Below are 115,343 nucleotides of genomic sequence, written 5' to 3'. Positions count from 1 at the left end.
CTGGCTCATCTCCCCGACGATGACCCTCGTGACCAGCGCGGCCAACTTCACGAATCCCACTCATATCCGGCCCAACACCGGCGGTTCGGGCGGAATGTCGACATCCATCTGGGATTCCCGCTACTGGGTCACGGGTCCTGGCCGGTCCGCTGCCCAGAAACCCGATGGCTACGATTACTGGTACTACATCACCGGAGACGGGTACCTGCCCCAGCAGGATTCGTGGAATCCCAACCGCCAGATTCGCTTCGACTTCACCTGGTCGCCCGGAAACCACACGATCAAGGCCGGTATCCTCAGGAGCGATACCCGCAATGAGATCGCCCAGGGCGCCCGAAGGTTCTTCTACCTCTATACTCCCGCCAACAACGGCAGCCCCATCGGCGATCCCGACGCCCTCGAGATGTACCAGGTCGACGCCTACAAGTCGGTGATCAAAGGAAGGATGACGTCCTACTACATCAAGGACCAGTGGGAGGTCACCAAGGGGCTCAGGCTGGAACTGGGCGCGAGGTATGACCCGTTCCGCTTCACGGGGGGCGCCGGGCCCTTCGATGGGGTCGAGCTCGGAAGGTTCGAGAGCCTGGAACACCAGTTCCAGCCGCGGCTGGGCGTGACGTGGGATGTGCGGAACGACGGCAAGACGAAGTTCTATGCCAACTGGGGCCGCAGCTTCCAGACCATGCCCCTCCAGAGCGTCAGCTGGGCTTCCGTGTCGTCCTCCAGCGACCAGTTCTGGACCGCGGACCACTTCACCTACAACCCGGACTACACGGGCTCGACGGCCCCGTTCACGATCCTGAACGACCCTTCGACCCGGGCCCCCTACGCCCCGGACGTGGTGTTCACGTACGGCAACTACGGGAAGCCCTCCCCCCGGGCCACGGATATCCGCCTTCCCCACAAGGACCTGCTCGTCATCGGATGGGACCAGGAGTTCACGCCGAACTGGACCTCCGGCGCCTCCTGGCGGTTCAGCGAGACCCGGAACGCCCTCGACAAGAGCTACTTCACCAACGACGACGGTTCCCCGGCCTTCCCCGGCGTCAGGGAAAAGGTCCTCTGGAATCCCCGCCCGGGTCCCGTGACCTTCGTGGATTCGGACGGAAACGAGCGCACCTGGGAAAGCCGGTTCCCGACGCCGGTGGACCGCTTCATCAGCCTCAACCTGCACGGGCGATACCAGGACAGCGCAACCCTCCTCTCCCTCGACTACACCTGGATCCACCATTACGGCAACTACCGCGGCATCAGCCCGAATTTCATGACCTACCAGACCGGGAGCTCGGTGCCGGTCGGTTCCACCAATGACACGAACGAATTCAATTTCTACCGGACCATCGCCAGCGGAAACTTCGAGAACAACCCCACGCACGAAGTGAAGCTGCACGGGAACCGGACCTTCAAGGTCCTGGAACAGGAGGTGTCCGTGGGGCTGGTCTGCACGTGGTCCTCGGGCCTGGGCCTGTCCAAGGGGATCCCCATCGGCGTGCTCTACCCGAATTACGTGGGAGGGTCCTGGCAGGCGATCCAGCCGGATAACCAGCGCGGCGACATGGGCCGGCTTCCCAGTGTCCTCAACCTGGATTTCAACCTCAGCGGCCGCATCCGCATCGGGAAGTGCACGCTGAAACCGGTGTTTTCCATGACGAACCTCCTCAACCGGAGGACGGCGACGGGGTACTACACCTCCCTCGTCCGCGGGTATTCGGCGGCCTCGGCTACCCCTGATCCGAACTTCGGCATGGAGAACGCCTGGCAGAGCGGGCGGGCCTTCACGGCCGGGGCGTCCCTGAGTTTCTAGTCCCGCCTGCGGGGAAAGGCACGCGAAATCCGTTGTCAGGACGGAATGATATGCTGGGTGCTTGCGTCTCATCCATGGCGGGGCGAGCCCCTTCCTCCAGAGGCCGCGCCAACACCCGATCCCGAACGGCCGCTCGCGTTTCCCCGCACCCTGCTGGAACCTCCGCCACCATGAATCCGAACGCGTCCACAGGCAGCCCGGAACCGGAAGACGCCCCCTTCAACGGGGGCGTCGATGCGGGGGACGCCTGGCAGGCCAGGCTCCTTTCCATTGAGCAGGAGTTCCGGAAGGCCGGTCCGGGGGGGGAGGCCGGCACGGACCTGGAATCCTGGTCGGATCCATGCCCCGCGGATGCGTCCCGGATGCCGCCTCTGCAATTGATTGATCGACGCTACAAGCCCGTGGCCTTCCTTGGGGAAGGGGCAGCCTCCTGGGTCTTCAAGGGCGTGGACACGCTTCTGCAGCGCCCCGTGGCCTTGAAGCTCCTGAAGGCCGGCGCCGCCAAGCCCCTTCGGGAGGCCCGCGCCCAGGCCAGGGTGGACCACCCGAATGTCTGCGGGATCCATGAGGTCGGCCCCGGCTATCTGGTGCTTCAGTGGATGAACGGGGGAACCCTGGGCCGGGTGGGGCCCGGGCTTCCCCTCCTGGAAAAGGTGAGGATCGTTCAGGAAGCCGCCATGGGGGTGGACGCTGCCCACACGCTGGGCCTGATCCACCTGGACTTGAAACTGGACAACCTGCTGATGTACCTCGATGCGGAAGGGGTGTGCCATCCCGCCATCGGGGATTTCGGAATGGTCCTCCTCGACGGGGAGGACCCCGGGCGGCCCTGCCCGAAGGGCACGCCGCCCTATGCCAGCCCCGAGCAGCTTCAGGGCGACATCAACAAGGTCGACCGGCGATCCGATGTGTACAGCCTGGGCGTCATCCTGTACCTCCTCCTGACCGGGAACCTCCCCTGGGACGCCGGTTCCGTGCCTAGCCTGCTGGTGGCCATGGCCGGGACGGATCCGGTACCGGTCAAGGCCCGGAATCCTGCCATCCCAGCGGACCTGGCCGCCATCACGCATCGCTGCCTGGCGAAAAGACCGGACGGCCGATACCCCAGCGCGGCGTCCCTGGCCGAGGACCTTGCCCGCTTCCGGAGAGGCCAGGCGGTCCAGGCGATGGGAGGCGCCCCTGGCTACCGCATGCGGAAATGGGCCGGCCGGAACCGCAGGGTGATCTGGATGGGCGCCGCGGCCCTGTGCGTGACGTTCGGCGTATCTGCATTCCTCGCATCCCGCCTCGCCTTCGCGAGCCTCCAGGCGGAGTGGGACCATGGGTTCCAGAAGCGGGTCCAGGACATCCAGTCCTGCCTGGATCATGCCTACCGTCTGCCCCGCCAGAACATCGAGGGCGAAATCCTGAAGGCCAGGCGGATGGCGGCGGACCTGGAAAGGGAGGTGAGTGTCCAGGGCCGGGCGGCCCAGGGCCCCGGCCACCTGGCCCTGGGGCAGGTCCGCCTGCTGGTCGACCGGGACAACCTGGAAGCGGAACGGGAAATCGAGATCGCCTGGAACCTCGGATATCGAACGAAGGGCGCCAAGGTCTGGCAGGCCTTCGCGCTCGTCCAAAGGTTCCGGCGGGAAGCGGGCTCGGTCCTCGGCGATCCCGCCTCCCGGCCGAACGGGAAGACCCTCAAAGGACTGGATTCGAACTACCTGGCCCCCGCGCGGGAATTCCTCAGCTGGCAACGGACCTCGGAGGAGGTCCTGCTGGCGCGCCTTGTGAAGACGGCCCCCTTCCTGCCTCGGAAGCCCCAGGATTTCGACCCGCTCATCCGCGCGCTCAGGGACTACCGGCAGGCCAACCCGGCCGAAATCTACGCATGGATCGAAGAGGCCAAATGCATGGGCCTCAAGGCGGGGTTCCTCACCGCCGAGGACCTCGAGGCGAAGCTGGAGGTTCCTGGGCACACCGTGGCTCCGGGCACGGAGACCTCGGCTACCGTGAACCTTGAAGTGCGCGCCCTCCTGAAGCGGTCCCTGGAGGTTGCGCCCAGCTGTCCCCAGATCTACAACCTCCTTTCCATTTGCTGCACGTCCTTGTCCGAGGATGCCCATACGGAACCCGCGAACCGTCCGGGCTTTCGGAAGGAAGCCCGGCAATGGGCCGAACTGGGCCTTTCGGTTTCCCCTACGGACAAGGATCTCCTTGGGCAGAAATACCTCATGCTGGCGAACCAGCTGAAGACCGGCGGGAAAGCCGGGCCGATCGAGGCGGCCTGGAGGGCCTCGGCGGCCCAGGCCTGGCAGGCCCGGAACGAGGGCGCCTACAGCGCGGCGCTCTTCGGGGCCTTTGAAGTCGCCGAAGCCCGTTGGGGGAAGGGGGAATCCGGCCTGGGGCTGTTGAACGAAGCCCTGGACTGGTTGGAAAGGTCTCCCGCCTGGTTCCCCAGGAGCCAGGCCCTTGCGGACAATCTCGCCTGGTTCAAGGCCGAGGCGGGTGATGCCTTCACGCAATGCGGACTCGATCCCGGCCGCCTCGACGCCATCCGGGAACGTCTCGGCGGCCAGTCCCTGGAGGGACCCGATGCCGCCCTGCGGTGCCGCGCCAGCATCGTGGAGGCCGAGCACGCCCTGCTCACGGGCGGGAACGCCCAGGACGCCTGGCGGAACGGTCTGGCCCAGCTTGCCCGGATCCCTCCGGCAGCCCCCTTGCGAAGCGAATTGGAACTTCATCTTGACCTCCTCCAGGCCTGGATCTTCGATACGGAGGACGCGTGGCGGGCCCTGGGGACCCGCCTCGAGGGAAGGATCGGCCCGGCGGCCTCGCCGAGGTTCACCTGGCTGCTCCTCCGGGCCCGGCTCTCGCGGGCCTGCCGGGAACGGATCCAGGGCAGGTCCCTTGACGCCCTCCTGACGGAAACGCGATCCATCGTAGGCCAGGACGCCAGGACCCGGTCCCCGCTGCCCCCGTCCCTGGGCAGGGAGACCCGCGCGCTGGCGTGCCTTCTGGACGGCGGGGAGGGATCGCTCGGGATCGGCCTGGAAGAAATCCGTTCCGCGCAGGAATACGGGCGCGCCGCCTCGGGAAAGGACCAGGGTGTGGTGGTCCGCCCCATCTGGGTGCCTCCCCCCCACCGGGGGAGATCCCTGGCGATTGAAGGGGAGCTCCACCTGGCCCTGGCCCGGCAGGAGAAGGATCCGCACCGCAGGCTCCTGCACCTGGGGCGGGCCCGGGAAGCCTTCCGGCGGGCTTTGGTCGCCAATCCCAACCTCCGGAACCGGATCGGCCCCAGAATGGAGGTCCTGGCCCGTGACCAGGGAACGCTCCCGGAACCGTCCGGACGGCTGATGAACGATTACCTCCATCTCTTCCTGTGACATGCGCGCGAACGAACTGAACCTCCTCCTGGATGACACGCCCGGCTTGACCCTCGTTCATCGCGTGGCCCGCACCCTTCGAAAGGCCATTCACGACGGACGCCTCCAGCCCGGCATGGCCCTGCCGGGCTCGCGGATCCTGGCGACCATGCTGGGCGTCCACCGGCAGACCATCATTCCCGCCTTCCAGGAGTTGGAGGCGGAGGGCTGGCTCGTGGCCAAGGCCTGCCACGGAACCTTCGTGGCCACGGATCTTCCCTCCTTCGACGCCGGTGGGCCGGGGACCCCGGAGGCGGAGTCCTCCCTGGGGTTCCACCTTCCCAGCTACCTGAAGCCCCTCTCCACCCTGGAGGAGGGCACCTTGCGGCTTGCGGACGGCGTGGCGGACCCGCGCCTGGCTCCCTCTGAGGGCCTGGCCCTGGCCTACCAGCGCGCCCTTCGCAGGCACGGACCGGATCTGCTCGGCGGCAAGGACGTCCTGGGCAGCCTCCTGCTGCGGCAAGCCATCGCCACCTGGACGAGTCTGCGCCTATGCACCCCGGTCAGCCCGGAACGCGTCCTGGTGACCCGGGGCAGCCGGGGAGGCCTCACCCTGCTGGCCAGTTGCCTTTTCAGGCCCGGAGACGCGGTGCTCGTGGAGAACCCCGGGAACGGGGCCGCGTGGGAGATCCTCCAGCGGGATCTGGGGCTCCGGCTCGTCCCGGTCCCCGTGGACGGGGAGGGAATGCGGGTGGACGGCCTCGAGCGCACCCTGGACCGGGAGGAAATCAAGGGCATCTACGTCACCCCGCGCTGCCAGTTCCCCACGGGCGTCCCCCTTTCGGAGGCGCGGGCCGCCCGGCTTGTGGAGTTGGCCGGCATCCGCCGCATCGCCATCATCGAGGATGATTACGATGCCGCCTTCCATTACACCCCCCAGCGTCCTTCCTCCCTCCTGGCCAGGGACCGCACCGGCCAGGTCGTCCACCTCGGCTCCATTTCGCGGCTGCTCGCGCCGGGCCTGCGCCTGGGCTACCTGATCCTGCCGGAGCAGGTCATGCCCTTCGTCGCGAGGAAGAAGGCCTCCCGCGGGGACCTGGGGGATCCGGCCTTCGAATGGGCGGTGGCCGATCTCTTCCGCGACGGCGACCTGGAAAACCACGTGCGCAAGGTTCGGCGGACCTATATGGAACGGCGCGACCACCTGGTGCGGGCCCTCGCGTCCAGGCTCGACCCCTGGCTGGAGGTGGCCGCTCCGCCTGCGGGCATGGGCCTCTGGATCCGGGTCCGCCAGCCGCTTGACGCCGAGGAGCTTGTGGCGCGGGCCCGGGCGATGGGGCTCCTCCTGGACCCGCCCTCCCGGTACTTCTTCGGCGCCCCTGAACCGGCCTTCAGGATGGGATTCACGCAGGCCAATCCGGAGGAGCTGGACCGGGCCGTCGACATCCTCGCGTCCGCGGTGAAGGCTTTGGCGGCCCGTCCGGCGCCCCGGTAGGGGGCGCCGGACGCCCACGGTCTCAGGGGTTCGGCTTCCGGATATCTTCGAGGCCCGCCATGGATTCCCGGAGGGTCGAGGGGTCGGTGCCATGCGCCTCCAGGGCGGCGAGGTACTCCTGCCTTGCCGCCCAGGCCTTCGCGGCCAGTCCCGCCTTGTGGTAGCCCAGCGCAAGGTCGTACCCGAGCATGATGCGATCGTTGGGTATCTTGATCATCGGTTCCAGGATGTCCGTGGCGCACCGGTACCAGGCGGTGTCCATTCCATCTTCCCGGATGAGGGTCCTCGCCAGCTGCGCGAGGTGGTAGCCGTCCTTTTCCGAGGCGCGCCCGCGGGCGTCCTCGAGCTCCTTCCGGGCCTTGCGGGGATCCAGGCGAAGGAGCAGGGTGAACCGCAGGGTTCGTACCTCCTCGATGTCGCCGTCCGGCGTCGCGGCCGCCTTCGTGATGTATTCAAGGGCTTTGGTGAACCAGTTCGCGCCCAGGGCGGGGTCCGCGGCGATGATGGAGGCGGCGTTGTAGTACTCCTTGAAGGTGCCGTTCTTCGTGCATGCGTCCATGTAGGCGAAGGCCTTTTCAGGCGCCGCCTCGATCAGCGCCTTCAGCCGGTAGCTCATCACCAGGGGCCGGATCTCCGGGTGATCCCGCTCGCAGGTCTCCGTGAGTTCCAGGAGCCGCTTCCAGTCCTTGGCCTCCTTGGCCGCGGAGAGCGAGGGCTGCTGGGCTGCCCAGGTTTTCATGATGGCGGCGAATTCCATCCGGGAGGCCTCATCCTTCTTGTCCGTTTCCTCCTTCGACGCCTTCGCCGGCGCGGCCTGTTCAATCCTGAAGGTCCCGTCGACCATGGCCTTCAGGGTCTTGCCCAGATCGAGGGGGTGGCCGATCCATGCGACGCGACCCTCCCGGTCCACCACGATCGTGGCGGGAATCCCGGTGATGCCCGCGGCCTCGAGCCAGGTCCGGGCCATGAACCCGTCCCGGGTGTCCCTGCAGACCGTGTAGGCCATCTGGGGACCCATGGAGCCGACGAATCGCTTGACCCACGTGTCGAGGCGGGCCTCCTTTTCTTCGGTCGCCGTGGTCGATCCGGAGTTCTCCCAGACGTTGACCCCGATGACCGTCACGGTGTCCTTGAAGGCCGCTGCGACCTTGGTCACTTCGGGAATGCTCGCCCGGCATGGGCCGCACCAGGTTGCCCAGAATTCCAGGACGTAGATCCGGCCCTTCTGGAAGGAGGTGACAGGCTGACCCTTGATCCAGAGGGCCGCCTTGATCCCAGGCGCCGGATCCCCCGGCCTGAGGGCGGAAGCCTGGGAAACCTGGCCTGAAGGACTCGCGTACGCCAACCCTGCCGCTGTCACGGCAAGGAAGGCACAAAACACGGTTCGGCGGGTCAATCGACCTGAAGGTGCCAGAAACATGGGAGCTCCGGAAGGGGTTGAGGCCTGGGAATTCAGGGCCACTCAACTATCCGGCGCTCCCATGCGGAAGATCTGGTCCAGTGGGCGGATTGGACCTTATACCACTAGGAGGCTGTCCAGGTATTCCTCGGCCCCGCGATGATGGCACCGGCCATGGCAAGACAAGGCACGCGAGGAGAGCGATTCGGGTAATCGTTCGACGAGCGTAACGCGGGATTGCCGTGGCCGCTGCCATCACCCGAAGGGCGGCGCCTGGAAGCCCGCTTCTCGTGTGCAAGCCCCTTGAAAATATGACCTATATTTCCTGCGGGTCTTGCGCTCGATAATCGGGCTTCCAGGCGCCGTCGCGGGGCCGAGTAATACCTGGACAGCCTCCTAGGCCAGCCCGAAGTCCGAGGTCTCCAGCTCCTTCTTCACGGCGGCCATGAACAGGTCCGCGGTGGAACCGTCGATGATGCGGTGATCGAAGCTGAGGGCGCTGAACATCACCTCCCGGATGGCCAGGAGGTCCTGGCCCTGGTCGTCGGTCACGACCACGGGGCGCTTCTTGACGGCGCCCATGCCCATGATGGCCACCTGGGGCTGGTTGATCACCGGCAGGCCGAAGGTGTCGCCGAAGACGCCGGGGTTCGTGATGGTGAAGGTGCCCCCGGAGATCTCGTCGGGCTTGAGCTGCTTGGAGCGGGCGCGGCCGGCCAGGTCGTTGAGCGCCAGGGCCAGGCCTCCCAGGTTGAGCTGGTCGGCGTTCTTCACCACCGGGACGATGAGGCCCCAGTCCAGGGCCACGGCGATGCCCAGGTGCACGTCCTGCTTGTAGACGATGGAATCCCCGTCGACGCTGGCGTTGACCACGGGATAGGCCCGGAGGGCCTTCACGGCGGCCATCATGGCGAAGGGCATGTAGCTCAGCCTGGTGCCGTAGGCGGCCTCGAAGGCCTGCTTGTGCCGGGCGCGCAGCCGGGACACGTTGGACATGTCGATCTCGAACACGGTGTAGACGTGGGCGCTGGTGTGCTTGGAGAGCACCATGTTGTCGCTGATGATCTTGCGCATGCGGGTCATGGGCTCCACCCGGACCCGCTCGCCCGGGGCGAAGGCCGGGACGGGCGGCGCGGGCGGCGCGGCCGGGGCGGCCTTGGCGGCCGAGGACGGGGCAGGGGCCGCGGAGGGCGCGGGCTTGGCGGCCAGGTAGGCCTCCATGTCCTGCTTGGTGACCCGGCCCATCATGCCCGAACCCGGCACGCCGGCCAGGTCCACGCCGTGGTCCTGGGCCATGCGGCGCACCAGGGGGCTGGAACGGGTACGCAGGCGGCCCTCGAGGGTGTCCTCGGCGGGGGCGGGGGCTTCGGGGGCGGCCGCGGCCTGGGCCACCGCGGCGGGCGCCTGCGCGGGGGCCTCGGCCTTGCCCGCGGCGGGCTTCTCGCCGGCGGCCCCGATGCGCGCCACCACGGTGCCCACGGGGACCGTCGCATTCACGTCCACGAGGATCTCCAGCAGGGTGCCGGCGATGGGCGCGGGGATCTCCGCGTCCACCTTGTCCGTGGAGATCTCGTAGAGGGTCTCGTCCTTGCCGATGGCTTCACCGGGCTGCCGGTGCCACTTCAGGATCGTAGCCTCGGCGATGGATTCCCCCATCTGGGGCATGACGACGTCGAATGCCATTGCGTGCTCCTAACTGTCGAGGCGGGGTGCCTCAGTGTGATGCTTGGTGATCAGCTGGTAGGCGTGGGCCAGTTCCAGCAAGGGGACATCCGAAAGGGAGGGGCCGATCAGCTGCAGGCCCACCGGCAGGCCCGCGGCGAACCCCGCCGGCATGGAAAGGGCGGGGAGGGACGCCAGCGCCGGGGTGACGGTGAGGACGTCCGACAGATACATGGAAAGGGGGTCGGCGGTCCGGGCCCCCAGCGGAAAGGCCGTGGCGGGGCTCACGGGGGTGGCCAGCACGTCCACCTTCCCGAAGGCGTCGGTGAAATCCCGGGCGATGAGGGTCCGCACCTTCTGGGCCTTCAGGTAGAAGGCCTCGTAGTAGCCCTTGGACAGGCAGAAGGCTCCGAGCAGGATGCGGCGCTTGGCCTCCATGCCCAGGCCCGCGTCCCGGGTTCCGGCCACCATGCCGTCCAGGGTGTCCGAAGGCACCCGGGCGCCGTACCGCACGCCGTCGAAGCGGGAGAGGTTGCTGGAGACCTCGGCGGTGTTGAGGAGGTAGTAGGTGTCGATGGCGTAGGGGGCGTGGGGCAGGGTGACCTCCACCAGCTCGGCGCCCTGGGCTTCCAGGTCGTGGAGCGCCGCCTCCAGGACGGTCCTGACGCCGGCGTCGACGCCTTCGCCGAACGCGTCGCGGGGCAGGCCGATCCGGAGGCCCCGGAGCGCGCGGGGCCGCAGTTCCGCCAGGCGCTCCCGCCCGGGCAGGTCGACGCTGGTGGCGTCCAGGGGGTCCGCGCCGGCCATGACGGAGAAGGCCGCCGCCAGGTCCCGGGCGGACCCGGCCACGGGCCCGACCACGTCCAGGGACGACGCCATGGCGGTGACGCCGTAGCGGCTCAGGGCGCCGTAGGTGGGCCGCAGGGCGGTCACGTTGCAGAAGCTCCCGGGCAGCCGCACGGATCCGCCCGTGTCGGTGCCCAGGGCGAAGGGGGCGTAGCCCGCGGCCACGGCGACCACGGAACCCGAGGAACTGCCCCCCGGCACGCGGGCCAGGTCCCAGGGATTGCGGGCGGGGCCCGTGGCGCAGTGCTCGCCGCTGGAGCCCATGGCGAACTCGTCCATGGCGGCCTTGGCCACCGGCACGGCCCCGGCCTCCAGGAGGCGGCGCACCACCGTGGCGTCGTAGGGGGCCCGGTAGTTCCCCTGGATGCGGGAGCCGTTGCCCACGGGGGCCCCCTTCCAGTGGAGGTTGTCCTTGAGGACCACGGGGATGCCCAGGACCGGCGTGCGCTCCCCCCGGGCCAGGCGCGCGTCGGCGGCCCGCGCCGCGGCGAGGGTCAGGGCGGCATCCCGGTGGGCGGTCGCGTTGAGCCGCGGCTCGAGGGCGGTCATGCGATCGAGGCAGCCGAGGGCAAGGAAGGTGGCGGAAAGATCCCCCGCCTCCAGCCCATCCCTAAGATCTGCCAACGAACCCGGACCCATGCCCACCTTCCGCCTCCGCTTCGAGTGTGCCACCAAACGCGATATTGAGATAGATTCTCCAAGCATCGGGGATCTGGGCCAAAGGTCTTTCCGGACCGGGAGATCCTTGGCGGGTTCCGCCGCGGGACACGATTGTCCCCTTTCTTTTTCCCAAGAGTCCTGGGTTAATATCACAGACACACAGGACACACCCCACACCCCGAGATGCTCCCGTTCGCCATGGAACTGAGATGAACCCATACGAAGTGCTGGAAATTTCGCCAGGCGCCTCGATCGAGGAGATCAAGGCGGCCTACCACCGGATGGCCAAGCAGTGGCACCCGGACCGGTTCACGGGCGAAGCGAAGGCCGATGCGGAGCGGCGCTTCCGCATGCTGGCGGAGGCCTTCGGCATGCTCAAGGACACTCCCGGCCGGGCCGCCGCCGCGCCGGCACCGGAGCCTGTGCGGGCCCAGCCCCAGGTGGCCGCACCCGCGTCCGCGCCCGCGATCCAGCTCGATGAGGGCCCGGACCGCACGGCGGTTCCCAAGACCGCGGACGAGTGGTTCAAGGATGCCCAGGGCGCGTACGACGGCCGCGCCTACGGGCGCTCCCTGGCGCTGATCCTCTACGCCCTGCGCCTGGACAACGAACGTCCCGAGTTCCACGCCCTTCACGGCAAGGTGCTGGAAGCCACCGGCGGCGACGCCCGCGGCAAGGTGAAGGCGCTGGAGACGGCCATCAAGCTCAACCCCAAGGACGTCGATTCCATGATCCTGCTGGCCCAGACGTTCCAGGGGCTGGGGATGCAGGCCAGGGCCACCCGGCTCTGGGAGACCGTGCACAACCTGGCCCCCGACCACGCGATCTTCAGGCAGCCCGGGAAGTCCACCAACCCGAAGGGCAAGGCCAAGGAACAGATGGCGAGCCTGGGCGAGCAGTGGAACGAACTCGTCGCGGAGACGCGGATCAAGCTGGAAAAGCTATTCAAAAGGGGTTGAGCATGCGGGTGGCGGCAGCGGGACGGACGGAAGTCGGGTGCGTTCGCAAGCACAATGAAGACAACTTCCTCATGGAACCTGACCTGGGCCTGTACGTGGTCGCCGATGGGCTCGGCGGGCACGCCGCCGGTGAGGTGGCCAGCCAGATCGTGGTGGAGAAGGTCGGCCAGTTCATCACCCACACGGTGGAGCGGGACAAGACGTGGCCCGTGGAGTACGACACCGCGCTGCCCTACGACGGAAACCGCCTCAAGGCGGCGCTTCTCCTGGCCGACCAGGGCATCCTCAACGACATCCGGTCCAACCCCGAGCGCGAGTCCATGGGCTCCACCGTCGTGGCCTGCCTGGTCAACGCGGACACCGTCACCCTCGTCCACGTGGGGGACAGCCGGGCCTACCTGCTGAACGGCGACGGGATCCAGCAGGTCACCCGGGACCACTCCTGGGTGGCCGAGCAGGTCGCAAACGGGATCCTGACCCCCGACGAGGCCCGGCGCCATCCCTTCCGCAACGTCATCACCCAGGCCCTGGGCAACGGAGGGGAACTGGACATTTCGGTGCGGGAGATCCAGGTCAAGGAGTTGGACCGGATCTTGCTTTGCTCCGATGGACTGTCAGGAATGGTTCAAGATGGGGAAATCTGGGAAATAGTCCAGAATGCCCCGGACATGGAAGAAGCCGCAGGGCGCTTGATTGCCAAAGCCATGGGCAATGGGGGCGAGGACAACATCACCGTCGTCATCGTCGCGTTCGACCCGGATAAAAATGTTTGATACCAACATTCGGTTGACCGGAACGATATAAAGGTTAAACTGAACCGCCTAATCAACTAAAGCGAGGCTCCAAGTGGGTCTTTTCGGTGGCAAAAAAAACCAGCTCGTGGGCCTGGACATTGGGTCCAGTTCCGTAAAGGTCTGTGAACTGCAGGTGCTAGGCAAAGGCGCGGGCCAGCGGTATCGGCTCCAGAAACTTGGCATAGCCCCGCTCCCCTTCGACGCGATCGTCGACGGGGACATCATGGACAGCAACGCGGTGGCCGCGGCCATCCGCCAGGTGCTCGCGGAGCAGAAGATCAAGGCCCGGGACGTGGCCATTTCCGTGGCGGGGCAGCAGGTGATGGTCAAGAAAGTGACCTTCCCCCTCATGAGCCCCACGGAACTGGCGGAATCGGTGCGGTGGGAGGCGGAAAGCTTCTTCCCGGCCGGCCAGGGCCTGGACGCCTACGCCCTGGACTTCGCGGTCCTGGAGGAGCGCCCCGCGGAAGGGAACATGGACGTGGTCCTGGTGGCCTGCCGAAAGGACAAGATCGAGTCCTACATCGGTTGCGTCGCCATGGCGGGCGCCCGTTCCGTCCTGGTGGACGTGGACGTGTTCGCCATCCAGAACGCCTACGAGATCAATTCACCCCCGGGAGGGCGTGACGAAGTGGTGGCCCTGGTCAACATCGGCGCCCAGTTCACGAACCTGACCATGCTTGTGGGCCGCAAGTCGCTTTTCTGGCGCGATATCGCCTGGGGCGGCCACCGGTTCACGGACAAGCTCATGGAGGACTGGGGCGTGAGCCGCGAGGCCGCGGAACTGCTCAAGGAAGGCCGGGCCGCCGAGGGCCGGACCCCCGAGGAGGTCGAGCCCTCCCTTTCCTCCGTTTCCGACGGGTTCGCCGATGAGCTCGGCCGGACCATCGACTTCTTCCGCTCCAGCTTCAAGGTGGACCGCCTCGACCGGGTCCTCCTCTGCGGCGGCAGCGCCAAGGTGGACAAACTGCCCGAGATTCTCGGGGATCGTCTGAGGGTTTCCGTGGATCGGCTGAATCCCTTCCAGCTCCTCGAAATGGATGAGCGGAGTCTGGACCCGGCCGTGGTCAATGGAGTCGGCTGCACGGCCGCTGTTGCGGTCGGATTGGCCTTGCGCCAAGTGGGGGACCGATGATCAAGATCAACCTTCTGGGAGACACGCTCGCCCAGGTGGGTGGGAAGAAGGCCGAAAAGGCCGAGGCCGTCCCGGTCTACGCCGATTCCGCGGCCACCGGGCGCCCGAGTCTTCCCATCGCAGGGGTGCTTTTCGGCCTGCTCATCGCATCGGCGGGCGGCATCTACTACGTCATGCTCAATTCGCAGATCGAGCGCGAACAGCGCACCAAGGTCGAACTCGAGGCCAAGAAGAAGGAACTCGAGAAGTACATGGAACTTGAGCGCAAGTTCAGGTCCCAGAAGGAGATGCTCCAGAAGAAAAAGGAGGTGATGATGGCGCTCAAGTCATTCCAGCACCTCCCCGTCCACTTCCTGGAGGAGCTCGCCAATGCCCTGCCGGACGACGTCTGGTTCCGGGAGATCAGCCAGAAGGGACTCAGCATCAACATCAAGGGCGAGAGCTCCAGTTTCGAGGCCGTCAACCAGTTCCGGAACCGCCTGGTGGAACAGACCAAGTGGTTCAAGAACGTCAACTACCCGGCCGCCAACAAGAACGGACGCACCGTCGAATTCACCATCTCCTGTGATTTGAAGAATTCGGCCTGAGGTAGCCATGAACTCGCAACTTCAGAAACAACTGCTGATCGGTGGCCTGGCTGGATTGATGCTGGCCATCCTCATCGTCTTCTTCCTGCAAGGCAAACGGGATGAGCTCGCGGGCCTCAAGACGGTCAACCAGGGTCTCCAGGCGGACGTCGCCAAGGGATACGCCCTCAAGGCCAACTACGAGAAGCTCAAGGCTGAGGTCGTCGAACAGGAGAAGGTGATCGACGAGCTGATCAAGATCATGCCCACCGACGCCGACCGCGGCGAGCTTCCCTACCGCGTCAAGAAACTGGCGGACACCGCGGGCATCGAGCAGGTCTCCTTCACGCTCATGGCCCCCATCGCCAAGGACTACTACACCGAGTACCCGGTGCAGTTCACCTTCCGCGCCGGCTACCACACCCTCGGACAGTTCGCCTCCCTGATCTCCGGTTACGAGAAGATCATCAACCTGAGCGAGATGGCCCTCAAGCGGGAAGCCAACCGCAGCCTGTATCCCGTCTCCGTCACCTGCAAGGTCAGCGCGTTCGTCTACAACCCGGCCCCGCCGGCGGCCCCGGCGGGCACCCCGGCTCGCAAGCCGGCCCCTGCTCCGGCCAAGAAAGAAACGGGAGACTGAGACCATGGCACGGATCGCAACCATCCTACCCGCCCTGGCGCTCGGCCTGCAGCTCTGCGCCCAGGGCACCCCACCCAAGGAAGGCCCCAAGGACCGCGCGGAATCCGTTGCGACCCCGGCCCTCTCCGCCAACCAGGGGATCAACCCCGACGACCTAATTGCCGTCCGGGCGACACCCTACCGGCCCACCCTGCAGCGGGACCCCTTCTCCGCTCCCACCGATGCGGAGCAGACCAACAAGGGGGACATGGTGGATGACATCGGCGTCAAGGGAATGGTGGTCTCCAACGGCAAGGTCCTGGCCGTGGTCACCGATGCCCGCGGGAACGTCCGTTCCCTGCCCATCGGGTACCGCTTCCGGGACGGTGAACTGGTCGGCGTCAACGACAAGGCCGTCACGTTCCACCAGTGGGATGCCAGCAGCACTAACACCAAAATCTTCCGAACCGTCGTCAAGACGTTCAAACGCGAGGAGGGTAAACGATGAATGCTCGCCTGAGTTCCTTGCTGGTCGCAGGGGGCGTGGTACTGGCGGGGATCCAATCCGGATCTCTCAACGGAGCCCTCCCTGATTCCGGCACCAACGCCGCCATCGCAACGCTTGCTGGGGCGAGCATGCAGCCCGGATCCATCCAGGTGCTCAAGCTGAGCATCCCGGGATTCGCCGGCGTCCCCCGCCTCCAGGTGCTCCCCAATCCGGCCCGGGTCGTCGTGGACCTGCCCGGGGTCAACCGCGGGGACAAGGTCACCCGGAAGGACATGCAGGCCCTGGTGTGCCCCCAGATCCTCCGCTCCCGCCTGGCGCAGTTCGCCACGGCGCCGCAGCCCGTCACCCGCATCGTCCTGGAGGTGACGCCCGGAACCCAGGCCACCGTGACCAGCGACGGAACCGGCGTGAGCATCGCCCTCGACGCCGGCCAGGGAGCCATCCACGCCCACCTGGGAGCCCAGGACGCCGCGGCGCCGGCCCCCGTGGCGCCGGTCCCCATGGAAACCGAGGCCGTGGCCGCGAGCAAGGCCACGCTGCCCCAGACGCCCGCCCTGCCTGAGCGCGCGGCCTTCGCCGTGCCCCAGCCCGCCGCGCCGTCCACCTCCGCCGTTCCGACCGTGGAACGCGCCGGGTACGTGGTGACCGAGGACGCGCCGGCCCCCGTGGCCGTCAAGGACGAGGCACCCAAGGTGGCCGCCGCCCCGGCCCCCTTTGTCATCAAGGAGGAGGCCCCCAAGGTCGCCGCCCGGCCCGAGCCCCTCGTGCCCGTCCCGGCCGTGGGCGCGCCCTTCCAGGCCCTGCCGTCCCTGGCGGTGCAGTCGGTGCTTCCCACCGCCCTGGCCCAGGAGAAGCCCGCCCCGCGCCGGGAGGAATCCCGCAGCGGCCGCACCCTCGGCGACGTCACGGGCCGCTACACCGGCGCCCGCATGACCATCGACGTGGTGGGCACGGACCTCACCAGCTTCCTGCGCATCATCGCCGACACGGCGCACCTGAACCTCATCGTCGACCAGGACGTGACCGGCATCTACACGTTCAAGTTCACCGACACCCCCTGGGACCAGGTCCTGGACGTGATCCTCAAGCACGCCGGGCTGGGCAAGGAAGTGAGCAACGGCATCATCCGCGTCGCCAAGATCGAGAAGCTCCAGAAGGAGGAGGAGGATCGCAAGCGCCTCGACGACGCCAAGGCCCTGGCCGGCGACGTGCAGAGCATCACGCGGCCCCTGTCCTTCGCCAAGGCGATGGAATCCAAGGGCATCCTCGACAAGATGCTCACCAAGCGCGGCAACATCATCGTGGACGAGCGCACCAACACCCTCATCATCACGGACCTGCCCCGGAACCTCCCCATCCTGGACGATCTCATCGCCCAGCTGGACGTGCAGATCCAGCAGGTGCAGATCGAGGCCCGGGTGGTGGAAGCCTCCAAGAACTGGGAGAAGGACTTCGGCGTCAAGTGGCCCACGTCCAACACCGGCAGCGCCGCCCTCACCACCGGAACCGGCACCGCCGCCCCCTGGGGCACCACGAACGGGTCGTCCTGGAACAGCATCAACAACCTGGCCACCACGGGCAACGCGGCCACGGTCGCCTTCTCCCCCGGAGCCACGGGCGTCACCGACATCGCCAGCCCCGCGGGTGAATTCTGGGTCTCCTTCCTCAGCAACCGCATGAGCGTGAACGTGATCCTCCAGGCCCTGGAAAAGCAGGGCGTGGTCAAGATCGTCTCCTCGCCCAAGGTGGTCACCCAGAACAACAAGAAGGCCCGGATCCTGTCCGGCGCGAAGATCCCCTATCCCGCCCAGCAGACCGGTGTCGCCGGCGGCGCCATCGCCGTGCAGTTCGCGGACGCCAACCTGGAACTGGAAGTCACGCCCCAGATCACCAACGACGGCACCATCCTCATGGACATCAAGGTGGAGAAGGCCGACGCGGACTTCGGGCAGCTCGTGGGCACCACGCCCACCATCACCCGCAAGGCCGTGGAGACCCAGGTGCTCGTGAAGGACGGCGGCACGGCCATCATGGGCGGCGTCTACAAGAACAACAACACCCAGCAGTCCACGGGCGTCCCCTTCCTCAAGGATCTGCCCCTCATCGGCTTCCTGTTCCGCAACAAGATCAACAAGGACAGCAACGACGAGCTGCTGATCTTCATCACCCCCCGCATCCTCAAGAACTAGCCGCGGGAGTGGCACAAGGAAAGGGGCCCGCGAGGGCCCCTTTCCTTTGTGCCGGCCCCGGCCTACTTGCCGATGGGGAGGGTGCGCACGAGCCGCTTGCAGGTGTTGCAGAGGATCGTGTAGGTGTCGGGCTGTTCGAAATGGTACTTGAAGCCGGGCCCTTCCATGGGGGCCTGGTCGACCTTTTCCAGGCGGCCGAAGTGGTATTCGGCGATGCGAACGCTCTGGGGGACGGTGAGATCGGCGCCGCAGTTGGGGCAGGAGATGGCAGCCATGCTTGCTCCTCGAGGGATGGTGATGGGAAGGACGGAAATTCTACCTGATCAAAAGGTACCAGATGCCGTAGCCCGCGAGGCCCAGAAAAAGCAGGCCCGCGACGACCCGGAGGATGACTTTACCGATTCTATAGGCAATCCACAGCACCAGGAGCAGCAGGATCACCGCGATGGCCGTCTGGGCCGGGGTCAGGGGGGGCAGGGGCTGGGGGGGGTGCGCGGTGTGCGGGGCGTAGAGAATCACGGGTTGGCTCCTTGATATCTGATTCGCTCATGATGGCCGGGCAGGGGATATGATGGGGGTTCCTGGTACCATGGAATCCTATCCGCACCGGTTCTGTGCCCCGGATGTGACCCTTTCGTCGTCTGCAGGAACATCCCCTTCATGCTCATCGATTATGCTGCCATCACCCACGTAGGCCGGGTGCGGAAAAACAATGAAGATGCCTATCTGGTGAGCGCGCTGGATGGGGATGAGCCTCTGGTGAACGGGCTGGGGCCCATGCCCAACACCTGCCACGCCGGAATCCTGGCCGCGGTGGCCGACGGCATGGGCGGAGCGGCCTCGGGCGAGATCGCCAGCCGCGAGGGCCTGGCTTCGGTGGCGGTGAACCTCTTCGGGCACTGGGGGCGGTTCCCGGCCCATCTGGCCAACGAGGCGGGCCTCCTGAAGGCCCTCAAGCACGCGGTGGAGGGCGCCTCCAGCGCCGTCCTGCGCTACGCGGACGCGGAACGCTCCAGCCGGGGCATGGGCTCCACCCTTACGGCCGCCGTCATCTGGAAGGGCCACGCCTACGTGGCCCAGGTGGGCGACAGCCGGGCCTACGTCTTCCGCAAGCCCAACCTGGTGCAGGTCACCGAGGACCAGACCCTGGTGCGGGAGATGATCAGCAACGGCAGCATCACCGCCGAGGAAGCCAAGACCCACCCCCAGCGCAGCATGATCACCCAGGCCCTCGGCGCGCCGGTGCCCATCCGGGCCGTGCTGAGCCGCGTGGCGCTCCGGCGGGGGGACCGGCTCCTGCTCTGTTCCGACGGCCTCCACGGCGAGGTTCCGGACGAGGACATGGCCCGCATGCTGTCCCGGGGGGACCCGGCCAGCAGGACGCTGGAGGCCATGGCCCAGGAAGCCCTGGCCCGGGGCGGGCGGGACAACCTCACGGGCCTCCTGCTGACCCTGGACGACCCCGGCCTGGCCATGCCCGACCTCCACGAGCCCGTGCGCATCGTGGATCTCCAACTTGCGCCGGATCCGCTGCTGGCCAACGAGGACACGAACCCCAACCAGCCCATCATCAATCGTCTCGGCCGTCTATTGCGAGGAAACCCATGAGCCTGATCCAAGGAACCCTTTCCCTGCGACGTTTCCTGGTCCTGGGCCCCGTTCCCTCCGAGCAGGAGCTGATCGAGGGTCTCCGCGAACACTGCTTCCGCCCCTTCGAGGACGGCCTGGAGGAGGAACGCATGGGGTGGTGCGACTGGCGCAACCTGCTCATCGTGCCCCCGGACCGGGACTGGGTGGTGCAGGAGCGCTTCGCGGTCTTCGGCCTGCGCATCGACTCCCGCAAGGTGCCCGGCGCCCTCCTGAAGGCCCAGGTGGACCTTCGGCTGCAGACCCTGCAGAAGGAGAAGGACCTGGCCTTCGTGGGCCGGGAGGCCCGCACCTCGCTGGCCGAGGAGGTGAAGGTGGAGCTGCTGCTCAAGGTGCTGCCCACGCCCAAGGTGGCCGAGGTGGCCTGGGACCTCAAGGGCGGAATGCTCTGGACCACCGCCTCCTCCTCCAAGACCCAGTCCGCGCTTTTCGAGCTCTTCATCAAGTCCTTCGGCCTGGAGCTGCAGCCCCTGGCGCCCCTGCTTCTGGCCGGGCGCATCCTGCCCCAGGTGTCTGTCGATTCCCTCATGGCCCTCGATCCCCTCGACCTCACGCTGGAGCACGCATGAAACCCATGGAACTCATTGAACAGGGCCGGTTCCTCGGCGAGGAGTTCCTGCTCTGGCTCTGGATGCGCGGCCTCAAGGACGGCGGCGTCAGCGGGCTGGACGGGGACCAATCCGCCTGCTTCGTGGATGACGCCGTGCAGCTCGTCACCGAGAGCGGCGACGTGAAGGAACTCAGCCTGCGCAAGGGCAACCCCGCCGAGAGCCGCGAGGCCTTCGAGGCGCTCTCCCGGGGCATGCGCCCGGCCAAGGCCAAGGTGCGGCTCCTTTCCGGCGACATGGAGTGGACGTTCACCCTGGGCGCCGCGGGCCTGGAGATCAGCACCATGAAGCTGCCCCCCACCCAGGCCAAGGATCCCCAGGGCCGCATCGCGGACCGGCTCTTCCTGCTCGAGGAGGGCACCTCCCACCTGGAGCGGCGCTTCCAGGCGTTCCTGGAGGCCCGGGCGCAGGATCCCGAGGAGATGGCCGAGTCCATGCGCGAATGGATCCGCGGGTCCCTGGCCGGCATCGCGGGCGAAGACGTGCCATGGGAGGGCTGAGGGCGCTGGCCTTCGCGGCCCTGGCCGGCATCGTGGCCCAGGCCGCGCCGGCCACCGCGGAGGTGAAGGCCCGGCTCCCCAAGGGCGGCTCGGCCCGCATCCGCCTCGCCTTCCGCCAGGGGGTCCAGGTGGAGGCCTCGCGCCTGCCCCGGAAGTTCCTGGCCGAGCGCGCCGGACCCTGGGCCGCCTTCGGCGACCTCACGCCCGAGGGCCGTCTCTGGGCCCTCCACGGCCTTTTCCCCGAGGACCGATGGACCGCCTCGGAGGTGCGCCACAAGGTGCGCTGGCCCGAGCTGGAATCCGTGTGGCTCATGTCCGCGCTCTTCGTGGGCCACGGCCAGCACTACGACAAGCTCCAGGCCGCCAATCCCGGACGGCCCGAAAAGCTGAGGCTGGGCGACGTGTGGGTGATTCCCCGCACGCTGCTGGCCAAGGAACTGGGGGGCAGGGGCCAGGCCAAGGTGGACCGGAGCCAGCCCGAGGACGGCCTGGACGACGAGGCCCGGGTGGCCGCGTTCCGCGCCCTCCTGACCTTCGGGGAGGACCGCCAGGGCAAGTACGCCGCCTACCACCTGCGCAAGGGCGAGGCGCTGTACACGGCCGTGGTGATGCGCTACACCGACCAGGTGGACCCCAAGGGCGTGAACGACCTGGCCCTGGCCATCGCGCGGCGCAGCGGCATCGACGAGGTGCGGGCCATCCAGCCCGGCCAGGTCATCAAGATCCCCCTGGAGCTCCTGGCCGATCCCTTCCAGGCCGAGGGTTCCGTGGGCCTGGCCGAGGAGCGCGAGGTGCGCGCCGAGGTGAGGCGCACCACCGTGGCGGAGGCCGGGCCGCGGCTCAAGGGCATCCGCATCGTCCTGGACGCCGGCCACGGCGGGGTGGACAAGGGCGCCGCCGCCAACGGGGCCTGGGAATCCGATTTCGTCTACGACATCGCCATGCGCGTACGCCGGCTCCTGGAGCAGGACACCGAGGCGGTGGTGTCCAGCACCATCCGCTACCCCAGCATCGGCTTCAAGGTGCGCGAGAGCATCACCCGGCCCACGCACGACGCCGAGATCCTCACCACGCCGCCCTTCGCCAACGACGGCGAGAGCCCCAACGCCGTGAGCGTGCACCTGCGCTGGGTGCTGGCCAACGACCTCTTCGCCAGCTTCGCCCGGTCCGGCGACGCGCGCAAGACGCTCTTCATCAGCTTCCACGCGGACAGCCTGCACCCCTCGGCCCGGGGCACCATGGTCTACGTGCCCGGGGCGTCGGGCGTCCCCTCCAGCTTCGCCCTGGGCGACCGCCGCGCGGCGCGGGTGCGGGAGATGAAGACCGGGGCCCGGGTGGCCTTCTCCGCCCGGGAGCGGCTCCAGACCGAGGCGCGCAGCCGCCTCTTCGCGGAGGCCCTCCTGAAGGCCCTGGGCGCGGACGAACTCCCCGTGCACGCCAACCGCCCCATACGCAACGTCATCCAGCGCTCCGGCAAGAGCTACGTTCCCGCGGTCATCCGCTACAACGCCGCGGCCACCAAGGTGCTCGTGGAGGTGGCCAACCTCACCAACGAGGACGACGTGGTCAACCTGAAGGATCCCGCCTTCCGGGAACGCTACGCCCAGGCGGTGGTGGGCGCCCTGATGGCCTTCTACCGGAGCTGACATGAGGGTCTTCGCACGGATCAACGCCATCGGGTGGGCGCACCTCTGGAAGACCCTGGAAGCCTTCGAGGACGGCGAGGCGTCGGTGCATTTCTTCAATTCGAGGATCGACCCCCGGTGGATGGGCCTGGCGCTCACCCCGGATCAGCGCGCCCGCCTGGAGGCGGGCGAACTGGTGGAGATCGAAGATCCCGGGTACCTGGACGACGAGGGGTGATCAGAGCCCCAGGCGCTTTTCCAGGGAGGTGCGCTCGTTCTTGAAGGCGGCCACCTCCCGGGCCTCCTTCAGGGTCGTGAGGGCCACGTCCTGCTGGCCCAGGCGGGCCTGGCAGGTGGCGCGCATGAGGGCGACCCAGCCCCGGTTGGCCTCGGTGGGCTTGGCGGGGTACAGGGCCAGGGCGGCCCGCCATTCGCCGGCACGGGCCCGGTGGTCGGCGGCCAGGAGCACCAGGGGCTCACGGTCAGCGGGTTTCTCGGTGGCCCTGGCCAGCCAGGACTCGATGTCCTTGGCGCGGGCCTCGGCCTTCTCCCCCTCCTCCAGGGGCCGGCACAGGTAGACCAGGAGGGCCTGGATGCGCTCGGGGCCGGGACGGGCCTTGAGGAGGGCGGGGCGGGCCTCCTTCCATTGGCGCAGGGACACGGCGGCCCGGGCGCGCAGGAGGCTCTCCCGCGGGCCCTGGGCCTTGGGGGGCAGCAGGGCCAGGGTGGCCTCGGGGTCGGTGCCGGGGCCCAGGCCCTCCAGGGCGGCCTTGGCCAGGGCGGGCTGCTCCTTGGCGGGGACGGCGCGGGCCAGGGCGCGGGAGGCCTCGGGCAGGCCCTTGGCGGCCAGGGCCCGGGACAGTTCGATGCGCTGGGCCGGGGTGAGGGAGAGGATGCTCTCGGCGTCCAGGATGGGCAGCAGGTGCTGGGGTTCCTTTTTCGCCAGGCATTCCTGGACGAAGCCCCTCACGGCCGCGGCCCGCAGGTCGGCCACGGGCTTGGCTTCGCCCGGGAGGGGCTTGGCGGCCCGGAACTGGCCCACCGTGTCCAGGGCGGCCTGCCAGTGGCCCTGCTTCACGGCGATGCGCAGGTTGATCATGAGGGCCTTGCGGGTGGCGTCCTCCCGGCCTCCGGTCTTCTTCACCCGGGCCAGGAGGGCCTGGGCGTCGGGGTAGCCCTCGGCGTCCTTGGGGGGCAGGGAGCCGTCCGACAGGAGGGTGGCCAGGGCCATGCGGGCCTCGTCGGCCTCGGGGGCGTTGGGCTTGTCCTCGATGAGCTTCTGGAAGGCCTTGGCGGCGTTGCGGGAATCGCCCGTGGTGCCCAGGAGCTTGCCCCAGGCCAGGTTCACCCGGGCGAGGTAGGCGCCGCGGGGGTAGAGCTTGCGGTAGTCGGCCAGCACGCTCTCGGCTTCGGAGCGCTTCTCCCCGGCGCACAGGGCCTCCATGATGCCCACCAGGCCCTTCTCGGAGGGCTTGGCCGTGCCCAGGGGCTTGAGGGAGCGCACCGTGTCCAGGCCCTCCGCGGCCCGGCCCTGGTCCGCGAGGCACCACAGGTACATCTCCTGGCACCGCCGCAGGGTCTCGGCCGGGAGGTCGGCGCCCAGGGCCTTGTTGAGGCGGGACTCAGCCTCCTTGGGGCGGCCGCGGTCCAGGGCGGCCTGGGCCATGGCGGGCTGGGCCTCGGGCAGGTAGGAGGAATTGGGCCAGGTGGTCTCGAGCTTGTGGAAGGAGACGGCCGCACGAGCGGTATCCCCCATGCGGTCCTGGAGGAAGCCCTGGGCGAACAGGACCGTCTCCCGCTCCTTGGCGTAGGTGCTCTTGAAGTGGTAGCCGGCGAGCTGGTTCAGCACCTTCCGCTGGAATTTCTCGTCGTTGGAGGCCATGGCCTGGCGCGCCAGGGTCTCGGCCTGTTCGTCGGTCATGCGCCCGGTGGGCGCCTTGGGTTCCGCCGCGCCCGCGGTGAGGGCCACCACCAGGAGGGCGGCGGTGAGCGCTCTCACGGTTTCCACCCCGCGAGGAGGGCCTTGCGGGCCGAATCGAAGCGCTCCTGGTCCAGGATGCCCCGGGCCCGCAGGTCCTTGAGGAGCTGGAGGCTCCCGGCCTCGGGGGTGCGCGGGTCCATGCGCTGGGCCAGCATCTCCATGCGGCCCTGGATGGCCTCCAGCCTGCCGATGCGGTCCTCCAGCTCCCGCACCCGGGCCTTGAGGTCGTCCCGTTCCCGGATGAGCTGGGCCCGCTCGACGATGCGGCGCAGGGTCTGGCGGAAGGCCTCGAGTTGGAGGGGCTTGTTGACGAGGCCGTAGGCGCCCTTGTCCATGGCCTCCGTGGCTTCCCGCACGGTGCCGTAGCCGCTGAGCACCAGGACGGTGCAGCTGGGGTTCCGGGCCAGGGCGGCCTTGAGCACGTCCATGCCGGTCTTGCCGGGCATGACCAGATCGGTGAGCACCAGGTCGTACGGGGGATGGGCTTCCTTCAGCCGCTCGTCTGCCTCTTCGCCGGACGAGGCGGGGGTCACGGTAAAGCCTTCGGCCGCCAGGAGCTCCTGCAGGGTCTCCAGGAGGATGAGGTCGTCATCCACCAGGAGGAGGCGCTGGGGTGGGAAATGGGAAGGGACGATGGGAGGGGGCAAGGGGGATCACCGAAGGTATATCTATTGTTTCGGATGGGGACCCCGCCGACCCAAGTTTTTTTTTACCACCATCGATCAAGCCTTCATGCGGCGCCCTTGAGGCGGTACACATAGGCGAGCACCTGGGCCACGGCCTGGTAGAGTTCCCCCGGGATGGGCTTGTCCAGGTCCACGTTGTGGTAGATGGCCCGGGCCAGGGGCGGGTTCTCCACGATGGGCACCCCGGATTCCTTGGCCCGCTCCCGGATCTTCAGGGCCAGGTGGTCCACGCCCTTGGCCACGAGGATGGGGGCGGCGGTGGTGGGGTCGTAGCGCAGGGCCACGGCGAAATGGGTGGGGTTGGTGATGACCACCGAAGCCTTGGGCACCTTGGACATGATCCGGCGCATGGCCGCCGCGAAGATCAGGGACTTCTGCTTGCCCTTGATCTCCGGGTTGCCTTCCGCGTCCTTGGCCTCGTCCTTCACCTCCTGCTTGGTCATCTTCATGCCTTCCTCGTGCTGGTGGCGCTGGTACAGGAAGTCCCCGGCGGCCAGGGCGATCATCACGAGCATGATGTCGCGGTAGAGCAGGAAGATGGTTTCGCGGAAGTACTCCAGCGCCTGGGCCATGGGGTAGTTCATGGTGGCCAGGATGGCCGGGATGCGCGGCATCACCACCAGGTAGGCCACCCAGGCCACGATGAGGAACTTCAGGACGCTCTTGAGGAGGTTGGCCACCGACTGGGGGGAGAACAGTTTCTTGAAGCCCGAGGCGGGGTTGAGCTTGCCGAACTTGGGGACCAGAAGCTTCATGTGCAGGCTGAAGCCGTGCTGCACGAACTGGTTGGCCAGGGCCAGGACGAAGTTCGCCAGCAGGAAGGGCCCCAGGATCTTCCCGACCATCTGGAGCAGGGTGATCCCCAGGGATTGGAGGTTGTTCTCCACCAGCAGCCCCGCCTGTCCAGATTGGCGCAGGATGAAGGTCATGGAAGCGGCGAGGCCGCCCACGGTGGCCGCACCCAGGGACATGAAGAGGAAGAAGTTGGCCCACAGCATGACCGTGGCGTCCAGGTCGGCCACCCGGAGGATCGAGCCTTCCTCCTTGGCCTTCTGCCTTCGTTTGGGTGTGGCCTTCTCGGTCCTCGAGGGATCAGCCATGGCTCACCAGCAGCCGCAGGGCCTCCCGGGGCGCGGCCTCCAGGAGGGGCCCGATCCAGGGGGAGAACTCGCGCAGGATGATCCCCAGCAGCACCAGGCCGATGGCGATCTTCAGGGGGAAGGTGAGGGTGATCAGGTGGAGCTGGGGCATGAACTTGCCGGCGATGCCCGCGATGAAGTCGACGATGAAGAGCGCGAAGAGCACCGGGAAGGCCAGCTGGAATCCCTTGACCAGGATCTGGCCCATCTTGACCACCACCAGCTGGGGGTTGACGGAGAGGGTGCCGCCCAGGGGCAGGATGCGGTAGCTCTCCACCAGGGCCCGGATCATCTGGTGGTGAAGGCCCGAGACGAGGATGAGGAGCATGGCCACCTGGTTGAGGAGCGACCCGGACACGGCCACGGGGTGGGCGCTCACGGGGTCCAGGAACTGCACGAAGGAGAACCCCATCTGGGTGTCCATGAGCTGGCCGGCGAAGGAGACCATGTCCACGATCCAGCTCACGGCCAGGCCCATGAGGAGCCCCGCGGCCAGCTCGGTGAACATCAGGCCCGTGAGGTCCCACATGGTTTCCACCGGCGCGGTGGGGGTGCCCGCCAGGGGCGCGACGACCGCGGCCAGGAGCACCGCCAGGGCCACGCGGGCCTGGAGGACCACCCGCGCCTGCCCGAAGCCCGGCATGGTGGCCAGCAGCCCGGTGAGGCGCACCAGGGTGAGCATGAACACGAGCGCCTTGGCCTGGGTGAAGACCCAGAGGGCGGGGTTCCCCAGGACGCTCGGCATCAGTTGAGTGCCTTGATGACGCCGTTCCACTCGGTGAACATGCGGGTGGTGAACTGGAGCAGGAGCCGCATCATCCAGGGGAAGCACAGCACCACCGTGGCCATGACGGCCACGACCTTGGGCACGAAGGCCACGGTCTGGTCCTGGAGGCTGGTGACCACCTGGAAGACCGAGATGGAGAGCCCCACGATCATGGAGACGACCAGGGCGGGCCCGGCCACGTAGAGGGCCGTCCTGAGGGCGTCCCTGGCGATGTCGACGATGACGATTTCGTTCATGACCTTTTCTCCATCAACCCGTGAACCCGCGCACCAGCGAGCCCACGATGAGGTACCACCCGTCCACCATCACGAACAGCAGGATCTTGAACGGCAGGGAGATCACCACCGGGGGCAGCATCATCATGCCCATGCTCAGCAGGATCGAAGCCACCACCATGTCCACGATGAGGAAGGGGAGGAAGATCATGAAGCCGATCTCGAAGGCCGTCTTGAGCTCGGAGATCAGGAAGGCCGGCATGAGGACCTCCATGGGGACGTCGGCCTTGGTCTGGGGCGGCGGCGCCTTGGCGATGCCCAGGAAGAGCGAGATGTCCTTCTTGCGGGTGTGCTTGAGCATGAAGACCTTCAGGGGGGCCGCGGCCTTGTCCAGGGCCTGGTCCACCGTGAGTTCGTTGCGGTTCAGGGGCTGCAGGACGGTGGTGTTAATCTCGCGCCCCACCGGCGCCATGATGAAGAACGAGAGCACCAGGGCCAGGCTGATCAGCACCTGGTTGCTGGGCGTGGAGGCCGTGCCCATGCCCTGGCGCATGAAGCCCAGGACGATGATGATGCGGATGAAGCACGTGGTGGTCATGAGGATGGTGGGGGCCAGGGTGAGCACCGTCAGGAGCAGCACCGCCTGGAGGGTGGCGGAGAGGGCAGGCCCCTGGGGCGTCTTGCCGAAGTCCACGGTCACGCTGGGCAGGTTCGCGGGGGCCTGCTGGGCGTGGAGGGCCGCTCCCGCCAGGAGCAGAATGAGCAGGGCGGGCCAGAACCTCTTCACGGCTTCTCCCCCCGCATCATGGCTTCCACGTCCCGCACGGCCATGGGCGTGGCGATGTCGGACTGCCGGGACAGCGCCTGGGCGAAGTCCGCGGGGCCTCCGGCCTCCACGCTGTCCAGGCGTGCCAGGAAGGTGACCCCCTGGGGGCCGAGGGCGATGAGGAACTTCTCGTCGTCGGCCCGGAGGATGGAAACGAAACGGCGGTCGCCCAGGGCCAGGGTCTCCTCCACGTTCAGGCGGGAGCCCCCGCTGCCGGGAAGGCGCTTGGCCCCCCACCTGCGGAAGGCCCACAGCCCGCCGCCGGCCAGGCCCAGCACGATGAGCATGGAGCCCAGGGCCCTCCATCCGGAAGGCGCGCCGCCCTCGTTCCGGCCCTGCGTCGGTTTACCGTCATCGGGCACGTACCGCTCCTGCAGGGCCCGCTCGGAGGGACCCGGGGGCGGCGCCTGGGCCAGGGCCCACGGCCCCGGCACCAGGAGGATTCCAGACAGGATGAGGCCTTTGATCGACACGACGGACTCCCGACACAGCGGGAGGAAGGTGCGACGCCCGTGCCAATACGGAACGAGGCCGGCAAGCCGGCCCCGTTCCGCTGTTTCCCGGTTCCGCGCTACTTGGCGGGGACTTCCACTTCCACGGCCAGCTTCCAGGCGCCGGCGGCCTTCTTCCAGATGTGGACGTAGTTGGAGGTCTGGGGACCCGAGGGGTCCTTGCGGGTCAGGGTCCCGCGGGAGAAGCCCAGGTCGCCGCCGCCGGAGATGACGGCCTCGGTGGGCTGGAAGGTCACGGCGTAGGGGTCCAGGTAGCGCTGCAGGCTGCCGGCGCCCTCGAGGGGGAAGCGGCCCTTGCGGTAGAGGCGGACGTTGGCGTCCACGCGCGCCTTGTAGGCGTTCTGGATGTTCTTGGCGGATTCCTCGCCGAAGGCGGTGTCCAGGGCCACCAGCTCGGCGGAGGCGGAGGGGCTCACGGTGGGGGCCGCGGGCAGCGCGGCGGTGGTGCGGGCCAGGGCCTTGGGGGCGGGCAGTTCGCTGGGGTCAGGCGTGGAGACGCCGATCTCCAGGCGCACCTTCCAGGGGGAGCCGGCGTCCCGCTGCCAGATGCTCACGAACCAGCCGTAGGCCGCATCCGGCGCGTCCTTGGCGCTCCGGAAGGTGTAGGGTCCCGTGGTGTAGCCCAGGTCGCCGGCGGCGGAGGTCTCGGCGCGGATGGGGAACCACTGGAGGGAGGCGCCCATTTCCAGCTGGGTGCCGTAGTAGGCCAGGCCGTTCACGGCCCGGGGAATGAAGACAAGGCCGTCCTTGTGGAAGGCGCCCATGAAGGCGGCCCGGATACCGTCCTTGGCCGACTGGTCGGTGAACGCATATTCCGCCGCCACGAGGCTTTGGGCGGCTGGGGTGAGGGCCGGCCCGGTCTGGGCCACGGCGGAGGCGAGGACGAAGGTGAGGGGCAGCAGCGGCATCAAAATCTCCACAAAAGTTCGGTAAGTGGATGATACCGCCAAGGCCCTATCCTGTTGGTTACAACTTTCCCAGGGGCCCGTCCATGCTACCCGCCGTGATCCTAGCCGCCGGCGCCTCCAGGAGGCTGGGCCGGCCCAAGCAGCTGGAGCGGTACCGGGGGGAGTCGCTCCTGCGCAGGGCGGTGGCCGCCGCGGGCGCCTGCGACCCGGTGGTGGTGGTGACCGGGTGCCGGGCGGAAGCCATGGCCGGGGAGCTGGAGGGCCTGCCCGTTCGGGTGGTCGTCAACGCCGGCTGGGAGGAGGGCATGGCCAGTTCCCTGCGCGAGGGGGTGCGGGCCCTGGACCCCGGGGCCGAAGGGGCGCTCTTCCTGGTGTGCGACCAGCCCGCGGTGGACGCCGCCCTGGTGGCGAGACTCCTGGGGGCCTGGAAGGGCGCGCCCGTGGCCTGCGCCTACGGCGGCGTCCGGGGCATCCCGGCGATCCTGCCGGCCCGGACCTTCCCCGCGCTCCTGGCGCTGCGCGGGGATCGGGGCGCCCGGGGCCTGCTCCAGGGGGACGACGTGGTGGAAGTGCCTTTCCCGGAGGGCGCCTGGGACGTGGATGAGCCTGGCGACCTGTGAGCCGTCAGTTCCTCGGAATGGGCAGGCCGTGCATGCGCAGGAAGGTCAGCTTGTCCCAGTATCCGCGCTGGAACACGATGAGGCCGTCCACCACCCGGAAGAAGCCGCAGCCCCGCAGCCCAAGGGGATCGCGCCATTCGAGGATGGCCCATTCCCCGTCCTCGAAGATGTTCTCCACGATGCAGATCATCTCGGCGCCCCGGAACCCTTCGGCGAACATCCGCCGGATGGCTTCGCGGCCCTCCACGGGGGCCTCGGCGACCTGGTGGTTCACGGCGTCCTCGGCGTAGAAGGCGGCGAGTCCGTCGGGGTCGGCCCGGTTGAAGGCCTTCGCCCAGGCCATGACGAGTTCCTTGGGACGCATGGGGTTCCTCCTTGCGGGCTTGTGCGACGGTAAAGGGCGGGACCGCGGCTCGCCGCGATCCCGCCCTTGCGCGGCGCCCCGGGTGGGGCTACTTGATGGTGAGGTTCCGGGCTTCCATGAGGTTGCCCACGGCCTGCTCCAGGGAGGTGACGGCCTTGGCGTAGGCGATCTGGGCCTGCAGCTCGGCGCTCTTGGCGTTGTCCAGGTTGGTCATGACCTGGAGGACGACGAAGTTGGTGCTCATGCCGTTCTCGAACTTCTTCTGTTCGGCCTCGAGGTTCTTCTGCTGGTAGTAGCGGGTCTTCTCGGCGGCCTTCACGCCCTTCTCGGCGGCCTCGACGTTGCGCACGGCGGTGCGCACCTGGAGGGTGATGCTCAGTTCCTGGTCCCGAAGGCCCAGTTCGCTGCTGCGCAGGTTGGCGCGGGCGGCGGACAAGTTGCCCTTGGCGGCGCGGTTCTGGATGGGCATGGAGAACTGCAGGCCGATGGTGTAGCCGGGGTACTTGCTGCCGGTCAGGTCCTTGTTCACCGAGCTCAGGGAATCATAGTTGCTGGAGTTCCCGGTGTAGGTGCCGAAGGCGGACAGCGAAGGCAGGGTCTTGTTCTCGGCCACCTTGGCGTTGAGCTGGGCCACTTCCTTGCCGATGCGGGCGGACTTGAGCTCCACGCGGCGCTCCAGGGCCATCTTCACCGCGGCGGACTCGTCGAGCTGCGTGTGGCCCAGGGTGGGCGAATCGGTGCTGGCGAGGGAGGTGGGGCGCTCGGCGTTGGGATACATGGACCGGATGAGGGCGTCCTTGGCGTTGGCGAGCGCAGCCTCGGCGGCGATGATGTCCTGCTCGGCCTGGGCGACCTGGGCTTCGGCGCTGGTCACGTCGATGGGCGCCATGGTGCCCACCTGCATGCGGATGGTGTTCTCCTTGAGCTGCTTCTGGGCCAGCTCCAGGGAGACCTTCTTGTTGGCGAGGTAGCGCTCGGCGTAGACGAGGTCCCAGTACTGGCCCTCGGTGCTGGCCACGAGGTTGATGATGGCCAGCTGGAACGTGTAGTCAGCGGCCTGGGCGTTCTTCTGGGCCACGACCATGGGGGCGGTGGTGATCTCGCGGCCGAAGCCCGCCAGGAGGTTCTGGCTGTAGGTGGCGGTGACGGCGCCGGAGTAGGGGTAGGTGTTGCTGGTGGCGACGTCGGGCGTGCCCAGGGTCACGCCCCGGTAGTAGCTGTAGACCGGCGCGTACTCGAATTTCACGCTGCCGCCCCACACGAAGTTCTTGGCCAGGTCCACCGTCAGGCTGCGGCCGTAGGAGGTGTACTGGGAGGCCACCGCCGTGGAGGAACCCTTGAACAGGGGCGAATTGGAAGCGGTGTCGATGCGGGAGGACTGGACCTGGCCTCCGAGGTTCCAGTCGAAGACGCCCTGGCTGGTGAGGTAGCCGGCCTGGGTCACCTCGCGGCTCTGGCGGGCGATGTCCACCTGGAGGTTGTTCTGCAGGGAGATCTGGATGGCTTCCTGGAGGCTGAGGTGCTTTCCCTCGGGAGCCGGGGTCTGGGCCACCAGGCTGTAGCACATTGCGAGGACGGGGACCATGGAGGCACGAACCATCACCACTCCTTAGGTGTCAAATGGATGAAACTTGATCAATCGGCATACGAACAAGGGAAACACGGGTTTAGCCGCAATCCTATCTGAGCATGAACGCCCGGCGGGCGGAGGGCAAGGTGTATTTCACCAGGTGTTGAAATTATCCGGACCCCCGCAGGTATGGAGGGGGCCGGCGGGAAAAGGTTTAGGGCACCGGCGCCTCGAGGTGCTTGCGCAGGCGCCGGAGGGCGGCCTTGGAGCCCTCCCACATCATGAGGTCGTGGGCCTCCTGGAACCCGCACCAGCGATACTCGCTGTGCTCGTCCAGGGCCAGGGCCACCTGCGCGCCGGGCTCCACCTCCATGTGGAAGCAGATCTCCCGGTTGAACCGGGGCGGGCCGGGGGGGAGCCCGAGAATGGCGGGGTCCATCCAGAAGCTGTGGGCGAAGCCCATGTCGGTGAGCGTGCCCACGAGGCCGGTCTCCTCCATGAGCTCGCGGTGGGCGGTGGCCTCAGGGGTCTCGGCGGGCTCGACCATGCCGGTGACGCTGGACCACCAGAGGCCCTGGTCGGGGTTGCGCAGCATGACGAGGATCTCCACGCCGCCGGGTCCCCGGCGCCAGGTGAGCGCCGAGACGCTGCGGCTGGGCTCGGGCGCGGGCTGCACGTCCAGGCCCAGGGTCACGGCCATGTGGGCCTGGAGGCTGTCGGCGGCCTGGTCCCAGGTGGGGGCCGCGTCGCCCAGGAGCGATGCCAGGGAGCACACGCCCTTGTCGGTGATGCCGCAGGGGGTGATCCACCGGAAGTGGGCCAGGTCCGGGGCGACGTTGAAGGCGATGCCGTGGGTGGCGATCCAGCGGTTGAGGTGGATGCCCAGGGCGCCCAGCTTCTCGGGTCCCCGGGGGGTCTCCACCCACACGCCGGGGTAGCCCTGGAGCCGGTCGGCCTTGACGCCGAAATCGCCGGCGCAGCGGATCATGGCCTCCTCCAGGCCGCGCACGAGCCGGCCCACGTCCTCCCGGCCCCCCTTGAGGTTGCAGATGGGGTAGACCACCACCTGGCCGGGGCCGTGGTACGTCACCTGGCCGCCCCGGTCGGTCTCGAAGACCTCCACGCCGCGCTCCTCCAGGAAGGCGTCGGTGACGTGGATGTCCTGCCGGGTGGCGTTGCGGCCCAGGGTGAACACGGGGTTGTGCTCGAGCACAAGGATCTGGTCCGGACGGGTGCCGTCCTTCACGTACTCGGCCATGGCCTTCTGCATGCGCAGGCCAGCGGCGTAGAGCACGTGGCCCAGACGGCGGAACTGTGCGGGTCTGGATTGGGTGAAACCTATTCCTGTCATCCTTTCAGACTAGCATCAGAGGGAAAGATCGTCGTCGGCCAGGGCCTTCTCGGTCTGGGCCTTGCGGTAGGCCAGGAGGCGCTCCCGCACGCCGGGGTCCCCCAGGGCCAGGATGGATGCCGCCAGCAGCGCGGCGTTGACGGCCCCGGCCTTGCCGATGGCCAGGGTGCCCACGGGGATGCCCGCGGGCATCTGGACCGTGGAAAGCAGGGAGTCCATGCCGTCCAGGGCCCATCCCTTCATGGGCACCCCCAGGACCGGCAGGTGGGTCTTGCCCGCGCAGACGCCGGCGAGGTGGGCCGCGCCGCCGGCGGCGGCCACCAGGACCCGGATGCCGCGGCCTTCGGCGGCCAGGACGTAGTCGATGACCTTGTCGGGGGTCCGGTGGGCGGATGCGACGTGGGCCTCGAAGGAGACGCCCAGCGCGGCCAGGGTGCGCGCGGTCTCCTTCATCGTCTCCCAGTCGGACTTGGACCCCATGAGGATTCCCACGAGGGGGCTGGCTGATCGCATCGGCGCTCCTTGACCTGGAAAACCATTATCATGGGGGTCATGGATCCCGTGAACATCTCTTTGGGGGGGCTTCCCCTTCGCTCCATCCTGATCGTGGATGACGATGCGGTCGTGCGGCGCTACCTGGAAGCCCAGCTTGCGCACCTGGGGTGCCGGCTCGCCTTCGCGGAGGACGGGCCGGAGGCCCTGGCCCGCATCGAGGACGAACCGCCCGACCTGGTGCTCCTGGACATCGTCATGCCGGGCATGGACGGGTTCGAGGTGTGCCGCCGCATCAAGGGCGACCTGGCCACCCAGCACATTCCCGTCATCCATTTCACCTCCCTGGGCCAGGAGGCCAAGGAGCGCAGCTTCGAGGCGGGGGCCGACGACTTCCTCAACAAGCCCCTCAATATCGTGGAGCTGCGGAGCCGGGTGCGCAGCCACCTCCTGATCCGGAGCCTCCAGGAGGAGCTCAAGGCCAACCAGGGCCCGCACCGCGCCTGGCGCTGGGAGGAGCAGCCCCGGGCCCGGATCCTCGCGGTGATCGCCGACGTCGACCTGCGGGAATGGGTGGTGGACAAGCTGCGAACCCAGGGCCACGACGTGCTCTGGGCCGATTCCCTGCGGGCGTGCCTGGACCGCATGGGCCAGGGCCTGCCCGACCTCATGGTCATCGACCACGTGCTTCCCGACGGCGCCGCGGGCGACTTCGTGGGCCACCTGCGCAACTTCGCCAAGAGCCGCGAACTGCCGGTCCTGATGCTGTGCTCCCGGGAGGCCATGGAGCGCAAGCAGGTGGGGGGCGACGCGGGCCCCACGGACTACCTCGTCGTCCCCTCCAACGGCACGGAGATGCGCATCCGGGTGGACGTCCTGCTGCGGGAGGGCCGCCTCCTCGCGGGGCGCAGCGCCGGCCGCATCGGGCCCGAACGGGACCTGCTGGTGGATCCGCCCACCGGCGCCTATTCCGAAGCCTTCCTGGAGGCCCACCTCACCCTCGTGCAGGGCTGGCCGGCGGGGACCCACCCACCCCTCGCCCTCCTGGGTGCGGGCTGTTACCAGCCGGTGGCGGGCTGGCTGGAGGCCAAGGACCACATGGTCCGGAGCGCGCGGCTGCTTTGCGCCGGCCTCGGGCCGGGCGAGGCGCTGTGCAGGGTGGCGGACCGCACCTTCGTGCTGCTCCTGCCCGGTACGGACGCCCAGGGGCTGGACGCGCGCATCCAGGCCCTGCGCGCGGCGGGCTTCACCGGCACCCTGGCGGGGCTTCCGGTGCCTCCCGGAGCCTCGGCCGCCGCCCTCCTGCGCGGCCTCGCCCAGGCCCTGCAGAAGGCCCAGGGCCCGGCGGCGGCCCCTTGAGGGTCCTGGTGGCCGGAGGCGGGGCCGCGGGCATGATCGCGGCCTGGCGCGCGGCGTGCGCAGGGCACGACACCACGCTGCTGGAGGCCAACGACCGCCTGGGCATGAAGATCCGCATCAGCGGAGGCGGCAGGTGCAACATCACCCACGACGGCCCCATGGCCGCGGTGCTGGCGGCCTTCCCCGCGCCCCAGGCCCGCTTCCTGCGCCCGGCCCTGCACGCCTTCACCAACCAGGACGTGCTCGGGCTGCTGGCCCGGGAGGGCGTGCACACCCAGGCCCGGGACAACGGCCGCGTGTTCCCCGTGGACGGCCCGGGATCGGCCGCGCGGGTCACGGCCGCCTTCGAGGCCGCCGTGCGCCGCGCCGGCGTGCACCTGCGCCTGGGGGCCAGGGTCCGGGCCCTGGAAGGGGCGGCGCCCGCGCTGGAGGCCCTGGTGATGGAGGACGGCACCTGGCTGCGGGCGGACCGCTTCATCCTCGCCACCGGCGGCGCCAGCTATCCCAGGACCGGCACCCGCGGCGAGCTCCTGGCCGCCCTGGGGGCCCTGGGCGTGCCCGTGGCGCCCTGGTTCCCCGCCCTGGCGCCCATTCCCCTGCGCGACCCGCGTCCGGAATGGGAGGGCGTCGCCCTGCGGGACGGCGCGCTCGTGCTGAAGGCGGGACCGGAAGGCCGGGTCCTGGGCCGGTTCCGCGGGGACATCCTCTTCACCCGGGCCGGCATCTCGGGCCCGGCCGCCCTGGAGCTGAGCCGGCCCGTCGAGGCCGCGCGCAGGGCTGGGGCCGCGTGGCTGGGCTACGACACGGGCGCGGGGGACGTGGACGGGGAGCTGGTGGGCCTGCAGCGGTCCAACCCCCATCTCGCGGTGCGCACCTGGCTGGGGCGGTGGCTCCCGGAGCGCGCGTGCGCGCCGGTGCTGGCGGAGCTGGGCATCGCCCCGGACCAGCGCATGAAGGACCTGCCCCGGGCCGCGCGCAGGGCTCTGGCGGCCCTCCTGGGGGCCTTCCCCCTGGGGGAGCCGGGCCGGGTGGACCTGGAGAAGGGCGAGGTCTCGGCCGGGGGCGTCCTGCTTTCCGCCGTGGACCCCCGGACGATGGCGGTGAAGGGGTGGGACAACCTGCGGGTCTGCGGGGAGCTGCTGGACGTGGACGGGCCGGTGGGGGGCTACAACCTGCAGGCGGCGTTCAGCACGGGGTTCCTGGCGGGGAGCTGATCCTTACCTGGGTAAGGAGGCGACTAGGCGGCCCACTTCGGCGAGGATGGCGTCCCGTCCCTTGGCGTCCAGCCGGGCTCCGGTGAGGTAGGCCGCCACGAACATCGGGCGGCCCCCCGGGGGCGTGACGGAGGCGATGTCGTTGGCGGTGCCGGAGCGCTCGAAGCCCGATCCGGTCTTGTCCGCCACGGCCCAGCCGGAAGGGAAGCCCGCGCGCAGGCGGTGGGCGCCGGTGGTGGAGGTGGCCATCCAGTTCTGGAGGCGGGCCCTGGAAGCGGGGGCAAGGGCCGGGCCGGTCAGCAGCTCCCGCAGGGTGCGCGCCATGGCCGCGGGGGAGGTGGTGTCCCGCGGATCGCCCCTGGGCACGTCGTTGAGCTCGGGTTCCCGGCGGTCCAGGCGGGTGGTGGGGTCGCCCAGCCCCCGCACGAAGGCGGTGACGGCGCCGGGGCCGCCGAAGGCGTCCAGGAGCAGGTTGGCGGCGGTATTGTCACTCACCTGGACGCTGGCGGCGCAGAGCTCCTCCAGGGAGAGGGCGCCTTCGGCGAGGCGGGCGCGGGTGACGGGGGCGTAGTCCAGCAGGTCCTTCGCGCCGTAGGGCAGCTTGCGGTCCAGGGCGGCCTGGCCCGCGTCCACCTTGGCCAGCACGGCGCCGGCCAGCAGCACCTTGAACGTGCTGCACATGGGGAACCGCTCCCCGGCGCGGTACGCCAGGACCCGGGCCCCGGAGGCGTCCAGGACGCACACGCCGAGGCGGCCACCACTCCTGCGCTCCAGGGACCGCAATGCCGGGGCCTGGGCTGCCAGGACCGTCCCCAGCAGCAGGAAGGCCCAGGCCCGGATCAACCCTTGGCCTTCTTGAACTGGGCGATGATGTCGTCCACGGATTCCTTCTTGTCGTCGGCTTCCAGGGTGGCCTCGAAGATGTGCTCCTGGGTGGCGATGACGCGGTTGTCGAAGACCGCCTCCTCCTTGGGGGGCATGCCCACCAGGGTGCCCTCGATGTTGAAGATGGCCAGGAGGCGGTTGAGGCCGTCCTTGAACTGCTTGAGGAGCAGCACCACCTTCTCCACCTTCTGCCGGGTGATGTCCTGGAACTGGAGGGTGTTGAGGATCTCGAAGGCCTCGTCGGCCACGGTGTTGAGCGGGGCCAGGCAGGCCTCCAGGTCCGCCGGGGGCGGCGGGGGGTTCATCTGGTGCTCGAAGAGGAACTCCAGGATCTCCTGGGCCAGCTGCGCGGGATCGGCGCCCTGGGTGGCCTTCTCCAGGTAGGTGTCCATCTGGGCGTGGAACTTCGCCTGGGCCTCCTGGGTGGCCAGCAGGGCCTTCACGGCGCCCTTGACCGAGGTCTGGGCCTGGTCGCTGGCGGCCATGAGGACGTCGAGGCGGTTCATGACGTTCTGGGTGGCCTTCTCGGTGTCGGCGGTGATGGCGTCCAGCTGGGCCGCGAGTTCGGGAACCTGGGTGCTCTGCTGCTTCACGGAGCTGTCCAGCTGTTGCAGGTTCATGAGGGTGGAGTTGATGCTGGCCACCAGGGCCCCGAGCTCGCCCTTGGCCTGGATGTCGATCTGCTGGAAGATCTTGCCGTTGGCCATGTCCTCGGCGGCCCGGGCCAGGCGCTGCAGCTCGGTCTGGCTCTCCTGGTGGATTTCGGAGCGGATGGCCTGCACCAGGTCCAGGAGGGCGTCGAGGCGGTGGTCCAGGGCCTCGCCCCGCTCGCGGAACTCCCTCAGCAGGCCTTCGGGCTGGATCTCCTCGGCCACGACGGCAACGCCCGTTTCGCTGGTTTCACCGGTTTCGATGGGGTCGACGGACGCATTGGGCTCGCTGGGCTCGGCGGGGGTGAGGGCTTCCTGGTTTTCCATGGGATATCCCTGTGAAAGGTCCGGGTCAAGGCGCGGGACGGACGGTGATGGAGTTTCCTTCGGTTAGTCCCCACGATTGCATAAGTTCCTTCGGAATACCAACGCTCTGGTCATCCATGGCCCGGTTGAAGCGCACCGGTTCCACGGAGACCCCTTCGGGCCACACGAGCCGGACGCTGGCCACCGTGCCGTAGGGCCCCACCCCCTGCCAGCGGGCCTCCGCGGCCCTGCCCAGTTCGATGTGGTCGGCCTTCCGGAACAGGGTGCCCTTGAGGGCCGTGGCCTGGAGGACGACGTCGGGCTCGAGGATCGTCAGGCGGTGGGCCTCCTTGAGCTGCGCGCAGGCCTGGAGGACGCTCACCTCGCTCTGGCCCGAGGCCTGGATGACCTCCTGGAAGGTGCGGTACCCGTCCAGGAAGGGCAGGCACCGCCGGTCCTCCTGGAAGATGCGCAGGCCCTGGGTGAGGGCCGGCTCCTGGAGGCGCGGCCAGGGCACCACCCGCAGGCTGGGGAAGATGCCGCGCAGGTGCTTGCGGGAATCCGCGGTGCGCGCGGCCTCCATGAGCAGGTCCGGCACCGAGCGCCGGATGGTGGTGGGGGCCTTGAACTTGGTGGAGACGAACTCGAATTCGCCCTTGTCCCATTCCAGGATCTCGAAGGCGGCGGATTCCCCCAGGGTGGATCCGATCTCCGCGTGGACCACGTCGCCGTTGAGGACGTAGAGCACGCCGGAAACCTTGGGCTGGTTCACCAGGAGCTTTCCCGTCTTGCGGTTCACGTTCAGGAGCTGCACCACGTCCATCAGGGAGATGCTCTGCAGGTTGCCGCGGAGGGTGGTCATCGATCACCCTCCCATCGCCTGGAGCCGCCCCGGTCCATGTTCATTCTCCGCCTTCGTTGATCTTCGAGATCATCTCCCGCACGGCCGTGTCCAGGCCCACGAGGAGGGCGCGGCCGATGATGGCGTGCCCGATGTTGAGCTCCTCGACCTCGGGGATCGCGGCCACGGGGCCGACGTTGAAGAGGCTGAGGCCGTGGCCCGCCAGGACCTTCAGGCCGAGCTTGGCGGCCAGTCGCGAGGCGTCGCGCAGCCGGTTGAGCTCGGGCAGCGGATCGGCGCCGGGGGTGACGTCGGCGTAGACGCCGGTGTTGAACTCCACCGCCTCCGCCTCCAGCTTGGCGGCCATCTTCACCTGCTCCTGCTGGGGATCGATGAACAGGCTCACGCGGATCTCGGAGGCGTGCAGCTCCCGGATGATCTGCCGGAGGTGGGCGTGCAGGAAGAGGGCGTCCAGCCCCCCCTGGGTGGTGAGCTCCTCCCGGGTCTCGGGCACGAGGGTCACCCACGCGGGCTTGACGGGCACCACGGCCTCCATGGCCTCGGACGTGGCGGCGCACTCGATGTTGAGCGGCACGGCCAGGACGTCCTTCAGGACCTTGAGGTCCCGTTCCTGGATGTGCCTGCGGTCCGCGCGGAGGTGGACGGTGATGCCGTGGGCGCCGGCGCCCTGGGCCAGCAGGGCCGCCGCGACGGGTTCGGGCTCGTGGCCGCCCCGGGCCTGGCGGATGGTCGCCACGTGATCGATGTTGACACCAAGACGTACGGGCACTTCGGACTCCAGGCGGATGTTGTCACGGCAAGGTCAGGCTTCCAGCCTAGCAGATTCAGCCCAGGGCGAGGTCCGCCCGGGCCGCGATTTCCAGCGTCCGGAGGGCATCCTCCATCAACCCGGCGCTCCGCGCCTCCACCATGAGCCGGAGCTTGGGCTCGGTGCCCGACCAGCGCACCACGATGCGGAGGTCGTCGCCGTGATCCGCCTGGAGCGCGGCCATGGCCGAGGTCAGCCCGGGGCAGTCCTCCACGGGGCGGCGATCCCGGGCCAGGATGTTCACCAGGCGCAGGGGCCAGGCCTGGAAGCGCCAGGACCAGCGTTCCGGGGCGGGGCGGCGCAACAGGGCCCGCAGAGAGGCCAGCGCCGTGGCAAGGCCGTCGCCGCTGGGCCCGACGTGCTTCTGGATGACGTGGCCGGAGGCCTCGGCGGCCAGGTCCCATTCGCGCCGGCCCAGTTCACGGAGCATGAACTTGTCGCCCACCTGGGTGCGGACGAAGGGGATGTCGCGCCCCGCGAGGGCCTCCTCCAGGCCCGCGTTGCTCATGAGGGTGCCCACCACGCCGGGGACGTGCTCGCCGCGGGCGCGCAGGTCCTGGGCCAGGAGCCAGAGAAGCTGGTCCCCGTCCACCAGATCGCCCTGGGGATCGACCATCAGGCACCGGTCGCCGTCGCCGTCGAAGGCGATGCCGATGGCCGCGCCCCGCTCCCGCACCTGGGCGGCGAGGCCATCCAGGTGGGTGGAGCCCACCCCCACGTTGATGCGCGCGCCGTCGGCGGGCACCCCCATCCAGTGGATCGTCCCCCCGCGGAAGACCAGGGGGGCCCAGGGCGCGGTGGAGCCGTGGGCGCAGTCCACCACCATGGAAAAGCCTTCGGGCAGGTCCAGGGGCTCGAGCTGGCGGATGTATTCCAGGGGCAGGGCCTCTTCCAGGGGCAGGGCGGCGGGGCCGGCCTTCACGGTGCCCAGGGCCTCGTACGCGGCCTCCACGGCGGCCTCGTCCTCCTCGGCGAGCTTCTCGCCCAGGCCGTCGAACCCCTTGATCCCGTTGTCCTCGGGGGGGTTGTGGCTGGCCGAGATCATGAGGCCCCAGGCGCGGGGCCGGAGCAGGGCGGCGTAGGCCACCGCCGGGGTGGGCACGAGGCCCAGGACGCAAAGGCGCAGGCGCCCGTCGAGGCCGGAGACGAAGGCCTGGGCCAGGGGTTCCGAGCTCAGGCGGGGGTCCCAGCCGATGACCATCTCCTCGATGCCGCGGGCCTGGGCGACCCGGGCCCAGGCGGCCCCCCAGCGGGCGGCGTCGTCCAGGGTCAAGGGGGATTCGAAGGCCTTGCCGCGTACCCCGTCCGTGCCGAAATAATTCAGTGCCATGGTCGTCCTTTAGGATTCTTCGCCTGTGGAGGAATTCTACAACCCGGGGGCCGCCGGTGCCAGGGCCAGCCGGTACTGCACCTGACGCAGGGCGATGCCGTCCTGCCATTCGGTGCGCCGCGCCGGGGTGAGTTCCCATCCCGTCCGTTCATAGAACCTGCGGCCCCTGGCGTTGCGTTCCATGACCCACAGCACCGCCTCCCGGAACCCGGCCTCCCGGAGCCCGTCCAGGGCCCGGGCCATGAGGGCCCTGCCCAGGCCCTGCCCCCAGGCCTCCTTGACCAGGTAGATGGCGTGGATCTCCCCCGCGGCGGGGGTGGCCTGGTCGCGGCAGGGCCCGCCCACGGCGAACCCCGCCAGGGCGCCCCGGGCGTGCAGCGTCCACATGGCCCAATGCGGCCTGGGGGTGGCCAGGGATTCGGAGAAGGCGGCGGCGATGGCCGGGGCGGAGAGGCCCGCCAGGAGCGATTCGGGCAGGATGCCGGGGTAGGTGGCCTTCCAGGCGTCCACCTGGACCTGGGCCAGGGCCGCGGCGTCCTCCGGCGTGGCCCTGCGGATCACCGGCAGGGTGACCGCGTGGGTGCGGAAGACCCGGTAGCCCATGCGCGCGGCCTCGTGGTGGGCGCGCCCGCCGTGGGGATCCCGCTCCAGGGGAGGGAGCCCCGGGCTTCCCGCGCGCCAGGCCAGGAACCGCTTCCGGGAGATGCCGATGCAGAACCGCTCCACAGGCCAGTCCAGCGCGGCGGGAAGGGCCGGCAGGGCCTCCCAGAGGGCGCGGTCCTCCACGAAGGTGGTGCCGAAGCCGAACCCGGGATCCAGGAGGATGCGGGCGGGGTCCACGCCGGCCTGGAGAAGGCCGTCCCTGACGGTGGCCAGCTCGAACACGGCGTCGGTGGCGGATTCGTTGCCGGGGCCGCCGTAGGGGGGCATGGCCAGGGCCCCGTCCTCCAGGCGGCTCCGCATGGCGATGAGGCCGCAGCGGCTGTTGCGGGCCACGTGCAGGAGGCCCGGGTCCTGGAACCCGGTGACGTCGTTGATGATGGCCACCCCCATGCGCAGGCCCCGGGCGGCCACTTCGCCGTGGCGGGTGTCGAGGCTCAGGGGGACGCCGGGCAGGGCCGTGCGGAACAGCGCGAGGACCGGCTCCAGCCGGGCCCATTCCTCGTCCGGGGAGACGTTCCCCGCGCCGGGGCGGGTGCTTTCGGCTCCCAGGTCCAGTGCCCGGGCCCCCTGGTCGAGGAGGCTCCGGGCCTGGGCCAGGGCCTGGGCGGGGTCCAGGAACCGGCCCCCGTCGCTGAAGGAGTCCGGCGTGACGTTGAGGATCCCCAGGTGGAGGGGATCCTCAAGGTCCAGCGCGCCGGACGCCGTCTGCCAGGAGGTCACGCCGGGCTGAGGGCGGGCTTGAGCCCCGGGTCGGGGGGGGTGTTGGGCTTGCTGGAGCTCTGCTCCGAGGCCGACGGGGGCGGCTTGGGCGGCAGGACCTCGCCGTTCATGAGCCGGGTGACGTCCACGGCGTCCAGGGTCTCGCGCACCAGGAGGGCTTCGGCCAGGCCCACCAGGATCTCGCGCTTGTCGCGGATGATGGTCTTGGCCCGTTCGAAGTTGCGCATGACGATGGCGTGCACCTCGGAATCGATGAGGCGCGCGGTGTCCTCGGAGAAGTCCCGGCGCTGGCTGAAGTCCCGGCCCAGGAAGATCTCGTGCTCGCCCTGGCCGAAGCTGAGGGGCCCGAGCTTCTCGCTCATGCCGTAGTCGCACACCATCCGGCGGGCGATCTGGGTGGCGCGCTCGATGTCGTTGGCCGCACCGGTGGAGAGCCGGTCGAAGAAGGCCTCCTCCGCCACGCGTCCGCCCATGAGGATGGCGATCTCGCCTTCCATGCGCTCGCGGGTGGAGGAATACCGGTCCCGCTCAGGCAGCTGCCAGGTGACGCCCAGGGCGCGGCCCCGGGGGATGATGGTGACCTTGTGCACGGGATCGGCGTTGGGGATGGTGGCGGCGACCACGGCGTGGCCCGCCTCGTGGTAGGCGGTGTCGCGCTTGTCCTCGTCGCTCATGACCATGGACTTGCGCTCGGAGCCCATGAAGACCTTGTCCTTGGCCTGTTCGAAGTCGACCATCTCGACCCACTTCTTGCTGGTGCGGGCGGCGTAGAGCGCGGCCTCGTTGCAAAGGTTGGCCAGGTCGGCGCCGGCGAAGCCCGGGGTGCCGCGGGCGATGACCTCCAGGTCGACGTCGGGGCTGAGGGGGATCTTGTCGGCGGTGTGCACCTTGAGGATCTCGAACCGGCCCTTGAGGTCGGGGCGGTCCACCACCACCCGGCGGTCGAAGCGGCCCGGACGGAGCAGGGCGGGGTCGAGCACGTCGGGGCGGTTCGTGGCGGCGATGAGGATGACCCCCTCGTTGCCCTCGAAGCCGTCCATCTCCACCAGCAGCTGGTTCAGGGTCTGCTCGCGCTCGTCGTGGCCGCCGCCCAGGCCCGCGCCGCGGTGGCGGCCCACGGCGTCGATCTCGTCGATGAAGATGATGCAGGGGGCGTTCTTCTTGCCCTGCTCGAAGAGGTCACGCACGCGCGAGGCGCCCACGCCCACGAACATCTCCACGAAGTCGGAACCGGAGATGGAGAAGAACTGCACCTTGGCCTCGCCTGAAATGGCGCGGGCCAGAAGGGTCTTGCCGGTGCCCGGAGGGCCCATGAGCAGGACGCCCTTGGGGATCTTGCCGCCCAGCTTGACGAACTTGGCCGGGTCCTTCAGGAACTCGACGATCTCCTGCAGCTCCTCCTTGGCCTCGTCGCACCCGGCGACGTCGGCGAAGGTGACCCGCCGCGTGGTGGTGTTGAGCCCCCGCGCCCGGGCCTTGCCGAAGCTCAGCGCCTTGTTGCCGCCCATCTGGGCCTGGCGCATGAAGACGAACCAGAGCACCACGAAGACCAGCAGCGGGCCCCAGAAGACCAGCATGTACATGAAGTTGTTCTCACTGGGCTTGGCGGCCTTGAACTCGTCGAGCTGGCCTTCCTGCTTCCAGCCGAGGATGGCCTTGCCCAGGTCCTGCATCGGGGGGGCGACGGTCTTGAACTTGTCGATGGTCTCGCCCTTGGCCGACTTGACCGGGTTCTTGTACGTCCCCTCGATGTCCACGCCGGTGAGCGTGACGCTGCGGTATTTGCCCTCGACCCCTTCCGTGTAGAACGTCGAGAAGGGGATCTCGTTGACGCGGGTGTTGGTGGGGATCTGCTTTAACGCCAGGAGGACCAGGGCGATGATCCCGATCCACACCAGCGCGCTTTTCATCATGGAATTCAAGGTGCCTCCAGGGGGGGACTCCCCGCCGATATCCAGTCTAACCTGCATCGGCTCGACCGGTTCCTGACTTTGGATGCCTCCGGGAGCCTCGAGGTTCTCAACAACGCTTCAAAGTCCATGGAAATAAGCTTTCCTGGGCCGTATTTGCCGGGCTCGCGTCCGTGGCGTCCAGGCGCCAGCCGCCCCAGGTCTTGGCCTTGCCGGGGCGCCTGGCCAGGTGGGGCGCCAGCCAGGCCGCGAGGTCGCGCAGCAGGGCGGCCTCCCGCGGCCAGCCCCGATCCTGGAAGGCCGCGAGGAGCACCCAGCGCAGTTCGGGTTCCGCCCAGCCCCGGGCCAGGAGGAGCCCGGAGGCGCCCACCTCCCACCGGGCGCCGCGCCAGGCCGCCACCTGCGCGTCCTTGAAGGCCGCGAGTTCCTCCACCTGCAGGTGGGTCTCCCACAGGTGCGCGTCAAGGCCGGGCGCCTCCCGGCGCATGGGCTCCAGGAGCGCCCGCCAGCGGTTCCGGGGGGTGAAGGGGTCGGCGTTGCTGGCATCCTCCATCCAGGCCACGCCCTTGGCCTCCAGGTAGGCGCGCAGGTCGGACCGGCGCGCCTGCACCAGGGGGGACCAGCGCAGGCCCTGGCGCGCCGCCAGCGGGGTGAGGCACCCCGCGCCGCCGCCCCGGGACAGGCGCACCAGGACCGTCTCGGTGTGGTCGTCCAGGGTGTGGCCGGTGGCCACGGCGATGGCCGAGCAGCTCTCGGCCTGGGCGCGGAGCCAGCCCCACCGCAGCTCCCTAGCCGCGGTCTCCAGGCCCTGGCCCGTGGCCTGGGCATGGGCCCGCACGTCCAGGGCGGCCTCCACCAGGTCCAGGTCGGCGCCGCGGCAGATGTCCCGCACCCGGTCGGCCTCCGCGCCGGCCTCGGGGCGCAGCCCGTGATCGGCGTGGGCCACCACCAGCTCGAGGCCCAGGCTCCTTCGGACCGACCACAGGAAGGACAGGAGCGCCAGGGAATCGCCGCCGCCGGAGCAGGCCACGAGGACGCGGCCGTCCTGCACGCCGTCGCCCCGGGCCTTCACCTCCCCGAGCCACTGGGTCTCCCGGCGGTTCACGGATGGGTCTGGAGCAGGGCCAGGAGCCGGGTGAGCGCCTGGGGCACGGGGCTGTCGGACCACAGCGCCTCGGCCCAGGTGGCGCGGATGAGGGAGCCCCAGTGCATGGCCCGGCCCTCCACCCCGCGGCGGAAGGCCGGGTCGGAGATGCGCGTCGGGGGCCTCGAGGGGTCCGCGGAGAACTGGCTTCCGAAGGCGTCGAAGGCCGCCATGCGCCGCTCCCACACGGAGGAGACGTCCACCACGTGGTCGGGGCGACCCGGGTTCTCGCCGCCCACCCAGGCCAGGGCCGACGGCCGCCAGGGCTCGCCGGGGCAGGGGTAGTTGCGCAGGCCCGCGTAGTACGCGGCCTCCTTCACGAGGCGGAAGGCGCGGCGGTGGTCGGGGTGCCGGTCGTCGGGGTCGGGCAGGATCAGCACCTCCGGCCGGAGGGAGCGGATCATCTTCATCACCTGGATGCGGTGGGGCTCGGTCTCCTCGAACCGGGCGTCGGGCAGGTCCATGATGATGCGGCGCACCCCCAGGATGCGCGCGGCCTCCATGGCCTCGGCGTGGCGGGTGGCGGCGTCACCGCGGGTGCCCAGCTCCCCCGCGGTGAGGTCGAGGATGGCCGCGGACAATCCCTTGTCGGCCGCCAGGGCCAGGATCCCGCCCACGTGCACTTCCCCGTCGTCGGGGTGGGCGCCCACCACGAGCAGATCGAGCGCGTTCATGCTTCCTCCAGCAGGACCACGGGCGCCGCCCCGTCGAGGGCGGCCAGCATTCGGTCCAGAAGATCATCCTGACGCAGCCAGAGGAGCCCGGGAAGGACCCGCTCCTGGGGCTTGCCGAGGGGAAAGAGGCGCTGGCGGAGCCGCTCGGGATCCATGCCCAGGGCCAGGCCGGCCCGGTCCCGCCGCAACCGCCGGTCCAGGCGCTCCAGACGGTGGCGCGCCCGGGCCAGTTCCTGGGCGAACCGGCTGGCGGTGGCCGCGTCCCAGCCCGGGTCGGGGCTGCCGGCGAGGGCGGCGCTGGGCAGGGTGGATCCGTCCTGGGCGCCGGGGAAGTCCTCCCAGCGCCCGTTCCGGAGCGGCTCCAGGTCGCCGGTCCCCAGGGACGCGCCCCGGGGGAGGACGAACGCCGAGGGCCGGCTGATGATGCGGGGCCTGGCCAGGCCCACCCGCTCCCAGCAGGGCTCCGTGAGGCGCCAGTAGGCCCGTTCCCCGGGGCCCAGGACCACGGCCTCCAGGCCCGGCAGCAGGAGCGACTGCATGAGGGGCCGCAGCGCCGCGCCCGGGCTCAGCCAGCGCCCCCGGGGGCAGGGGTCCCCCGGCTCCAGGCGCGTGCGCCGGCCGGTGTGGGGGTCCAGGGTGAACCAGGCGGACTGCTGGCGCGGGTCGAGGCCGTAGGGCACGCCGGAGGCGTCCAGGGCTTCCGCCTGGCGCACCAGGTCGCGTTCCAGGCCGAGGCTCCGCCAGCGCTCCAGTTCCTCCTGGATGGGCGCGCGCAGGGCCGGGTCGGTGGGGGAGAAGGGGCGAAGGCCACGCTTCCACAGGGGCGCGCCAAGGGCGAGGGCGTGCCCCCTCAGGGTGGGTTCCGCGGGCAGGGGGGTTTCGCCCCACAGCGCCTCGGCTTCCTGCTGGTGGTCCCCGGTCCAGGGCAGCCACCCCGTGGCGGTGTTGTCGGGCGCCGCGAACCGGAAGCGGTGGGGGAGGATGCGGTCCCCCCGGAGCCCGACGGTGCTGGCCACCTCCAGGCGGTCGTGGTCCTCGTCGGCAAGCCAGTAGACGGCCTCTCCGCCGAGCCTGCGGGCTTCCGCCAGCGCGGCCAGGGCCTTTACCACCGAAAGGGCGGGAGTCCAGCCAGCTCCGATCTGCTGGCCGGTGGCGACGCGGGGACAGGGGGACGGTTCCATGCCTCAAGCCTATCTATAATGGGCCCATGGACGGACTTTTCCTTGAACCCTGGCTGCCCCCCCCCGGGCCCGGGCTGGCCCGCCTGGCCATGGAAGCCGCGGACGAAGCCGGGCTTGCCCGTCTGGAAGCCTGGCCGGAATTCCAGAAGGGCGGCATCGGTTTCGGCGGCCTGCCCCCCTTTCTCGCCTGGCATGGGGTGCGGGGCGGGCACCACCTGATCCTGGTGCAGCCCCGGGAGGTGGGGGCCCTGGTTCCGGGCGCCCGGCCACCCCAACTGCCGGAAGGCTGGCTCCAGGACCTGGACCTGGAGGCCCTGGCCCGCCCCTTGGCCCGGCATCCCGCCTTTCCGGGCGGCGCCTCGATCCACGTGGTGGGCATCCTGGGCCCCGGGCGGATGCGGGTGAGAACCCGGGGCGAGGACCCCGGGGACCTGGTGGCCGGCGTCCTGGAGCGGATCAGTTCCGTGCGGGGGTGGAGCCGTCTGTCCGCACCAGGCGGATCACCCGGGTGAGGCAGGAGATCGTGGAGGCCACGGCGATGATGATCAGGACCGTGGCCACGAAGGCGTCCGCGGCCCCGGACAGGTCCCGGGTGCGCCCCAGGTCCCGCAGGGCGTCCAGGGCCCGGGCGATCTCCGGCCGGCGCCCCTGGATGGCCATGAGGCAGATGCCCGCGGAGAAGGCGTCGGCCAGGATGCCGTAGACCAGGCGGAACCTCACCAGATGGGGCTTGGCCAGGCACAGGGCCCCCACGGCGACGCCCGAGAACGTGAGCGCCAGCACGGGCCAGAACAGCTGGGCGTGAATCCCGGTCCAGAGGGGCCCGGCCGTATACACCGCGCCCATGCGGGAGGACCATGCGATGGGCAGGCGCCGGAAGCCCTCCACCCACCACGCCGCGAAGAGCAGCCCGAAGACGACCTCGGCGAGGGACCCGGACCTGGGGATGGGCTTCGGGCCCTGCTTGAGCAGGGGCGGGAGCTTCAGGGGGTCCCACGCCCGGGCGGCGTCCTTGCCGCTCACCAGGATGAAGACGAGCGTGATGCAGCCCAGGGCGAACAGGGCCGAGAACGCGAAGGAGCCCAGGGCGTCCGCCATGGACGCCAGGGGGTGGGCCGACAGGAAGGCCGAGGGCACCGCGACGACGGCGTGGAGCGGCAGGAGGATCCACAGAAGGACGACCTTCACCACGAACCGGTAGAGCATGGAGAGGGCGGGGTCCAGCAGGGGCTTCTCCTGCAAGTACTGCCCGGCCACCTGGAGGGGATTGCCCACCTTCGCCAGCATCGCGGCGGTCTCGGCCTCGTCCAGGGGCCGCCCCAGGGCCGCTTCGCGGTCCTCCTTCCGGCAGCGTAGATCCTCGGCCAGTTCGGCGGCGATGTCCTGCTGGCTGGCCCGGGGCAGCCAGAACCGCACGGCCTGCACGTAGCGTTCGATCAAGTCCATGTCCATGCTCCTCAGAGGATCTGTTCCAGGGATCGGCCGATGCCGCGCCACTCCTCGATGAGCAGGGCCAGCGTGGCCGCGCCCTCGGGGGACAGGCGGTAGAAGCGCTTGTTGCGCTTTTCCTCCTCCCGCCACTCGCTGAGGAGGAGACCCTGGGTCTCCAGGCGGCGCAGGAGGGGGTAGAGGGTGCTTTCGTCCAGTTCCAGGCCGTGGTCGGCCAGGGATTTCCGGAGCGTGTAGCCGTAGCGCTCCGAGCGGAGTTCCGCCAGGACCGCCAGCACGAGGCTGCCCCGGCGCAATTCCAGGCGCAGGTTTTCGAAGACGTCTGGGTTCATGGCCTCACACTGTGCGGCGTATGCCGTTCGACACATAGTGTGTGTCACACAGTATGGTCTGTCAACCCCTTCTCCGCCTTCAGGGCCTGCCGAGGGCCTCCAGGGCGGAGAACGTCAGCGCCAGGACGCCCGTGCGCAGGGTTCCTGGCATGGCGGGGGCGAATTCGGCTGAGTGGAGGGAGGGCAGGGGGGCGCCGCCCTCCTTCGCGGCCTGGAACCGGGCCGGGTCCACCGTACCGAAGCGGAGCATGGCCGAAGGAATCCCGGCCGCGGTGCCATAGGCGCCGAAGTCCTCCGAGACCATGTCGGGACGGCCAGGGGCGACCGCGCCCGGACCCAGCTCGCGGGCGAGGCGCGCCGCGAGCCGGCGGGTGAAGTCGGGGTCGTTCCAGGTGGCGGGCATCGTTTCGCCCAGGTCCAGCAGGGGTTCCCGGGGGGCGCCCGCGGCCAGGGCCTCGCCCTTGGCCACCCGCGCGATGCCGGCCAGGAGCCGGGCCTGGACCTTCGGGTCGTAGCTGCGCACCGTCATGAGGAGGGTGACTTCGCCGGGGATGACGTTGGTCTTGGTGCCGCCGTTGATGGCGCCGATGGTGAGCACCGCGGGCTCCAGGGGATCCTTCTCCCGCGAGACCAGGGTCTGCAGGGCCAGGACCGTGCGCGCCGCCAGGACGATGGGGTCCACGGCGGCCTCGGGCCGGGCGCCGTGGCCGCCCCGGCCGTAGAGCGTCAGGGAACCGGAATTCACCGCGGCCATGGTGTACCCGGCCACGTACGTCACGCTGCCGGTGGGCAGGTCCGGCGCGTCGTGCAGGGCGATGGCGAAGCCCGGCTTGGGAAAGCGCGTCAGCAGGCCGTCCTGGAGCATGGCCTTGGCGCCTTCCCCGGTTTCCTCCGCGGGCTGGCCCACCATCACCAAGGTGCCCCGCCACAGGTCCCGGTGCCGGGCCAGGAGACCCGCCGTGCCAACCCACGACGCCATGTGCGCGTCGTGTCCGCAGGCGTGCATGACGCCCTTGGTCCCGCTGGCGTAGGGCAGGCCGGTGCGCTCCTCCACGGGCAGCGCGTCCAGGTCCGTGCGCAGCAGCACCACGGGGCCCGGGCCGTTGCGCAGGACGCCGACGATGCCGCCGCCCACCGCCGAGACCTCGTAGCCGTCCTGCCGGAGGAGCTCGCCCATCCTCGCCGCGGTACGAGTCTCGTGGCCGGACAGCTCGGGGTGGCGGTGGAGGTCCTGGTAGAGGGTCACGAGCCGGGGCAGCATCGCCTCGAGGTCCTCCCGCAGCGGCGGGCCCGCCTGGGCGGAGGCCAGGGCAGCCCAGGCGAGGGCCGGAAGGAGCCGTAGGTGGATGCGCATGGGAACTCCAAAAGGGTTCGCGGTTTTCGGGTGGGCCTGGGAAAAGCATACCGGCCCTGCGCGGTCGCCGGGGCGGGGGTTGACACGCGAGGAACCGCGGCCTAGATTGGCTGCGCGTTGGCCAGGACCTGACCGATTCTATTATAAGAAGCTTATATACATCTGATTGGCTGTGGCGCTCCCCGGAGCGGCCGGTGAGTCCCTGTTACAGAAAGGCATCCCATGTCCAGGAACATTGAGGGGCTCGAGCCCCCGGCAGGGCTTTATCTGGACAGTCCCAAGCTGTCCGTTCTTCGCCAGGGGTTCCCGCCGGTTCTGGCGGCGCAGGTGCTTCGGCTGCTGGGTGACCACCGGCTCAGGGACGTTCCGGAGGGCCATGCCGTCCAGCCGCCCGTGAGCGGGGTGGAGCCGCCCCGCGCCCGCCTCCGGGAGCTCCTGGGACGGTACCCGGAAGTTCTTTCTGCCCTGGACGCGCGCGGCGCCCCGGGTTCGCCACCGTGATCAGAGCCGGTTGACCAGTTCGCAAAGCCTCGCGGCATAGGCCACCTCGTTGTCGTGCCAGCCGCAGACCTTGATCATGCGTCCGCCCACCACCCGGGTGAGGTCCGGGTCCATGACCACGCTTTCCTCCCGGCCCGTGAAATCCCGGCTCACCAGGCCCCCTTCGCTCACGGCGAGGATGCCCCGGAGGCGGACGCGCGCGGCCTCGTCGAAGGCGTCGTTCAGGGCCTCGGCGGTGACGTCCCGGGGAAGCAGGGCGGTGAGGTCGACCAGGTTGACGTTGAGGCAGGGCACCCGCAGGGCCCAGCCGTCGAACCCGGCGGGAAGGTGGGGCAGAGCGGCGCGCAGGGCGCCGAAGGCGCTGCTGGTGGTGGGGATGATGCTCATGAAGGCGGCCCGGGCGCGGCGCAGGTCCTTGTGGGGAAGGTCCAGGAGGCGCTGGTCGTTGGTGGCCACGTGCACGGTGCTCATGCTGGCGGCTTCCAGGCCGAAGGCCTTCTCCAGGACGTCCAGGATGGGGGCGGTGGCGTGGGCGGTGCAACTGGCGTTGGAGATGACCCGGTGGCGCTCCGGGTCCAGGAGGTTGCCGTTGAAGGGATGGATCACCGTGAAATCGGCGTCGGGGCTTGGCGCCGAGATCACCACCTGGCGCACGGGGCCCCGCAGGTGGCGCGCGGCGCCCTCCCTCGCCACGAAGCGGCCGGAGGCCTCCACGACCACCCGCGCCCCCAGGGCGTCGAAGGGGATGCGGGCGGGGTCGGTCTCGTGGAAGAGGGGATATTCCTTGCCCTCCATGACGAGGAAGTCCTGGTCGCCCTTGCGCAGGCCCAGGACCGCGGGGTGGTCGTCCCCGTGGATGGAGTCGAAGCGCAGGAGGTGCACCACCGTCTCGAGGTCGGCGGGATCGTTGAGGGCGCAGAGGCGGTGGGGGCGCGCCAGGGCCAGGCGGCGGGTGGCCAGCCTTCCGATGCGTCCGAGTCCGTTGATGGCGATCATCGGGCCAGCTCCAGGCAGAGGTCCCTGAGCCGCGCGGCGTAGGCGGCCTCGTTGTCGTACCAGGCGAAGACCTTCACGAAGCGGGGAGCGTGGACGCGGGTGAGGTAGGGGTCCAGGATGCAGCTGGCCTCGCGCCCGCGCAGGTCCACGCTCACCAGGGGCGCCTCCAGGCGCTCCACGAGGCCGGGCCGTTCCGCGGCCGCCAGGGCGGCGTGGACGGCATCCAGGTCCGCGTCCCGCCCCAGGTGGACGCCCAGGTCGAGGATGCTCACGTCGGGGGTGGGGACCCGCACGGCCAGCGCGTCGAAGCGGCCCAGGGTCCAGGGCAGCACCTCACCCAGGCACCGGGCAGCCTCCGTGGGCGCGGGGATCATGCTCATGCTCGCGGCGCGGGCCATGCGCAGGTCGGGGTGGGGCAGGTCCAGGATGCGCTGGTCGTTGCCGTAGCTCTCCACGGCCGTGGCCAGGCCGGCCTCCACGCCGAAGGCCGCGTGCAGGGCGCTCACCAGGTGGGCCAGGGCGTGGGTGGCGGGACAGGCGGCGCTGAGCACCGCCCCACGGGAATGATTGACGCCCACCACCACGGTGGCGTCGGCGTCCGGGGATGGGGAGCCGATGACCACGTGGCGCACGGAGCCGCGCAGGTGCCCCGCGGCCTGGGCCCGGCGGGTGAAGCGCCCGGAACATTCCAGCACCACCTCGGCGCCCAGGTCCCCGAAGGGCGTCAGGGACGGCTCCGGCGCCGCGGACAGGGGCACCCGGCGGCCGTCGAGCACCAGATGCCCGCCTTCGGCCACGGCGGTGAAGGGCGCCTTGCCGTGGACCGAGTCGTACGTCACCAGGTGGGCCAGGGTGGCGGCGTCGGCGGGGTCGTTCACCCCCACCAGCTCCAGGCCCGGCTCCAGATGGATCCGGCGCAGCACCTGCCGTCCGATGCGGCCCAGACCGTTGATGGCGATGCGCATTCGATTCCCCAGAATGGAGAGAGCCGGCAGGGGGTTCCCGCCGGCTCACCTCCGGTCCCGTCAGCCGCCTACTTCCCGGCGACGACCTTGGCCATCTCGAGCACCTTGCAGGAGTAGCCCCACTCGTTGTCGTACCAGGCGACCACCTTCACGAAGGTGGGATCCAGCAGGATGCTGGCGTCGGCGTCGAAGGTGGAGGTGCAGCTCTCGCCCCGGAAGTCCGTGGAGACGACCTTGTCGCTGGTGAAGGCCAGGACGCCCTTCAGGCTGCCTTCGGCGGCGGTCTTCATGGCCTTGCAGATGTCGTCCATGGTCGCGGGCTTTTCCAGCTCGCAGGTGAGGTCCACCACGGAGACGTCGGAGGTGGGCACCCGGAAGGACATGCCCGTGAGCTTCTTGTTGAGGGAGGGGATGACCTTGCCCACGGCCTTGGCGGCGCCGGTGGAGCTGGGGATGATGTTCTCCAGGATGCCGCGGCCCCCGCGCCAGTCCTTCTTGGAAGGGCCGTCGACGGTCTTCTGGGTGGCGGTGGTGGCGTGCACGGTGGTCATGAGGCCGCGCTTGATGCCGAAGGAATCGTGGAGCACCTTGGCCACGGGGGCCAGGCAGTTGGTGGTGCAGCTGGCGTTGGAGATGATGGCCTGGCCGTCGTAGGTGTCGTGGTTGACGCCGTAGACGAACATGGGCGTGTCGTCCTTGGAGGGCGCGCTGAGGATGACCTTGCGGGCGCCGGCCTTCAGGTGGGCGCTGGCGGTCTCCTTGTCCAGGAACAGGCCCGTGGACTCGATGACGATCTCGGCGCCCACCTCGTTCCACTTGAGGTTGGCGGGATCCTTCTCCTGGGTCAGGCGGATCCGCTTGCCGTTGACCACGAGGTTGCTGCCTTCGACCTTGACGTCGCCCTTGAAGCGGCCGTGCACGGAGTCGTACTGGAGCATGTAGGCGAGGTACTCGGGCTCGAGGAGATCGTTGATCCCCACGATCTCGAGGTCCGGAAAATGGTTCACGGCCGCGCGAAACACCATCCGGCCGATTCGCCCGAACCCGTTGATCCCGATCTTTGTCATGCTGGCCTCCTGACCGCGTAATGGCCGAAGGGAACCCAGCCTGCAAGCCGTGGGATTCCGCTCAGCAGTTGACAGCAGGATACCGCAATGCGCCCAGATGGTGTTCAAGCTTCTTGGAGAGCGTGTTCCGGTGCATGCCCAGCTTGCGTGCGGCGGCGCTCTGGTTGCCGTTGTGGGCCGCCAGGACCGTTTCCAGGTAGATGCGCTCCAGCTCCCGTTTGGCGATCTCGAGGGGGATGTCCTTTCGCACGAGCTCGGCGATCAGTTCCTCCATCATGTGGCGCATCGGGTTGGCTCCAAGGGATAGCCCCAAAAAATAGCACCTCGCCCGGCCCGTGGACAGGCGAATTTCCTTCGATCCACGCGCCACCGCTGCGGAAAAACCTGTGGAATACTTGTGGAAACTCCGGAGGTTCCCGTGCGCAAAACCAAGATTGTGGTCACGATGGGACCGGCCCTTGCGGAAGACGGACGCCTGCGCGGAGCCCTGGAAATCGCCGACGCGGTCCGCCTCAACGCGAGCCACGGCGACCTGGCCGGGCGCCTCGAGGCGCTCACCGCGATCCGCCGCATCTCGGGCGAGGTGGGCCGGCGGGTGCCGGTGCTGCTGGACCTCCAAGGGCCCAAGTGGCGCGTGGGGGCCATGGCGGCGCCCGTGGAGCTCGCCGTGGGCACCGTAGGCGCCTTCCATCCCGAGGGAGAGGGCCCGGGCATCGGCCCGGGGGGCGCGGCCTGGGCGGTCCCCCTCCCCCATCCGGAGCTCTTCCTGGGCGCCAGGGTCGGCCAGCGCTGGATCCTGGACGACGGCAACCTCGAGGTGGAGGTCACCGAGGTCCGGCCCCGGCTCGTGGTGGCCCGGGTCAAGGTGGGCGGGCTGCTCAAGGCCCGCAAGGGCGTGCACCCCATCGGCCTGGACGTGGCCTTCGATCCCCTGACCCCCAAGGACCTGGTGGACATCCGCTGGGGCGTGGAGAACGGCGTGGACCTGTTCGCGCAGAGCTTCGTCCGCAGCGCCGGGGACGTGCGGGCCCTGGAAGCCGTCATCAAGGGCCGGGGCGGCTCGCAGCCCATCATCGCCAAGATCGAGCACCCCGCGGCCCTGGAGAACCTGCATGAGATCCTCGCCGTCTCCTGGGGCGTGATGGTGGCCCGGGGAGACCTGGGGGTGGAACTGGGCGTGGAGCGGGTGCCCAACCTGCAGAAGCAGATCATCGCCTCCGCGCGCCACGCCCTCAAGCCCGTGATCACCGCCACCCAGATGCTCGAGAGCATGATCGAGAGCCCCCAGCCCACCCGGGCCGAGGCCTCGGACGTGGCCAACGCCATCTGGGACGGCACCGACGCCGTGATGCTCAGCGCCGAGAGCGCCGTGGGGAAATTCCCCGTGGACGCCATCCAGTGGCTCGCGCGCATCGCCGAGGACGCCGACGCCCACTTCCGCCCCCGCCTGGGCCGCACCGCCGACGCCCTCGCCGAGAGCCTGACCTCGCGCACGGACGTGGCGGTGGCCTTCGCCGCGTGCCGCACCGCCCAGGAGATCGGCGCCAGCTACATCGTGGTCTTCACCGAAGGCGGAGGCAGCGCGCGCATGGTGAGCCGGCTCGCCGGGGACATCCCGGTGGTGGGCGTGACCATGGACCTGGGCAACGCCCGGCGCATGGGCGTCATGCGCGGCGTGCAGTCCCTGCTCCTGCCCAAGGCCCAGTCCGCCGACGACGCCATGGCCACCGTGGAGAAGGCCCTGCTGAAAGCCTTCGGCGCCGCCCGCGGGGAGAAGGTGGTCTTCACCCTGGGGCTGCCGCTCTACCAGGAGGGCTCCACCAACACCCTCAAGGTCATCCAGCTGTGAAGGGGCTGCTGGGGCTTTTCGGCATGAGCCTCGGCGGGGCCCTGGGGTGGTGGCTGGGCGGGCTCGTGGGAATCACGACCGCCGTGCTGCTCAGCGCCGCGGGCAGCGGGCTGGGACTGTACGTCACCCGCCGGCTGGCCGAGACCTACCTGGAGTAGCTCGTCAGCGCCGCACGTCCAGGGTGTCCAGGAACCGGAAGGCTTCCCGTTCGGACATGCGGTCCACCAGGAGCCAATCCCCCGCGCCGGCGTCGGCCCAGAGGCTGCCCGCGCCGTACCAGCCCCGCCTTCCGCCCCGGCCCTGGAGCAGGCGCACCTGGGTCGCCGGACCCGGCCGGGGGGCGGCGGTCACCCGGTGGCGGCCGTCCAGCTCCAGGCGGCCGTCCCGCCACGACCAGGTGGATCCCTCGGCCCGCAGCGCCAGGCCCGGGCCGAAGGCCGTGTCGCCCTGGACGCGCACGGCGCCCGCCCAGGGCGCCTCGGGAACCCAGGTGCCGTCCTGGAAGGTGGAGGCCGCGTTCTCCCAGCCCACCGCGCCCAGGTCGGTCAGGTCGGTGGTGCCGAGCTTGAGGCGGAAGGCCGAAGCCGGGACCATGTCGAAGGTGGGATCCACCGGGAACCACCGCGCGCCGATGCGGGCCTCCACCCAGAAATGCAGACCCATGCCGTCGCCCATGGCCACCCAGCCCACCACGCCCCGGGCCGGCACCCCCAGGCGGCGCAGGAGGGCCACTTCCAGCACGCCGTGCTCGGTGCAGTCGCCGCGGGGGTTGCGGGCCACCTCCTGGGCGGAGGCGAACCCCACGGTGTAGTCCTTGTCGCGGATCCAGTCGTATACGAAGGCGGTGACCCGCCGCACCAGCTCGGCCCGGGTGGCCCCCGGGGGCGGATCCAGCCGCTTCAGGAGGCCGTCGAAGACGGGATCCCGGAACTGCGCCAGGGGGGTCGCGGCGAGAAAGGGCCGGTCCTCGGCGCCGGGTTCGCCGGCCACCGGCGGCTCCGTGAGCTCCGGCCCCGCCAGGGGCTCGGCGCGGGACAGGAGGAAGCGGTTGTTGCCCTGGGGCCGCTGCTGGGCGTCGGCGGGCAGGTCCTGGGTCCCCTTGCCCTCCCACCGCACGGCCACCTCCCGCACCCAGGGGAGGAACGGATGGTGGGGAAGGGCTTTGAGGGTGGGCTCGAAGAAGGTCTTGTCCTTTTTCGAGGCGGGCTGCGCGGGCAGGTCATGGCGCTGGGAGACCATGACGATGCCGGCGAAGGAGCCCACCGACTTGAGATCCCCCTCCCCTGGCGAGATCCACATCTCCATGTCCTGGGCCAGGGGCCCCTCGGAGGCCTTGCCCCGGAACCGCACGGCCCCGGGGTAGCCCGGCAGGGGATCCGGTCCCACCGGCTCCAGGTCCAGGGCCGAGGGCTGCTGGGTGGAGACGTTGAAGCTCTTCACGTGGACCGCGCGCCGGCCGGCGGCGGCGGCCTTCAGGAGGTCGTCCACGTCCCCGGGCCAGAGGACGGTGCCCTGCGGCAGGTCCACCGTGCGGGAGGGAAGGTTCCGGTAGGCGAGGACGAGCTTGCCGGGTTCGGCGGGGGACCAGGACGCCTGGCCCTCCAGGGGCTCCTGCGAGAGGGAGACGCGGAAGGTGAACCGGATGGAACCGTCGGGGCGCTTCAGGGCGGTCTCGGACAGTTCCTGCGATATGGGAACGCCCATGCGCTCCAGGCGCGTCCATTGCCGGGATTCGATGCGGACGCCCTCGGGGCCGCGGGTGAGGGTCCGCACCGAACCGCCGGCTTCCTGGCCCGCGATCCATTCCCGGAACGTGCGGGTCTCGGTGGCCGGCGGGGCGGGGGCCGCCAGCAGGGTGGCGGCCAGGGTCAGGGACAGGAACGGTCGGAAGGGGACGGCCATGGGGTGCTCCGTCCCCACGATACCCTACCTCGGGCCGCCTCCGCCGTGGCGCATCCGCATGCCTTCCATGCGCCCCAGGAGGCCGGCGGCCTTCTCGCGCTGTTCGGGCGTGAGGATGGCGCGGATCTCCAGGCGCTGGGCCCGGTGCTCCAGGAGCATGTCCAGGCTGGCGTCGGCCTGGGCACGGTGGAGGGTCTTGAGGTCCTCGGGCTTGGCCTCGGGGTTCTTCAGGGCCTCTCCGAAGGCGTGGCGGGCGGTTTCCAGCGCCGCGCGCTTGGCCTCGATGGCCGGCTTGTGCTTGGCGCGGATCTCCTTGACCGACGCCTTCTGGGCGTCCGTGAGGTGAAGGACGCGGTCGAAGCGTTCCTCCATCCGGTCCATGCGGTCACCCATGCGGGCCCCCATGCGGGGACGGGGGGCAGGGGCGTCCTGGGCGAGGGCCGGCGCGAGGCAGATGCCCAGCGCGAGCGCCGCAGGTGCGAGTTTTCTCATGGCCACCTCCTGGAGAATGTGGGATTTCCTTCCACAGCCCATGTGACTCGCCGGGGCAGGGGAGGGTTTAATGGAGAAGATGATCCGCACCCATTCCGCCATCGTCCTGCGCCCCACCCCCTTCGAGGAGGGGGGGCTGGTCGTGTCGTTCCTCACCGAGCACGGGGAGCGGCTGGTGGGACTGGCCCGCGGGGCCAAGAAACCCACCGCCAAGTGGGTCTCCAGCTTCGAGCCCCTGGGCCTGGTGAAGGTAAGCTTCTTCGGCCGGGAGCAGGCGGAGTTCAAGCGCGTCACTCGGTGCGAGCTGGTGCATTCGCCCATGACCCTGGGCCACCTGGAGTCCAGCCTGGTGGTGGCCTGCCTCGCGGACGTCTTCGACCGGGTCGCCCGGGAGGGCGTGGAGGACGACCGCCTCTTCCGGCTCCTGTCGGCCTGCGCGCGGACATTGAAGGACGACCCCTCCCGGTCCATGGCCGTCCTGGCCTACGCGGAGCACTGGATGCTCCACCTCATGGGCCTGCTGCCCCACCCCAGGCTCTGCGGGCGCTGCGGCAACGGGGAGGCTCCCCTGGTGCTTTTCACCCAGGACCACGGCTGGTGCTGCGCCGCCTGCACCCCCGTGGACGGCCCGGAGGCCCTGCCTCCCGGGGCCCGGGAGCACCTGAAGCTCCTGCGGACCCTGCCCGCCGCCGAAGCCCCCGATCCCGAGGGCGGCGACGCCGCCCGCGCCGTCACGTGGATCCTCCGGGACCGGCTGCGGCGCGAACTGGGGGGGCCCAGGAGCTACGAGGTGCTCGACAAGCTTGTGGTGCGGGGATGAAGCCGCACAAATCCGTGACACCGGCGCCGCCGGTGACACGTCCGTGGCGGAAAAGGCGCCCAGCATCACGGTCCCGTAACATTCGCGGCTCCGCCTTGACGAGCGAACGAACGTAACCGATACCTTGGCAACACGATCTTTGGATAGGACGAAGCGGCGCGGGACCCCAGGGGCCGCGCCGCTTCTCCGTATCCGGAGACGCCCAACCCAAGGAGGTCCCATGTCCGCCAGCGCACCTCGCCCTCGGCCTGCCGAGGCCCTGCCTCCCACCCTCCTGTTCAACGCGGTGCACCTGGCCGCGCCCCCCACGGACCGCCTCGCGAGCCTGATGCTGGCCTGTGCCGTCTACGCGGCCCTGGGCGCGGCGGCGCTGGGCGGGGCCCGGCACCTGGCCACCCATGGCCCGGTGACCACCCTGCCGCCCGTGGTGATCATCGACTCGGACCCGATGCCCGCCGTGCCCACCCCGAAGGCGGACCCGCCCCCTTCCGGAGGCCCGGCACCCGCGGGATTCACGGCGGTGCGCCCGCCCACGGACGGGAACGTCATCCCCGACGAGACCCCGGCCGCGCTCCCCGTCGCCGACCGCTCCCGTGAGGTCGCCGGCGACCCCGGCGCACCGGCGGGTCCATACGTGGCCGGGCTCCTTCCCGGCCCCGCGCCCCAGCCGGCGCCCCCCGCGGCGATCCGGGTGGTGGAACTGGAGACCCAGGCCATCCGCGTCCTGCACCAGGTCCCTCCAGTGTACCCGGCCCTGGCGCGGCTCGCGAGAATCCAGGGACCGGTGGTGCTGCGGCTGACCATCGACGCCTCGGGCGTGCCCACGGACATCCAGGTGGTTTCCGGACCCCATCCCCTGCTGGTGAACGAGGCGGTGCGGGTGGCCCGGCTCTGGCGCTTCCAGCCCGCCCTGCTGGACGGGACCCCCGTGCCCGCGACGTTCAGCCTGACCGTGGCATTCCGCCTGGAAAGATGAGGTAGGCTGTTCCTTTGGAGCAAGCCCTTGATCGCCCTTTCCGACGTAAGCAAGCAATATGGCAAGCAGATCCTTTTCATCGACGCCTCCTTCCAGCTGAACCCCGGCGAAAAGGCCGGGCTGGTGGGGCCCAACGGCGCCGGCAAGTCCACCCTCTTCCGCATGATCCTGGGGGAGGAGGCCCCTGACGACGGGGTGGTGAGCGTTCCGAAGAAGCTCTCCATCGGGTACTTCCGCCAGGAGGTGGACGAGATGTCCGGGCGCACCGTCCTCGACGAGGCCATCGCCGGGAGCGGGCGCCTGGGGGACCTGCACCACGAGCTCACGGATCTCGAGCACGCCATGGGCGACCCGGACCGCGGGGACGAACTGGAGGCCATCATCGAGCGCTTCGGCCACGTGCAGGAGGAATACCAGCACCTGGGCGGCTACGAACTGGAGACCCGGGCCCGCACCACCCTGGAGGGCCTGGGCTTCGAGCCCGGGCAGATCGACGGGGACGTGGGGGCGCTGTCGGGCGGGTGGAAGATGCGCGTCTCCATGGCCAAGGTGCTCCTGGGGCGCTTCGACGTGCTCCTGCTGGACGAGCCCACCAACCACCTGGACATCGAATCCATCCTCTGGCTGGAGAGCTACCTGAAGTCGGTTTCCGCCACGCTGCTCATGACCTCCCACGACAAGGACTTCATGAACCGCATCGTCACCAAGGTGGTGGAGATCGACGGGGGCGACATCGTCACCTATTCCGGCAACTACGACTTCTACGTCCGGGAGCGGGAGACCCGGGAGGCCAACCAGGAGGCCGCCTACGCCCGCCAGCAGGCGAAGCTGGCGAAGGAGCAGCGCTTCATCGAGCGCTTCTCCACCCACGCCGCCAAGGCCGCCCAGGTGCAGAGCCGCGTCAAGGCCCTGGACAAGATCGAGCGCATCGAGCTGCCCAAGCGGCGCAGGGTGGTGAAGTGGGACTTCCGCCTGCCCATGCGCAGCGGCGAGGACGTGGCCATGCTCGAAGGCGTCTGCAAGGGCTACGGCGACAAGAAGATCTACGACGGGTTCGACTTCCACGTGCGCCGCGGCGAAAGGTGGTGCGTCATGGGCCGCAACGGCGCCGGCAAGTCCACCCTCCTCAAGATGGTGGCCGGCGCCCTGGAGCCGGACGCCGGTTCCGTGCGCCTGGGAGCCAGCCTGCGCCTGGGCTACTTCGCCCAGCAGTCCCTGGACCTCCTGGACCCGGAACTGACCGTCATCGAACAGCTCATGCAGGACTTCCCCATGGAGGGCGTGGGCGTGCTGCGCAACATCCTGGGCGCCTTCCAGTTCAGCGGCGACGACGTGGACAAGCGCATCCGGAACCTGTCGGGCGGCGAGAAGTCACGCCTGGTCATGGCGCGCATGCTTTTCAATCCTCCCAACTTCCTCGTGCTGGACGAGCCCACGAACCACCTGGACCTGGCCACAAAGGAGATGCTCATCGAGGCCCTGAAGGACTTCGAGGGCACCATGCTCTTCGTTTCCCACGATCGAACCTTCCTGCGCGGCCTGGCCAACCGGGTCCTGGAACTGGGCGGCGAAGAACACGCGGGCCCCATGAAGTACCCAGGAACCTACCAGGAATACGTGGAAAGCACCGGCAGGGAAGCCCCGGGCGTGCACAACTAGAGCACTTCCACCGACAGGATCCTCGTTCCCAGTTCTAGTTTGTCCAGGATCGGCAGCGCCGTGTCCGGGTCCTCCACCTCGCCCACCCGGGTGTACCTTCCTGTCAGGTGCGGCGCGGCGTTGGTGGTGATGAAGAACTGGCTTCCCCCGGTGTCCTTGCCGCTTAGGGCCATGCCCACGCTGCCGGGGCCGTACCAGGCCAGGCTGTCCTCGCAGCGCACGGTGTAGCCGGGGCCGCCGTCCATGGTGTCCACGGGGCTGCCCATCTGCACCACGAAGTCGGGCACCACCCTGGGAACCAGGCGCCCGTTGAAGAAGCCACGGCGGGCCAGCAGCACGAGGTTGGCCACGTTGATGGGGGCGTTGACGGGGTCCAGGGCCAGGACGACGCGGGGGCCGTGGTCGAAGGTGATGCGCATGCGCACGGGCTTGGCGGCCCGCGCCAGACGCAGGGCCTCGTCGCGGATGAGATCCTCCAGGAAGGAGGGCTTGGGGGCGGCGGGCCAGGGGGTGGAGGGGTCGATTTTGGCCAGGAGGGTGTAGGCGTCGAGGCGGGCCGTCCAGCAGGGGTGCTCCAGGAACCTCGCCAGGAGCTCCCGGCGCTGGGCCCCGGCCAGCTTCCAGCGCTCGAGGGCGGGCAGCAGGGCCTGGACGGCGTCATACATGGGCGTAGACCAGAGGCGCTTGACCAGGGCCTCCAGGTTGGCGGGGGCCTGGGGGAGGTCCTCCAGGGCCGCGGCCACGGCCAGGGGATCGCCGGAGCCCAGGAGGACGGCGCCGTAGCGGTCCGCGTCCTGGGGCGCTTGCTTGCGCAGGGCCGCCAGGAAGGGCGCGGACAGCGGGCCGCCGTAGTTGAGGAAGGCGTGGCGCTTGAGCGTGCCCACGGCCTCGGGGTCCAGTGCCTTGGCCTTGGCGAGGTGCTCCAGGGCGGCGATGCGGACCTGGAGATGGCCTGAGTTGAGGGCCTTCATGGCCAGCGCCTCGGCGGCGGCGCCGGGCGCCGCGGGCAGGCCTTCCAGGAGGCGCTGGGCGGGGCCGGGGTTGGAACCGGCGGAAACCAGGGCCCCGCTCAGGAGCTGGAGATGCTCCTGGGCCCGCTTCTCCCAGGGGCCGCGGTTCCAGGCGTCCAGGTCGGCGAGGTTGGAGGGATCGGCCATGCGCGCCACGCCCTTCTCCTTCCCGGCGAGCACCAGGCGGAGGTGGGCGGCGCCGCCCCGGATGGGATCGGTCTTGCCGGCCTTGAAGAGCGCCTCCATGAAGGCCACCACGGGCGGCCCGGCCACGGCGCCGTTGAGGAGCGCCGTGGCCAGGGGACCCTCCAGGTGGAGGTGGGCCGGCCAGGTGGCGGCGTCCGCGGGGGTGAGGCTCTCCAGGGCGGTGAGGGCCCGGGGGGACTTCAGGCGGTTGAGGAAATGGAGGGCGGTGAAGCGGTCCTGGGGCGTGACGGCCTCCAGGGCCTTGGCCTCCCAGGCCTGGGCGGTGGGTTCGGCGAGCCAGGGCGGCAGCAGGGTGGGCGCGCCCGGAGCGCCAATGCGCTTGATCGTCAGGTCCAGCCGGGCCCGGTCCGCGGGGGGCAGGGCTGCCAACGCTTCTGGGGCGAGCACCGGGGGCTTCCGGTCCCACTCGGCCTTCACCGCGTCCACGGGCGTGAAGGCGGCCTGCACCGCCGGGGGCGCACCCGGGCTGGAAAGGGTGGCCACCAGGGCCAGGAAGGAACTGCGGGCGAGGGGGAGCGGCATGAATTGATCCTTGGTTCAGGCCTTATCTTACGCGAGGATGAAGGCTGGAGGCTGCCTTGAACGACGCCGTGCCCATGGGGGCCCACTGGGTGCGTTTCCCGCGCTTCTTCGGGGACGCGATGATGATCCATGCGGCCATCGCTCCCCTTCGCGCCGCCGGTCTGCCGCTGGTGGCCTGGGGGCCGGCCTGGGTCGTGGACCTCTTCGACGGTGCCCCCGGGTACCTGGCCGCGGTGCCGGATCCCGAGCGGAAGTACAGCCCCCTGAAGGCGGCGCACCTCCTGCGCGCACACCGGCCGGCCTCGCTCATCAACTTTCCCAAGAGCAGCCGCCCGGGGGTGGCGGGCCTGCTGGCCCGCGTTCCCCTTCGCCTGGGCTGCGGGGACGGGGGAACGTTCATCTTCTACACCCACAGCATCGCCTTCTTCAAGCAGGACACGCCCTTCGTCGACCGCTACCGGACGGTGGTGGCCCGGGCCTTCCCGCAGCTTGCCGAGCCCGCGTCCTTCATCCCCTTCAGGCCCCGTCCCGGGGCCCTGGCCGAGGCGGCCGCCGGCAAGGCCGCCCTGGGCCTGGACGACTACGTGGTGCTGGCCCCGGGCGCCAACTGCGCCTGCAAGCGCATGTCGGTGGATTCCTTCGCGGTGCTGGGAACCCGGCTCCTGGCGGAGGGGATCACCCCGGTGATCCTGGGGGCGGGCCCCGTGGACATGGCGCTGGCCGAGCAGATCCGGGCGCGGGTCCCCCGCGCCGTGGACCTCACGAACCGGGGCGGATTGGCCCTTTCCGCCGCGTGGATCGCGGGCGCGCGGGCCCTGGTGGGCATGGATTCGGGCCTCGCCCACATCGCCGCGGGCAGCGGGATTCCCACCCTCGCGATCTTCGGGCCCACGCGGCCCGGGTTCTCCACACCCTGGGGCCCCCGGGTGCGCACCGCGCGCAAGGAGGGCCTTCCGTGCCTGGAATGCATGGACGTCGTCTGCAAGGTCGAAGGCAATCCCTGCATGACCACGCTGGACGAGGACTACCTCTGGGGCGAGCTGCAGGCCGTTTTGCCTTGAACCGGCGCGGGTTTTGGCGCATCCTTCGATGGCAAAGCATGCTCGAGGGATGCCGATGTCGCAGCGCGAGGTTTTCCTGGCGGCCCAACGAACCATCGCAATGGTACTGGCGGGGGGCCGCGGAAAGCGGCTCAAGGATCTGACCCGCCGGCTCTCCAAACCGGCCCTGGCCTTCGGGGGGAAGTACCGCATCATCGACTTCACCATGTCGAATTGCGTGAACTCCAATATCCGCAAGATCCTGGTGGTCACCCAGTACAACTCCCACAGCCTCCTGGAGCACCTGCAGTTCGGCTGGACGTTCCTGAACGGGAAGTTCAACGAGTTCATCCACGTGCTCCCCGCGCAGCAGAGCCTGGAGAGTGACGCGTGGTACAGCGGCACCGCCGACGCCGTGTACCAGAACGTCGAAACCCTCGCCGCGCGCCGCCCCGAGAACATCCTCGTGCTGGCCGGGGACCACATCTACAAGATGGACTACCGCCGGTTCCTGGAGGACCACCTGGAGCAGGACGCGGACGTGACCATCGCCTGCCTGGAAGTGCCCCTGGCCCAGGCCCGCGGCTTCGGCGTCGCCCAGGCGGATGCCACGGGCCGAATCGTGTCCTGGGTGGAGAAGCCCCAGAATCCCACCCCCGTGCCGGACCGGCCGGGTTACGCCTTCGCGAGCATGGGGATCTACCTGTTCAAGGCGGACTTCCTGTACGGGCAGCTGGCGCGGGACGCCGCGGATCCCACCTCTTCCCACGACTTCGGCAAGGACGTCATCCCCTACCTGGTGCCCCGGGCCCGGGTCTTCGCCCACCGCTTCGAGCGAAGCAACATCCCCAACATGGACAAGCCGGCCTACTGGCGGGACGTGGGCACCGTGGACGCCTTCTGGGAGGCCAACATGGACCTCACCACGGTGGACCCCGAACTGAACCTCTACGACTACGAATGGCCGATCTTCACCCACCAGGAGCAGCTGCCGGCCGCCAAGTTCGTCCACAGCGACCCCCACCGCAACGGCGTGGCCATCAGCAGCCTGGTGTCGGCGGGGTGCATCATCTCCGGAGCCACGGTGCACCGCTCCCTGCTGTCCAGCAAGGTGCGGGTGCATTCCCACGCCTACCTGCACGAAGCGGTCGTGCTTCCCGGAGCCGACATCGGCGAGCACGCGCGACTGCACCGGGTGGTGGTGGACCGGGGCTGCCGGGTTCCCAGCGGCCTGGTGGTGGGGGATGATCCGGAGGCTGACGCCGCCCGCTTCCATCGCACCCCGGGAGGTGTAACCCTGATCTCCCAGCGGATGTTGGACCAACTGCAGGAAGGCCGATGAAGATACTCCACGCTGCTACCGAACTGTTCCCCCACGTGAAGGTGGGGGGGCTCGGGGACGTGATGGCCGCCCTGCCCGCGGCCCAGCGGGCCCTGGGGGCGGACGCCCGGGTCTTCCTGCCGGGCTTCGGCGCGCTCCTCAACGGCATCCGGGACCTGGAGCCCGCCGGCGGCTTCCCGGACCTCCTGGGGCAGGGGGAGGCCCGCCTGCTGCGGGGCCGGACCGACGACGGCGTGCCCGTGTACCTCCTGGACCACCCCGGGCTGTACGACCGCGCCGGCGGACCGTACGAGGAGTACGGGGACAGCCATCTGCGCTTCGCCGCCTTCGCCTGGGCGGCCTCCCAGGTGGGGCGCAACGGCGACTGGGCCGGCTGGCGCCCGGATGTGCTCCAGGCCCACGACTGGCAGGCCGCCCTCATCCCGGCGTACTACGCCCAGGATCCGGGACGGGTTCCCCTCACCGTGACCACCGTCCACAACCTTTCCTACCAGGGGATCTATCCCGCCCCGCTCCTGCCCGGGCTGTGGCTGGGCCCGTCCGTCTTCCACCCCGAAGGGGCGGAATTCTACGGCCGGATCAACTTCCTCAAGGCGGGCCTGGCCTTCGCCGACCGCATCACCACCGTGAGTCCCACCTACGCCCGGGAGATCCAGCAGCCCGAGGCGGGCTGCGGCCTGGACGGGCTCCTCACCCACCGCAGGCGCGACCTCGCCGGCATCCTCAACGGAGTGGACAACGCCATCTGGAACCCCGCCGCCAGCCCCCATCTGGAGCACCACTTCGACGCGCGGCACCTGTCGGGCAAGAAGCTCAACAAGAACCTGCTGCAGCGGGAGACCGGCCTGGACGAGTCGCCCGGTGATCCCCTCTTCGGGGTGGTGAGCCGCCTGGCCGAGCAGAAGGGCCTGGATCTGGTGCTGGAGAACGTGGCCTACCTGCTCCAGCTCAACGCCCAGCTGGTGGTCCTGGGCACGGGCGACCCCGTGCTGGAACAGGGTTTCGCCGCCGCGGCCAAGGCCCACCCCGGCCGCGTGGCCTGCGTGCTGGGCTACGACGAGGGCCTGGCCCACCGCATCCTGGCCGGAAGCGACGTGATGCTCGTGCCCAGCCGCCAGGAACCCTGCGGCCTCACCCAGCTGTACGCCCTGCGCTACGGCGCGCTCCCCCTGGTGCGCCACGCCGGAGGCCTGGCCGACACCGTGGTGGACACCAACTCCCATTCCCTGGTGGATTCCACCGCCACCGGCTTCGTGTTCAAGGAGCCCAGCAGCTGGATCCTGGGCGAAACCATCGGCAGGGCCTGCGGCCTGTACCGGGAGGATCCCCGCACCTGGGCCCGCATCCAGAAGCATGCCATGGCGCAGAACTTCAGCTGGAAGGCCAGCGCGAAGGAATACCTGGAGCTCTACGAGGGGATGAGGCGGAAGGCGAGGGGGGAGTAGGTTCCCGCTAGGGTTCGGCGTTCACGGGGCAGTCCCTGTGGGGAACCTTCCGGCCCTCGGAATGCATCAGGGCATGCAGTTCCCAGCGCATCCGGGAAGGCCACGGCGAGGGTCCAAATGGATGGGCCCTTGACAAGCAAATTAAACGTAATACGTTTATATGGGCAACCCAATGGAGTTTCTTTGGGACGACAACAACACGGCACATATCGAAGCGCACGGCGTTTCCTAGGGGTTGCTCGAACGGGTTTTCTGGGCCGGGGTTGATGGCATGCAGGCCTCACGGGTACGCCATCGATACGTGATCGAGGCCGAAGTGGATGGGCGGCCATACCGCCTGATTTTCGACGTCAGCGCGTCCGATACCGTCTATCCCGTCACTTGCTTCCCCCTGTAAGGAGGTGCCCCATGGAAACGCTGCTGCCCCTCGGAAAGAAGACCACCCTGGACGAAGCCATGAAAAAGGCCAAACGGGACGGCCACACCCACGACGAGGTGCAAAGGAACTATGCCCGCGAGGTGCGAGCTGTGGAGGCCGAGCTTGGGCCGCATGTCCCGCCTGTCCTCACGCCTCAAGGAAGGCCTAGGAAGGGGCACGCCGTGGAAGCGGCGGAGGTTCATACCCTCCGGGTGAAACCCTCCATTTGGTCCGATTTCGTCTCAAAGGCCAAGGCCGCGGGGCTCACGCCCAACGCGGCGGCGCAGCTCGCGCTCATGGAGTGGGCCAGACATTAGGTCGTGGTAACAAAACCTGCAAACTGGATTGGGCCTTCCCGACTTTGAAAGCCTGAAGTTTTTCCTCTGCGACCCTCCGCGAGTCCTCTGCGCCTCCGCGTTCAAGTGGTTCTCGAGGTGGATCGGCGCGTCGCGTAAGTGGACGGTCGCGCCGGCACACACCAGCAGCCAATTGGACGCGGAGGCGCGGAGGACCTCGCGGAGGGTCGCGGAGAACTGCCTTTTGGATTTCTCCCGCCCCTTCCGCCCGTCACCACCCCGGGGCTGAGAATTGGACTGTCTTCCTTCGGCAGTCCTCGAGGGGGAAGGCAAATCGAAGTAACAAATGAGAGAATAACTTATAAGTTGCCTGGATCAAATATTTGGGGTGAGCCTGGGAGGATCAACAGGGACCTGAAACCGAACTCTCCGTCATGGTTGGCCCAGCCAGACGATCCCAATTGGAATCGCCCGGAAGGTTCGGGTCGGGCTACCTGAGGTTTCCCGCGAGACCTCATGGGTTCGGGGGGGTCCTTGTGGAATCTTCCGTCAGGTTGAGGCATCGATGGGGTGCAGCCCTCGGGTCGGGGGCATCGTTGCGGAAGGTTTGGGGTGCGTGCATTGAAGGCCATTACGCGAGCTTTGTTCTGGGTCGCGGTGGTGGCAGCGGCGCCTGGCGTCCAGGCTCCGTCGGCGGCCGGGGCTCCGGAGGTCCGGGGTCCGGGCCCCATGGCCTTCTGGGATGAACAGATCCGTTTCGGCGCCAACTGCATGAACGACGAGCCTCCTTCGCTGGACTACCTGAAGGCCGCGCGGGGCGAAGGGATCCGGTGGATCCGGCTGGCCTGGGGCAAATGGAAGGGGTCGGGCCGGGACTTCCTGCTGGGGAACGTGGACCGGTACGAAGGTCTGGCGCCGGGCGACGTGGAGATCCTGAGGGCCGCCCTGGACCGGGCCCATGCGGCGGGCCTGAAGGTGGTCGTGGTGCCCCTTTCCCTTCCGGGAATGCGGTGGCGCCAGAACAACGGCGGCGCGTTCGACGGGAGGATCTGGCGGGACAAGGCCTGGTGGGAGCAGGCGGCCAGGTACTGGCGGGATCTCGCGGCATGCCTGAAGGGGCATCCGGCCCTGGTCGCATACAATCTCGTCAATGAACCGGCACCGGAGGTGGAGGCCGGCCTGGACGAGGATGCTTCGCCCGGGCGCATGAAGGCCTGGTACGGGGGCGTGCGCGGCACCGCGCGGGATCTCCCCGCGTTCTGCCAGCGGCTGGCGGCGGCCATCCGGGAGGTGGACAGGGAGATGCCGCTCATGGTGGACTCCGGCTGGTACGCCCGGCCCACGGCGTGGGCCTATTGGCCCGCGGCCATGGCGGATTCCAAGGTCCTGTACGCCTTCCACATGTATGAGCCCTTCGCCTGGTCCTGCGCGGCCAACCCGCGGCGGCCCGCTCCATTCACTTACCCGGGGCGCATTCCGTCGGCCAGCGGACGGACCCAGGTCTGGAACCGGGCCGCCGTGGCCCGTTTCCTGGAACCGGCCTACGCCTGGGCGCGGGCCAAGGGCATTCCGGCGAACCGGATGGTGGCGGCCGAGTTCGGATGCCACAGGCGCTCGCCGGGGGCGGCGGCCTATCTGGAGGACGTGCTGCAGGCCCTGGACGCCCACCAGTCCCACTGGGCCTTCTATTCGTTCCGGGAGCCCTACGACGGCTTTGATTACGAGTTGGGAACCCGGAAGCTGCCCTGGGGGTACTGGAAGGCCCAGGCGGAAGGCCGAACCTGGCCGCTGGAGCGCGGCGCCAATCCGGTGTTCCATCCCATTTCCTGCCGGCTGAAGAAGGGCGAGTGACCCGGGCCGGGTCAAGCCGCGGGCGGAGGTGGCCAGGCGAAGACCCCGAAGGTGTTCCCGTTGGACCGCTGCTGGGGTTCTCTGCCCGTGTTGGTGCTGGATCCTGGGCGAGACCATCGGCGGGGCCTGCATTCTGTCCCGGGAGGATCCCCGGACCTGGGCCCCATCCAGAAGCATGCCATGGCGCAGACCTTCAGCTGGAAAGTTAGCGTGCATGACTGCCTGGAGGTGTTTGAGGGGATGAGGCGGAAGACCAGGAGGTTAGGGTCCACCAAAGCGGAAAGGGATTCCACCTGCGACCGATGGCTTGATGTTCCCGCCACGAAGGTAGTACCCTTCACGAATCAAAACAGCCCATTCAGGACAGGCAGGAAGGATTCCATGGAACGCCTCTGCAATCCGCTTTTTATACTCCAGCAAGCCCGCAAAGGCCTGCTCCCGCGTCTGGCCAGGGTGGCGAGGATGGGTTGGATCGCCGCATTCGTGCTCCTCGCCCACCCCCTCGAATCCGCGGCGCCGATGCGGGTCCTGTACCCGCTCCAGGCAACGGGCTTCGGCACGGGGTGGGGGGTGGACCCCGCCACGGGCTCGCTGACCCTGACGATGGCCGGCGCCCCGGTTCCCGGGGATCTTCCCATCCCCGTTGTCTTCCGGTACAACGCGTCGCCGGTGACGGAAATCGCCATGCTGGATGTGTGGACGCTCCTCGTGGACCCCGACAGCGGCAGGAACTACCGCACCTACGTTCCAACCGCCAAGGAACTGACTCGCAACCCTTTCGGGACCCTTCATTTCGGCTTCATCACAACGGGCGACACGGAACTGATTTCGGACGGAAGCACGTCCACCAAGGACGATGTCTACCACCCCTTGCAGTATTTTGTCCTGGAGGATGGCAGGATCTTTTCCAGGGAGGATTTCCCGGCCCTGGGAAGCTGCACGACCGGCAGCGTGAACCTGGCCCAATGCTTCGGCCTGGCCGCGCGGAATCCCAGCACCTTCGGTGTGGCCTCCGGCGGAAAATTGGCCGCCTATTACACGAACCAGGCCGGCTTGGGAAATTGGGCGGCCCAAGCCGGAATCCTTGCTCCGGGCGTTGATGCCTTCTGGGTCGTGATGGACCGTGACAAGGCCCGGGTCTTCGCGCCCTTGGGGGAAAACGGGACCTTTGTCCCGATCCTCTGGCTGGACCGGTTCGGCCATGCGGTCACCTTCAGGTATCAGGTCTTCACCACGGGGCTCCCCGCCGGCATTTCCCAGGTCCGTACCGTGAAGGTCCTGAACCCCCGGGGCAAAGGCCTCCAGGTGCAGTGGGCCATCCCGGCGCCGGGCTCCTCCTCGACCGAGCAGGTCCTGGCGCGCCTGGACTACCTGGGCGTGGCGGCCCCCTCCATGCAGGTGACCGGATACCCCGGGCTGGCGCCAGGGTTGAATCCCACGCCGGTGGCCGGCGGCCCGGTCCTGAGGCCCACCGAGGTCCGGTTCGGCAATCCCGCGACCCTGGCGTTGCCGGGCTGGATGGGGGCGGCGCTTCCGTTGCCTTCGCCTTCCGTTTCGTCCGGAGGCTGGGCTGCGGATCAGTTCTGCACCTTCACCTATGATTCCGGGACCTGGGACCTGCGAAGCTTCACCGACGCCCTCGGCGTGGCCACGAGCCTCACCTGGGCCACCGCCCCCTTCTACAATCCCGAACTCGGCATGGACGGCGACTTCCAGAGCGTCGCGGCGGCCGCATCCTACGATCCCCAGTCCAACACCACCTTGAACCGCGCCTGGACCTGGTCCCTTCCCAGGGTTGGAAGCCTGAGTTCCTGGGTCACGACCGCTTCCCAATCCTGGTCCGGCCCGGGAATAACCCCTGTGCCGGTCCCGACGGTCCGCTACACGTTCGCTCCCCCCTCGGATCCCCATTTCGGGAACGCGGCGCCCATTACCACCACCCTCCTCGGTGCGCAGGGGGAGGTCCTTTCGACCTCAAGCACGGCCTATGGTTTCTTTGGGATCGACGACACCCTTTCGCTCGCCTCCGGCAGTTCGACCTCGTCCAGCGGAAGCCCGACGATCGCCGTCCAATCGAACCTGGACCCGGATTCCGGCGCCCCCCTGACGGTCACGACCACCGCGGGCGCGGATGTGGATGTCACGACCTACACGTACGAGGATCATCCCGACCTCCTGGACCCCAAACGGCCCGTGACCATTACGAAAAGCCGCACAAGTGGAGGCACGACGCGCACGGCGCCGGTACAGCGGATCGAATACGACCCCGTTACCTGGTTGCCGAACAAGCAGTACCTGGACGGTGGCTCGGACGGAAAGATGGGAACCATCCTCACCTACGATCCGCCTTCCGGGCGGTTCCTCGGCAACCGGACCTTCGCGGGCGGGGCGCTTCCGGACAACGTGGGCATGGCCTCCAGCGTATACACGCTGGATCCTGCCAGCGGCCAACCCACGCTTCTGTCGGTGACCTATGATGTCCCGGGCGTTAATGATGGGAGCCTTTCCCGTTCCTGGACGCAGTTCGACAGCGCCGATCGCCCCCTTGAGGCCGTGGATCCCAACGGCGTGAAAACGACCCTGACCTATGACAGCCGGGGCCGGGTCCTGACCCGGGAGACCCAGGGGCAGGCACCGGTCGCCATAGCCTATCCAAACGCGTGGACCCAGGTCGCGACCCAGAACGGACTGGAGACGCGGGAGACCCGGGATGGCTTCGGCCGGATCCTGACCCGCAGCCGGGGCGGGGATGGCGTGACGGAGCACTACACGTACGATTCGAATGGCAATCCCGTGACCCGGACCGAAACCAACAAGGACGGCGCCAGCCGATCCGTCGTGACCACATACGATGGACTGGGGCGCCCCACGCGGATCGTTCCGCCCGAAGGGCCGGCTGTGGGGTACTCCTACACGGCCACCGCGGAAAATCGTGTGGTCACGGTGACCTACACTCCGGAAACGGGAACGGCCTATTCGACCTCCTCGTCATCCAATCTCTGGGGTGAGGTGGTCCGTTCCTCCGATCCCTCCGGTACGGTGACGGCATCAACCTTCGATGCCCTGGGGCACCTGCTTTCCGCATCGACCACCCCGGCGGGTGGCGCCACCCAGACCCGAGGTTTCTCCTATAATGGGCTCGGTCTTTTGACCTCCAAAACCATGCCGGAAACCGGGACCACCACCTATCGCCAGTTCAATGCGCAGGGGCGCCCCCAGACGACCCGGGATGCCTCCGGCCTTGAACGCACTACCCAGTGGGATGGCCTGGGCAGGATCAGGAAGGTTTCCGGGACTGGTGCTGAGGTGACGTACACCTACGCGGGGACCCTGTTGGCTTCCTCCTCGGCCTCGAACCCGAATGGCTCCACGGACTGTACGTTCACCTACGATGATTTCGGTCGGATCACCGACGAGAGCGCAACCGTGTCGGGAGCCGGGATGTCCGGATGGAGCATCGGATACGGGTACGACTCCGCGGGAAGGCTGGCGTCCATAACCTACCCGTCCGGAAGGACGATCACGTATGTCTACGGCGGCGCCGCCAGCTTTGGGCGAATCTCCCAGGTTCTCCTGGGTACTGTGCCTGCTGCCACGACCCTGGCCTCGGTCACCTACGATGGCTGGGGGAATCGCCAGGAATTGCTGTTCGGATCCGGCGCCTACAATTCCTGGACCTATTCCGCAACGGGAGGGAAGGTCGAGAGGCAGGAGATCGGCCCCTACGGATCCGCTCCGCTGACGCGGTCCTATGAGTTCGATCCGAACCTTCATCTGACCAAGGCGGGGGAATGGACTTCCCTCTCCCATGACGTCAAGGGGCGGCTGGGCGGGGCCACGCTTTCCCCGAGTTCCGGGATAGCCGTGGGAACCACGGTGGGCTCCCTGGAATTTGGCCACGATGAATTCGGCAACAATGCTTCGGCCCTGATGTCCAGTTCGAACGCCCTCATCAACTTCTCCCTGGCGGTCCCCTCCGCCAGCAACCGGACGCCACCCACCGCCACCAACGGCGCCGTGACGGGATGGTCCTACCTCGCCAACGGAAACGCCCAGACGTTCGCCATGGCCCCGGGTGCCGGAATCCCCCAGGTTTCCCTCGAATGGGATGGTCTGGGGTGGCTCCAGGCCGCCGGGGATGACCGGGCCGCCTATTTGCCGTCCGGATTGCGGTCAAGCCGGACGAACACCGGCGATGCCCTGCTGAACCGGGTCTACGCCTATTCGAGCGGTGGCCAGCTTCTGACGGAATTCCGGCAGACTACCCCGTCGCCGGCCTCCTTCGCCTCCCGGGACATCGTCTACCTGGGGAGCCTCGCCATCGCTGAGATCGATTCGGCGGGGGTGCATGAACTCCATGCGGACCATCTGGGAACGCCGATCCTCGTGACCTCGCGATCGAACGGTGCCGAGGAGGGACGCCAGTTCTTTGGCCCCTTCGGGGAACGGATCCTTCAAACAGGGTATGAACCCTCCACCGGCTACACGGGCCACCTCCAGGCGGATCCTAGCGGACTGACGTACATGAAGGGCAGGTTCTATTGCGCGCCCTGGCACCGGTTCGTCAACAGCGATCAGGGCGCCGATCCCTTCCAGGCCAACCAGTATGCGTATGCTGGCGGCAGCCCCTTCATGGTCACGGACCCGAGCGGAATGGCGGGTGGTGTTCCCTTGTCCTACAAGGAAGCGCCGGCTGGGTGGGACCGGAGCGCGGACTTCTGGGCCGGCGGGTCAACGCGTGTGTATCTGTATATTGGCCCAAAGGCGACAGAAGGATTTTCCTATGCGCAGTTGGTTGATGGGTATCTCGGGGCACCCATTCCATCGGTTTCGGCCTGGGGTTCGCGGACCTATCATTGGTCCCAAACAACACAGGGGCAATCTTACGCCTGGGATAATTTCACTGGGCTGCAGACCCAGTCATACTCTTCGTGGTGCGCAACGCCCTCGACCCAAGGTTTGGATTACAATAACGTTAGCGGCGGCCAAGGCTCTGACTCTTGGGTTATTCAATGGCAACTATCTCAACCATCTCAACTTGGTGGGTGGATTATTCAGCATGTAACAGCTTTTGATGCGACTGGAAATCAAAGCTATAATTATTGGGAGGCATGGAACGTACCGGCTGACTCACGTTATACTGATTACTATCCAGATCCAACAGATGATACATTTAGGTTGCCATCCGGTTCAACTGCATATTCCGCTGCCTCTTTCTATGAAGGCTTATCATTGCCGGGAGCTTTTATCCCGAATTGTCCTGGAACAGCGGCTGGTCTTTTAAGTGCAACTACTGTTGCTCCAAATCTACCTCTCAATTCAACATTCCCACTTTGTAGAACCTGGACTGCTCCTTGAGCAATGGTGAGGGACTCAGCATGTACATGTATCGATTAAAGTATTACACCAAGGTGGTTGCGAATTCATTGTTGCTCATGGTATCAAGCCAAGCTTATGCCCAGGGTGGAGAGATGTTCATGCGAAACCTTTCAACCTCGATTGTGAAGGTGCGAGAAGATGCGAGTCCTGTGGTTCGAACAGAAGCCGCTAAACATCTTTTCGAGTTGACGAAAGGTGTAGATCCAAAATTGGTTAACGATGAAACTATAGTTAATATCGCTAATCTTTTGGATAATGCAGACGACTCGGTCCGTTATTGGATAGCTAGGTGCTTGGGCAACTTTGGTCCACGTGCTAAATTCGTTGCTCCTAAGTTGGTAAATTTGTTAGCCGAAGTGGATCGCCTCCAGGGCAGCAAAACGTCAGCATCTGGTATTCGTTTTGCTTTGACGCAGATGGGTATTGTGGCGCCTCCCCCCCATGGTGGGGCTGCTGCAAAACAATGAGGCTTATAGTCGCAAACAAACGAGATCTACGCTTCCTCTAGTGGTAATGGCGGAGGAAATGCCAGCGGAAAGGCGACTCCTGATCACGTAGACACAAGAAAATTCTCTGTGGATGGTGTCAATTACACCACTAGTGTCCGGTTAGATCTCCAGCGGAAACAATGGTTTAGAGATCCACCCATTGTCGTTTTGGGGTTCGGGCTCCGCAAAGGCGCGCCGAAGCTCGGTTTTCTCGAAGACGGAAACTGAAAAGACCTGGAGCAAAGTGTACATGGAGGCCTCGATTTGCAGTTCCTTCTTGGCGATAGCGATCAGGGCATAGGTGGCCACGGCGCACCAAACCTGCGACTTGACGGCGTTCTCGCTAGTGCCCAGGAACCGCTTGATCCGCAGGTGCTGCTTGATCCACTTGAAGAACAGCTCCACCATCCACCGTTTCTTGTAGAGGGCGCAAATCGTCAGGGCTGGGAGGGCCATGTTGTTGGTCAGGAAGACCAGCGTCTTGCCCGTCTCCGGGTCTCGAAAGCGCACGCGGCGCAGTGGCTCGGGATAACCCCGCGAGGCGTAATGGCCGTTCAGCGCGATGTGTTGGTCGCAGATCACGCCCTGTTCCCGGTCGGAGGGCGCAGAACGCAGGCGCCGGGCATCCATGCCCACCTTGGCGCGTGTCACGAAGAACGCGCCGCTCGCTTGGAACCGATGGAGGCGGGCGAAATCGATGTAGCCTCGATCCATGACATAGAAGGCACCCGGCTCGACGGGAAGGATGTCCAGGACCCGCACATCGGCCATCTTGCCCGTGCTGATGTGGATGAAAGTCGGGATCGAGCCACGCAAGTCAATCATTGTGTGGAGCTTCACGGCCGACTTCGTGCTGCGGAAGTGGGCCCAGGGGAAGAGCGTCATGCACAGGTCGATCGTGGTGGAATCCAGGGCGTAGACCGTGGCTTCGAGGTCCAGGCCCAGGTCATCCCCGGCGTAGAGCTTGCGGGCCTTGTTGATGAGGAGCTGGGCCAGTTCCGCCCATATTCGCCAGTCGCGCTGTTCAAGCGCATCCGCCAGCGTGGAGCGGCGAACTGGCTGGCGGAAGCCCATGCCATAGAGTTTGTTGGGATGGGCGGCCAGGCATGCCTCCAGGTCGCGCAGGCTTTCGCGCCAGGTGAGCTGCACGAAGGCCATGGCCCGGAACTGCTCGGTGCACGGGAAGGTGCGAACGCCGTAGTCTCCCTGGTGTCGCCGAACGATTCGGTCGAAGCTGGTCCATGGCACCCAGGCCATCAGTTGGGCGAAAAGCGTCTTGCCCGAATTCATCGGCGACCCCCTCTACACCATCCTGGGGGCACTGCGCAAACGCCGTTTCAAATCGACACCAAGGTTTTGCGCCGGGATCGCGTTGAAATTACAGGCGCTTTTCAGAAAGATGCGTTAGGGAACCAGACGCCAGTGCAATTACACAGTCAATTACTCCTATTACTCTAATTCTGAATATGCCAAGGTTCCGTATACGAAAGGGACTGATGCCATTACGGAACTGCCCAACTCCAGCATCAGCGCGACCCGGGACGGAGCAGGGATTGTTTCATTGTCGGGCGCCGTTCCGGCCGGTATTGCTGCCGGTGGATTCACCATTGACGTCCGCATTAATCAATCGCTGGCAACTTTCCCAGTGACTACGAGCCAGTTAAAAGCGCACGAGGACGGACATATCAACAGATTCGTCTCCTACGTTAGTGATGTTAAGAATGTGATGGGGCAGATCCAGGCAAGGGGAAGCATGTCTCAGCAGTTGTTCAACAGGGTTGGCGGCTATTTGATGCAGTCGAATGCGAATTACATAAGATCTCAAAGAAACTATGAAAGTAAGGTTTTAATGTTGTGGCCGCAGCATGACTAAGGGGGGCGCCATGAGAGTATTGGTAATTCTCGCTTCAACGATTTCACTTGTTATGCTTGCGCTTTGCGGCTATTTCCGGCACAAGAATAGCGTGTTGGCTTCAGAGAATCGGGACATTAAAAATACCTATGTCATTTGCTATTTAAACTCGCAGTATAGCCAAGTTGTTGGCCAGGGCGGCGACGAGGATTGGCTGACCAAGAACAAGGCGATGGAAGACCGCATTTTGTCCGAAGTCATCAGAATGGGATGGGCTTATCAGCGATCAGGCGATGATATTGAGCTGCTGTTCGACGGGAAAAGAGTCGGAGTTATTAGCTCTAAAAAGAACCTGCAATGGGACAAAAATGCGGTGGCTGTTTTGGTTGGTGGAGCGGCCATCGCTGGCGATGGGAAGGTGGAAGTGTTTCGATAGGTGGAAGCGCCGACCCACTCGATCGAAGGCGCCGACCGGCTCGCCCCGGGCAAAGGTCCCGCCTGCGCACCGCTGCGCGGCGCTCGAGCACGCCCTTTGCTTCGGGGCGCCCGTTAAACATCTCGCCCCGTTCCACCGTGCAGAGGTAAAGCGGAGGCCTCGGACGGCGACAATGCTGAGGGCCCAACAGGTCCCTCCATTCCGCCATCCAAGTCCCACCGCCGCCATCCGCGGGGGTCGGCAGTCGTCGCATTTTCGATAATGGCCATTATCGAAAATGGTTTTAGATGAATCCCTCGTCGGCTGCGCCGCCGAGCGCTTCATCTAAAACTCCCGCCGCCTGCCTAGACATAACGGCTCGCTATGTCTCCCCCCGCGGATGGCTCATCGGCTTCGTTGAACGGGTGGCCGGTCGAAGGGGTTGGGCAATGGTTTTCCTGCCCTGATGTCCAACCGCGTCGGCCGGCTCGCCCTCGCCAGGGTCGCGCCTCCGCTGCGCTGCGGCACGCCCCTGGCTGTGAGGGCGCCCGTGGAGGGCGCCGACCCACTCCAGCCCCAGGGACCGCAGGGACCAGGCGTATGGCTCGCGCCCGGCCCATCACCCCTGAACGGGGGGTGATGGGCCGGGACGGACGCAGCAGAAACCCATCGGGGAGGAGCCCCGTGAAGAGCTGAAGGAGAGGGGGTTCCGAGCCGAACCCCGCTGCAGAAGGGTGTTTCAGGCGAGTGCAGATTCCTTTTGTACTTCTATGAAAAGCAGCCCCCAACCCCCAGAGGTCCCGGAGGGCGGCTTTTCCTTTTAGCTGCTAAAGAGAAAACGTAGAGAGCCCGGCCGGATCAGTACCCGGTCTGGGCGAGGGCGGCGTCCAGCATGGCGATCAGGAGCTGCTGCTTGGCTTTGGGAAGCTGGCGTAGGCGCTCGATCTGCAGGTCCAGTTTGGATGCGGGGCCGGGTTTGGCCTTTCGAATGCGGGTTTCCTGGCCCAGCAATTCGCTGGTCGATATGTCCAGCAAGTCGCCGAGGATGGGCAGCATTGAGGCGGCAACCCGGACGGTTCCAACCTCATAATGTGCGTAAGTCTGCTGGGGCAGACCCAGGGTGTCGGCGACCTGCTGCTGGGTCAGGCCTTTCTTTCTCCGGGCTTGGGCGATGCGTGCACCCATGGCTTTGAAGAACTGCGCATCGTGGCTGTTCACGGTCGTCCTGTATGGAATGACTCCAGCCATGAGCGTAGGGTCCCCTTTCGGTTCAGGCTTGACGTTACCCGGATATTGAGTAGTCTGCAACCAGGACGTTTTTCAAAAAGCACTTGACACGTTTTTAGCGGACGGAGGATTTCATGGCCCGTATTCCCGATGCCGAACTGGAGCGCCTGAAATCCGAGGTTTCGGTGGAGCGCCTGGTGGAGGCGGCCGGAATCCAGCTGACGAAGAACGGCAAGGACCGGATCGGGAAATGCCCATTCCATGAGGAATCCGAGGGCTCCCTGGTGATAACGCCGGCCAAGAACCTGTTCCATTGCTTTGGTTGTGGCACGGGTGGCGGCCCCATCGACTGGGTGATGAAGCTCCAGGGCGTGAGCTTCCGGCATGCGGTGGAGCAGCTGCGGTCGGACCTTTCCCCGGGCGTCCCATCGTCAGGCCCGACGGGGCCAAGCACCCTCCGGAGGCTACCGCCCGCCGTGGATTTCGACGGGGGTGACCAGGCCCTGCTCCAGCAGGTGATCGCCTATTACCACGACACTCTGAAGCGAAGTCCCGAGGCCCTGGACTACCTGAAGGCCCGCGGAATCGCGCACCCCGAGGCGGTGGAGACGTTCAGGATCGGCTACGCGAACCGGACCCTGAGCTACGGCCTCCCGGGCAAGGCCTGGAAGGAGGGCGGCAAGATCCGCGGCCAGCTTGCCAAGCTCGGCATCTACCGGGAATCCGGCCACGAGCACTTCAACGGGAGCCTGGTGATCCCGATCCTGGACGAGGCTGGGAACGTAACTGAGGTCTACGGCCGCAAGCTCCTGGACAACCTGCGCAAGGGCACGCCGTATCACATGTACCTCCCGGGGCCGCACAAGGGCGTCTGGAACGTGGAGGCCCTGGAGGCGTCCAAGGAGATCATCCTCTGCGAAGCCCTGATCGACGCCCTCACATTCTGGTGCGCGGGATACCGCAACGTGACGGCCGCCTACGGGGTGGAGGGGTTCACCAAGGACCACCTGGAAGCGTTCCAGCGCTACGGGACGGAGCGGGTGCTGATCGCCTACGACCGGGACGACGCCGGCGACCGCGCCGCGGAGAAGCTCGCCGCCAAGCTGATGGAGCATGGCATCGCCTGTTTTCGGGTCCAGTTCCCGAAGGGGATGGACGCCAACGAGTACGCCCTCAAAGTCGCTCCCGCCGCCAAGAGCCTGGGCCTGGCCATCCGGAGCGCGGTGTGGATGGGCAACGGCAAGGCTCCGGATCTCCAGACGGAGCCCATCGCTCTCCAGGATCCGGCCACCCCCGAGCTCGTTCCGTCCTTCGCGGCCGCGCCAGAGGCGGCAGAACCGCCCGTTCCCGAGCCCCGGGAGGACCAGGTGCTGCCGGCATCCCCCGTGCCGCCCCCTCCCGGCGAAGACCTACCCACGGAGACCCAGGGCAAGGACCTGTTCCTGAGCCTGGAGGACCGGCAGTACCGGGTCCGTGGCTGGGAAAAGCCCCTGAACCCCGAGACTCTGAAGGTGAACCTGATGGTGACGCGAAGCGATCACTTCTTTGTGGACACCCTGGACCTCTACCAGGCCAAGGCCCGGGTCGCGTTCATCCGTCAGGCCAGCCTGGAATTGTCGGAGGCCGAGGACCGGCTGAAGCTGGATATCGGGAAGATCCTGCGCAAGGTGGAGGAAGTTCAGGCCGACCAGTTGGCCGAGGCCCTGGCCGAGAAGGAGAAGAAGCCCGAGCTCAGCCGGGAGGAGCACGTGGAGGCCCTGGAGCTGCTGAAGGCTCCCAATCTGACCCGGATGATCCTCCACCACTTCGAGCGGATGGGGATCGTGGGGGAGGAGTCCAACAAGCTCACCGGGTATCTGGCCGCTGTCTCCAGGCTCCTGGACAGGCCCCTGGCCCTGCTGATCCAGTCGGCCTCAGCCGCCGGGAAGTCCAGCCTCATGGACGCGATGCTGGACCTGATGCCCGAGGAGGACGTGGTGCGGTATTCGGCCATGTCCGGGCAGAGCCTGTTCTACATGGGGGACCGCGCCCTGCGCCACAAGATCCTCGCCATCGCCGAGGAGGAGGGCGCGAAGCAGGCCGCCTATGCCCTGAAGCTGCTCCAGTCCGAGGGCCGCGTCACGATGGCCTCCACGGGAAAAGATCCCCAGACGGGAATGCTCACGACCCACGACTACACCGTGGAAGGCCCCGTGATGCTGTGTCTGACCACGACGGCCATCGACCTGGACGAGGAACTGCTGAACCGGTGCCTGGTCCTCACCGTCAACGAAAGCCGGGAGCAGACCCGGGCCATCCACGCCCTCCAGCGGCGGCGGGAGACCCTGGAAGGCCTGCTGGCCAAGTCCGAGCGTGAGCACCTTCTGAAGCTGCACCAGAACGCCCAGCGCCTATTGCAGCCCCTGGCGGTGGTGAACCCCTACGCGGACCAGTTGAGCTTCCGGGATGACCAGACCCGGAGCCGACGCGACCACGTGAAGTACCTGACCCTGATCCGGTCCATCGCCCTCCTGCATCAGTTCCAGCGGGAGGTGAAGACCCGTGAGGGCCTGCGCTACATCGAGGTCACGAAGGAGGACATCGCGCTGGCCAACGACCTGGCCCAGGAGGTGTTCTACCGCACCGTGGACGAGCTGCTGCCTCAGACCCGCAAGCTTCTGACGCTGATCCACGCTTGGGTGCAGGCGGAATGCGAGGGCCAGGGCGTGGCCCAGGCGGACTTCCATTTCACCCGGCGGCAGGCGCGGGAGGCCTGCGGTTGGGGGGACACCCAGATGAAAATCCATATGGCCCGGTTGCAGGAAATGGAGTTTGTGGCGGCGCACAAGGGCCGGCAGGGCCAGACGTTCCTGTATGAGCTGATCTACCAGGGGGAGGACGCCGAGGGGCGTGCGAAACGCCTGGGGCTGATCGATGCCGAGGCCCTTTGGTCTTTGGATACGACGGCGACTTCGCGGGGTGAGGCAGCCCACTTCGCGGCCCCTGGTCGGGGGGTGGTCGGGGGGGTGTCGGGGGGTGGTCGGACCGGTTCGGACCCCATGAAGATGCGGCTGCTGGATGGTTTGAGGTTCAGGCGGTCCTCGAAGGCGGGAAAACGCACGGTACCGCCTGCGAAGAAAACCCTGTCGTAGTGCGGGAGCCGTAGACCCATGCCGAAGAAAGGCCAGCACCGCACCGTCAGGCCTCCCGTGGGGGACGTTCGCGACCCCGATAGCCTCTACCACCACATGCTCCGCTACCTGGCGCACCTGACCGAGAAGAACTACAGCCCGCGGACCATCGAGACCCGGGAGAACTACTTGCGCTACCTCATCGCCTGGTGTGACGAGCGCGGCATCACCAAGCCCCAGGAGATCGACCGCCCTATCCTGGAGCGGTATCAGCGCTACCTGTTCTACTACCGGAAGGCCGATGGGGAGCCGCTTTCCACGCGATCCCAGCACAGCCGGATCATCCCCATCCGCCACTGGTTCTCGTGGATGGTGAAGAAGGGTCACCTGCTTTACAGCCCCGCCACGGATCTGGAGCTGCCCCGGCTGGAGAAGCGGCTTCCCAAGGCCATCCTCAGCGCCAGGGAGGCGGAAACCGTCCTTGCTATTCCGGACGTAGGAAATGCCGTGGGGCTGCGGGACCGGGCCATCCTGGAGACCTTCTACAGCACGGGGATGCGCCGGCTGGAGCTGATCCACCTCACGGTCCACAACATCGACGCCGAGCGCGGGACGGTGATGATCCGCCAGGGCAAAGGCCGTAAGGACCGCATGATCCCCATTGGAGAGCGAGCCCTGGCGTGGATCCAGAAGTACAAGGAGAGTGCCCGCCCCGACCTGGTGGGGGTCCGGGACGATGGAGCCCTGTTCCTCTCCGAGTGGGGCGAGGCGTTCAATCCCAACGCCATGACGCGCCTGGTGCGGATCTATGTGGAGAAGTCCGGGGTGGGGAAGAAAGGCGCCTGCCACCTGTTCCGCCACACCATGGCCACCCTGATGCTGGAAGGCGGCGCGGACATCCGGTTCATCCAGGCCATGCTGGGCCACGTGGAGTTGAGCACGACCCAGATCTACACCCAGGTGAGCATCCGGCTCCTGAAGAGCGTCCACGCCGCCACACACCCCGGAAGGATGGCCGAGCCAGGACAGCATGGCCTGGAGCCGAGCCCCACCGCTGAAGACTTGCTGGAGGCCCTGGAACGCGAGGCCGCCGAGGATCCCGAGGAGTGAAGGCCGAAAACGCGGAGGGGGAGGTTACCCTGAGAGGGTGCCTCCCCCTCTCGTTGTTTCTCCTTTAGCTGCTGGCCCGCCGCAGGCGCCCGGCCGCAGGCGCGGGTCTAGGCTCCGGGACATGTGCGGCCGGAAAGTCGCGTCAGGGGGTCTCAGGGGCTACAATGGGGGGTCGGTCTTTGAAAAGCGTTGCGGTACAAGGGAAATCTCCCTGCCGGGTTGGGAAGTGCGGTGGGGTGCTGCGTTGTCGCAAACAAACGAGATCTACGCTTCCTCTAGTGGTAATGGCGGAGGAAATGCCAGCGGAAAGGCGACTCCTGATCACGTAGACACAAGAAAATTCTCTGTGGATGGTGTCAATTACACAGTCAATTACTCCTATTACTCTAATTCTGAATATGCCAAGGTTCCGTATACGAAAGGGACTGATGCCATTACGGAACTGCCCAACTCCAGCATCAGCGCGACCCGGGACGGAGCAGGGATTGTTTCATTGTCGGGCGCCGTTCCGGCCGGTATTGCTGCCGGTGGATTCACCATTGACGTCCGCATTAATCAATCGCTGGCAACTTTCCCAGTGACTACGAGCCAGTTAAAAGCGCACGAGGACGGACATATCAACAGATTCGTCTCCTACGTTAGTGATGTTAAGAATGTGATGGGGCAGATCCAGGCAAGGGGAAGCATGTCTCAGCAGTTGTTCAACAGGGTTGGCGGCTATTTGATGCAGTCGAATGCGAATTACATAAGATCTCAAAGAAACTATGAAAGTAAGGTTTTAATGTTGTGGCCGCAGCATGACTAAGGGGGGCGCCATGAGAGTATTGGTAATTCTCGCTTCAACGATTTCACTTGTTATGCTTGCGCTTTGCGGCTATTTCCGGCACAAGAATAGCGTGTTGGCTTCAGAGAATCGGGACATTAAAAATACCTATGTCATTTGCTATTTAAACTCGCAGTATAGCCAAGTTGTTGGCCAGGGCGGCGACGAGGATTGGCTGACCAAGAACAAGGCGATGGAAGACCGCATTTTGTCCGAAGTCATCAGAATGGGATGGGCTTATCAGCGATCAGGCGATGATATTGAGCTGCTGTTCGACGGGAAAAGAGTCGGAGTTATTAGCTCTAAAAAGAACCTGCAATGGGACAAAAATGCGGTGGCTGTTTTGGTTGGTGGAGCGGCCATCGCTGGCGATGGGAAGGTGGAAGTGTTTCGATAGGTGGAAGCGCCGACCCACTCGATCGAAGGCGCCGACCGGCTCGCCCCGGGCAAAGGTCCCGCCTGCGCACCGCTGCGCGGCGCTCGAGCACGCCCTTTGCTTCGGGGCGCCCGTTAAACATCTCGCCCCGTTCCACCGTGCAGAGGTAAAGCGGAGGCCTCGGACGGCGACAATGCTGAGGGCCCAACAGGTCCCTCCATTCCGCCATCCAAGTCCCACCGCCGCCATCCGCGGGGGTCGGCAGTCGTCGCATTTTCGATAATGGCCATTATCGAAAATGGTTTTAGATGAATCCCTCGTCGGCTGCGCCGCCGAGCGCTTCATCTAAAACTCCCGCCGCCTGCCTAGACATAACGGCTCGCTATGTCTCCCCCCGCGGATGGCTCATCGGCTTCGTTGAACGGGTGGCCGGTCGAAGGGGTTGGGCAATGGTTTTCCTGCCCTGATGTCCAACCGCGTCGGCCGGCTCGCCCTCGCCAGGGTCGCGCCTCCGCTGCGCTGCGGCACGCCCCTGGCTGTGAGGGCGCCCGTGGAGGGCGCCGACCCACTCCAGCCCCAGGGACCGCAGGGACCAGGCGTATGGCTCGCGCCCGGCCCATCACCCCTGAACGGGGGGTGATGGGCCGGGACGGACGCAGCAGAAACCCATCGGGGAGGAGCCCCGTGAAGAGCTGAAGGAGAGGGGGTTCCGAGCCGAACCCCGCTGCAGAAGGGTGTTTCAGGCGAGTGCAGATTCCTTTTGTACTTCTATGAAAAGCAGCCCCCAACCCCCAGAGGTCCCGGAGGGCGGCTTTTCCTTTTAGCTGCTAAAGAGAAAACGTAGAGAGCCCGGCCGGATCAGTACCCGGTCTGGGCGAGGGCGGCGTCCAGCATGGCGATCAGGAGCTGCTGCTTGGCTTTGGGAAGCTGGCGTAGGCGCTCGATCTGCAGGTCCAGTTTGGATGCGGGGCCGGGTTTGGCCTTTCGAATGCGGGTTTCCTGGCCCAGCAATTCGCTGGTCGATATGTCCAGCAAGTCGCCGAGGATGGGCAGCATTGAGGCGGCAACCCGGACGGTTCCAACCTCATAATGTGCGTAAGTCTGCTGGGGCAGACCCAGGGTGTCGGCGACCTGCTGCTGGGTCAGGCCTTTCTTTCTCCGGGCTTGGGCGATGCGTGCACCCATGGCTTTGAAGAACTGCGCATCGTGGCTGTTCACGGTCGTCCTGTATGGAATGACTCCAGCCATGAGCGTAGGGTCCCCTTTCGGTTCAGGCTTGACGTTACCCGGATATTGAGTAGTCTGCAACCAGGACGTTTTTCAAAAAGCACTTGACACGTTTTTAGCGGACGGAGGATTTCATGGCCCGTATTCCCGATGCCGAACTGGAGCGCCTGAAATCCGAGGTTTCGGTGGAGCGCCTGGTGGAGGCGGCCGGAATCCAGCTGACGAAGAACGGCAAGGACCGGATCGGGAAATGCCCATTCCATGAGGAATCCGAGGGCTCCCTGGTGATAACGCCGGCCAAGAACCTGTTCCATTGCTTTGGTTGTGGCACGGGTGGCGGCCCCATCGACTGGGTGATGAAGCTCCAGGGCGTGAGCTTCCGGCATGCGGTGGAGCAGCTGCGGTCGGACCTTTCCCCGGGCGTCCCATCGTCAGGCCCGACGGGGCCAAGCACCCTCCGGAGGCTACCGCCCGCCGTGGATTTCGACGGGGGTGACCAGGCCCTGCTCCAGCAGGTGATCGCCTATTACCACGACACTCTGAAGCGAAGTCCCGAGGCCCTGGACTACCTGAAGGCCCGCGGAATCGCGCACCCCGAGGCGGTGGAGACGTTCAGGATCGGCTACGCGAACCGGACCCTGAGCTACGGCCTCCCGGGCAAGGCCTGGAAGGAGGGCGGCAAGATCCGCGGCCAGCTTGCCAAGCTCGGCATCTACCGGGAATCCGGCCACGAGCACTTCAACGGGAGCCTGGTGATCCCGATCCTGGACGAGGCTGGGAACGTAACTGAGGTCTACGGCCGCAAGCTCCTGGACAACCTGCGCAAGGGCACGCCGTATCACATGTACCTCCCGGGGCCGCACAAGGGCGTCTGGAACGTGGAGGCCCTGGAGGCGTCCAAGGAGATCATCCTCTGCGAAGCCCTGATCGACGCCCTCACATTCTGGTGCGCGGGATACCGCAACGTGACGGCCGCCTACGGGGTGGAGGGGTTCACCAAGGACCACCTGGAAGCGTTCCAGCGCTACGGGACGGAGCGGGTGCTGATCGCCTACGACCGGGACGACGCCGGCGACCGCGCCGCGGAGAAGCTCGCCGCCAAGCTGATGGAGCATGGCATCGCCTGTTTTCGGGTCCAGTTCCCGAAGGGGATGGACGCCAACGAGTACGCCCTCAAAGTCGCTCCCGCCGCCAAGAGCCTGGGCCTGGCCATCCGGAGCGCGGTGTGGATGGGCAACGGCAAGGCTCCGGATCTCCAGACGGAGCCCATCGCTCTCCAGGATCCGGCCACCCCCGAGCTCGTTCCGTCCTTCGCGGCCGCGCCAGAGGCGGCAGAACCGCCCGTTCCCGAGCCCCGGGAGGACCAGGTGCTGCCGGCATCCCCCGTGCCGCCCCCTCCCGGCGAAGACCTACCCACGGAGACCCAGGGCAAGGACCTGTTCCTGAGCCTGGAGGACCGGCAGTACCGGGTCCGTGGCTGGGAAAAGCCCCTGAACCCCGAGACTCTGAAGGTGAACCTGATGGTGACGCGAAGCGATCACTTCTTTGTGGACACCCTGGACCTCTACCAGGCCAAGGCCCGGGTCGCGTTCATCCGTCAGGCCAGCCTGGAATTGTCGGAGGCCGAGGACCGGCTGAAGCTGGATATCGGGAAGATCCTGCGCAAGGTGGAGGAAGTTCAGGCCGACCAGTTGGCCGAGGCCCTGGCCGAGAAGGAGAAGAAGCCCGAGCTCAGCCGGGAGGAGCACGTGGAGGCCCTGGAGCTGCTGAAGGCTCCCAATCTGACCCGGATGATCCTCCACCACTTCGAGCGGATGGGGATCGTGGGGGAGGAGTCCAACAAGCTCACCGGGTATCTGGCCGCTGTCTCCAGGCTCCTGGACAGGCCCCTGGCCCTGCTGATCCAGTCGGCCTCAGCCGCCGGGAAGTCCAGCCTCATGGACGCGATGCTGGACCTGATGCCCGAGGAGGACGTGGTGCGGTATTCGGCCATGTCCGGGCAGAGCCTGTTCTACATGGGGGACCGCGCCCTGCGCCACAAGATCCTCGCCATCGCCGAGGAGGAGGGCGCGAAGCAGGCCGCCTATGCCCTGAAGCTGCTCCAGTCCGAGGGCCGCGTCACGATGGCCTCCACGGGAAAAGATCCCCAGACGGGAATGCTCACGACCCACGACTACACCGTGGAAGGCCCCGTGATGCTGTGTCTGACCACGACGGCCATCGACCTGGACGAGGAACTGCTGAACCGGTGCCTGGTCCTCACCGTCAACGAAAGCCGGGAGCAGACCCGGGCCATCCACGCCCTCCAGCGGCGGCGGGAGACCCTGGAAGGCCTGCTGGCCAAGTCCGAGCGTGAGCACCTTCTGAAGCTGCACCAGAACGCCCAGCGCCTATTGCAGCCCCTGGCGGTGGTGAACCCCTACGCGGACCAGTTGAGCTTCCGGGATGACCAGACCCGGAGCCGACGCGACCACGTGAAGTACCTGACCCTGATCCGGTCCATCGCCCTCCTGCATCAGTTCCAGCGGGAGGTGAAGACCCGTGAGGGCCTGCGCTACATCGAGGTCACGAAGGAGGACATCGCGCTGGCCAACGACCTGGCCCAGGAGGTGTTCTACCGCACCGTGGACGAGCTGCTGCCTCAGACCCGCAAGCTTCTGACGCTGATCCACGCTTGGGTGCAGGCGGAATGCGAGGGCCAGGGCGTGGCCCAGGCGGACTTCCATTTCACCCGGCGGCAGGCGCGGGAGGCCTGCGGTTGGGGGGACACCCAGATGAAAATCCATATGGCCCGGTTGCAGGAAATGGAGTTTGTGGCGGCGCACAAGGGCCGGCAGGGCCAGACGTTCCTGTATGAGCTGATCTACCAGGGGGAGGACGCCGAGGGGCGTGCGAAACGCCTGGGGCTGATCGATGCCGAGGCCCTTTGGTCTTTGGATACGACGGCGACTTCGCGGGGTGAGGCAGCCCACTTCGCGGCCCCTGGTCGGGGGGTGGTCGGGGGGGTGTCGGGGGGTGGTCGGACCGGTTCGGACCCCATGAAGATGCGGCTGCTGGATGGTTTGAGGTTCAGGCGGTCCTCGAAGGCGGGAAAACGCACGGTACCGCCTGCGAAGAAAACCCTGTCGTAGTGCGGGAGCCGTAGACCCATGCCGAAGAAAGGCCAGCACCGCACCGTCAGGCCTCCCGTGGGGGACGTTCGCGACCCCGATAGCCTCTACCACCACATGCTCCGCTACCTGGCGCACCTGACCGAGAAGAACTACAGCCCGCGGACCATCGAGACCCGGGAGAACTACTTGCGCTACCTCATCGCCTGGTGTGACGAGCGCGGCATCACCAAGCCCCAGGAGATCGACCGCCCTATCCTGGAGCGGTATCAGCGCTACCTGTTCTACTACCGGAAGGCCGATGGGGAGCCGCTTTCCACGCGATCCCAGCACAGCCGGATCATCCCCATCCGCCACTGGTTCTCGTGGATGGTGAAGAAGGGTCACCTGCTTTACAGCCCCGCCACGGATCTGGAGCTGCCCCGGCTGGAGAAGCGGCTTCCCAAGGCCATCCTCAGCGCCAGGGAGGCGGAAACCGTCCTTGCTATTCCGGACGTAGGAAATGCCGTGGGGCTGCGGGACCGGGCCATCCTGGAGACCTTCTACAGCACGGGGATGCGCCGGCTGGAGCTGATCCACCTCACGGTCCACAACATCGACGCCGAGCGCGGGACGGTGATGATCCGCCAGGGCAAAGGCCGTAAGGACCGCATGATCCCCATTGGAGAGCGAGCCCTGGCGTGGATCCAGAAGTACAAGGAGAGTGCCCGCCCCGACCTGGTGGGGGTCCGGGACGATGGAGCCCTGTTCCTCTCCGAGTGGGGCGAGGCGTTCAATCCCAACGCCATGACGCGCCTGGTGCGGATCTATGTGGAGAAGTCCGGGGTGGGGAAGAAAGGCGCCTGCCACCTGTTCCGCCACACCATGGCCACCCTGATGCTGGAAGGCGGCGCGGACATCCGGTTCATCCAGGCCATGCTGGGCCACGTGGAGTTGAGCACGACCCAGATCTACACCCAGGTGAGCATCCGGCTCCTGAAGAGCGTCCACGCCGCCACACACCCCGGAAGGATGGCCGAGCCAGGACAGCATGGCCTGGAGCCGAGCCCCACCGCTGAAGACTTGCTGGAGGCCCTGGAACGCGAGGCCGCCGAGGATCCCGAGGAGTGAAGGCCGAAAACGCGGAGGGGGAGGTTACCCTGAGAGGGTGCCTCCCCCTCTCGTTGTTTCTCCTTTAGCTGCTGGCCCGCCGCAGGCGCCCGGCCGCAGGCGCGGGTCTAGGCTCCGGGACATGTGCGGCCGGAAAGTCGCGTCAGGGGGTCTCAGGGGCTACAATGGGGGGTCGGTCTTTGAAAAGCGTTGCGGTACAAGGGAAATCTCCCTGCCGGGTTGGGAAGTGCGGTGGGGTGCTGCGTTGTCGCAAGCAGGACAAAGTACGGACCTTGTATTTCTATCTTCGAAGTTGCGCAAGAAGCTGTAGGACATGCGAACAGATTTCTTAATAAGTGGTAATGAACAAGGCACTTTCATTATTAATTCGGATGGGACCATAACTTGGTCTATGGGGTCTGGAGATTGGGAAAATCTAGATGCGGAAGTGACGTATCGAGGGTTTCTGCCTGATGGTGTGATCGGCTTTATACATACACATCCTTTTGACACAACTCCAAGCGATCGGGATCTGGCTGCATTTAAGGATTTCAACACGTGATCCCCAACCATGACTAGCTTTTATATATTGGCTGGAGGATGGACTTTGAATCGGATAGACCCCGTTACTGGTCGTTTTGCAACAATTGTCTCGGGAGGTTCTTGGTTGACGAATTCTCATGATGGGGGGTTAAAATGAAAAATATTATTGCGGCAATTCTAATAAGCATCTTTGTCCCTTCTTTTTTGATTTGTCAGGATAAAAGCCCACGGGTTGCTAGCGGAGTAATAGTTAAAATACTTACTCCCAAAGCGAACCGAATTGTTTATTATGGTATTGACGGCTTTGGAGTGCGAATATTTAGAGTTTATGACTTGAGTGGAAGTGGAAGTAAAAAATTATTGACACTTACCAAGGACAAGTCAAATATGTCAAAGTCAATTCTTGATCGACTTCAAGCTCTTGAATTCAAGTTGAAACCTGGGCTTCCTGTATGGAGCTTTGATGGTTCTACGGTAGACATAGAAATTGTTCGAGGAATGAAAAAATTACATAGACGAGATCTTTTAAAAGAGTTTGAATATCAAAAAGAGGCTGAACTATTATTGGAATGTTTGCGGGTGGATAGCTAATCGCCAGGTTTGGTTTGGTGGTTATCGCAAACAGGCCCCAATACTGCCTTTGCTGATGCTACAAACCTTGTGAGTCAGATTGCGAGTGTCGCAGGTGCTGTTGGGGGTGGTCTTTCGCTAACAGGGAAGCTCAGTCGGCTTGCAGGTCCCCTTGGTGGACCAGCTGTGGCGGCGATTGGTAGCACGGCGGATGTGTTGAACCCAGATTGTTCAGCTGCCATGACAGCATTGAATGCATTCTATAAAAAATATCGACGGTTGAAGTCGGGTAATGAGTCGGCCCTGAAAAACCCCCAAGTCGAAATTCTTCAAATATTTGAGGGAACTTTTCAAGTATCTGGTACACCAGAAAGATAGGGACGAACCCCCTTATTGCGGTGTACCGATGAAGCCGAAAGCCAAGCCCAGGACCCACGAGCAGCCCCTGATCTCCACCATGCGCCTCGACTTGGCCCTGGACATGGACCACGAGCTGGTTCGCCTGGCGGCCACGATCCCCTGGGACCAGCTGGCGGAGGAATTCGGCCCCCTGTACTGCGCCGACAACGGAAGGCCGGCCGTACCGATCCGGCTCATGGCAGGCCTCCACTACCTCAAGCACCTCAAGGGCATCTCCGATGAGCAGACGGTGCGCGGGTGGGTCGAGAACCCCTACTGGCAGTTCCTTTGCGGGGAGGAGTTCTTCCAGCATGCCCTGCCCATCGATCCGAGCCAGATGTCCCGATGGCGGCAACGGATCGGCGAGGACGGCGTGGAGAAACTGCTCCAGGCCACGATCACCGCGGGGATGAAGGCTGGCGTCATCACCGAAACCAGCCTGGACAAGGTCATTGTGGACACCACGGTGCAGCCCAAGGCCGTGGAGCATCCGACCGATGCCAGGCTCTATCGGAAGGTCCACGCCGCCATGCTCCGCATTGCCGAAAAGGAAGGCATCACCCTTCGCCAGAGCTACCGCAAGCTGATGGCCCGCGCCTTCCAGAAGCACGGGGGCCACGCCAAGGCCAAGCAATACGGCCGGGCCAAGAAGGTCCTGCGAACCCTGAAGACCATGACAGGCCGGGTGATGCGCGATGTCGAACGGAAGATGAGCGATGCGGCCTTCGAGGCCCACAAAGGCACCTTCATCCTGGCCGAGCAGATCCTTACCCAGAAGCGCTTCACCAAGGGCAAGGTCTACAGCCTCCATGCCCCGGAGGTGGAGTGAATCGCCAAGGGCAAGGCTCACAAGCCGTATGAGTTCGGGGTGAAGGTGAGCCTGGCCGTGACCCACAAGGAGGGCTTCGTCGTGGGCATCCAGACGTTCCCGGACAACCCCTACGATGGCCACACTCTGGAAGGACAACTCGACCAGATCGAACGACTCACCGGCAAGGTCCCCGGGACTACCTTCGTGGACCGGGGCTACAAGGCCCATGGGGTCCCCGTGGAACGAAGCCGGGTCCTCATCAGCGGCACCCGCAAACTCGGCTACACCCTGAAGCGCCACCTCCGGCGGCGTTCCGCTGTAGAACCCGAGATCGGCCACATGAAGAACGACGGCCTGCTGGGACGAAACTTCCTCAAGGGCATGCAGGGCGACGCCATGAACGCCTTCCTGTGTGGAGCTGGCCACAACCTGCGGAAGATCCTGGCCCGGCTGCGGTCAGGCCTGTACCGATGGCTTCTGGCCTACCTCAAGCCCACCTCCGGGCTGCCCCTGGGGTGGCTGGGAGGGCTTCAGGCGGCCTGAAACTTCCGGTCGGGCCCGGGCGCCCTCAGAGGTCGTTCTGCGCCTCGAAACCGCCGGATGGGTTTCTCAAGGTCAACTAATGAAGAGGAGCGTTCCTCGGAATAGCTCACCCATCGCAGCCGCCGGTGCCCTGCTCCTTCCATCAGGAATGGCACTGGTGGTGCTGTTCGCTGGTGTGTTTCCGGTACGGGTGCCTTATCTGAGCGTCGTTCGCAGAAATCCAAGTCTCGTGCAAATTTGAGCGAACACGCATCAACCAAAGCCACCCCATGATGGGCGCTGGCCAGCCCGAGGTCGCTTCCGCGAGATAGGTCCTTGGCAACCAACTGCCTGGAGCCCGCTCCACCTCTTCGGTATGCTTCATCGTATATCGGTGGAGGCTAGGACGCCGATTTCCGCGGCCGCGCGAAGACCCCGAAGTTGTTCCCGTTGGACCGCTGCTGGGGTTCTCCGCCGGCAGGGCTGATGGAACCCAGGGCCACGCCGCTGGGGTGGTTCACCAGCCTGGGTTGGCCATCCACGTCCCGCACCAGGGCGGTGGAGCCGCCGCCGTCCAGGTTCAGGCCGTCGGCGGCGCCGAAGCGGATCAGCCAGTCCACCACCTCGTCCATGGTGGCGCCGACGCTGTAGCCCTCCTGGCGGCCGTCGATGACCAGGAGGATCAGGTGGCGGCCGTCGCGGGTGAGGCCCAGGGCGGTGCGGGGGTGGGTGGCCTTGTTGAACTTCGTTTCCGAGACCGTGCGCCGGCCGTCCACCAGCACCACTTCGGTGCCGGCCACGGCGGTCCAGAGGCCGCTGGTGCGGAAGTCCTCGCCGGTCTTCAGGAAGGTGGCGAAGTTGTCCCGTGTGGCCACGAAGGCGGCGGTGCCGATGCCCTTGGCCACGGCGGGCGAGACCACCTGGCCGCCGGACATGGCCAGGCCCAGGAGGTCCTTGTCGCCGGGGGTGCAGCAGGGGTCATAGAAGTTGGCGTTGATGGCCACCTGCAGGCGGTGGTGGGCCAGGAATTCGCCGGTGGTTTCGCTGACGGTCTCCCGGGGGCCGGCGTGGGGGGTCGCGAAGAGCTCGATGCCGGGAGCCCGCAGGTCCACGCGCACGGCGTACGCCTTCTGCCGGCGGGGCTCGGGGGCCTCGCCGGTGGCGATCTCCACGCCCTGGTAGGCGGGGACCCAGGGGCCCGCCTTGGGCTGGGCCCGCAGGGGGGCGATGGCGACGAGGCAGGCGACGGCCCAAAGGGCCCCGCGGATTCCCATGGCTACCTCCGGGTCAGAACGTGAGGCTCAATCCCACCGTCAGGGTGGAGACGGTCAGCTTCTCGAAGGCCACCTCGGCCGGGGTGGACATGCCCAGGGGCTTGAGATCCAGCCTCCGGGTCTGGGCCTTCATGGAGGTGGACTGGTAGCGGGCCTCCAGGGCCACGGACCGGGTGATCTGGACGCCCAGGCCCCCGCAGAAGTAGGGGACGAAGTTGTTGGCGTCGTAGTTGCTCTTCACCGGGCCCGCGGAGGCGGCGGTGAGGTCGAAGGTGCCGGTGCGGTTGGCGGAGACGTAGGCCACCCCCAGGCCGGCCAGGACGTAGAGCCGGGCCGGAAGGGACCGGACGTACTCGGCGCCGTAGGTGAACGCGTAGGCCTCGTTGGTGGTGTCGGCCGGGTAGGAGGCCGTGGTCCAGCCTGGCACCGTGAGGGTTTCCGGGTTGCTGCTGCTGGCCTTGAAGGTGAAGTACCCGAACCGCATGCGCACGGCGTCCTGGCCGCCCAGGCTGTAGGTGTCGGTGACGTCCAGGGCGGCGCCCACGGTGGAACCCACCCACTGCTTGGCGCCCCCCGAGGGCTGGGCCATGCCGATCTGCACGCCCCAGATGCCGCTTTCGGCGTGAAGGGCGCCGCAGGCCAGCAGGGCCGCGGCGGTGGGGACGATGGCGCGCAGGGAGATGCCCATGAACGTTTTCCTTTTTGCAACAAGGCGATGGCCCATGCATGCAGTGTAAGGCAACAGGCTCCGGGAAGCCACGCCGCCGCCCGCCCCAAGGGGGCGGGGACGGTTGTATCCGTCAAGCCGGACGTCCTACTTCACGGCGTGGGCATCTGGCAGGACGCGGCCACGGCGGCGGGCAGGTAGCAGTTCCGCACGTAGTCCATGACCATGCGGTCGGCGTTGAAGCGCCAGGCCAGGGTGCGCATGGACCGCTGGATCGCGTGGATCCACTGGCGGGGCACGCCGTTGGAGTCCTGCCGGTAGTACATGGGCACCACCTTCTCCTCCAGGAGGCGGAAGAGGGCGTCGGCGTCGCGGCGGTCCTGCACCTCGGTGGAGGCGTGGATCTCGCCGTTGCCGATGGCGAACCCGTTCTCGCCGTCGTAGGCCTCCGCCCACCACCCGTCCAGCACGGAGATGTGGAGGCCGCCGTTCATGACCACCTTCATGCCGCTGGTGCCGCAGGCCTCCAGGGGCCTCCGGGGGTTGTTGAGCCAGGCGTCCACGCCCTGGTAGAGGTTGCGCCCGATGTGGATGTTGTAGTTCTCCACGAACAGGATGCGGTTGCGGAAGCGGGGGTCGGCGGTGAGCTGGCCCACCTTCTGGATGAGGGCCTTGCCGGGGCCGTCGGCGGGGTGGGCCCGCCCGGCGAAGATCAGGTTCACGGGGCGCTGGGGGTTGTTCACCAGCGCGTCCAGGCGGTCCAGGTCGGTGAAGAGCAGGTCGGGGCGCTTGTAGGGCACGAAGCGCCGGGCGAAGCCGATGGTCAGCGCGTCCGGGTCCAGGGGCGCGGGCTCGAGGGGCGGCAGGCCCTGGCGGGCGCGCATCGCCGTCTGGCGCTCGCGCACGAGCTTGAGCATGCGGCCCTTGAGGACCTTCTTGATCTCCCAGATCTCGGCGGGATCGATGGCGGCGATCTTGGTCCACAGGTCGGGGCGGACGATGCCTTCCATCCAGTTGACGCCCATGTGGGTGGTCATGAGGGTGTTCAGCTCGGAGGAGAGCCAGCTGGGCACGTGCACGCCGTTGGTGACGTGGCCGATGGGCACGTCGTGCTCGCTGCGGGTGGGCCACAGGTGCTGCCACATGGACCGGGCCACCTTGCCGTGCAGGGCCGAGACGCCGTTGGCGCGCCGGCAGTGCTTGAGGGCCAGCACCGTGGGGAGGAAGGGCGAGCCCAGGTCGCCGGGGTTGGTGCGCCCCAGGCCCAGGACGTCGTGCAGGGGCAGGCGCAGGCCCTCGGCCATGGCCCGCAGGTGCTCCTCGGCCAGGTCGGCGGGGAACTTGTCGTGGCCGGCCTCCACCGGCGTGTGGGTGGTGAACACCGTGCCCGACGCGGCCTCGGCGATGGCGGCCCAGGGTTCCATGTCGTCCTGCTGCACCCGGTGGCGGGCCCATTCCAGGATGGCGAAGGCCGAGTGGCCCTCGTTGAGGTGGATGACGCTGGGCGTGATGCCCAGGGCCCGCAGGGCCCGGGACCCGCCCACGCCCAGGAGGAGCTCCTGCTGGATGCGCATGCGGTTGTCGCCGCCGTAGAGGTTGGCGGCCAGGGCCTTGTCCTCCTCGCTGTTGGCGTCGTCCCGGGTGTCGAGGAGGATGAGGCGGATGCGCCCCACCTGGCACTCCAGCACCTTGGCCCACACCAGGCGCCCCGGAAGCTCCACGCTGACCCGCGCGGGGGCGCCGTCGGCGCCGATGGCGGGGTAGACGGGCAGGTCCTCGAGCTCGAAGGGCTCGCTCACGTCCTGCTGCCAGAAGCTGGCGTCCAGCATCTGGGTGGTGTAGCCGCGGTGATACATGAGGCCCACGCCCACCAGGGGCACGCCCAGGTTGCTGGCGCCCTTGAGGTGGTCGCCCGCGAGGATGCCCAGGCCGCCGGAGTAGATGGGCAGGGACTCGTGGATGCCGAATTCGGCGCAGAAGTAGGCCACGGGGCGGGACTGGAGGCTCCCGGCGTGGATCATGCCCCAGGTGGTCAGGGGGTTCAGGTACTCGTTGAGCTGGCGCAGGGCGCGGTCGGTGCGGGTGGCGATGTCCACCTGGCCGGCGCGCTTCTCCAGGAGCTCGGGGGTGATCTCCTTGAGCACCCGCACGGGGTTGCGGTGGGCCTTGTGGTAGATGTCCAGGTCCAGGTCCCGGAAGATGGCGCGCACTTCGGGGCGCCAGGTCCACCAGAGGTTGCGGGTCAGCTTCTGGAGCTTCTGTTGCAGCGTATCCATGGGGGCAAGCCTTTCCGGGGGAGGCGGGTTGAGGGAAGGACCATCTTAGCCGAGTCTGAGCACCAGGGCCCCCAGGGGGGGCAGGGTCAGGGCCAGCGACTGCGGGAAGCCATGTGCAGGCAACGGTTCGGTTTCCACGGCGCCGCCGTTGCCCATGTTCTGGCCCCCGTAGGTGGAGGCGTCGGAGTTGAGCGCCTCCAGGTACCGGCCCGGGGCGGGGACCCCCACGCGGTAGCCGTGGTGGGGCAGGGCCGTGAAGTTGAGCACGGCCACGGCGAACGAGCCGTCGTTGGCCTTGCGCATGAGGGCGAGGATGCTGTTCCTGCGGTCCTCGCAGTCGATCCACTGGAAGCCGTCGGGGGCGCAGTCCCGTTCGTGCAGGGCCGGCAGGTCGCGGTACAGGGCGTTGAGGTCGCGCACCAGGCGCCGGACGCCCTGGTGCTCCTGGAACTCCAGCAGGTGCCAGTCGAGGGCCTTGTTGTGGTCCCATTCGTGGTCCTGCCCGAACTCGCAGCCCATGAACAGCAGCTTCTTGCCGGGGTGCAGGGCCTGGTAGGCCAGCAGCAGGCGCAGGTTGGCGAACTGCTCCCACCGGGTGCCGGGCATGCGCCAGAGCAGGGACTTCTTGCCGTGCACCACCTCGTCGTGGGAGAGCGGCAGCATGAAGTTCTCGGTGTCGTTGTAGAGCATGCTGAAGGTGATCTCGCCGTGGTGGTGCCTGCGGTGCAGCATGTTCCGGCCGAAGTAGGCCAGGGTGTCGTGCATCCAGCCCATGTTCCACTTGAAGCCGAAGCCCAGGCCCCCCACGCTGGTGGGCCGCGAGACCATGGGCCAGGCGGTGGATTCCTCGGCCACGGTGCAGGTGTCAGGGAAGTGGGCGTAGACCACCTCGTTCAGCCTGCGCAGGAAGGCCACGGCCTCCAGGTTCTCCCGGCCGCCGTAGCGGTTGGGGACCCACTGGCCATGGGCGCGGCTGTAGTCCAGGTAGAGCATGGACGCCACCGCGTCCACCCGCAGGCCGTCGATGTGGAAGCGGTCCAGCCAGAAGAGGGCGTTCGCGATGAGGAAGTTCTGCACCTCGGTGCGGCCGTAGTTGTAGATGAGGGTGCCCCAGTCCATGTGCCGGCCCTTGCGGGGATCGGCGTGCTCGTAGAGGTGGGTGCCATCGAATTCGCCCAGGCCGTGGGCGTCGCCGGGGAAGTGCGCCGGGACCCAGTCCAGCAGGACGCCCAGGCCCGCCCCGTGGCAGCGGTCCACGAAGGCCTGGAAGTCCCGGGGCGAGCCGTAGCGGCAGGTGGGGGCGAACATGCCCAGGGGCTGGTAGCCCCAGGACGCGTAGAAGGGGTGCTCGTTCACCGGCAGCATCTGGATGTGGGTGAAGCCCATCTCGGTGACGTAGGGGATCAGCGCGTCGGCCAGCTCCAGGTAGCTCATGAAGCCGCCGTCCTCCCGCCGGCGCCAGGAGCCCAGGTGCACCTCGTAGATGCTCATGGGGGCGTCGAAGCGGTTGCGCTTCCACCGCCCGGCCATGTAATCGCCGTCCTGCCAGTCGTGGCCGGCGGGATCGTGCACCACCGAGGCGGTGCCCGGGGCGTGCTCGCACTGGAAGGCGAAGGGGTCGGCCTTGAGGGGCAGCACCTTGCCGGCGGCGCTCTTGATCTCGAACTTGTAGAGGTCCCCGGGGACCATGCCGGGGATGAAGAGCTCCCACACGCCCGAGGACGCGAAGGGGCGCATGATGTGCCGGCGCCCGTCCCAGTTGTTGAAGGTGCCCACCACGCTCACGCGACGCGCGTTGGGGGCCCACACCGCGAAGTCCACCCCGGTGACGCCGTCCCGCTCCGAGGGGTGGGCGCCGAGCTTCTCGTAGAGCCTGAGGTGGGTGCCCTCGGCCATGAGGTAGATGTCCAGGTCGCCCAGGGCGGCGCTGAACCGGTAGGGATCCTCCATCTCCATGGGCTCCGTGCCCCAGCCGTGGACCCGGAAATGGTAGGGGAACCACTTGCGGAGCCGCGGCAGCACGGTCTCGAAGATCCCCTCGGGGTGCGTCATGCGCAGTTCGGCCACCACCTCCCCGGCGGGTTCCTTCACCAGCTCCACGCGGGTGGCCCGGGGCGCGAAGACCCGCGCCTCCAGGCCCGAGCCGGCCCGGGGATGGAGGCCGAAGACCTGCGCGGGACTGGAACAGTCCCCGTTCAGGAAGCCCTGCGCGTCAAAACCTTGATCAGCCATTCGGTTTCCTCGGGGGGTGTGCGTCCAGTGTAAGCCATACCCGCAAGGCCTCGGTGGCGCTCCAGGCCTGGGCGTCGCAACCCCTCTGGGCATGGGGGGCGTCGCCGTCCAGGATCTCCGGGAGCTGGCCCAGGCAGCCCGAGGCCAGCAGCCCGTCCAGGGAGCCCAGGAAGGCCCGGGCGGCCTCCACGGCCTGGGGCTCGAACCCGTAGGCCGCGGCCAGGGCCTCGCAGAAGGTGGGCAGGAGCCACACCCAGGCGGTGCCGTTGTGGTAGGCGGGCTTGCGCCGGGTGTCCTCGTCGCCCTCGTAGCGGCCCCAGTAGGGGTGCATGGGATCGTTCAGGAGGCCCGCGGGACCGTGGATGGGCAGGGGGGTGAGCACCGGCAGGGGCGCCAGGGTGCGCACCCCGCCGGGCACCAGGAGGTGCCGGGCGCAGGCCCCCACGGCCCGCCGGGCCCGCTCTCCTTCCACGAGGCCCAGGCTCACCAGGAAGAGCTGGTTGGGCCGCAGGTGGCCGTCGCCCCGGGCCAGGGCGGCGGGAACGCCCTCCCGGGCCTGCAGGTGGTCGTGGAACCAGCCCAGCTCCTCGTCCCAGAACAGGTCCAGCGACGCCGTCGCCCGGGCCTCCAGGGCGGCCCAGTCCGGGCCCAGCCGGCGCAGGAGGCGGATCCACAGGGCCTGGATCTCCACCGGGTAGCCCTGGCGGGGCGTGCCGGCCGGGTAGTTGGTGTCCATCCAGGTGAAGTGGGAGGGGCTCCACACCAGGCCCGAGTCCGGGTCCACCTTGATGCCGTTGGGCGTGCCATCCCGGTAGCCCCGGGCGATGGCCTCCAGCACGGGCAGGAGGTCCTCGGCCCCGGCTTCCTCGGCGGCCAGGGCGAACCACAGGGGCGCGTCCGAGGTGTCCCGGTCCGCGGTGGAGTCCGCCGAGAGGGCGTTGGGCAGGGTGCCCCGGTCCTCGAAGGCGGCGAAGGTGCGCAGGATGCCCCGCACCTCGTCCACCATGCCGCCGGCGAGCAGGCCCCGGGCGGCGATGAAGGTGTCCCGGCCCCAGTCCAGGAACCAGGGGTAGCCGGCGATGACGGTGAGGCCCTGGCCCCGGCGGGCCAGGAAGGCGCGGGAGGCCTCCCAGAGCTGCTGGCCGAAGGCGTCCCGGGCCAGGGCGGAGCGGCCCAGGGCCTCGGCGCGCAGCTGGGTGAACCGGTGCAGCTCGGCCGGGGCCGGCTCCTCCGGATCGGCGCAAAGGGCCAGGGTCACGGCGCCGGGGCGGTCCAGGGGCAGTTCGAACCAGCCCGGGCTCCAGGCGTCGCCGCGGTCCGTCATGCCCCGGGAGGCCTCGACGGGGTGCGGGATGCCCAGGCTCCATTCGGGTTCCGCTTTCCAGCGGCCCCGGTCCGTCCAGGCCGCGAGGCGCCGGCCGGGGCCGGGCTCGAAGACGAACCCCAGGCCATCCTCCCGGGGGCGGGTGCTGGCGTTGAAATGGCGGTCGACGCCCTCGTCGGCCCGGGTCTCGCCGTGGAAGCCGCGGTCCTCCAGGTCCAGGCGCACGGTGAGGACCACGCGGGCCCCTTCGGGCAGGTCGGTGCCGATGGGCGGGGGCCCCTCGGGGCGGCGGAACCGGGCCACCACGGTGTTGCGGTCCGGCAGCAGGTCCAGGGTCAGCTCCACCTGGGCCACGCGGCCGTCGCCCGCGGGGGCCGCGAAGACCCACCGCGCCGGGGGCCCGGGGGCGAAGTGCACAAGGTTCCCGCTGTCCAGGGGCGTCAGGAAGCCGTCGGCGTTCACCCAAGCCCGCAGCCGCTTGGCCAGGACGTGGCGGTCGCAGGGGACCTCGGGGTGGAGGTTGGCGCCCAGAAGGCAGTCGTACTTGGAGGCCACCGTGCCCAGGTCGGCCCGCAGCCGGGCCATGCCGCCCCGGCCGTTGGTGAGCAGGCAGGAGCCCTCCTTGGCGTGGCGCGCGAAGCCGGGCTCGGCTGACAGGAGGCGCACCTTGCCCGGCGCCGGCGTGCGGGCCTCCTTGAACCGCTCCAGCTGGATCTCCGCCTCCAGGGGGCGCGGGGCCCGGGCCAGGAGGGACGGGGGGAAGGCGGCCATGTGGCCGGCGTCCCAGGGGACGCTGCGCAGGTGGATGGGGTCCTGGCCCGGCACCCGCAGCGACACGGCGAAGGGGGCGGCGTCCTCCACCAGGAGCCAGTGCCCGGGCGGCAGGAGCGTCACCCGCCCCAGATCCCCCAGCCCCCACCGGATGACCTTGGGATAGCCGTTCCGGGCCGCGCGCAGGGCGGCGGGGAGATCGGTCCGGGCGGCGGCGGGGTCCAGGTGGGCCAGGGACGCCAGGAAGCCGGCGGGGTCGGCGCCCGCCAGGGACGCCAGGTCCTCCCAGGACGCCGGCCCCAGGGTCTCGGCGGGAAGCACCGTGGCCAGGGCCTGGTAGGCCCAGGCCGCCTGGGCGCGCCGCGCCCGGTACCCGGGTCCGGGCAGCCCCCGGGGGGTCCGGGCCGCCGACAGGCAGTGGGCGGCCCAGGGCCGCAGCACGAAGGTCACCGAGCCGCCCGGATTGTGGCGGAGCCGGGGGAAGGCCTGGCCCAGGAGGTCCGAGCAGGGCTGCTCCAGCTCCTCCCAGGCGGGGGCGGTGAGCACCCACTCCTGGGGCTCCATGGTGAGGTTCACGAGCACCAGCACCTGGTCCCGGCCGTCCCACGAGAGGCGGCGCAGCGCCAGCACCGGCGATTCGCCCGAGCTCAGGCGCTCCAGGCGCGCCCCGTCGAAAAAGCAGGGGTGGGAACCCAGCAGGTGGTTGAGGGCCGCCAGCTCCTCCACGAGGTTCTCCGCGGCGCCCCAGGCCATGCCCCGGGCCTGGTGCACCTCGATCTTCTCGGTGGCCAGCCACTCCACGCCGCCGGTGAACCCGAAGGCGCCGCAGAGGCTGGTGAGGGCGCACAGGCGGTTGCGGTGCAGGGACCAGTCGGCTCCGCGCCGGGCCAGGCGATCGTTGTCGTGGGTCTCGCTGTAGTGCACCAGGGGGCCGATGCGCTCGCCCTGGCGCAGGGCGTGGTCCAGGTACGCGGCCACGTCCCGGGGGGCGTGGTTCTGGAACAGCTCCGAGTACGCCCACTGCATGCCGCCCTCGGTGAGCAGGGTCTCCGTGAGATCCCAGGCGCCTCCCAGGCCCTCCAGCAGGAAGACCGCGTCGGGGAACTCCTGGCGCACCCGGGCCACGATGTACTGCCAGGCCGGCAGGGGCACCATGTAGCCGGCGTCGCACCGGAAGCCGTCCACGCCGCGCCGGCACCAGGTGAGGAGCGATTCCGCGATCACGTCCCACAGGTGCGGTTGGCGGTTGTCCAGTTCCACCAGGTCGCCCCAGGTCACCCCCCAGGCGCCCGGGCTGTGGAAGGTGCCGTCGGGGTTCCTGTGGAACCACTGGGGCCGGCCTTCCATGAGCCGCGAGCCCCAGCCGGTGTGGTTGACCACGATGTCGAGGAAGACGAGGCCCGCGCGCAGGTGCACGGCGTGGGCCAGCTCCTGGAACTGCTCGACGCCCGTGGTGCGCTCGTCGAACTCCACCAGGGCCGGATCGATGGCGGTGAGGTCCTGCTGGGCGTAGGGGCTGCCGAAGCGCCCGAACCGCGCGAAGGTGGTGGGCGTGGGCCCCAGGGGCAGCAGGTGCAGGATGCGGCAGCCCAGCGTCTCCAGGATGTGGGGCACGCAGGCGGTGAGCTCGCGCAGCTTGCCCGAAGGGGGGATCACGGTGAAGCCGCGCTGGTCCAGGGTGTTGAGCTGCTCGTCCAGCATGGGTTCCCGGGTGCTGCGCCCGGTGCGGCCGGCCCCGAACATGCGGGGGAAGGCGCAGTAGATCGTGTTGCCCGTGCGCAGGTGGTCGGGGTGGACGGAAATGCCGACGTCCTCGCCTTTGGGCCAGTGCTGGGCGCCCTCGGCGTCGAGGTGGTAGGCCTTGGCCCGGAAGTGGCCCACCTCCGTCAGGGGCAGGTCCAACTCCCACAGGCCGTCCCGCCGGGTCAGGGGGATGTCCCGCCAGGAGGCCCCGGCGAAGGTGCGGGTGGCGCTGGTGGCGGCCCCGGAGAGGGCGATGACCTCCTGGCGGGCCTGGGCGCCCCGGGTGAGGTTGGTGCGCAGGAAGGCCGGACCCTCGCCCTCGAGCGTGAAGCGCACGCGGTCACCCACGTAGCGGACGATGCGGCTGCCGGGTGCGGGGGTCATGGCGGGCTGGGTCAAGGGCACCTCGGGGAGGGAATCAAGATCGGGTTTCGGCCACCGGAAGCCGGAGCGTGAAGGTGGCGCCCCGGCCCGGCTCGCTCTGGACGTCCACCTCGCCGCCCATGAGCACGGCCAGGTGCTTGACGATGGACAGGCCGAGCCCGGTGCCAGGCACGCCCCGGGTGGCCGGGGCCCGGAAGAAGCGCTCGAAGATCCGGGGCAGGTCCTGGGAACCGATCCCCGGCCCCTGGTCGGTGACGGAGAAGGCCAGGGTCTCCCCGTCCAGGCGCGCGGCGACGCGCACCTCGGATTCCGGCGGCCCGAACTTCACGGCGTTGGACACCAGGTTCTCCATGAGCTGGCCCAGGCGCATGGGGTCGGCCTGGAAGGCCAGGTCCAGGGCGCCCGGGTCCACCTCGGACCGGAACCGCACGTTCCGGCTCCGGCCCAGGGGCTCGACGCTCTCCAGGAACTCGGCCATGAAGGGCCCCACGGTCAGGGGCCTGGGTTCCAGGCGCATGGCGCCGGTCTCGATGCGGCTGAGTTCGGAGATGTCGTCCAGGAGCATGACCATGCGGTCCAGGCTGCGCAGGATGATCTTGAGGCTGGTGTCGCCCTCGGGCAGCACCAGGCCGCCGTCCTGGAGATTCTCCACCGCCACCCGGATGCCGGTGACCGGCGTCTTCAGCTCGTGGCTGGCGTTGGAGATGAATTTCTGGCGGGTGGTCTCCAGGGCCTCGAAGTGGGTGATGTCGTCCAGGGTGACCAGCACCCAGGTGCCCTCCTGGGCGGGGGCCGGGAAGGGCACGGCCCGCAGGCGGAGGGTCCGGGGGTTGCGCTTGAGGGTCCATTCCCGGAAGGCGCCGGCGTAGGCTTCCTGGAGGTTGCGCAGGCTCTCGGGCTCCCGGAAGGCCGACACCAGGGACTCCCCCTCGCCCAGGTGGCTGGAGGCGCCCAGGATGGTCCGGGCCTTGGGATTGAAGAGCCGGATCTGGCGGTCCCGGCCCAGCAGAACGATGCCCGTGCGCAGGTTGGCCAGGATCTGGCGGCGCACCTGGTCCTCGGCCTCCACCTCCGTGGCCAGGCGCTCCTTTTCGGCCTCCAGGGCCGCCCAGGCCCGGGGCAGGTCCCGGAACAGCTCCTCGCCCTTCCCGGGCAGGGGGATGACCGCCAGGAGCCGGGCCATGGTCTCCCGGTGCCGCCTCATGGCCAGGGCCAGGGCGGCCCCGCCCCCCGCGGCGGCCAGGAACCCGGCGACCCGCAGCACCGGCTCGATGTCGCTGGCCATGACGGCCCCCCCGGCCACGGCCAGGGCCCAGGGCAGGACGGGCAGGGTCATCCGCTGGGAAAGATCCGGATGAGCGTCGGGCATGGTCTGGGGGCTCCTTGGGTCCATTGTCGCGGCTATGGGCCGGGGCACAAAGGGTTTCCGGGGGGTGGCCCACTGAATTTTGGATTCATAAGCCCGCGGCGTTCCGGCCGGCGATCCTCCCGAACACGATGCATTCGGGGATGGCGACGCCGCCCAGGCGGCAGGCCCCGTGAACCCCGCCGGTGACCTCCCCCGCGGCGTGGAGGCCCGGGATCGGCCGGTGCCGTTCCAGGTCCAGGACCCGGGCGCCGGAATCGATCTGGATGCCGCCGTTGCAGTAGTGGAGCTTGGGCCGGAGGCGCACCAGGTGGTAGGGCGGTTCGATGCGATAGCGCTCCTGGGTCCCCAGGGGCCGGCCGAATTCCTCGTCGACGCCTTCGTCCAGGGAGCGGTTGTAGTGCTCCAGGGTCTCCGCCAGCGCGGCGGCATCGATGGCCTGGTCCCGGGCCATCTCCTCCAGCGTCCCGTAGCGCTTCACGGCCCCGCGCTTCAGGCACTGCGCCAGGTTCGGGTACTGCTGCGCCGCCACCCCGCCCACGATCAGCATGGGGTCCCGGCCCGCGGCGACCATCTCCTGGGAGCGGGAAAGGCGGTCGGCCAGTTCGTTCACGAAGCGCCTTCCGGTGGACGCGTCGATCATCACGCCGTGGCGAAGGCCCACCAGCACCGAGAACATGGTGCTGACCCCCCAGCCCTCCTCGTCCCGGGAGGTCCAGGGCCCCATCTGGAACCAGGAGAGGTGGACCGGCGTGGCGCCGATCCTCAGGGCGCTCACCAGGCCTTCGGCCGTGGCCCCGGGGTGGTTGGTGGTCTCCAGCGCGGCGCCCAGGGCGGGGGCGTGGACCTTGCGGAAGGCCACGTCCTGGCAGTAGCCGCCGGTGGCCAGAACGACGCCGCGGGCCGCCCCGATCCTCCGGACGGACCCGCTGCCCTCCCGCGGGAAGATGTAGTCCGCGATCACTTCGGCGCCCACCACCGCGCCGCCGGCGTCCTGGATGAAGCCCTTCATGGCGGTCTGCAGGCGGATGGGGATTCCCAGTTCCCGGCACTTCACCAGCAGGGCCTGGAGGATCACCGACCCGGAGCAGTTGGCCGGGCTGTAGACGCGGGGTACGGAATGGCCGCCGCCGTGGTGGAGTCCGTCGGCGAAGACCACCCCGAGGTCGTCCCGGCACCACAGGAAGGCCTCCAGGGACCCTTCGGCCACGGTGCGGACCAGGTCGGGGTGGTTGAGCCCGTGGCCGGCCTTGAACATGTCCTCGGCCATCAGGGCGGGGGAGTCCTCGATGCCGTCGGCGGCCTGGAGGGGGGCGTTGGCCACCGCGAACAGGCCGCCGCTGAGCGCCGAATTGCCCCCGGGCAGCTTCATCTTCTCGATGACCAGCACGGACCGGCCCGCGCGCCTGGCCTCGATGGCCGCCGACAGGCCTGCGTAGCCGGACCCCACGACCAGGACGTCAAAGGTTTCATCGAACATCGGCACTCCCTGGGGTCGTCCGGAACGGGCTTCGGTCATGCGCCCACCGCCACCTTCCTGCTGTTGAGGTATCCGTGAAGGCTGACGCCAGCGGAGCCCGAGAGGCCGAGCTTCCTCCGGATGTTCTTCCGGTGCGTCTGCACCGTGTCGAAGGCCAGGTTCATGGTGGTGCAGATCTCCTTGCTGCTGAACCCCGCCAGGATGAAGTTGCAGATCCTCATCTCGGTCTTGCTCAGGCGGTGGAGTGCGAAGTCCATCTGCGGCCCGGCGCCCCGGGTGAGGGAGGCCAGGAGCTCGCCCAGGAAATCGATGTAGCCGTTGCGGACCTCGGCGGTGGGGGCCGAGCGGATCTTGTGCAGGACCGGCACCAGGTCGCCCGTGATCCTGCGGGAGAGCTTGGCCGAATGCTCCTCCTGCTCGAGCTGGATGCTCTTGAGGACGTTGCGCAGGGCGATGTTGGCCTCCTCGGTCTGGACCTTGCCGTCCTTGAGCTGCTGCTCCATCTCCTTCTGCCTGGAGATGTCCTCGGTGATGATGATCCACAGCCTGCTGCCCTCCACGGTGATCAGGCTCACCGTGAACACGGCGGGAAAGCTGCTCTTGTCGAAGTAGAGGGCGGTGACTTCCGCGCTCATCACCTGGTTCTCGACGATGGTGTCGAGCATCCCCAGGACGGCCTCCTGCCCGGGCCCGTCGCAGAGGGAGCGGATGTGGGCGCCGTGGATGTTCTCGGGGTGGATGCCGAAGGTCTCGCAGGCCTTCTGGTTCGAGCCGATGACTTCCATGTCCTCGTCCACGAGGATGATGCCCTTGCCCACGCCCTGGAAGACGGTCTGCAGCATCTTCTGCGAACGGGCCAGGGCCTCGGCCCGCTCCTTGACCTGGCGCTCCAGTTCGGTGCGCTGGAGGAAGGGACCGGTGGTCTCGCTGAGCAGGACCAGGAAGCCCGGGGCGCTGCCGTCCCCCAGCGCCACGAGCCGGATGGCGAAGGCGGCCTGGAGGGCCGCGCTGGTGAACCTGGGCACCTGGGCGGCGCAGACGTCCAGGGCTTCCCGCAGCGTGTGGCAGGGCAGGCCCAGGCGGACCCAGAAGGGCAGCCCGAGGGTGGGGGCGTCCGCGAGGACGCGTCCGGCCTTGCGGTTGGTGCGGAGGATGACCCCCTGGGGATCGGTCACCAGGATCAGGTCCGAGGTCGCCTCGAACAGTTCCTGGCCTATGGAGGCGTCGAAGGACGCCCATCGCTGCTCCATGGCAACCCCCATCCGCGGCGCTTGAACGGCAGGACGGGAAGGCCCACCCTTCGCGCTTCGGGATGATTCGATCATTGTCCTGCCCCGGAGCCCTGTCAATTGCGCGTCGGGTATACCCGGCCCCCGGAGGGGGGTAATGGGGAATAAATCCAGTTCTGTCAAAGGGTTTATGGTCGGATCGGGTAGGCGATCCTACCCGAAATTGCCCCGACTTCTCACCTTTGAGGCCTTGGGGCCGGGGGCCTACTGTGGAATGGATCCATAGGGTATTCATCCACCGCTCAGGTCGCTGCGGGACCCGGCTGCGAGGGCCTCGCCCTGCACGGCAATCACCCCAACCAGGGAAGGAGAATCACATGAAGAATCCGGAAAACCTTGATGCCAAGGGGGGCCAGGACGACGGCCTGGGCGAGGCCCAGGGATCCGACCGCAGGGGCTTCCTGAAGACGTCGCTCGCGGTGGGCCTGGCGGCCACGGCGGGCACCTTCGCCCTCAACCTGGGCGCCGCGCCCGCCCCCGGGGCCGCGCCGGCCAAGAAGAAGCTCCCCACCAAGTGGGACGAGAGCTACGACGTGGTCGTCATCGGCTCCGGTTTCGCGGGCCTGGCCGCCGCGGCCGAAGCCGCCGGCAAGGGCTGCACCGTCATCGTCCTGGAGAAGATGCCGGTCTACGGCGGCAACTCCATCATCAACGGCGGTGAATACAACGCCTGGACCGACAAGCTCCATATGCGGGAGAAGTTCAAGCTCGGCAACGACAGCTCGGACATCCACAGGGACGACACCCTAAAGGGCGGCGACTTCTTCGGCAGCCCCGAGCTGGTGGAGATCCTCACCGCCGAGGCCCCCAAGGCCCTGGACTGGATGATCGACGAAGGCGGCCTGGAGCTGCGCCAGATCCTCAACCGCACCGGCGGCCACAGCCAGTACCGCACCCACACCTGCGTCGAAGGCGTGGGCAAGGGCTTCACCGAGGCGCTGCGGAAGATCGCCGAGAAGCGGGGCGCCAAGATGCGGCTGAAGGCCAAGGTGAGCTGGCTCTGGCGCAAGGACGTGGAGAGCCCGGTGCTGGGCGTCGAGCTCGAGACCGGCCGCGGCCCCGTCAACATCCGCGCGCGCAAGGCCGTGGTGCTGGCCTCCGGCGGCTTCGGCCGCGACGTGCCGATGCGCATGATCTACAACCCGACCCTGAACGCCGGCTACAACTGCACCAACCACAAGGGCGCCACCGGCGAGATGATCCGCTACGCCCAGGCCGTGGGGGCCGACACCCTCCACATGGCCTTCATCCAGCTGTACCCGTACGCCGACCCCGAGACCGGGATCCTGGACGCCCCGGCCGTGTACCCCTTCCGCGGGCCCGGCTACGGCATCGTCTACGTGAACGAGAAGGGCGTGCGGTTCGTCAACGAGCTGGAGCGCCGCGACGTGGTCTCCAGGGCCGAGATGGCCACCGGCGGCAAGAAGACCTTCTCCATCTTCAACGAGGCCATGATCCCCAAGATGGGCACCCTGGAAGAGGCCAACAAGGCCGTCGCCGCGGGCCGCTTCGTACGGGCCGCCACCCTCGCCGAGCTGGCCACCAAGATCGGGATCGATCCCGCGGTGCTCACCGAGACCATCCGCAAGCACGACGGCTACCTCAAGGACAAGAAGGACCCGGAATTCGGCAAGAACATCACCCCGGTGATGGTCTCGCTGGAACAGGGCCCCTACTACGCCATCGCCCAGTGGCCCGCCGTGCACCACACCATGGGCGGCCTGCGCGTGAACAAGGAAACCCAGGTCCTGGACATCTGGGGCAAGCCCATTCCGCGCCTCTACGCGGCCGGCGAGATCACGGGCGGCCTCCACGGCGCCAACCGCCTGGGCGGCAACGCCACGCCCGACGCCACGGTGTTCGGACGCATCGCGGGCCTCAAGGCCGCGGCCGAGAAGATCTGACGGTCACAAAACCCCCGCGGCCCCCGTTCGAGCGGGGGCCGCGGCTCCGGAGGAAGCCCCCGATGAAACCCTTTTCCGAATCCTTGCTGCTGTCGGCCCTGCTCCTGGCCTTCGCCGGGGGCCTGGGCGCGGCCCCGGCGAAGGCGCCTGGAGCCTGCAGCGCCTGCCATGCGGACTTCAAGAGCCTGCTGGGCGAGGCGCACCCTGCGGTCAAGGGCAGGTCGATCGCCGAGTGCGCGCCCTGTCACCGCAAGCCCGGTGCGGCCGCGGGGAAGAACGCGTTCGCCGTCAGGATCCACCGCGGGCATGCGGCGCCCGAAAGCAGCGTGCCGTGTTCCGCGTGCCATGAGTTCAAGGTGGGACGCTCCTTCACCGTCAAGGGCGCCAAGGGGAGCCTGGGCAAGCCGGACGCGAGCGATTTCGCCCGGACCCGGGAGCTCATGCCGGTTCCCGGCGCCCCGGCGTACCTGGCGACGCATCACGCGGGGAAGCTGGTCTCCTGCGCGGCCTGCCACGGCGCCGCCTTTCCCCTCCGGGGGGCCGAGGTCGCCAATGACCGGTGCCTGGCCTGCCACGGCCCCCTCGAGGCCCTCGCCGGAAAGACGAAGCCCAAGGAGGCCCACGGCCTGAATCCCCACAAGTCGCACTACGGGGAGATCGCCTGCACCGCCTGCCATTTCGGGCACCAGCCCTCGGTGGTCCTCTGCAAGGACTGCCACCCCAAGGCCACCCTCGTCATCCCCTTCGACAAGTGAGTGGCACGACCATCCGAACGAACTGGAGTGAACCATGGGCAACCTAGGAATGACTGAAATCCTGCTGATTGGCGTCTGCCTGTTGATCTTCTTCGGGCCCAGCAAGCTGCCCGAACTGGGCAAGTCCCTGGGCAGGGGGATCCAGGAATTCAAGAAGGCCAGCAAGGAACTGACGGGAGCCATCAAGGACTGAGGCTGGAACTGGCCCACGCGGAGTTGAACCAGTTGCTGGACCGGCCCGGGAGGTGCCCAAAGGACCTGGGCCCCGTTGAAGGCTCCCTGGACGGGATCGCCCGTTCGCTGCGGGCGAAGCCCCTTTGGCTGCAACCGGAGGGGTCCGGCCTCACCCCGCGCGATCCTATCCCGGGCGGCCGCGCGCCATAGGCGCAACCTCCATCCGCCGGTTCCCGCCTGACCGGGCCACCCGCAGGAATGGGCGAGGAACCTTTTCCCCACGGGAGTTGAAGCATGAAACCCCTGCTCACGGTCCTCGCCCTGGCCCTCGCGGCGCCCCTGCCGCCCCTGGCCGCCACCCCTCCGGCCGCGGCGGCCCCGGCCCGGCCGAGCCTGGCGGCCCAGGTGGATGCCTACCTGGAGCCCCTGCTGAAGCGGGATCTCATCAGCGGCTCCGTCCTGCTGGCCAGGGGAGGGGAGGTGCTGGTGGCCAAGGGGTTCGGTCCGGCGAACCGGGAATGGGACGCGGCCAACGGGGTGGACACGAAATTCCGCCTGGGCTCCCTTTCCAAGCAGTTCACCGCCGCGGCCATCCTGCTGCTGGAGCAGCGCGGCCAGCTCCGCCTGGAGGACCCGCTGGCGAAGTACCTCCCCGGGTTCCCCCGGGCCGACCGGATCACCCTCCACCAGCTCCTCTCCCACACCTCGGGGCTGGCGAACTTCAACCAGCTGCCGGACTACTGGGAGAAGAACCTCCACCACCTGGCCCTGCGCGAAGTGATCGACTGGTTCAAGGATCAGCCCCCGCGCGCCCAGCCCGGGGAATCCTGGAACTATTCCAACGCCGGCTTCACCCTGCTCGCGGCCGTGATCGAGAAGGTCTCTGGCCGGGACTTCGCCGCCTTCCTGCGGGACGAACTGTTCCGGCCCCTGGGCATGACCGCCACGGGCGTGGACGAGCACGAGGAGATCCTGGGGCGCCGGGCCGACGGCTACGTGCGGGACGAGAACGGCGTGAAGCGCGTGAGCTACCGGGACATGGCCTTCATGAACGGGGCCGGTTCCATCTATTCGACTGTGGGGGACCTTTTCCGCTGGGACCGCGCCCTGAGGACGCAGAAGCCCCTGAACGGGACCAGCCTGGAGCGCCTCTTCACGCCCGTGAAGGAGCACTACGCCTGCGGCTGGTTCGTGGACCAGCGCTTCGGCCGCAGGCTGATCAGCCACTCCGGGGACATCACGGGCTTCCGCTGCGACATGCAGCGTTTCGTGGACGACGACGTCACCGTGATTCTGCTGCTGAACTTCGAGAGCACCTTCACCGCCGCCGTGGCCCGGGACCTGGGCGCCATGGCCCTGGGGGAGCCGTACCAGCCCGCCCTGCTCCCGGAGGGCGTCCCGGTCCCGCCCGGCGCCCTGGCGGATATGGCGGGCACCTACGGTCTCGACGCCCGGAACGCCCTGACCTTGACCGTGAAGGATGGGCGGCTGCTCGCGTCCGCGCCCGGCATGCCGGAGGCGGTGGCCGTGCCGCAGAGCGGGACGGTGTTCTTCATCCTCGAATGGAACGGCATGCTCCGCGTGCTCCGCGGCCCGGAGGGCGGCGTCACGGGCCTGAGGCTCACCCAGGGGGCGCGCACGATCCCCGCGAAACGGCTGCCCTGACCCCGGAAGGGCCGGCCGGAAGGGGGATTCCCCTTCCGGCCGGACCCGCAAAGGGTCGTCCCGGGGTCAGAAACGGGCGAACCGGTAGGACACGCCCAGGCTGAACCAGGAGGGCTGGTAGACCTTGTTGAACTCCGTCTGGGTAAAGGAGACGACCCCGTGGACCTTCGGGGTCAGTGCGTACTCCAGGCCCACCCGGCCGGCCAATTTGGTGCCCTTGCCCGCGTTGTTACGGCCGGCCTCGTCCGTGAAGGACGGGGAGGACGTGCTGTCCTGCTTCCATTTGAGGAGGCCCAGGCCCCCGAAGAAGGTCACCTTGCCGGTTTCCCTGACGATGTCCACCCCCGCGTTGAAGTGGCGCGGGGTGCCGGATTCCAGGCCCGAACCGTCCACGCCGCGGATGGAAACCAGGTTGGCGTAGAGGCGCAGGCCCAGGCCGGGGCGGTGATCGACCCGGAAAGCCAGGCCGGTGTTGTAGCCGGCCAGATTGCCGGTCCTGATCATCCGGTTCAGGGTGCCGTTGGCCACCAGGGCGCTCACCTGGCCTTCGAAGCCGAAGGTGGGGGTCTGGGCGGGCAGGCCCGCCGGGAGGAGTGCGAGAAGGGCGAGGGATCGCATGAGGATCATGGTCATTGCTCCTGGGAGAGGGGTTCCGTGGCGGATTCCTACCACTTGATGCCGGTCGAGAGGACCACGCTGCGGCCCCCGACGAAGTTGGAGGTTCCATTGCCGCCGTAGGTTCCATAGCCCGTGCGGTTGCCGGTCGAGCTGGTTGTCCAGGGCGCGGCGTAGAAGCCGGCGGTGGCCGAGTTCGTGACCGGAGGCGCGGACGTCGCGGTCTGGGCGGTGGAGACCGTGGACAGCTGCCAGTGGTTGAAGACGTTGAAGACCGTGACTTCCAGGAAGTAGCGGACCTTGGACACCACAGGGATGTCGACGCCCAGCTTCAGGTCGAAATTGAAGGTGTCGTTCATGCGGCCGAACCCGCGCTCGCCGAAGTAGCGGGTGTAGGACGTGGGATATTGGGCGGGGATGGTGCTGCCGGCCGCGGCCGCGTCGTCGGCCGCCTCGAATTCGTTCCCCCGCGTCAGGCTGTAGTTCTCGCCGCCCGAGTAGTTGAAGAGGAGCGAGGCGTTGAAGGCCGCGCCCGACTGGCTGCGGGTCAGGTAGTCCAGGTGGATGCTGCTGCGGTGCCGCTGGTCGCTGTTCAGGTATCCCATGGGGGCGTAATAGGACGCATCCCGGCCGTGGGCGGAGTGGACCGAATCGAAGTTGCCGATCACGTCGCCCACGGGACCCGTGTTGGAGCCTCCAGAATCGGCGCCTTCGCCGTTGCCCCGCAGCACCGCGTAGGTGTAGTTGCCCCCGAGGGTCAGGTCCTGCCCGAGCTTCGCGGCGAATTCGAATTCCATGCTCGTGTACTTGCGCTTGATCCGGTCGTCGGTGATCCAGCGGGTGGCCACCGTTCCGACCGCCGGAATGCCGGCTGCCGACCGCGGGGTATAGGCCGTCTCGTCCCCGATCTGGAGGATGTCGTTGTACAGGTCCTTCCAGTCCCTGCGCACCAGGGTGGCCTTGAAGTAGGACCCGTCGGGGTAGGAATGCTTGACGTCGAAGCTCCACTCGTCCACGGAGGGGGCCTTGAGGTTCGACTGCACGAAATTGCCCGAGGCGCCCCCGACCCCCTGGAAGCCGTTGGCGTTCAGGGCCCAGTTGGCGATGTTGGTGACCTCGGCGTAGGTGGCCGCGTAGTTGCTGGCGGCGCCCCACCCGTACCATTCCCGGATGGGATTGCCGGCGAAGGTGAAGTTGTTGGTGAAGCCGTCGTGGAGCTTGCCCGTGTAGGTGGCGAAACTGCCACGGAAGAGCCAGGCCTGGTTGCCGCCGGGATCGTAGGTGGCCTGGAAGCGGGGGGACCAGGCGCTGGACTTGATGTTGGGGGCCCCCAGGGTGTCCTTGGCGGTGACCTGGTCGAACCTGCCGCCCACCATGAGCTGGAGCCTGTCATTGACGGCCAGCGTCCCGTTCAGGTAGATGCCGGTGGTCTGGGTCTTGGCCATGCCGTTGGAGGTGTAGCCGATCTCGATGGTGTTGATCTGCCCAGGATCGTCGGCCCAGTTGGTGACGCGGTAGGTGCCGTCGGCGTTCCGGCCTTCCAGCCACATGCGGTTGCCCGTGGGGGACTGCTCGTTGGGAGCCGTCCGCTCCTGGCTCAGGTACTCGAAGCCCAGGTCCACGGTCCAGGTTCCGATGGCCGTCTTGGGACTGAACCAGGTCAGGTTGGCGAGGGCCGTCCTGATGTCGCGCTCGTCGGGGGATCCAGCCTTGAAGGCGCCGTTGTTGAAGTTGTAGTAGTAGCCATCGCTGTAGGCCGCGGAGATGCGCTGGGGGAACTCGGCGTCGTTCCGCCCGCCCCCGGCGAGGGAATCCTTCTTGACGGCGTAGCGGGCCTCGAGGGTGGCGCTGCTGGAGAGGATGCCCCGGTAGCCCAGGGTCCAGTAGGTGTTCCTGGACTCGAAGTCGTACAGGGCGGCGGGTTCCACTTCATAGCCGAGGGCGCGGTTGGTCGTGGTGTTCTCGTGCTTGTTGGTGGTGAATTCCAGCGTTTGGTCCAAACCCAGGGCGTAGGTGAGCTTGCCTTCCCAGAACTTCAGGGTGCTCAGGCGCGTGTAGGGCTGGGCGTTGGTGGGAGCCTGGTAGGCGGGGGTTCCGTCGAGGGTCGTGAGGCCCTGGGTGCTGTAGAGGGCCGCGGCGGTGCTGCTCTGGGGGTCCTTCTTGGTGGAGACCGAGAACCAGAGGCGGTCCTTGAGGATCGGACCTCCCACCAGCAGGGTGTACGAGGCGTTCCGAAGGTCCTCCGACTTTCCCACACCGGAATTGACCGGGTTCAGGGTGGGCCGCATCCCGCGGGGGGACACGGCGTACCAGGAATTCCGGCTGAGGTTGAGCCGCAGGATGCCCGTGAATTCGTTGCT

At 67.9% G+C, this 115,343-nt stretch carries 94 protein-coding genes and 1 pseudogene (2 of these 95 running past the window's edge); 45 read left to right on the top strand and 50 right to left on the bottom strand.

All coding sequences use genetic code 11. The features are described from left to right. From ACZ5LB_RS07450 to ACZ5LB_RS07440, 3 genes are all read left to right on the top strand, one after another. Nucleotides 1–1,804, top strand: partial view of a TonB-dependent receptor gene (locus ACZ5LB_RS07450; protein ID WP_464605551.1) — the 3' portion only. It extends 1,184 nt beyond the left edge of the window; only the last 1,804 of its 2,988 coding nucleotides appear in the window; its start codon lies beyond the left edge, outside the window; it ends in the stop codon at nt 1,802–1,804. 170 nt (nt 1,805–1,974) lie between these two features. Then, nucleotides 1,975–5,172 (top strand): protein kinase domain-containing protein, encoded by a 3,198-nt coding sequence (locus ACZ5LB_RS07445; protein ID WP_464605550.1) that lies wholly within the window; start codon nt 1,975–1,977, stop codon nt 5,170–5,172. A gap of 1 nt (nt 5,173) precedes the next feature. Then, nucleotides 5,174–6,646, top strand: a complete 1,473-nt coding sequence (locus tag ACZ5LB_RS07440) for an aminotransferase-like domain-containing protein (protein WP_464605549.1) — start codon at nt 5,174–5,176, stop codon at nt 6,644–6,646. 22 nt (nt 6,647–6,668) lie between these two features. Here the strand turns inward: ACZ5LB_RS07440 and ACZ5LB_RS07435 are convergent, their stop codons facing one another. The 3 genes from ACZ5LB_RS07435 to gatA all read right to left on the bottom strand — a co-directional run bounded on the left by ACZ5LB_RS07435 (nt 6,669) and on the right by gatA (nt 11,192). Continuing rightward, the gene (locus ACZ5LB_RS07435; RefSeq protein ID WP_464605548.1) at nt 6,669–8,066 is read right to left on the bottom strand and encodes a TlpA disulfide reductase family protein; all 1,398 of its coding nucleotides are present in this window, start codon (nt 8,064–8,066) and stop codon (nt 6,669–6,671) included. A gap of 375 nt (nt 8,067–8,441) precedes the next feature. Continuing rightward, a complete protein-coding gene (locus tag ACZ5LB_RS07430) occupies nt 8,442–9,728 on the bottom strand; it encodes a dihydrolipoamide acetyltransferase family protein (protein WP_464605547.1) in 1,287 nt (428 codons plus the stop codon). 9 nt (nt 9,729–9,737) lie between these two features. After that, a complete protein-coding gene (gene gatA / locus ACZ5LB_RS07425) occupies nt 9,738–11,192 on the bottom strand; it encodes an Asp-tRNA(Asn)/Glu-tRNA(Gln) amidotransferase subunit GatA (RefSeq protein ID WP_464605546.1) in 1,455 nt (484 codons plus the stop codon). Between the two features lie 230 nt (nt 11,193–11,422). On the opposite strand from gatA, the gene ACZ5LB_RS07420 reads away from it, so the two are divergent. The 7 genes from ACZ5LB_RS07420 (at nt 11,423) to pilQ (ending at nt 17,983) form a co-directional block, all read left to right on the top strand. Further along, nucleotides 11,423–12,172, top strand: a complete 750-nt coding sequence (locus tag ACZ5LB_RS07420; protein WP_464605545.1) for a DnaJ domain-containing protein — start codon at nt 11,423–11,425, stop codon at nt 12,170–12,172. 71 nt (nt 12,173–12,243) lie between these two features. Next, the gene (locus ACZ5LB_RS07415) at nt 12,244–12,945 is read left to right on the top strand and encodes a PP2C family protein-serine/threonine phosphatase (protein WP_464605544.1); all 702 of its coding nucleotides are present in this window, start codon (nt 12,244–12,246) and stop codon (nt 12,943–12,945) included. 73 nt (nt 12,946–13,018) lie between these two features. Next, nucleotides 13,019–14,101, top strand: a complete 1,083-nt coding sequence (pilM, locus tag ACZ5LB_RS07410; protein WP_464605543.1) for a type IV pilus assembly protein PilM — start codon at nt 13,019–13,021, stop codon at nt 14,099–14,101. Further along, the gene (locus tag ACZ5LB_RS07405) at nt 14,098–14,688 is read left to right on the top strand and encodes a PilN domain-containing protein (RefSeq protein ID WP_464605542.1); all 591 of its coding nucleotides are present in this window, start codon (nt 14,098–14,100) and stop codon (nt 14,686–14,688) included. Before pilM ends, ACZ5LB_RS07405 begins: the two co-directional genes overlap by 4 nt. 7 nt (nt 14,689–14,695) lie before the next feature. Then, nucleotides 14,696–15,307 carry a type IV pilus inner membrane component PilO gene (locus tag ACZ5LB_RS07400; RefSeq protein ID WP_464605541.1) on the top strand — a complete coding sequence of 204 codons (612 nt, stop codon included), beginning with the start codon at nt 14,696–14,698 and terminating at the stop codon, nt 15,305–15,307. 4 nt (nt 15,308–15,311) lie between these two features. Continuing rightward, nucleotides 15,312–15,794, top strand: a complete 483-nt coding sequence (locus ACZ5LB_RS07395; RefSeq protein WP_464605540.1) for a hypothetical protein — start codon at nt 15,312–15,314, stop codon at nt 15,792–15,794. 128 nt (nt 15,795–15,922) lie between these two features. Further along, on the top strand, nt 15,923–17,983 hold the full coding sequence (gene pilQ / locus ACZ5LB_RS07390; protein WP_464605539.1) for a type IV pilus secretin PilQ: 2,061 nt from the start codon (nt 15,923–15,925) through the stop codon (nt 17,981–17,983). A gap of 62 nt (nt 17,984–18,045) precedes the next feature. Here the strand turns inward: pilQ and ACZ5LB_RS07385 are convergent, their stop codons facing one another. Next, nucleotides 18,046–18,258, bottom strand: a complete 213-nt coding sequence (locus ACZ5LB_RS07385; protein WP_306601303.1) for a hypothetical protein — start codon at nt 18,256–18,258, stop codon at nt 18,046–18,048. A 40-nt stretch (nt 18,259–18,298) separates the two neighbouring features. After that, complete coding sequence (locus ACZ5LB_RS07380) at nt 18,299–18,502, bottom strand: hypothetical protein (protein ID WP_464605538.1); 204 nt, start codon at nt 18,500–18,502, stop codon at nt 18,299–18,301. A 210-nt stretch (nt 18,503–18,712) separates the two neighbouring features. Here ACZ5LB_RS07380 and ACZ5LB_RS07375 point away from each other — a divergent pair, with 210 nt between their 5' ends. From ACZ5LB_RS07375 to ACZ5LB_RS07355, 5 genes are read left to right on the top strand one after another with little or no spacing between them, the layout of a single operon-like run. Beyond that, the gene (locus ACZ5LB_RS07375; RefSeq protein ID WP_464605537.1) at nt 18,713–19,591 is read left to right on the top strand and encodes a protein phosphatase 2C domain-containing protein; all 879 of its coding nucleotides are present in this window, start codon (nt 18,713–18,715) and stop codon (nt 19,589–19,591) included. After that, entirely contained in the window at nt 19,588–20,199 is a 612-nt protein-coding gene (gene rdgC, locus ACZ5LB_RS07370; protein ID WP_464605536.1) for a recombination-associated protein RdgC, read from the top strand. Before ACZ5LB_RS07375 ends, rdgC begins: the two co-directional genes overlap by 4 nt. Further along, on the top strand, nt 20,196–20,738 hold the full coding sequence (locus ACZ5LB_RS07365; protein WP_464605534.1) for a hypothetical protein: 543 nt from the start codon (nt 20,196–20,198) through the stop codon (nt 20,736–20,738). Before rdgC ends, ACZ5LB_RS07365 begins: the two co-directional genes overlap by 4 nt. After that, a complete protein-coding gene (locus tag ACZ5LB_RS07360) occupies nt 20,726–22,384 on the top strand; it encodes an N-acetylmuramoyl-L-alanine amidase family protein (RefSeq protein WP_464605533.1) in 1,659 nt (552 codons plus the stop codon). Before ACZ5LB_RS07365 ends, ACZ5LB_RS07360 begins: the two co-directional genes overlap by 13 nt. Nucleotide 22,385: 1 nt before the next feature. Further along, the gene (locus ACZ5LB_RS07355) at nt 22,386–22,601 is read left to right on the top strand and encodes a hypothetical protein (RefSeq protein ID WP_464605532.1); all 216 of its coding nucleotides are present in this window, start codon (nt 22,386–22,388) and stop codon (nt 22,599–22,601) included. On the opposite strand, the gene ACZ5LB_RS07350 is transcribed toward ACZ5LB_RS07355, so the two are convergent. From ACZ5LB_RS07350 to ACZ5LB_RS07315, 8 genes are all read right to left on the bottom strand, one after another. Then, on the bottom strand, nt 22,602–24,362 hold the full coding sequence (locus ACZ5LB_RS07350; protein WP_464605531.1) for a tetratricopeptide repeat protein: 1,761 nt from the start codon (nt 24,360–24,362) through the stop codon (nt 22,602–22,604). It abuts the gene before it with no gap. Next, the gene (locus tag ACZ5LB_RS07345; RefSeq protein WP_464605530.1) at nt 24,359–24,991 is read right to left on the bottom strand and encodes a response regulator; all 633 of its coding nucleotides are present in this window, start codon (nt 24,989–24,991) and stop codon (nt 24,359–24,361) included. Before ACZ5LB_RS07345 ends, ACZ5LB_RS07350 begins: the two co-directional genes overlap by 4 nt. A gap of 83 nt (nt 24,992–25,074) precedes the next feature. Continuing rightward, on the bottom strand, nt 25,075–26,130 hold the full coding sequence (gene flhB, locus ACZ5LB_RS07340; RefSeq protein WP_464605529.1) for a flagellar biosynthesis protein FlhB: 1,056 nt from the start codon (nt 26,128–26,130) through the stop codon (nt 25,075–25,077). After that, nucleotides 26,123–26,914: a flagellar biosynthetic protein FliR gene (locus ACZ5LB_RS07335; RefSeq protein ID WP_464605528.1), complete on the bottom strand. Its 792-nt coding sequence runs from the start codon at nt 26,912–26,914 to the stop codon at nt 26,123–26,125. The genes flhB and ACZ5LB_RS07335 overlap by 8 nt, the downstream gene beginning before the upstream one ends. After that, nucleotides 26,914–27,192, bottom strand: coding sequence for a flagellar biosynthesis protein FliQ (fliQ, locus tag ACZ5LB_RS07330; RefSeq protein WP_464605527.1), 279 nt, complete (start codon nt 27,190–27,192; stop codon nt 26,914–26,916). The genes ACZ5LB_RS07335 and fliQ overlap by 1 nt, the downstream gene beginning before the upstream one ends. 13 nt (nt 27,193–27,205) lie before the next feature. After that, complete coding sequence (fliP, locus tag ACZ5LB_RS07325) at nt 27,206–27,958, bottom strand: flagellar type III secretion system pore protein FliP (protein WP_464605526.1); 753 nt, start codon at nt 27,956–27,958, stop codon at nt 27,206–27,208. Continuing rightward, nucleotides 27,955–28,470 carry a FliO/MopB family protein gene (locus ACZ5LB_RS07320; RefSeq protein ID WP_464605525.1) on the bottom strand — a complete coding sequence of 172 codons (516 nt, stop codon included), beginning with the start codon at nt 28,468–28,470 and terminating at the stop codon, nt 27,955–27,957. The genes fliP and ACZ5LB_RS07320 overlap by 4 nt, the downstream gene beginning before the upstream one ends. Nucleotides 28,471–28,568: 98 nt before the next feature. Continuing rightward, on the bottom strand, nt 28,569–29,417 hold the full coding sequence (locus ACZ5LB_RS07315; RefSeq protein WP_464605524.1) for a Cif family virulence factor: 849 nt from the start codon (nt 29,415–29,417) through the stop codon (nt 28,569–28,571). A gap of 83 nt (nt 29,418–29,500) precedes the next feature. On the opposite strand from ACZ5LB_RS07315, the gene ACZ5LB_RS07310 reads away from it, so the two are divergent. After that, on the top strand, nt 29,501–30,037 hold the full coding sequence (locus tag ACZ5LB_RS07310) for a nucleotidyltransferase family protein (RefSeq protein ID WP_464605523.1): 537 nt from the start codon (nt 29,501–29,503) through the stop codon (nt 30,035–30,037). Between the two features lie 4 nt (nt 30,038–30,041). Here the strand turns inward: ACZ5LB_RS07310 and ACZ5LB_RS07305 are convergent, their stop codons facing one another. From ACZ5LB_RS07305 to purE, 4 genes are all read right to left on the bottom strand, one after another. Further along, nucleotides 30,042–30,401 carry a nuclear transport factor 2 family protein gene (locus ACZ5LB_RS07305; protein WP_464605522.1) on the bottom strand — a complete coding sequence of 120 codons (360 nt, stop codon included), beginning with the start codon at nt 30,399–30,401 and terminating at the stop codon, nt 30,042–30,044. 88 nt (nt 30,402–30,489) lie between these two features. Next, nucleotides 30,490–32,001, bottom strand: coding sequence for a TolC family protein (locus tag ACZ5LB_RS07300; protein WP_464605521.1), 1,512 nt, complete (start codon nt 31,999–32,001; stop codon nt 30,490–30,492). A gap of 184 nt (nt 32,002–32,185) precedes the next feature. Continuing rightward, nucleotides 32,186–33,265 (bottom strand): lipoyl(octanoyl) transferase LipB, encoded by a 1,080-nt coding sequence (gene lipB, locus ACZ5LB_RS07295; RefSeq protein ID WP_464605520.1) that lies wholly within the window; start codon nt 33,263–33,265, stop codon nt 32,186–32,188. Nucleotides 33,266–33,337: 72 nt separating this feature from the next. Further along, nucleotides 33,338–33,835 carry a 5-(carboxyamino)imidazole ribonucleotide mutase gene (purE, locus tag ACZ5LB_RS07290; RefSeq protein ID WP_464605519.1) on the bottom strand — a complete coding sequence of 166 codons (498 nt, stop codon included), beginning with the start codon at nt 33,833–33,835 and terminating at the stop codon, nt 33,338–33,340. Between the two features lie 48 nt (nt 33,836–33,883). Here purE and ACZ5LB_RS07285 point away from each other — a divergent pair, with 48 nt between their 5' ends. Both ACZ5LB_RS07285 and ACZ5LB_RS07280 read left to right on the top strand, forming a co-directional pair. Beyond that, the gene (locus tag ACZ5LB_RS07285) at nt 33,884–35,173 is read left to right on the top strand and encodes a response regulator (RefSeq protein ID WP_464605518.1); all 1,290 of its coding nucleotides are present in this window, start codon (nt 33,884–33,886) and stop codon (nt 35,171–35,173) included. Further along, nucleotides 35,170–36,387, top strand: coding sequence for an aminoacetone oxidase family FAD-binding enzyme (locus ACZ5LB_RS07280; RefSeq protein WP_464605517.1), 1,218 nt, complete (start codon nt 35,170–35,172; stop codon nt 36,385–36,387). Before ACZ5LB_RS07285 ends, ACZ5LB_RS07280 begins: the two co-directional genes overlap by 4 nt. A gap of 3 nt (nt 36,388–36,390) precedes the next feature. Here the strand turns inward: ACZ5LB_RS07280 and bla are convergent, their stop codons facing one another. The 10 genes from bla to bshC form a co-directional block, all read right to left on the bottom strand. Beyond that, nucleotides 36,391–37,230 carry a class A beta-lactamase gene (bla, locus tag ACZ5LB_RS07275; RefSeq protein ID WP_464605515.1) on the bottom strand — a complete coding sequence of 280 codons (840 nt, stop codon included), beginning with the start codon at nt 37,228–37,230 and terminating at the stop codon, nt 36,391–36,393. After that, nucleotides 37,227–38,249: a HAMP domain-containing protein gene (locus ACZ5LB_RS07270; RefSeq protein WP_464605514.1), complete on the bottom strand. Its 1,023-nt coding sequence runs from the start codon at nt 38,247–38,249 to the stop codon at nt 37,227–37,229. Before ACZ5LB_RS07270 ends, bla begins: the two co-directional genes overlap by 4 nt. Nucleotides 38,250–38,274: 25 nt before the next feature. After that, nucleotides 38,275–39,090: a DUF4388 domain-containing protein gene (locus tag ACZ5LB_RS07265; RefSeq protein WP_464605513.1), complete on the bottom strand. Its 816-nt coding sequence runs from the start codon at nt 39,088–39,090 to the stop codon at nt 38,275–38,277. Between the two features lie 40 nt (nt 39,091–39,130). Beyond that, on the bottom strand, nt 39,131–39,859 hold the full coding sequence (locus ACZ5LB_RS07260; protein WP_464605512.1) for a pyridoxine 5'-phosphate synthase: 729 nt from the start codon (nt 39,857–39,859) through the stop codon (nt 39,131–39,133). 55 nt (nt 39,860–39,914) lie between these two features. Further along, on the bottom strand, nt 39,915–41,228 hold the full coding sequence (locus ACZ5LB_RS07255; RefSeq protein ID WP_464605511.1) for a phosphohexomutase domain-containing protein: 1,314 nt from the start codon (nt 41,226–41,228) through the stop codon (nt 39,915–39,917). 36 nt (nt 41,229–41,264) lie between these two features. Next, nucleotides 41,265–42,611: a dihydropteroate synthase gene (folP, locus tag ACZ5LB_RS07250; protein WP_464605510.1), complete on the bottom strand. Its 1,347-nt coding sequence runs from the start codon at nt 42,609–42,611 to the stop codon at nt 41,265–41,267. Then, nucleotides 42,608–44,533 (bottom strand): ATP-dependent zinc metalloprotease FtsH, encoded by a 1,926-nt coding sequence (gene ftsH, locus ACZ5LB_RS07245; protein WP_464605509.1) that lies wholly within the window; start codon nt 44,531–44,533, stop codon nt 42,608–42,610. Before ftsH ends, folP begins: the two co-directional genes overlap by 4 nt. 97 nt (nt 44,534–44,630) lie before the next feature. Continuing rightward, nucleotides 44,631–45,626: a tRNA lysidine(34) synthetase TilS gene (gene tilS / locus ACZ5LB_RS07240; RefSeq protein WP_464605508.1), complete on the bottom strand. Its 996-nt coding sequence runs from the start codon at nt 45,624–45,626 to the stop codon at nt 44,631–44,633. After that, nucleotides 45,623–46,339 (bottom strand): bacillithiol biosynthesis deacetylase BshB1, encoded by a 717-nt coding sequence (gene bshB1 / locus ACZ5LB_RS07235; protein WP_464605507.1) that lies wholly within the window; start codon nt 46,337–46,339, stop codon nt 45,623–45,625. The genes tilS and bshB1 overlap by 4 nt, the downstream gene beginning before the upstream one ends. Further along, on the bottom strand, nt 46,336–47,520 hold the full coding sequence (bshC, locus tag ACZ5LB_RS07230; protein WP_464605506.1) for a bacillithiol biosynthesis protein BshC: 1,185 nt from the start codon (nt 47,518–47,520) through the stop codon (nt 46,336–46,338). The genes bshB1 and bshC overlap by 4 nt, the downstream gene beginning before the upstream one ends. Nucleotides 47,521–47,546: 26 nt before the next feature. Here bshC and ACZ5LB_RS07225 point away from each other — a divergent pair, with 26 nt between their 5' ends. After that, the gene (locus ACZ5LB_RS07225; RefSeq protein ID WP_464605505.1) at nt 47,547–48,032 is read left to right on the top strand and encodes a hypothetical protein; all 486 of its coding nucleotides are present in this window, start codon (nt 47,547–47,549) and stop codon (nt 48,030–48,032) included. Here ACZ5LB_RS07225 and ACZ5LB_RS07220 read toward each other — a convergent pair. From ACZ5LB_RS07220 to ACZ5LB_RS07210, 3 genes are all read right to left on the bottom strand, one after another. Beyond that, nucleotides 47,977–48,966, bottom strand: a complete 990-nt coding sequence (locus ACZ5LB_RS07220) for a hypothetical protein (protein ID WP_464605504.1) — start codon at nt 48,964–48,966, stop codon at nt 47,977–47,979. The genes ACZ5LB_RS07225 and ACZ5LB_RS07220 overlap by 56 nt on opposite strands. A gap of 11 nt (nt 48,967–48,977) precedes the next feature. Then, on the bottom strand, nt 48,978–49,301 hold the full coding sequence (locus ACZ5LB_RS07215; protein WP_464605503.1) for a PadR family transcriptional regulator: 324 nt from the start codon (nt 49,299–49,301) through the stop codon (nt 48,978–48,980). 79 nt (nt 49,302–49,380) lie between these two features. After that, on the bottom strand, nt 49,381–50,655 hold the full coding sequence (locus ACZ5LB_RS07210) for an amidohydrolase (protein ID WP_464605502.1): 1,275 nt from the start codon (nt 50,653–50,655) through the stop codon (nt 49,381–49,383). Nucleotides 50,656–50,877: 222 nt separating this feature from the next. On the opposite strand from ACZ5LB_RS07210, the gene ACZ5LB_RS07205 reads away from it, so the two are divergent. After that, the gene (locus ACZ5LB_RS07205; protein WP_464605501.1) at nt 50,878–51,156 is read left to right on the top strand and encodes a hypothetical protein; all 279 of its coding nucleotides are present in this window, start codon (nt 50,878–50,880) and stop codon (nt 51,154–51,156) included. Here the strand turns inward: ACZ5LB_RS07205 and ACZ5LB_RS07200 are convergent, their stop codons facing one another. The 4 genes from ACZ5LB_RS07200 to ACZ5LB_RS07185 form a co-directional block, all read right to left on the bottom strand. Beyond that, on the bottom strand, nt 51,157–52,152 hold the full coding sequence (locus ACZ5LB_RS07200) for a type I glyceraldehyde-3-phosphate dehydrogenase (protein ID WP_464605500.1): 996 nt from the start codon (nt 52,150–52,152) through the stop codon (nt 51,157–51,159). After that, the gene (locus ACZ5LB_RS07195; RefSeq protein ID WP_464605499.1) at nt 52,149–53,117 is read right to left on the bottom strand and encodes a type I glyceraldehyde-3-phosphate dehydrogenase; all 969 of its coding nucleotides are present in this window, start codon (nt 53,115–53,117) and stop codon (nt 52,149–52,151) included. The genes ACZ5LB_RS07200 and ACZ5LB_RS07195 overlap by 4 nt, the downstream gene beginning before the upstream one ends. 68 nt (nt 53,118–53,185) lie before the next feature. Further along, on the bottom strand, nt 53,186–54,184 hold the full coding sequence (gene gap / locus ACZ5LB_RS07190; protein WP_464605498.1) for a type I glyceraldehyde-3-phosphate dehydrogenase: 999 nt from the start codon (nt 54,182–54,184) through the stop codon (nt 53,186–53,188). A gap of 61 nt (nt 54,185–54,245) precedes the next feature. Then, complete coding sequence (locus tag ACZ5LB_RS07185) at nt 54,246–54,470, bottom strand: helix-turn-helix domain-containing protein (protein ID WP_464605497.1); 225 nt, start codon at nt 54,468–54,470, stop codon at nt 54,246–54,248. A gap of 132 nt (nt 54,471–54,602) precedes the next feature. On the opposite strand from ACZ5LB_RS07185, the gene pyk reads away from it, so the two are divergent. Both pyk and ACZ5LB_RS07175 read left to right on the top strand, forming a co-directional pair. After that, a complete protein-coding gene (gene pyk / locus ACZ5LB_RS07180) occupies nt 54,603–56,033 on the top strand; it encodes a pyruvate kinase (RefSeq protein WP_464605496.1) in 1,431 nt (476 codons plus the stop codon). Nucleotides 56,034–56,056: 23 nt separating this feature from the next. Further along, a complete protein-coding gene (locus tag ACZ5LB_RS07175; RefSeq protein ID WP_464605495.1) occupies nt 56,057–56,191 on the top strand; it encodes a hypothetical protein in 135 nt (44 codons plus the stop codon). Between the two features lie 4 nt (nt 56,192–56,195). Here the strand turns inward: ACZ5LB_RS07175 and ACZ5LB_RS07170 are convergent, their stop codons facing one another. Together ACZ5LB_RS07170 and ACZ5LB_RS07165 are read right to left on the bottom strand one after the other, a co-directional pair. Continuing rightward, on the bottom strand, nt 56,196–57,935 hold the full coding sequence (locus ACZ5LB_RS07170; RefSeq protein WP_464605494.1) for a transglutaminase-like domain-containing protein: 1,740 nt from the start codon (nt 57,933–57,935) through the stop codon (nt 56,196–56,198). A gap of 24 nt (nt 57,936–57,959) precedes the next feature. Continuing rightward, complete coding sequence (locus ACZ5LB_RS07165) at nt 57,960–58,427, bottom strand: Spy/CpxP family protein refolding chaperone (RefSeq protein ID WP_464605493.1); 468 nt, start codon at nt 58,425–58,427, stop codon at nt 57,960–57,962. A gap of 70 nt (nt 58,428–58,497) precedes the next feature. Between ACZ5LB_RS07165 and recO the strand changes: the two genes are divergently transcribed. From recO to ACZ5LB_RS07150, 3 genes are all read left to right on the top strand, one after another. Beyond that, nucleotides 58,498–59,247 (top strand): DNA repair protein RecO, encoded by a 750-nt coding sequence (gene recO / locus ACZ5LB_RS07160; protein WP_464605492.1) that lies wholly within the window; start codon nt 58,498–58,500, stop codon nt 59,245–59,247. A gap of 220 nt (nt 59,248–59,467) precedes the next feature. Next, nucleotides 59,468–60,223, top strand: coding sequence for an energy transducer TonB (locus ACZ5LB_RS07155; protein WP_464605491.1), 756 nt, complete (start codon nt 59,468–59,470; stop codon nt 60,221–60,223). Nucleotides 60,224–60,250: 27 nt separating this feature from the next. Further along, a complete protein-coding gene (locus ACZ5LB_RS07150; RefSeq protein WP_464605490.1) occupies nt 60,251–61,882 on the top strand; it encodes an ABC-F family ATP-binding cassette domain-containing protein in 1,632 nt (543 codons plus the stop codon). Here the strand turns inward: ACZ5LB_RS07150 and ACZ5LB_RS07145 are convergent. Then, entirely contained in the window at nt 61,879–63,621 is a 1,743-nt protein-coding gene (locus ACZ5LB_RS07145) for a peptidylprolyl isomerase (protein WP_464605489.1), read from the bottom strand. The genes ACZ5LB_RS07150 and ACZ5LB_RS07145 overlap by 4 nt on opposite strands. Before the next feature lie 56 nt (nt 63,622–63,677). On the opposite strand from ACZ5LB_RS07145, the gene ACZ5LB_RS07140 reads away from it, so the two are divergent. From ACZ5LB_RS07140 to ACZ5LB_RS07110, 7 genes are all read left to right on the top strand, one after another. Then, the gene (locus tag ACZ5LB_RS07140) at nt 63,678–64,682 is read left to right on the top strand and encodes a glycosyltransferase family 9 protein (RefSeq protein WP_464605488.1); all 1,005 of its coding nucleotides are present in this window, start codon (nt 63,678–63,680) and stop codon (nt 64,680–64,682) included. Between the two features lie 100 nt (nt 64,683–64,782). Then, a complete protein-coding gene (glgC, locus tag ACZ5LB_RS07135; protein WP_464605487.1) occupies nt 64,783–66,003 on the top strand; it encodes a glucose-1-phosphate adenylyltransferase in 1,221 nt (406 codons plus the stop codon). Then, nucleotides 66,000–67,448 carry a glycogen synthase GlgA gene (gene glgA / locus ACZ5LB_RS07130; RefSeq protein WP_464605486.1) on the top strand — a complete coding sequence of 483 codons (1,449 nt, stop codon included), beginning with the start codon at nt 66,000–66,002 and terminating at the stop codon, nt 67,446–67,448. The genes glgC and glgA overlap by 4 nt, the downstream gene beginning before the upstream one ends. A 408-nt stretch (nt 67,449–67,856) precedes the next feature. Beyond that, entirely contained in the window at nt 67,857–68,183 is a 327-nt protein-coding gene (locus tag ACZ5LB_RS07125) for a hypothetical protein (protein ID WP_464605485.1), read from the top strand. A 708-nt stretch (nt 68,184–68,891) separates the two neighbouring features. Further along, nucleotides 68,892–70,013, top strand: coding sequence for a glycoside hydrolase family 5 protein (locus ACZ5LB_RS07120; protein ID WP_464605484.1), 1,122 nt, complete (start codon nt 68,892–68,894; stop codon nt 70,011–70,013). 381 nt (nt 70,014–70,394) lie between these two features. Further along, complete coding sequence (locus ACZ5LB_RS07115; RefSeq protein ID WP_464605483.1) at nt 70,395–75,371, top strand: RHS repeat protein; 4,977 nt, start codon at nt 70,395–70,397, stop codon at nt 75,369–75,371. A gap of 20 nt (nt 75,372–75,391) precedes the next feature. Continuing rightward, a complete protein-coding gene (locus ACZ5LB_RS07110) occupies nt 75,392–75,859 on the top strand; it encodes a HEAT repeat domain-containing protein (RefSeq protein WP_464605482.1) in 468 nt (155 codons plus the stop codon). A 141-nt stretch (nt 75,860–76,000) separates the two neighbouring features. Here the strand turns inward: ACZ5LB_RS07110 and ACZ5LB_RS07105 are convergent, their stop codons facing one another. Further along, nucleotides 76,001–77,170 carry an IS4 family transposase gene (locus tag ACZ5LB_RS07105; protein ID WP_464602275.1) on the bottom strand — a complete coding sequence of 390 codons (1,170 nt, stop codon included), beginning with the start codon at nt 77,168–77,170 and terminating at the stop codon, nt 76,001–76,003. Between the two features lie 593 nt (nt 77,171–77,763). Between ACZ5LB_RS07105 and ACZ5LB_RS07100 the strand changes: the two genes are divergently transcribed. Further along, the gene (locus ACZ5LB_RS07100; RefSeq protein WP_464605480.1) at nt 77,764–78,168 is read left to right on the top strand and encodes a hypothetical protein; all 405 of its coding nucleotides are present in this window, start codon (nt 77,764–77,766) and stop codon (nt 78,166–78,168) included. 837 nt (nt 78,169–79,005) lie between these two features. On the opposite strand, the gene ACZ5LB_RS07095 is transcribed toward ACZ5LB_RS07100, so the two are convergent. Next, nucleotides 79,006–79,365 carry a helix-turn-helix domain-containing protein gene (locus ACZ5LB_RS07095; RefSeq protein ID WP_464605479.1) on the bottom strand — a complete coding sequence of 120 codons (360 nt, stop codon included), beginning with the start codon at nt 79,363–79,365 and terminating at the stop codon, nt 79,006–79,008. A gap of 143 nt (nt 79,366–79,508) precedes the next feature. Between ACZ5LB_RS07095 and ACZ5LB_RS07090 the strand changes: the two genes are divergently transcribed. The 4 genes from ACZ5LB_RS07090 (at nt 79,509) to ACZ5LB_RS07075 (ending at nt 84,814) form a co-directional block, all read left to right on the top strand. Beyond that, on the top strand, nt 79,509–82,505 hold the full coding sequence (locus ACZ5LB_RS07090) for a CHC2 zinc finger domain-containing protein (protein ID WP_464605478.1): 2,997 nt from the start codon (nt 79,509–79,511) through the stop codon (nt 82,503–82,505). A gap of 18 nt (nt 82,506–82,523) precedes the next feature. Then, nucleotides 82,524–83,594, top strand: a complete 1,071-nt coding sequence (xerC, locus tag ACZ5LB_RS07085; protein ID WP_464605477.1) for a site-specific tyrosine recombinase XerC — start codon at nt 82,524–82,526, stop codon at nt 83,592–83,594. Between the two features lie 121 nt (nt 83,595–83,715). Beyond that, nucleotides 83,716–84,399 (top strand): hypothetical protein, encoded by a 684-nt coding sequence (locus ACZ5LB_RS07080; RefSeq protein ID WP_464605481.1) that lies wholly within the window; start codon nt 83,716–83,718, stop codon nt 84,397–84,399. Nucleotides 84,400–84,409: 10 nt separating this feature from the next. Continuing rightward, entirely contained in the window at nt 84,410–84,814 is a 405-nt protein-coding gene (locus ACZ5LB_RS07075; protein ID WP_464605480.1) for a hypothetical protein, read from the top strand. An 837-nt stretch (nt 84,815–85,651) separates the two neighbouring features. Here ACZ5LB_RS07075 and ACZ5LB_RS07070 read toward each other — a convergent pair. Beyond that, nucleotides 85,652–86,011, bottom strand: a complete 360-nt coding sequence (locus tag ACZ5LB_RS07070) for a helix-turn-helix domain-containing protein (protein WP_464605479.1) — start codon at nt 86,009–86,011, stop codon at nt 85,652–85,654. 143 nt (nt 86,012–86,154) lie between these two features. On the opposite strand from ACZ5LB_RS07070, the gene ACZ5LB_RS07065 reads away from it, so the two are divergent. The 4 genes and pseudogenes from ACZ5LB_RS07065 to ACZ5LB_RS07050 all read left to right on the top strand — a co-directional run bounded on the left by ACZ5LB_RS07065 (nt 86,155) and on the right by ACZ5LB_RS07050 (nt 93,085). Then, nucleotides 86,155–89,151 (top strand): CHC2 zinc finger domain-containing protein, encoded by a 2,997-nt coding sequence (locus tag ACZ5LB_RS07065; RefSeq protein ID WP_464605478.1) that lies wholly within the window; start codon nt 86,155–86,157, stop codon nt 89,149–89,151. Nucleotides 89,152–89,169: 18 nt separating this feature from the next. Then, the gene (xerC, locus tag ACZ5LB_RS07060; protein ID WP_464605477.1) at nt 89,170–90,240 is read left to right on the top strand and encodes a site-specific tyrosine recombinase XerC; all 1,071 of its coding nucleotides are present in this window, start codon (nt 89,170–89,172) and stop codon (nt 90,238–90,240) included. 675 nt (nt 90,241–90,915) lie between these two features. After that, entirely contained in the window at nt 90,916–91,353 is a 438-nt protein-coding gene (locus tag ACZ5LB_RS07055; RefSeq protein WP_464605476.1) for a hypothetical protein, read from the top strand. Nucleotides 91,354–91,789: 436 nt separating this feature from the next. Then, nucleotides 91,790–93,085 (top strand): annotated as a pseudogene (locus tag ACZ5LB_RS07050) (IS5 family transposase). Nucleotides 93,086–93,465: 380 nt separating this feature from the next. Here the strand turns inward: ACZ5LB_RS07050 and ACZ5LB_RS07045 are convergent. From ACZ5LB_RS07045 to ACZ5LB_RS07010, 8 genes are all read right to left on the bottom strand, one after another. Then, complete coding sequence (locus ACZ5LB_RS07045; RefSeq protein ID WP_464605475.1) at nt 93,466–94,338, bottom strand: phosphodiester glycosidase family protein; 873 nt, start codon at nt 94,336–94,338, stop codon at nt 93,466–93,468. Between the two features lie 13 nt (nt 94,339–94,351). Then, the gene (locus ACZ5LB_RS07040; protein WP_464605474.1) at nt 94,352–95,026 is read right to left on the bottom strand and encodes a hypothetical protein; all 675 of its coding nucleotides are present in this window, start codon (nt 95,024–95,026) and stop codon (nt 94,352–94,354) included. A gap of 131 nt (nt 95,027–95,157) precedes the next feature. Further along, a complete protein-coding gene (gene glgP, locus ACZ5LB_RS07035) occupies nt 95,158–97,281 on the bottom strand; it encodes an alpha-glucan family phosphorylase (RefSeq protein ID WP_464605473.1) in 2,124 nt (707 codons plus the stop codon). Nucleotides 97,282–97,326: 45 nt separating this feature from the next. Continuing rightward, nucleotides 97,327–99,513: a 1,4-alpha-glucan branching protein GlgB gene (gene glgB / locus ACZ5LB_RS07030; protein ID WP_464605472.1), complete on the bottom strand. Its 2,187-nt coding sequence runs from the start codon at nt 99,511–99,513 to the stop codon at nt 97,327–97,329. Continuing rightward, nucleotides 99,506–103,750: an amylo-alpha-1,6-glucosidase gene (locus ACZ5LB_RS07025; RefSeq protein ID WP_464605471.1), complete on the bottom strand. Its 4,245-nt coding sequence runs from the start codon at nt 103,748–103,750 to the stop codon at nt 99,506–99,508. The genes glgB and ACZ5LB_RS07025 overlap by 8 nt, the downstream gene beginning before the upstream one ends. A 19-nt stretch (nt 103,751–103,769) precedes the next feature. Next, nucleotides 103,770–105,104, bottom strand: coding sequence for a sensor histidine kinase (locus ACZ5LB_RS07020; protein ID WP_464605470.1), 1,335 nt, complete (start codon nt 105,102–105,104; stop codon nt 103,770–103,772). A gap of 85 nt (nt 105,105–105,189) precedes the next feature. Then, nucleotides 105,190–106,581 carry a flavocytochrome c gene (locus ACZ5LB_RS07015; RefSeq protein WP_464605469.1) on the bottom strand — a complete coding sequence of 464 codons (1,392 nt, stop codon included), beginning with the start codon at nt 106,579–106,581 and terminating at the stop codon, nt 105,190–105,192. A gap of 35 nt (nt 106,582–106,616) precedes the next feature. After that, on the bottom strand, nt 106,617–107,831 hold the full coding sequence (locus ACZ5LB_RS07010; RefSeq protein WP_464605468.1) for a PAS domain S-box protein: 1,215 nt from the start codon (nt 107,829–107,831) through the stop codon (nt 106,617–106,619). Between the two features lie 356 nt (nt 107,832–108,187). Between ACZ5LB_RS07010 and ACZ5LB_RS07005 the strand changes: the two genes are divergently transcribed. From ACZ5LB_RS07005 to ACZ5LB_RS06990, 4 genes are all read left to right on the top strand, one after another. Then, nucleotides 108,188–109,774: an FAD-dependent oxidoreductase gene (locus tag ACZ5LB_RS07005; RefSeq protein ID WP_464605467.1), complete on the top strand. Its 1,587-nt coding sequence runs from the start codon at nt 108,188–108,190 to the stop codon at nt 109,772–109,774. 62 nt (nt 109,775–109,836) lie between these two features. After that, entirely contained in the window at nt 109,837–110,529 is a 693-nt protein-coding gene (locus ACZ5LB_RS07000; protein WP_464605466.1) for a cytochrome c3 family protein, read from the top strand. Nucleotides 110,530–110,563: 34 nt separating this feature from the next. Continuing rightward, a complete protein-coding gene (locus ACZ5LB_RS06995; RefSeq protein ID WP_464605465.1) occupies nt 110,564–110,722 on the top strand; it encodes a Sec-independent protein translocase subunit TatA/TatB in 159 nt (52 codons plus the stop codon). A gap of 275 nt (nt 110,723–110,997) precedes the next feature. Further along, a complete protein-coding gene (locus ACZ5LB_RS06990) occupies nt 110,998–112,368 on the top strand; it encodes a serine hydrolase (protein ID WP_464605464.1) in 1,371 nt (456 codons plus the stop codon). Nucleotides 112,369–112,434: 66 nt separating this feature from the next. On the opposite strand, the gene ACZ5LB_RS06985 is transcribed toward ACZ5LB_RS06990, so the two are convergent. Beyond that, nucleotides 112,435–112,995 carry an outer membrane beta-barrel protein gene (locus ACZ5LB_RS06985; protein WP_464605463.1) on the bottom strand — a complete coding sequence of 187 codons (561 nt, stop codon included), beginning with the start codon at nt 112,993–112,995 and terminating at the stop codon, nt 112,435–112,437. A gap of 38 nt (nt 112,996–113,033) precedes the next feature. Further along, on the bottom strand, nt 113,034–115,343 hold the 3' portion of the coding sequence (locus ACZ5LB_RS06980) for a TonB-dependent receptor (protein ID WP_464605462.1). The gene runs 720 nt beyond the window's last position; the window shows 2,310 of its 3,030 coding nt (coding positions 721–3,030); its start codon lies off the right edge, out of view; the stop codon is at nt 113,034–113,036.

The sequence above is a fragment of the Mesoterricola sp. MK458 genome, assembly GCF_055384935.1.
The sequence above is the reverse complement of the archived record's forward strand: the minus strand, read 5'-3'. Positions and strand labels throughout refer to the sequence as shown.

Coding starts and splice junctions, on each gene's coding strand:
- ACZ5LB_RS07040 (WP_464605474.1), bottom strand. CDS start 95,026: ATGGGCATCTCCCTGCGCGCCATCGTCCCCACCGCCGCGGCCCTGCTG.
- ACZ5LB_RS06990 (WP_464605464.1), top strand. CDS start 110,998: ATGAAACCCCTGCTCACGGTCCTCGCCCTGGCCCTCGCGGCGCCCCTG.
- rdgC (WP_464605536.1), top strand. CDS start 19,588: ATGAGCCTGATCCAAGGAACCCTTTCCCTGCGACGTTTCCTGGTCCTG.
- ACZ5LB_RS07125 (WP_464605485.1), top strand. CDS start 67,857: ATGGAAACGCTGCTGCCCCTCGGAAAGAAGACCACCCTGGACGAAGCC.
- ACZ5LB_RS07440 (WP_464605549.1), top strand. CDS start 5,174: ATGCGCGCGAACGAACTGAACCTCCTCCTGGATGACACGCCCGGCTTG.
- ACZ5LB_RS07020 (WP_464605470.1), bottom strand. CDS start 105,104: ATGCCCGACGCTCATCCGGATCTTTCCCAGCGGATGACCCTGCCCGTC.
- bshB1 (WP_464605507.1), bottom strand. CDS start 46,339: ATGAACGCGCTCGATCTGCTCGTGGTGGGCGCCCACCCCGACGACGGG.
- glgB (WP_464605472.1), bottom strand. CDS start 99,513: ATGGCTGATCAAGGTTTTGACGCGCAGGGCTTCCTGAACGGGGACTGT.
- ACZ5LB_RS07355 (WP_464605532.1), top strand. CDS start 22,386: ATGAGGGTCTTCGCACGGATCAACGCCATCGGGTGGGCGCACCTCTGG.
- purE (WP_464605519.1), bottom strand. CDS start 33,835: ATGCGATCAGCCAGCCCCCTCGTGGGAATCCTCATGGGGTCCAAGTCC.
- ACZ5LB_RS07385 (WP_306601303.1), bottom strand. CDS start 18,258: ATGGCTGCCATCTCCTGCCCCAACTGCGGCGCCGATCTCACCGTCCCC.
- ACZ5LB_RS07300 (WP_464605521.1), bottom strand. CDS start 32,001: ATGGTTCGTGCCTCCATGGTCCCCGTCCTCGCAATGTGCTACAGCCTG.
- ACZ5LB_RS07305 (WP_464605522.1), bottom strand. CDS start 30,401: ATGCGTCCCAAGGAACTCGTCATGGCCTGGGCGAAGGCCTTCAACCGG.
- ACZ5LB_RS07205 (WP_464605501.1), top strand. CDS start 50,878: ATGTCCAGGAACATTGAGGGGCTCGAGCCCCCGGCAGGGCTTTATCTG.
- ACZ5LB_RS07270 (WP_464605514.1), bottom strand. CDS start 38,249: ATGGAAAACCAGGAAGCCCTCACCCCCGCCGAGCCCAGCGAGCCCAAT.
- ACZ5LB_RS07360 (WP_464605533.1), top strand. CDS start 20,726: ATGGGAGGGCTGAGGGCGCTGGCCTTCGCGGCCCTGGCCGGCATCGTG.
- xerC (WP_464605477.1), top strand. CDS start 82,524: ATGCCGAAGAAAGGCCAGCACCGCACCGTCAGGCCTCCCGTGGGGGAC.
- ACZ5LB_RS06985 (WP_464605463.1), bottom strand. CDS start 112,995: ATGATCCTCATGCGATCCCTCGCCCTTCTCGCACTCCTCCCGGCGGGC.
- glgC (WP_464605487.1), top strand. CDS start 64,783: ATGGTACTGGCGGGGGGCCGCGGAAAGCGGCTCAAGGATCTGACCCGC.
- ACZ5LB_RS07395 (WP_464605540.1), top strand. CDS start 15,312: ATGGCACGGATCGCAACCATCCTACCCGCCCTGGCGCTCGGCCTGCAG.
- ACZ5LB_RS07400 (WP_464605541.1), top strand. CDS start 14,696: ATGAACTCGCAACTTCAGAAACAACTGCTGATCGGTGGCCTGGCTGGA.
- ACZ5LB_RS07195 (WP_464605499.1), bottom strand. CDS start 53,117: ATGCGCATCGCCATCAACGGTCTGGGCCGCATCGGACGGCAGGTGCTG.
- ACZ5LB_RS07090 (WP_464605478.1), top strand. CDS start 79,509: ATGGCCCGTATTCCCGATGCCGAACTGGAGCGCCTGAAATCCGAGGTT.
- ACZ5LB_RS07015 (WP_464605469.1), bottom strand. CDS start 106,581: ATGTTCGATGAAACCTTTGACGTCCTGGTCGTGGGGTCCGGCTACGCA.
- ACZ5LB_RS07110 (WP_464605482.1), top strand. CDS start 75,392: ATGTACATGTATCGATTAAAGTATTACACCAAGGTGGTTGCGAATTCA.
- ACZ5LB_RS07170 (WP_464605494.1), bottom strand. CDS start 57,935: ATGGCCGTCCCCTTCCGACCGTTCCTGTCCCTGACCCTGGCCGCCACC.
- ACZ5LB_RS06995 (WP_464605465.1), top strand. CDS start 110,564: ATGGGCAACCTAGGAATGACTGAAATCCTGCTGATTGGCGTCTGCCTG.
- ACZ5LB_RS07255 (WP_464605511.1), bottom strand. CDS start 41,228: ATGGCACTGAATTATTTCGGCACGGACGGGGTACGCGGCAAGGCCTTC.
- glgA (WP_464605486.1), top strand. CDS start 66,000: ATGAAGATACTCCACGCTGCTACCGAACTGTTCCCCCACGTGAAGGTG.
- ACZ5LB_RS07430 (WP_464605547.1), bottom strand. CDS start 9,728: ATGGCATTCGACGTCGTCATGCCCCAGATGGGGGAATCCATCGCCGAG.
- xerC (WP_464605477.1), top strand. CDS start 89,170: ATGCCGAAGAAAGGCCAGCACCGCACCGTCAGGCCTCCCGTGGGGGAC.
- ACZ5LB_RS07185 (WP_464605497.1), bottom strand. CDS start 54,470: ATGCGCCACATGATGGAGGAACTGATCGCCGAGCTCGTGCGAAAGGAC.
- ACZ5LB_RS07065 (WP_464605478.1), top strand. CDS start 86,155: ATGGCCCGTATTCCCGATGCCGAACTGGAGCGCCTGAAATCCGAGGTT.
- ACZ5LB_RS07155 (WP_464605491.1), top strand. CDS start 59,468: ATGTCCGCCAGCGCACCTCGCCCTCGGCCTGCCGAGGCCCTGCCTCCC.
- ACZ5LB_RS07225 (WP_464605505.1), top strand. CDS start 47,547: ATGGACGGACTTTTCCTTGAACCCTGGCTGCCCCCCCCCGGGCCCGGG.
- ACZ5LB_RS07415 (WP_464605544.1), top strand. CDS start 12,244: ATGGAACCTGACCTGGGCCTGTACGTGGTCGCCGATGGGCTCGGCGGG.
- ACZ5LB_RS07445 (WP_464605550.1), top strand. CDS start 1,975: ATGAATCCGAACGCGTCCACAGGCAGCCCGGAACCGGAAGACGCCCCC.
- ACZ5LB_RS07175 (WP_464605495.1), top strand. CDS start 56,057: ATGAGCCTCGGCGGGGCCCTGGGGTGGTGGCTGGGCGGGCTCGTGGGA.
- ACZ5LB_RS07215 (WP_464605503.1), bottom strand. CDS start 49,301: ATGAACCCAGACGTCTTCGAAAACCTGCGCCTGGAATTGCGCCGGGGC.
- ACZ5LB_RS07335 (WP_464605528.1), bottom strand. CDS start 26,914: ATGCCGAGCGTCCTGGGGAACCCCGCCCTCTGGGTCTTCACCCAGGCC.
- ACZ5LB_RS07165 (WP_464605493.1), bottom strand. CDS start 58,427: ATGAGAAAACTCGCACCTGCGGCGCTCGCGCTGGGCATCTGCCTCGCG.
- ACZ5LB_RS07200 (WP_464605500.1), bottom strand. CDS start 52,152: ATGATCGCCATCAACGGACTCGGACGCATCGGAAGGCTGGCCACCCGC.
- flhB (WP_464605529.1), bottom strand. CDS start 26,130: ATGGCTGATCCCTCGAGGACCGAGAAGGCCACACCCAAACGAAGGCAG.
- ACZ5LB_RS07120 (WP_464605484.1), top strand. CDS start 68,892: ATGGCCTTCTGGGATGAACAGATCCGTTTCGGCGCCAACTGCATGAAC.
- ACZ5LB_RS07115 (WP_464605483.1), top strand. CDS start 70,395: ATGGAACGCCTCTGCAATCCGCTTTTTATACTCCAGCAAGCCCGCAAA.
- ACZ5LB_RS07365 (WP_464605534.1), top strand. CDS start 20,196: ATGAAACCCATGGAACTCATTGAACAGGGCCGGTTCCTCGGCGAGGAG.
- bshC (WP_464605506.1), bottom strand. CDS start 47,520: ATGGAACCGTCCCCCTGTCCCCGCGTCGCCACCGGCCAGCAGATCGGA.
- ACZ5LB_RS07265 (WP_464605513.1), bottom strand. CDS start 39,090: ATGACCACCCTCCGCGGCAACCTGCAGAGCATCTCCCTGATGGACGTG.
- ACZ5LB_RS07055 (WP_464605476.1), top strand. CDS start 90,916: ATGAAAAATATTATTGCGGCAATTCTAATAAGCATCTTTGTCCCTTCT.
- ACZ5LB_RS07420 (WP_464605545.1), top strand. CDS start 11,423: ATGAACCCATACGAAGTGCTGGAAATTTCGCCAGGCGCCTCGATCGAG.
- ACZ5LB_RS07405 (WP_464605542.1), top strand. CDS start 14,098: ATGATCAAGATCAACCTTCTGGGAGACACGCTCGCCCAGGTGGGTGGG.
- recO (WP_464605492.1), top strand. CDS start 58,498: ATGGAGAAGATGATCCGCACCCATTCCGCCATCGTCCTGCGCCCCACC.
- ACZ5LB_RS07080 (WP_464605481.1), top strand. CDS start 83,716: ATGTGCGGCCGGAAAGTCGCGTCAGGGGGTCTCAGGGGCTACAATGGG.
- ACZ5LB_RS07010 (WP_464605468.1), bottom strand. CDS start 107,831: ATGGAGCAGCGATGGGCGTCCTTCGACGCCTCCATAGGCCAGGAACTG.
- ACZ5LB_RS07315 (WP_464605524.1), bottom strand. CDS start 29,417: ATGCCGCTGCTGCCCCTCACCTTCGTCCTCGCCTCCGCCGTGGCCCAG.
- pilQ (WP_464605539.1), top strand. CDS start 15,923: ATGCAGCCCGGATCCATCCAGGTGCTCAAGCTGAGCATCCCGGGATTC.
- ACZ5LB_RS07100 (WP_464605480.1), top strand. CDS start 77,764: ATGAGAGTATTGGTAATTCTCGCTTCAACGATTTCACTTGTTATGCTT.
- gatA (WP_464605546.1), bottom strand. CDS start 11,192: ATGGGTCCGGGTTCGTTGGCAGATCTTAGGGATGGGCTGGAGGCGGGG.
- fliQ (WP_464605527.1), bottom strand. CDS start 27,192: ATGAACGAAATCGTCATCGTCGACATCGCCAGGGACGCCCTCAGGACG.
- ACZ5LB_RS07310 (WP_464605523.1), top strand. CDS start 29,501: ATGCTACCCGCCGTGATCCTAGCCGCCGGCGCCTCCAGGAGGCTGGGC.
- ACZ5LB_RS07105 (WP_464602275.1), bottom strand. CDS start 77,170: ATGAATTCGGGCAAGACGCTTTTCGCCCAACTGATGGCCTGGGTGCCA.
- ACZ5LB_RS07000 (WP_464605466.1), top strand. CDS start 109,837: ATGAAACCCTTTTCCGAATCCTTGCTGCTGTCGGCCCTGCTCCTGGCC.
- ACZ5LB_RS07210 (WP_464605502.1), bottom strand. CDS start 50,655: ATGCGCATCCACCTACGGCTCCTTCCGGCCCTCGCCTGGGCTGCCCTG.
- ACZ5LB_RS07075 (WP_464605480.1), top strand. CDS start 84,410: ATGAGAGTATTGGTAATTCTCGCTTCAACGATTTCACTTGTTATGCTT.
- ACZ5LB_RS07045 (WP_464605475.1), bottom strand. CDS start 94,338: ATGGGAATCCGCGGGGCCCTTTGGGCCGTCGCCTGCCTCGTCGCCATC.
- ACZ5LB_RS07145 (WP_464605489.1), bottom strand. CDS start 63,621: ATGCCGCTCCCCCTCGCCCGCAGTTCCTTCCTGGCCCTGGTGGCCACC.
- glgP (WP_464605473.1), bottom strand. CDS start 97,281: ATGGATACGCTGCAACAGAAGCTCCAGAAGCTGACCCGCAACCTCTGG.
- ACZ5LB_RS07435 (WP_464605548.1), bottom strand. CDS start 8,066: ATGTTTCTGGCACCTTCAGGTCGATTGACCCGCCGAACCGTGTTTTGT.
- ACZ5LB_RS07220 (WP_464605504.1), bottom strand. CDS start 48,966: ATGGACTTGATCGAACGCTACGTGCAGGCCGTGCGGTTCTGGCTGCCC.
- ACZ5LB_RS07005 (WP_464605467.1), top strand. CDS start 108,188: ATGAAGAATCCGGAAAACCTTGATGCCAAGGGGGGCCAGGACGACGGC.
- gap (WP_464605498.1), bottom strand. CDS start 54,184: ATGACAAAGATCGGGATCAACGGGTTCGGGCGAATCGGCCGGATGGTG.